General features: G+C 60.9%; 84 protein-coding genes and 1 pseudogene (2 of these 85 running past the window's edge). 59 read left to right on the top strand and 26 right to left on the bottom strand.

Annotated elements, in window-relative coordinates; translation table 11 throughout:
- The 10 genes from QMK54_RS15160 to QMK54_RS15115 form a co-directional block, all read right to left on the bottom strand.
- A protein-coding gene (locus QMK54_RS15160) for an acetate--CoA ligase family protein (protein WP_320402841.1) crosses the window boundary here: on the bottom strand, positions 1-1,042 show its 5' portion. Its footprint begins 1,058 nt before the window's first position; 1,042 of the gene's 2,100 nt are visible here — the first part of the coding sequence; the start codon lies at positions 1,040-1,042; its stop codon lies beyond the left edge, outside the window.
- Between the two features lie 18 nt (positions 1,043-1,060).
- Positions 1,061-2,221, bottom strand: a complete 1,161-nt coding sequence (locus QMK54_RS15155; protein WP_007981552.1) for an acyl-CoA dehydrogenase family protein — start codon at positions 2,219-2,221, stop codon at positions 1,061-1,063.
- An 81-nt stretch (positions 2,222-2,302) separates the two neighbouring features.
- Positions 2,303-3,094: an enoyl-CoA hydratase/isomerase family protein gene (locus QMK54_RS15150; RefSeq protein ID WP_223596425.1), complete on the bottom strand. Its 792-nt coding sequence runs from the start codon at positions 3,092-3,094 to the stop codon at positions 2,303-2,305.
- A 559-nt stretch (positions 3,095-3,653) separates the two neighbouring features.
- On the bottom strand, positions 3,654-5,066 hold the full coding sequence (locus tag QMK54_RS15145) for an amino acid permease (RefSeq protein WP_110659251.1): 1,413 nt from the start codon (positions 5,064-5,066) through the stop codon (positions 3,654-3,656).
- Positions 5,067-5,274: 208 nt separating this feature from the next.
- A complete protein-coding gene (locus QMK54_RS15140) occupies positions 5,275-7,530 on the bottom strand; it encodes an ATP-binding protein (RefSeq protein WP_320402840.1) in 2,256 nt (751 codons plus the stop codon).
- On the bottom strand, positions 7,527-8,300 hold the full coding sequence (locus QMK54_RS15135; RefSeq protein ID WP_223596168.1) for a substrate-binding periplasmic protein: 774 nt from the start codon (positions 8,298-8,300) through the stop codon (positions 7,527-7,529). The genes QMK54_RS15140 and QMK54_RS15135 overlap by 4 nt, the downstream gene beginning before the upstream one ends.
- Positions 8,301-8,305: 5 nt before the next feature.
- The gene (locus QMK54_RS15130) at positions 8,306-9,022 is read right to left on the bottom strand and encodes a response regulator (RefSeq protein ID WP_223596170.1); all 717 of its coding nucleotides are present in this window, start codon (positions 9,020-9,022) and stop codon (positions 8,306-8,308) included.
- Positions 9,023-9,114: 92 nt separating this feature from the next.
- On the bottom strand, positions 9,115-9,762 hold the full coding sequence (locus QMK54_RS15125) for a TetR family transcriptional regulator C-terminal domain-containing protein (protein ID WP_103393523.1): 648 nt from the start codon (positions 9,760-9,762) through the stop codon (positions 9,115-9,117).
- A gap of 243 nt (positions 9,763-10,005) precedes the next feature.
- The gene (locus QMK54_RS15120) at positions 10,006-10,794 is read right to left on the bottom strand and encodes a class II aldolase/adducin family protein (protein WP_320402839.1); all 789 of its coding nucleotides are present in this window, start codon (positions 10,792-10,794) and stop codon (positions 10,006-10,008) included.
- Positions 10,795-10,978: 184 nt separating this feature from the next.
- Positions 10,979-12,028 carry an ABC transporter substrate-binding protein gene (locus tag QMK54_RS15115; protein ID WP_320402838.1) on the bottom strand — a complete coding sequence of 350 codons (1,050 nt, stop codon included), beginning with the start codon at positions 12,026-12,028 and terminating at the stop codon, positions 10,979-10,981.
- A gap of 315 nt (positions 12,029-12,343) precedes the next feature.
- Here QMK54_RS15115 and QMK54_RS15110 point away from each other — a divergent pair, with 315 nt between their 5' ends.
- Both QMK54_RS15110 and QMK54_RS15105 read left to right on the top strand, forming a co-directional pair.
- Positions 12,344-14,299 (top strand): FAD-dependent oxidoreductase, encoded by a 1,956-nt coding sequence (locus QMK54_RS15110; RefSeq protein ID WP_320402837.1) that lies wholly within the window; start codon positions 12,344-12,346, stop codon positions 14,297-14,299.
- Positions 14,300-14,476: 177 nt separating this feature from the next.
- Positions 14,477-15,073 carry a cupin domain-containing protein gene (locus QMK54_RS15105; protein WP_223596178.1) on the top strand — a complete coding sequence of 199 codons (597 nt, stop codon included), beginning with the start codon at positions 14,477-14,479 and terminating at the stop codon, positions 15,071-15,073.
- Here the strand turns inward: QMK54_RS15105 and QMK54_RS15100 are convergent.
- Positions 15,070-16,002 (bottom strand): helix-turn-helix domain-containing protein, encoded by a 933-nt coding sequence (locus tag QMK54_RS15100; RefSeq protein WP_223596180.1) that lies wholly within the window; start codon positions 16,000-16,002, stop codon positions 15,070-15,072. The genes QMK54_RS15105 and QMK54_RS15100 overlap by 4 nt on opposite strands.
- Before the next feature lie 162 nt (positions 16,003-16,164).
- Between QMK54_RS15100 and QMK54_RS15095 the strand changes: the two genes are divergently transcribed.
- From QMK54_RS15095 to QMK54_RS15085, 3 genes are all read left to right on the top strand, one after another.
- Positions 16,165-17,523 (top strand): glutamine synthetase family protein, encoded by a 1,359-nt coding sequence (locus QMK54_RS15095; RefSeq protein WP_103393529.1) that lies wholly within the window; start codon positions 16,165-16,167, stop codon positions 17,521-17,523.
- 171 nt (positions 17,524-17,694) lie between these two features.
- On the top strand, positions 17,695-18,783 hold the full coding sequence (locus tag QMK54_RS15090; protein ID WP_110661033.1) for a polyamine ABC transporter substrate-binding protein: 1,089 nt from the start codon (positions 17,695-17,697) through the stop codon (positions 18,781-18,783).
- The gene (locus QMK54_RS15085) at positions 18,780-20,081 is read left to right on the top strand and encodes an FAD-binding oxidoreductase (protein ID WP_320402836.1); all 1,302 of its coding nucleotides are present in this window, start codon (positions 18,780-18,782) and stop codon (positions 20,079-20,081) included. The genes QMK54_RS15090 and QMK54_RS15085 overlap by 4 nt, the downstream gene beginning before the upstream one ends.
- Positions 20,082-20,129: 48 nt before the next feature.
- Here QMK54_RS15085 and QMK54_RS15080 read toward each other — a convergent pair whose 3' ends face one another.
- Complete coding sequence (locus tag QMK54_RS15080; RefSeq protein WP_110659149.1) at positions 20,130-21,782, bottom strand: arylsulfatase; 1,653 nt, start codon at positions 21,780-21,782, stop codon at positions 20,130-20,132.
- Positions 21,783-22,143: 361 nt separating this feature from the next.
- On the opposite strand from QMK54_RS15080, the gene QMK54_RS15075 reads away from it, so the two are divergent.
- The 16 genes from QMK54_RS15075 (at position 22,144) to QMK54_RS15000 (ending at position 40,938) form a co-directional block, all read left to right on the top strand.
- The gene (locus QMK54_RS15075; protein ID WP_320402835.1) at positions 22,144-22,740 is read left to right on the top strand and encodes a paraquat-inducible protein A; all 597 of its coding nucleotides are present in this window, start codon (positions 22,144-22,146) and stop codon (positions 22,738-22,740) included.
- Positions 22,737-23,393 carry a paraquat-inducible protein A gene (locus QMK54_RS15070; RefSeq protein WP_223596184.1) on the top strand — a complete coding sequence of 219 codons (657 nt, stop codon included), beginning with the start codon at positions 22,737-22,739 and terminating at the stop codon, positions 23,391-23,393. Before QMK54_RS15075 ends, QMK54_RS15070 begins: the two co-directional genes overlap by 4 nt.
- Positions 23,374-25,050, top strand: coding sequence for an intermembrane transport protein PqiB (locus tag QMK54_RS15065; RefSeq protein ID WP_110659155.1), 1,677 nt, complete (start codon positions 23,374-23,376; stop codon positions 25,048-25,050). Before QMK54_RS15070 ends, QMK54_RS15065 begins: the two co-directional genes overlap by 20 nt.
- Positions 25,051-25,067: 17 nt before the next feature.
- Positions 25,068-25,619, top strand: coding sequence for a membrane integrity-associated transporter subunit PqiC (locus QMK54_RS15060; RefSeq protein WP_110659156.1), 552 nt, complete (start codon positions 25,068-25,070; stop codon positions 25,617-25,619).
- A 313-nt stretch (positions 25,620-25,932) separates the two neighbouring features.
- Complete coding sequence (locus tag QMK54_RS15055) at positions 25,933-26,589, top strand: histidine phosphatase family protein (protein ID WP_110659158.1); 657 nt, start codon at positions 25,933-25,935, stop codon at positions 26,587-26,589.
- 174 nt (positions 26,590-26,763) lie between these two features.
- Positions 26,764-28,485, top strand: coding sequence for a lipid IV(A) 4-amino-4-deoxy-L-arabinosyltransferase (arnT, locus tag QMK54_RS15050; RefSeq protein WP_110659160.1), 1,722 nt, complete (start codon positions 26,764-26,766; stop codon positions 28,483-28,485).
- A 166-nt stretch (positions 28,486-28,651) separates the two neighbouring features.
- Positions 28,652-29,896 carry an MFS transporter gene (locus QMK54_RS15045; RefSeq protein ID WP_320402834.1) on the top strand — a complete coding sequence of 415 codons (1,245 nt, stop codon included), beginning with the start codon at positions 28,652-28,654 and terminating at the stop codon, positions 29,894-29,896.
- Positions 29,897-29,975: 79 nt separating this feature from the next.
- Entirely contained in the window at positions 29,976-30,491 is a 516-nt protein-coding gene (locus tag QMK54_RS15040; RefSeq protein ID WP_320402833.1) for a sigma-70 family RNA polymerase sigma factor, read from the top strand.
- Positions 30,492-31,469 (top strand): FecR domain-containing protein, encoded by a 978-nt coding sequence (locus QMK54_RS15035; RefSeq protein WP_320402832.1) that lies wholly within the window; start codon positions 30,492-30,494, stop codon positions 31,467-31,469.
- 102 nt (positions 31,470-31,571) lie between these two features.
- On the top strand, positions 31,572-34,004 hold the full coding sequence (locus QMK54_RS15030; protein WP_320402831.1) for a TonB-dependent receptor: 2,433 nt from the start codon (positions 31,572-31,574) through the stop codon (positions 34,002-34,004).
- 65 nt (positions 34,005-34,069) lie between these two features.
- Positions 34,070-35,251 carry an ABC transporter substrate-binding protein gene (locus QMK54_RS15025; RefSeq protein ID WP_320402830.1) on the top strand — a complete coding sequence of 394 codons (1,182 nt, stop codon included), beginning with the start codon at positions 34,070-34,072 and terminating at the stop codon, positions 35,249-35,251.
- Positions 35,248-36,309, top strand: coding sequence for an iron ABC transporter permease (locus QMK54_RS15020; protein WP_320402829.1), 1,062 nt, complete (start codon positions 35,248-35,250; stop codon positions 36,307-36,309). Before QMK54_RS15025 ends, QMK54_RS15020 begins: the two co-directional genes overlap by 4 nt.
- A complete protein-coding gene (locus tag QMK54_RS15015) occupies positions 36,303-37,058 on the top strand; it encodes an ABC transporter ATP-binding protein (RefSeq protein ID WP_320402828.1) in 756 nt (251 codons plus the stop codon). The genes QMK54_RS15020 and QMK54_RS15015 overlap by 7 nt, the downstream gene beginning before the upstream one ends.
- Before the next feature lie 197 nt (positions 37,059-37,255).
- Positions 37,256-38,269 (top strand): iron ABC transporter substrate-binding protein, encoded by a 1,014-nt coding sequence (locus QMK54_RS15010; RefSeq protein WP_320402827.1) that lies wholly within the window; start codon positions 37,256-37,258, stop codon positions 38,267-38,269.
- Positions 38,270-38,272: 3 nt separating this feature from the next.
- Positions 38,273-39,871, top strand: a complete 1,599-nt coding sequence (locus tag QMK54_RS15005; protein WP_223596213.1) for an ABC transporter permease — start codon at positions 38,273-38,275, stop codon at positions 39,869-39,871.
- Entirely contained in the window at positions 39,868-40,938 is a 1,071-nt protein-coding gene (locus QMK54_RS15000) for an ABC transporter ATP-binding protein (RefSeq protein ID WP_320402826.1), read from the top strand. Before QMK54_RS15005 ends, QMK54_RS15000 begins: the two co-directional genes overlap by 4 nt.
- Positions 40,939-40,942: 4 nt before the next feature.
- Here the strand turns inward: QMK54_RS15000 and xerC are convergent, their stop codons facing one another.
- Complete coding sequence (gene xerC / locus QMK54_RS14995) at positions 40,943-41,881, bottom strand: tyrosine recombinase XerC (RefSeq protein WP_110658265.1); 939 nt, start codon at positions 41,879-41,881, stop codon at positions 40,943-40,945.
- Between the two features lie 392 nt (positions 41,882-42,273).
- Between xerC and arnB the strand changes: the two genes are divergently transcribed.
- The 14 genes from arnB (at position 42,274) to QMK54_RS14925 (ending at position 57,477) form a co-directional block, all read left to right on the top strand.
- Entirely contained in the window at positions 42,274-43,422 is a 1,149-nt protein-coding gene (arnB, locus tag QMK54_RS14990; protein ID WP_320402825.1) for a UDP-4-amino-4-deoxy-L-arabinose aminotransferase, read from the top strand.
- Positions 43,419-44,447: an undecaprenyl-phosphate 4-deoxy-4-formamido-L-arabinose transferase gene (arnC, locus tag QMK54_RS14985; protein WP_320402824.1), complete on the top strand. Its 1,029-nt coding sequence runs from the start codon at positions 43,419-43,421 to the stop codon at positions 44,445-44,447. The genes arnB and arnC overlap by 4 nt, the downstream gene beginning before the upstream one ends.
- The gene (arnA, locus tag QMK54_RS14980) at positions 44,444-46,435 is read left to right on the top strand and encodes a bifunctional UDP-4-amino-4-deoxy-L-arabinose formyltransferase/UDP-glucuronic acid oxidase ArnA (RefSeq protein WP_110658260.1); all 1,992 of its coding nucleotides are present in this window, start codon (positions 44,444-44,446) and stop codon (positions 46,433-46,435) included. The genes arnC and arnA overlap by 4 nt, the downstream gene beginning before the upstream one ends.
- Complete coding sequence (arnD, locus tag QMK54_RS14975) at positions 46,435-47,319, top strand: 4-deoxy-4-formamido-L-arabinose-phosphoundecaprenol deformylase (protein WP_110658258.1); 885 nt, start codon at positions 46,435-46,437, stop codon at positions 47,317-47,319. The genes arnA and arnD overlap by 1 nt, the downstream gene beginning before the upstream one ends.
- Positions 47,316-48,965, top strand: coding sequence for a lipid IV(A) 4-amino-4-deoxy-L-arabinosyltransferase (gene arnT, locus QMK54_RS14970; protein ID WP_320402823.1), 1,650 nt, complete (start codon positions 47,316-47,318; stop codon positions 48,963-48,965). Before arnD ends, arnT (QMK54_RS14970) begins: the two co-directional genes overlap by 4 nt.
- A complete protein-coding gene (gene arnE / locus QMK54_RS14965; RefSeq protein ID WP_320402822.1) occupies positions 48,962-49,306 on the top strand; it encodes a 4-amino-4-deoxy-L-arabinose-phosphoundecaprenol flippase subunit ArnE in 345 nt (114 codons plus the stop codon). Before arnT (QMK54_RS14970) ends, arnE begins: the two co-directional genes overlap by 4 nt.
- Positions 49,303-49,704, top strand: a complete 402-nt coding sequence (gene arnF / locus QMK54_RS14960) for a 4-amino-4-deoxy-L-arabinose-phosphoundecaprenol flippase subunit ArnF (protein ID WP_320402821.1) — start codon at positions 49,303-49,305, stop codon at positions 49,702-49,704. Before arnE ends, arnF begins: the two co-directional genes overlap by 4 nt.
- The gene (locus tag QMK54_RS14955; RefSeq protein ID WP_110658250.1) at positions 49,701-51,080 is read left to right on the top strand and encodes a UDP-glucose dehydrogenase family protein; all 1,380 of its coding nucleotides are present in this window, start codon (positions 49,701-49,703) and stop codon (positions 51,078-51,080) included. The genes arnF and QMK54_RS14955 overlap by 4 nt, the downstream gene beginning before the upstream one ends.
- A 5-nt stretch (positions 51,081-51,085) precedes the next feature.
- On the top strand, positions 51,086-52,669 hold the full coding sequence (locus QMK54_RS14950; RefSeq protein WP_411740875.1) for an ArnT family glycosyltransferase: 1,584 nt from the start codon (positions 51,086-51,088) through the stop codon (positions 52,667-52,669).
- Positions 52,670-52,758: 89 nt separating this feature from the next.
- On the top strand, positions 52,759-53,955 hold the full coding sequence (locus QMK54_RS14945) for an MFS transporter (RefSeq protein WP_320402820.1): 1,197 nt from the start codon (positions 52,759-52,761) through the stop codon (positions 53,953-53,955).
- Positions 53,956-54,097: 142 nt separating this feature from the next.
- The gene (locus tag QMK54_RS14940) at positions 54,098-54,805 is read left to right on the top strand and encodes an HPP family protein (protein ID WP_223596231.1); all 708 of its coding nucleotides are present in this window, start codon (positions 54,098-54,100) and stop codon (positions 54,803-54,805) included.
- 97 nt (positions 54,806-54,902) lie between these two features.
- Positions 54,903-56,375, top strand: a complete 1,473-nt coding sequence (locus tag QMK54_RS14935; protein WP_223596233.1) for a nucleobase:cation symporter-2 family protein — start codon at positions 54,903-54,905, stop codon at positions 56,373-56,375.
- 58 nt (positions 56,376-56,433) lie between these two features.
- The gene (locus tag QMK54_RS14930; protein ID WP_320402819.1) at positions 56,434-56,904 is read left to right on the top strand and encodes an LEA type 2 family protein; all 471 of its coding nucleotides are present in this window, start codon (positions 56,434-56,436) and stop codon (positions 56,902-56,904) included.
- A gap of 27 nt (positions 56,905-56,931) precedes the next feature.
- On the top strand, positions 56,932-57,477 hold the full coding sequence (locus tag QMK54_RS14925) for a GNAT family N-acetyltransferase (protein ID WP_320402818.1): 546 nt from the start codon (positions 56,932-56,934) through the stop codon (positions 57,475-57,477).
- A gap of 2 nt (positions 57,478-57,479) precedes the next feature.
- On the opposite strand, the gene QMK54_RS14920 is transcribed toward QMK54_RS14925, so the two are convergent.
- Positions 57,480-58,496 (bottom strand): AraC family transcriptional regulator, encoded by a 1,017-nt coding sequence (locus tag QMK54_RS14920; RefSeq protein WP_223596352.1) that lies wholly within the window; start codon positions 58,494-58,496, stop codon positions 57,480-57,482.
- Positions 58,497-59,027: 531 nt separating this feature from the next.
- Here QMK54_RS14920 and efeU point away from each other — a divergent pair.
- The 4 genes from efeU to efeO (QMK54_RS14900) are packed head-to-tail and all read left to right on the top strand — an operon-like array spanning position 59,028 to position 63,240.
- Complete coding sequence (gene efeU, locus QMK54_RS14915) at positions 59,028-59,867, top strand: iron uptake transporter permease EfeU (protein ID WP_110661106.1); 840 nt, start codon at positions 59,028-59,030, stop codon at positions 59,865-59,867.
- A gap of 8 nt (positions 59,868-59,875) precedes the next feature.
- Positions 59,876-61,096 (top strand): iron uptake system protein EfeO, encoded by a 1,221-nt coding sequence (gene efeO / locus QMK54_RS14910; protein WP_320402817.1) that lies wholly within the window; start codon positions 59,876-59,878, stop codon positions 61,094-61,096.
- Positions 61,093-62,388, top strand: coding sequence for an iron uptake transporter deferrochelatase/peroxidase subunit (gene efeB / locus QMK54_RS14905; RefSeq protein WP_320402816.1), 1,296 nt, complete (start codon positions 61,093-61,095; stop codon positions 62,386-62,388). The genes efeO (QMK54_RS14910) and efeB overlap by 4 nt, the downstream gene beginning before the upstream one ends.
- Positions 62,389-62,415: 27 nt before the next feature.
- A complete protein-coding gene (gene efeO, locus QMK54_RS14900; RefSeq protein ID WP_223596243.1) occupies positions 62,416-63,240 on the top strand; it encodes an iron uptake system protein EfeO in 825 nt (274 codons plus the stop codon).
- 140 nt (positions 63,241-63,380) lie between these two features.
- Here the strand turns inward: efeO (QMK54_RS14900) and pssA are convergent, their stop codons facing one another.
- Positions 63,381-64,724 carry a CDP-diacylglycerol--serine O-phosphatidyltransferase gene (pssA, locus tag QMK54_RS14895; RefSeq protein WP_110661102.1) on the bottom strand — a complete coding sequence of 448 codons (1,344 nt, stop codon included), beginning with the start codon at positions 64,722-64,724 and terminating at the stop codon, positions 63,381-63,383.
- Between the two features lie 214 nt (positions 64,725-64,938).
- On the opposite strand from pssA, the gene QMK54_RS14890 reads away from it, so the two are divergent.
- From QMK54_RS14890 to QMK54_RS14880, 3 genes are all read left to right on the top strand, one after another.
- On the top strand, positions 64,939-65,502 hold the full coding sequence (locus tag QMK54_RS14890; RefSeq protein WP_110661101.1) for a TetR/AcrR family transcriptional regulator: 564 nt from the start codon (positions 64,939-64,941) through the stop codon (positions 65,500-65,502).
- A 55-nt stretch (positions 65,503-65,557) separates the two neighbouring features.
- Positions 65,558-66,034 carry a DUF1348 family protein gene (locus QMK54_RS14885; RefSeq protein WP_110661100.1) on the top strand — a complete coding sequence of 159 codons (477 nt, stop codon included), beginning with the start codon at positions 65,558-65,560 and terminating at the stop codon, positions 66,032-66,034.
- 190 nt (positions 66,035-66,224) lie between these two features.
- On the top strand, positions 66,225-67,004 hold the full coding sequence (locus QMK54_RS14880; RefSeq protein WP_104448285.1) for a TSUP family transporter: 780 nt from the start codon (positions 66,225-66,227) through the stop codon (positions 67,002-67,004).
- Here QMK54_RS14880 and nudC read toward each other — a convergent pair.
- Both nudC and QMK54_RS14870 read right to left on the bottom strand, forming a co-directional pair.
- Positions 66,972-67,802: an NAD(+) diphosphatase gene (gene nudC, locus QMK54_RS14875; RefSeq protein ID WP_223596245.1), complete on the bottom strand. Its 831-nt coding sequence runs from the start codon at positions 67,800-67,802 to the stop codon at positions 66,972-66,974. The two genes, QMK54_RS14880 and nudC, sit on opposite strands and share 33 nt — an antisense overlap.
- A 6-nt stretch (positions 67,803-67,808) precedes the next feature.
- A complete protein-coding gene (locus tag QMK54_RS14870) occupies positions 67,809-68,621 on the bottom strand; it encodes a crotonase/enoyl-CoA hydratase family protein (protein ID WP_110659925.1) in 813 nt (270 codons plus the stop codon).
- A gap of 558 nt (positions 68,622-69,179) precedes the next feature.
- Here QMK54_RS14870 and glgA point away from each other — a divergent pair.
- The 12 genes from glgA (at position 69,180) to QMK54_RS14810 (ending at position 92,001) form a co-directional block, all read left to right on the top strand.
- Positions 69,180-70,763 (top strand): glycogen synthase GlgA, encoded by a 1,584-nt coding sequence (glgA, locus tag QMK54_RS14865; protein ID WP_110659924.1) that lies wholly within the window; start codon positions 69,180-69,182, stop codon positions 70,761-70,763.
- A gap of 12 nt (positions 70,764-70,775) precedes the next feature.
- Positions 70,776-72,575: a malto-oligosyltrehalose trehalohydrolase gene (gene treZ / locus QMK54_RS14860; RefSeq protein ID WP_320402815.1), complete on the top strand. Its 1,800-nt coding sequence runs from the start codon at positions 70,776-70,778 to the stop codon at positions 72,573-72,575.
- Complete coding sequence (malQ, locus tag QMK54_RS14855) at positions 72,568-74,646, top strand: 4-alpha-glucanotransferase (protein WP_320402814.1); 2,079 nt, start codon at positions 72,568-72,570, stop codon at positions 74,644-74,646. Before treZ ends, malQ begins: the two co-directional genes overlap by 8 nt.
- Entirely contained in the window at positions 74,643-77,429 is a 2,787-nt protein-coding gene (locus tag QMK54_RS14850) for a malto-oligosyltrehalose synthase (RefSeq protein WP_320402813.1), read from the top strand. Before malQ ends, QMK54_RS14850 begins: the two co-directional genes overlap by 4 nt.
- Before the next feature lie 20 nt (positions 77,430-77,449).
- A complete protein-coding gene (locus QMK54_RS14845; RefSeq protein ID WP_110659920.1) occupies positions 77,450-77,785 on the top strand; it encodes a DUF2934 domain-containing protein in 336 nt (111 codons plus the stop codon).
- 151 nt (positions 77,786-77,936) lie between these two features.
- Entirely contained in the window at positions 77,937-80,099 is a 2,163-nt protein-coding gene (gene glgX, locus QMK54_RS14840) for a glycogen debranching protein GlgX (RefSeq protein WP_110660919.1), read from the top strand.
- A gap of 216 nt (positions 80,100-80,315) precedes the next feature.
- Positions 80,316-81,074 (top strand): PIG-L deacetylase family protein, encoded by a 759-nt coding sequence (locus QMK54_RS14835; RefSeq protein ID WP_110660920.1) that lies wholly within the window; start codon positions 80,316-80,318, stop codon positions 81,072-81,074.
- 114 nt (positions 81,075-81,188) lie between these two features.
- A complete protein-coding gene (locus tag QMK54_RS14830) occupies positions 81,189-81,953 on the top strand; it encodes an endonuclease/exonuclease/phosphatase family protein (protein WP_110660921.1) in 765 nt (254 codons plus the stop codon).
- Positions 81,954-82,227: 274 nt separating this feature from the next.
- Complete coding sequence (locus QMK54_RS14825) at positions 82,228-84,816, top strand: autotransporter outer membrane beta-barrel domain-containing protein (RefSeq protein WP_320402812.1); 2,589 nt, start codon at positions 82,228-82,230, stop codon at positions 84,814-84,816.
- Positions 84,817-85,117: 301 nt separating this feature from the next.
- The gene (locus QMK54_RS14820; protein WP_320402811.1) at positions 85,118-86,185 is read left to right on the top strand and encodes an autotransporter outer membrane beta-barrel domain-containing protein; all 1,068 of its coding nucleotides are present in this window, start codon (positions 85,118-85,120) and stop codon (positions 86,183-86,185) included.
- Between the two features lie 336 nt (positions 86,186-86,521).
- The gene (locus QMK54_RS14815; protein ID WP_320402810.1) at positions 86,522-89,209 is read left to right on the top strand and encodes an autotransporter outer membrane beta-barrel domain-containing protein; all 2,688 of its coding nucleotides are present in this window, start codon (positions 86,522-86,524) and stop codon (positions 89,207-89,209) included.
- Complete coding sequence (locus QMK54_RS14810) at positions 89,209-92,001, top strand: RHS repeat-associated core domain-containing protein (protein WP_320402809.1); 2,793 nt, start codon at positions 89,209-89,211, stop codon at positions 91,999-92,001. Before QMK54_RS14815 ends, QMK54_RS14810 begins: the two co-directional genes overlap by 1 nt.
- A gap of 123 nt (positions 92,002-92,124) precedes the next feature.
- Here the strand turns inward: QMK54_RS14810 and glgB are convergent, their stop codons facing one another.
- The 3 genes from glgB to QMK54_RS14795 form a co-directional block, all read right to left on the bottom strand.
- Positions 92,125-94,356, bottom strand: a complete 2,232-nt coding sequence (gene glgB, locus QMK54_RS14805) for a 1,4-alpha-glucan branching protein GlgB (RefSeq protein ID WP_320402808.1) — start codon at positions 94,354-94,356, stop codon at positions 92,125-92,127.
- A gap of 2 nt (positions 94,357-94,358) precedes the next feature.
- Positions 94,359-97,700: a maltose alpha-D-glucosyltransferase gene (gene treS, locus QMK54_RS14800; RefSeq protein ID WP_320402807.1), complete on the bottom strand. Its 3,342-nt coding sequence runs from the start codon at positions 97,698-97,700 to the stop codon at positions 94,359-94,361.
- Between the two features lie 199 nt (positions 97,701-97,899).
- Positions 97,900-99,897 (bottom strand): alpha-1,4-glucan--maltose-1-phosphate maltosyltransferase, encoded by a 1,998-nt coding sequence (locus QMK54_RS14795; RefSeq protein ID WP_320402806.1) that lies wholly within the window; start codon positions 99,895-99,897, stop codon positions 97,900-97,902.
- A 204-nt stretch (positions 99,898-100,101) separates the two neighbouring features.
- On the opposite strand from QMK54_RS14795, the gene QMK54_RS14790 reads away from it, so the two are divergent.
- Positions 100,102-100,269, top strand: a complete 168-nt coding sequence (locus QMK54_RS14790) for a hypothetical protein (RefSeq protein WP_181432150.1) — start codon at positions 100,102-100,104, stop codon at positions 100,267-100,269.
- Between the two features lie 246 nt (positions 100,270-100,515).
- Positions 100,516-100,755: a hypothetical protein gene (locus tag QMK54_RS14785; protein ID WP_223596283.1), complete on the top strand. Its 240-nt coding sequence runs from the start codon at positions 100,516-100,518 to the stop codon at positions 100,753-100,755.
- Here the strand turns inward: QMK54_RS14785 and QMK54_RS14780 are convergent.
- Positions 100,752-101,252, bottom strand: coding sequence for an MgtC/SapB family protein (locus QMK54_RS14780; protein ID WP_223596285.1), 501 nt, complete (start codon positions 101,250-101,252; stop codon positions 100,752-100,754). The genes QMK54_RS14785 and QMK54_RS14780 overlap by 4 nt on opposite strands.
- A gap of 121 nt (positions 101,253-101,373) precedes the next feature.
- Between QMK54_RS14780 and QMK54_RS14775 the strand changes: the two genes are divergently transcribed.
- From QMK54_RS14775 to mapR, 3 genes are all read left to right on the top strand, one after another.
- Positions 101,374-101,607, top strand: coding sequence for a DUF3203 family protein (locus tag QMK54_RS14775; protein ID WP_223596287.1), 234 nt, complete (start codon positions 101,374-101,376; stop codon positions 101,605-101,607).
- Between the two features lie 195 nt (positions 101,608-101,802).
- A complete protein-coding gene (gene ccoG / locus QMK54_RS14770) occupies positions 101,803-103,215 on the top strand; it encodes a cytochrome c oxidase accessory protein CcoG (RefSeq protein WP_320402805.1) in 1,413 nt (470 codons plus the stop codon).
- 230 nt (positions 103,216-103,445) lie between these two features.
- Positions 103,446-104,867: a GntR family transcriptional regulator MpaR gene (gene mapR, locus QMK54_RS14765; protein ID WP_320402804.1), complete on the top strand. Its 1,422-nt coding sequence runs from the start codon at positions 103,446-103,448 to the stop codon at positions 104,865-104,867.
- A 1-nt stretch (position 104,868) separates the two neighbouring features.
- On the opposite strand, the gene QMK54_RS14760 is transcribed toward mapR, so the two are convergent.
- The 5 genes and pseudogenes from QMK54_RS14760 to QMK54_RS14740 form a co-directional block, all read right to left on the bottom strand.
- On the bottom strand, positions 104,869-107,646 hold the full coding sequence (locus tag QMK54_RS14760; RefSeq protein ID WP_320402803.1) for an RHS repeat-associated core domain-containing protein: 2,778 nt from the start codon (positions 107,644-107,646) through the stop codon (positions 104,869-104,871).
- 96 nt (positions 107,647-107,742) lie between these two features.
- Positions 107,743-108,489 carry an SDR family oxidoreductase gene (locus tag QMK54_RS14755; protein ID WP_110661933.1) on the bottom strand — a complete coding sequence of 249 codons (747 nt, stop codon included), beginning with the start codon at positions 108,487-108,489 and terminating at the stop codon, positions 107,743-107,745.
- 240 nt (positions 108,490-108,729) lie between these two features.
- The gene (locus QMK54_RS14750; protein WP_320402802.1) at positions 108,730-110,811 is read right to left on the bottom strand and encodes a putative bifunctional diguanylate cyclase/phosphodiesterase; all 2,082 of its coding nucleotides are present in this window, start codon (positions 110,809-110,811) and stop codon (positions 108,730-108,732) included.
- A gap of 523 nt (positions 110,812-111,334) precedes the next feature.
- Positions 111,335-112,392: pseudogene (locus QMK54_RS14745) on the bottom strand (IS110 family transposase).
- Positions 112,393-114,069: 1,677 nt separating this feature from the next.
- Positions 114,070-115,343: the 3' portion of an efflux transporter outer membrane subunit gene (locus QMK54_RS14740; RefSeq protein ID WP_320402801.1), read on the bottom strand. Its footprint extends 208 nt past the window's final position; 1,274 of the gene's 1,482 nt are visible here — the last part of the coding sequence; its start codon lies beyond the right edge, outside the window — the gene reads right to left on this strand; the stop codon is at positions 114,070-114,072.

Below are 115,343 nucleotides of genomic sequence, written 5' to 3'. Positions count from 1 at the left end.
GATTGACCAGGTTGGCGTAGCTCGGCAGCACTTGCGCGAGTTCGCCGACCTGTCCTTGATCGAGTTTCGGCAGGCTCAGGTCGTTGCGTTCGGCGTAGTCGGCAATCAACCCGGCATCGCCACCGGAACAGGCCAGCGCGATCAGGCTGTTGCCCGCCGGCAGGTTGCCGCAGGCGGCGGCCTTGAGGGTTTCGACAAAACTCACCGGGCCGCTGACGCGGATCACCCCGAGGCGATCGAACAGCGCGTCGTACAGTGCATCGGAACCGGACAGCGAACTGGTATGACTCAAGGCCAGTTCGGCGCCGATCTGCGACACACCGGTTTTCAGGGCGATGATCGGGATGCCCTTCTCCAGCGCCTTGTGCGCGGCACGGGCAAAACCCGGCACGTTCTTCAGGCCTTCGAGGTGCAGGCCGATCGCCGTGACGCGCGGCTCATCGAGCAACACGTCCATCAATTCAGCCACGCCCAGTTGCGCCTGATTGCCCACCGAGGCCATGTAGGCCACCGGCAGCGAGCGGTCGCTCATGGACAGGTTGTAGGCGAAGTTGCCGCTCTGGGTCAGCACCGCCACGCCCTTCTCCACCGCTTTGCCGCCATGGGCCACCGGCCACAGCGCGGAGCTGTGCAGGTAGTCGAGCAAGCCGTAGCAGTTGGGGCCGAGCAAGGCCATGTCGCCAGCGGCCTTGAGCAGTTGCTGTTGCAGGGCCTGGCCCTCGGCGCCGGTCTCGGCGAAACCGGAGGCGTAACAGATCGCCCCGCCCGCGCCGATGGCGGCCAGTTCAGCCACGCAAGTCAAGGTCAGTTCGCGGTTGGTGGCAATGAATACCGCGTCCGGGCCGCAAGGCAGCTCGGCCACGCTGCGCACGCACGGCACGCCTTCGAGGCTGTCGTGCTGCGGATTGACCAGCCACATCTGCCCCTGGTAGCCGCCCTCGGCACAGCGCTTGAGCGCGCGCGCCATGCTGCGGCCGCCGACGAACGCCACGTGTTGCGGCGCGAGCATGCGTTTGAGGTTGTCACGAATGGATTGGGACATGGGAATTCTCCGGACCGATCAGCGCAGCAGCGGCCGCAGCAGCTCGCGGGAAATGATGTGGCGCTGGATTTCCGAAGTGCCTTCCCAGATCCGCTCGATCCGCGCGTTACGCCAGATGCGCTCCACCGGACCTTCGTCCATCAGGCCCATGCCGCCGAAGATCTGCACCGCTTCATCGGCGGTGCGGCCGAGCACTTCACTGGCGAACAGCTTGGCCATGCCGGCCTCGCCATCGGTCATGGTGCCCTGGTCCATTTTCCACGCGGTGTGCAGGGTCAGCAGTTCAGCAGCGCGAATCTGCGTGGCCATGTCGGCCAATTTGAACGACACGCCCTGATAAGTGCCGATCGGCTGGCCGAATTGCTTGCGGTCCGCCGCCCATTGCAGCGACACGTCCAGTGCACGCTGGGCCTGACCGACGCAGTTGGCCGCGACCATCACCCGCCCGGCGGTCAGCCAGGCGTTGGCCACGTCCCAGCCCTTGCCGACTTCGCCCAGCACTTTGCTGGCCGGTACGCGGCAGTCGTCGAAGAACATTTCGAAGGTGTGGTAACCACGGTTGCTCACGCACTTCGGCCCACGGCGGATGGTCATGCCCGGGGTGTTGCGGTCGACCAGGAACGACGTCACGGCGTTACGCTTTTTGCCGTTGTGTTCGTAGGTGTCGGTCACGGCGAAGACGATGGCGAAGTCGGCATGGCCGGCGTGGCTGATGAAGTGTTTGCTGCCGTTGAGAATGAAGTCATCGCCTTCGCGCACGGCGCGTGTCTTGATCGCATTGGCATCGGAGCCGGCGCCCGGCTCGGTCAGGGCGAAGCAGTCGATTTTCTCGCCCTGGATGCACGGCAACAGGTAGTCGTTGATCTGGTCGCCGGTGCAGGCCATGAGGATTTTCGACGGCCGTGCGACGAACACGTGCAGCGCCCAGGACACCTTGGACAGCTCACGTTCGATCAGCGCCTGGGACAGGTAGTCCAGGCCGCCACCGCCGACTTCTTCGGGCATGTTGAAGGCATAGAACCCGGCGGCGATCGCCTTGCCGCGAATCTGCGCTGCCAGTTCCGGGGAGACCTCGTCGGCGCGGTCGACTTGCTCCTCATAGGGCAGCAGTTCCTTCTCGACGAAGCTGCGTACCGAGTCCACCAACATTTCTTGTTCTTGGGTCAGTTGGAAATTCATGGTGCTACCTGTTGTTCGTTCACAAAGAATGGTGTGCGAGGCTGAAGGCGATCGCTGGCAAGCCAGTGCCTACAGGTCGTGTCAGCGGCCGACGAAGTTCGCCGGGCGTTTTTCCATGGCAGCGCGCAGGGCTTCGTTGCCGTCTTCGCTACGACCGCAGAGCAGGCCAGCGGCGAGTTCGGCCTGCAGCTGTTCCGCCAGGCTGCGTTCGGCGCCTTCGCGCATGAGTTTTTTAGTCTGGGCGAAGGCGAAGGTCGGGCCGGCGGCCAGGCGTGCGGCCAATTCGCTGGTGACGGTCAGCAGTTGCTCGTCGGCGCACACTTCGCCAACCAGCCCGGCGGCCAGGGCACGGTCGGCGCCCCACAATTCGTCGAGGAACAGCAGGCGCTTGGCCTGTTCGCTGCCGATCAGGCGCGGCAGGTGCCAACTGGCGCCGGCGTCCGGCGAGTAGGCCATGCTGGTGTAGCCGGCCTTGAAGCGCGCCGATTGCCCGGCAATGCGCAGGTCGCAGCACAGGGTCAGGTCCATCCCGGCGCCGACGGCGGTGCCGTTGATGGCGGCGATGGTCGGTTTTTCCAGGCTGTGCAGGCGGGTCATCAAGGCGTGGGCGGTTTCGGTCCAGCCGTAGGTTTCCAGGGCGCCGCGGGCTTCGGCATCGGCCCATTCATCGAGGTCGGCACCGGCGCAGAAACTGCGGCCGCTGCCGGTGAGCACCACTACGCGCACCGCTGGGTCGGCGTTGAAAGCGTCGAGCAAAGCGTGCAGGTTTTTCAGCGTCGGTATGTCCAGCGCATTGCGCTGGGCAGTGCGATTGAGGGTGATCCAGGCAACGCCTGCTTCGACCTGGCTGAGCAGCGACGATTGAGTGGTCATGGGAATCCTCGAATTATTGTGATTGGTCTGAGGTGATGCGACTTGAGGCCATACTAAACGAGTGTTCAGTAAGGCGGCAATCGGTACAAAATCAGCGTGTAACAGTCTGAAAAATTTCTTATCTATTTGTTTTTATTGGTTTTATTTTCATAATCCGGTTTGCTGCGCGGATGACTGTTACAACTTCGAACAAACGGCAACGCACAATCTGTAGGAGCCGGCTTGCCGGCGAAGGCGTTTTCAATGCCGATGCATGTCTCGAGGCCGCTATCGCTGGCAAGCCAGCTCCTACAGGGATCTTCGGCGCACGCAAAGGTCGGGGCGCCACATAGCACTGTAGGAGCCGGCTTGCTGGCGAAGGCGTTTTCAATGTTGGTGCATGACTTGAGGGCGCTATCGCTGGCAAGCCAGCGCCTACAGGGATCTTCAATGCGCCATAAAACACTGTGGGAGCGGGCTTGCTCGCGAAGAGGCGCTGTCAGTCAACATTGATGGTGACTGACACTGCGCTTTCGCGAGCAAGCCCGCTCCCACAGGGGATGGTGTTTAGTTCAAGGGATCAGGCAGTCGGCAAGCTCGGCGCCAGCACGCCCTGGCGCTTGCGATGGATCAGGAAGTACGCGCCATAGCACAGCGCAATGAAGCCAAAGCCCCAATACAACGACGGACGCTGGGTTTCATCCAGGGCCAGGAACACGAACAACGAGCAGCACAGTGTGATGCACATCAGCGGCAGTACCGGGAACCACGGCGCGCGGTATTTCAGGTCGCTGAGTTTGTTGCCGTCACGCAGCCAGGCCTTGCGGAACTTGTACTGCGCCAGCGCAATGACAATCCAGGTCACGGTGCCGGACATGCCGCTCACCGCCATCAGCACCATGAACAAGGTGTCGGCAGCGACGAAGCTGGTCATCAGCGACACCAGCGCGAAGCACAAGGTGATGCTCAAGGCACGCAGCGGCACGCCGCGCTTGCTCAACGGCGACAGGCTTTTCGGCGCCATGCCGGTTTTTGACATCGCCCACAGGATGCGCGTCGAGGCGTACAGGCCGGAGTTGCCCACCGACAGGATCGCCGTAAGGATCACAAAGTTCATCAGGTCGGCGGCGTAGGGAATACCAACCATGTCGAACACCTGCACGAACGGGCTTTCCATCAGGCCCGCCTGCTGCCACGGCACGATGGCCGACAGCACGATGATTGCCAGCACGTAGAAGATCAGCACGCGGAACACTACGTTGCGCACGGCGCGGGGGATGCTCTTTTCCGGTTGATCGGTTTCACCGGCGGCTACGCCCATGATTTCGCAACCCTGGAACGCGTAGACCACGGTCATCATCACCGCGAACACGGCGGACAGGCCATTGGGGAACAGCGAATCGCCAATCAGGTTGCTCGCCATCGGTGCCGGTGCGCCGCTGCTCAGGGGCATCACGCCGAAGATCACCAGCACGCCGACCACGATGAAACCGAGAATTGCCGCGACCTTGATCCCCGAGAACCAGTACTCCGCCTCACCGAAAGCGCGGGTCGCCATGGCATTGATGCCGAACAGCACCACCACGAACAGCGCCGACCAGTACCAGATCGGCACCGCCGGGAACCAGCGCGTCATCAGCATGCCGGCGGCGGTGAATTCCAGGCCGACGGTGGTGGCCCAGCTCATCCAGTACACCCAGCCGATCATGAACCCGGTGGCCGGGCCGATGTATTTAGTGGCGTGGGTCTGGAACGAACCGGACACCGGCATCTGCACCGACAGTTCACCCAGGCAGACCATCACCAGGTACATCAGGAAACCCGCGACCAGGTAAGCCAGGATCGCCCCGACCGGGCCGCCCTGATTGATGGTCACGCCGGAACCCATGAACAGCCCGGTGCCGATGACGCCACCCAGGGACAGCATGAAAATATGCCGGCTTTTCAGGGCGCGGGTCAGCTGTATGCCTTTGCGATCAGTGTTTTCGTTCATGTCGGCACCTCAGCAGTCGGTGAGGTGTGCAGCGCGCGACAGGACGTCACGGCGCAGGGAGGGATCAGCTTTACGGCAATTCATTATTATTATCTCCAATAAGCTTCGAAGACCGCGCTGCGGCGGTTGCGTCGATTATTGGAAAGCCATGTAAGTTCGCGTTGACCATCAGGATCGAAGTTGTACAAAGTCGTAACAAACTTGTACGTCAGCTCTGCAACAGGCCTTTGAGGGTGTTCAGCGCGAGCTGCAGTTGCTCATCCAGCGCCGGAGTCATGCGGCGGATCGCCGATTCATCGTTGACCAGCGCCAACGCCTCCAGCGCCCTCAGGGTATTGGCCAAGGCACGAAAGCCCAGCGAATCGCCGCTGCCGGCCAGACGGTGCGCCAGTTGCGCGACCTCTGTGCAGTCATCGGCGGCAATGGCCTCCGTGAGTGCATCGCGGTGCTGAACGATCGAGTCACGCAGCACCGCCAGCAGGCCCTGGACTTTCTGCTCGCCAAGCAAGGTGCGATGGGTCTGCAACAGCGGCCAGTCCATTGCCTCATCGCTCAGCAGCGACTCGGCGACAGGCACATGCCCTTCCAGCACCTGGCGCAGGTTTTCCAGCTTCAGGGGCTTGGCCAGGACACCGTCCATGCCGGCCTCCAGATAACCGCGCACCAGTGCCGGCTGCACGCTGGCGGTCAGGGCGAAGACGCGGGTGTGGCGATTCGGCCCGTCGCTGTGGCGGATCTGTCGGCATAACTCGACACCGCTGATGCCCGGCAGATGCACATCCAGCAACAGCAGATCGAACGCCTGCACCGCGCAATGCTCCAGCGCCTGTTGCGCCTCTTCGGCCAGCCACACCCGGTGGCCGTCCCGCTGCAGCAACCCCTTGGCCACTTCGCGATTGAGTGCCACGTCTTCGACCACCAGGATGTTCAGTGCCGGCCCCGCCACACGCACCGGCGCGACTTCAAGCACAGCGCTGGCCGGCTGCAAGGACAGCTCGAACCAGAAGCAACTGCCGCGCCCCTCTTCGCTGTCCACGCCGATGCAACCTCCCATCTGCTCCACCAGATGCTTGCAGATCGCCAACCCCAACCCGGTGCCACCAAAACGCTGGGCGACTTCTTCACTGGCCTGGGTGAAGCGCTCGAAAATCTTCGCCTGCATTGCCGGGGCAATGCCGATGCCGTCGTCCGTGACACTGACCCGCAGGCGCTGCCCACTCTGTTCGCCGGTTTCGTTGAGCAGCGCCACCTCGACGCTGACTTCGCCGCCTTCGGTGAACTTGATCGCGTTGGCCAGCAGGTTGCTCAGCACCTGACGCAGGAACTGCTCGGCACCGTGGTGATGTTCGGCAATCCGCTGATCGACGCGGCAACTGAGGATCGTGTCGTTGTTCAGCGCTCGCGGTTCCAGCAGTGTCAGCACCTCGTCGAGCAACTGGCGCAGCGAGAAGTCCACCGGTTCGGGATGGCTGACGCCCTCCTCCAGCTTGGCGAAATACAGCACTTCGTTGAGGATCGTCAGCAAGCCTTCGCCAGCCTTGTGCAAGGCATCCAGGCGTTTGCCGTCCTGGGCATCCAGACGCGCGCCGCGCAACAATTCGGCCATGCCGAGAATGCCATTGAGGGGTGTGCGCAATTCGTGGCTCATGGTCGCCAGGAACCGCGATTTGGCGAGGTTGGCTGCTTCCGCCTCATCCTTGGCGCGCATCAGGCTGGCGGTGCGGCGCTCGACCATTTTCAGCAGTTCGTCGCGGTTGTCCTGCAAGGCCAGGCGATCGGTTTCCCGGCGCTCGATGTCCCGCAGGATCGCCCGGCGCATGTCGTCCAGCGCGTGGGCCACGGTGTCGATTTCATCACTGCCGCGGCGCTTGTCCAGGTGCAGGGGTTCGTGCCATTCACCGGCGGCGATGCGCCGGGCAAACTCGGCCATGACTTTCAGGTGGCGGGTCACCAGTCGATAAAACAAGCCCGACAAGGCAACGGCCAGGCCGCAGAGGAACACCGCCATCCACAACAGGCTGGTCAAACCGGTGGCGTAGAGACGCTGGTACACCGCCCCCAGATCGGTACTGACTTCCAGTTCACCAAGGTTGCGCAACGGGCCGGACGGCGGCTGGTAGTCCAGGGCAAAGCGTTCGATGCGCAACGGTCCCGCAGGGTCTGGATTGCCCTGCACCAGGTCGAAATCGGCACTGCTCAGATGCACCCGGGCGACGTCGGAGAAGTCCACCAGGCCGCGCAACTGCACGTTCAACTGTTCCTGGTTCAAGTCCCAGAGACTGCGCTCCAGGCTGGCCAGATAGCCGGCGCGGATCAGCTCCATGCGCGAGTCGATGTCGCGCATTTCCCGGCGGTACTCTATGTACAGTTGCACGCTGCTGGCGAGCACGGTGAAGCACAGGCTGAACAACAGGATGAACAGCAACAGGCGCCGCAGCAGTCCACCGGGGCGGGCGCGAATCATTGCGCATCCGCCGGCAGGTTGATCATGTCGCGATAGGTCACTTCACTCTCGTTGAGCCAACGCTCGATGTCGCCGGCATCAACCATGCGCTGCAACTGCGCATCGATCTCGGGCATGCGAGTGGCCAAGGGCGAGCGCCGCGACACGGCGACCCGCAGGTAGTCCACGTTCAATGCCTTGGGCAAGGCGACGATGTCCTGGCCGCCGGGCAGGTTTTCCACGTACAGCTGGCCGGTGCGCCGCTCCTGGGTGATGAAATCGATGCGCCCGCGAATCAGCTTGCCGAAGTTCTGATGGCTGTCGGAAACCCATTCGATGTTGTTGTTGCGCGCGACCATGCGATCGAACTCCCCACCGTAGCTCTCGCCGAACAACAGGCCGCCACGGTAACGGGCCAGGTCGTCCAGCTGTTCGAACTTCACCGGGTGCTGGCGGTTGATGAACAGCGCCACTTCTTCGCGCAATACCGGCACCGTCGAGAACAGCATGCTCTGTTCCCGTTGTGCGGTGCTGTAGGCCAGCACCACATCGACCCGGCCTTCGGCGGCGTCCAGCAGGCAGCGTTTCCAGTTGCCCAGCACGACAATCTCGACTTCATAACCCAACTGGCCGAACAGGTTTTTCACCACGCTCGGCGCCAGGCCGCGCACCTGTTTGCCGTCGCTCCAGGAGATCGGCGGATACACCGGATAATCGCAATAGCGAACCTTGTCCGCCGCGACGGCATGGCCGGCCATCAGCAACGCCAGCAGGCAAAGCCATCGCGCCATCCGGTTCAGGCTGCCACGCCGGCGGTGAACAGGTAACCGGCGCCGTGGATGGTGATGATCAACTGCGGTTCCGCCGGATCGTCGTGCAACTTGCGGCGCAGGCGCCCGACCAGCACGTCGATGGAGCGGTCGTTGGGCACCCATTCGCGGTTGCGGATCTGGTCCATCAACTGGTCGCGGCTGAGGGTGTGGCCGCTGTTGCGCAGGAACACGCTGAGCAACTGGTACTCGCCGTGGGTCAACAGGGTTTCGCTGCCGGACGCATCGATCAGGCGCCGGCGGTCGGTGTCCAGTGCCCAGTCGGCGAACTGCTTGACCGGTTTGGCCACTGTGACGGCAGGTGCCGGCGTTTGCGCATGACGTACCCGGCGAATCAAGTTTTTCGCCCGGGACACCAGTTCCCGTGGGTTGAGGGGTTTGATCACGTAGTCGTCGGCGCCGCATTCGAGGCCGACGATGCGGTCGATTTCGTCGTTGCGCCCGGTGATCAGGATGATCCCGACTTCCGAGCGCACCCGCAGCTCGCGGGTCAGGGTCAGGCCATCCTTGCCCGGCAGGCGGATGTCGAGCATCACCAGGTCCACGGCCTGGCTGGCCAGGAAGGTTTCCGCCAGCTCCGCCGTGGCGGCGCAATGGACGTCGTAACCTTCCTGGGACAGGTAGGCATGCAGCAGATCGCGAATCAGCGGATCGTCATCGACGATCAATACCCGAGGAGTCATCGCTTGGTGTCCGGCTCAGGCCCGAAGGCCAGTTTCTTATTAGAGTGTTTTCCTGCATCGGCGCCAGAGAGTATCGATTGCTGAACGACTGATCAACAGTCGCTCGTCTGCACGCAGAAGCGCTGGCGTCCGCCGGCCTGCAAACCGTCGACCCAGGCCTCGCAAATCTGGATGCCCTGCTCCGGGGTAAAGGTGCCGGGGTTGAGCCCGGACTCCAGCCACAAGCCGTCGAGCAAGGCGCTGAGGCTGATGGCGGCGAGGTCGGCATCGAAGTGTTCCCAGCCCTCCTCCTGCGCCAGTTCCGCCAGCACCTTGCGCAGGATGCCGCGATACTCGCCATAGGAATGATCGTGGGCCTGATTGATGGCCTCGGCGGTTTTCACCGCGCCCCAGAACGCCAGCCAGGCATCGATCAATTGCGGGTCGAGCAGTTCGGCGGAAAACGAACCACGGAAAAACGCCGACAAGCGCTCCCGGGCATTCGGCGCGGCCTGCTCCATGGCATCGCGCAGCAAGGTCATGACCCGCCCGGTGATCGCCATGTAGGCCTCGGCGACCAGTTCGTCCTTGCCGGAATAGTGATGGCTGATCAGCCCCACCGAGACGCCGGCCTCGGCGGAAATCTTGCGGATCGACGCGCCCTGGAAGCCGTGACGCTTGAGGCACACCAGCGTCGCCTCGATCAGGTTGGCTTTGCGCAACTCCGGTTCCATGCGGGAAAAACGGGCTTCCTGATTCATGGGCGACACGCTCCTTGGTTCAATCGTTTAGACCCGCGCGGGTGAGCGGCGAGCTGAACGACTGTACAGCAAGAGCGAGCCATTTCTCCAGTCCGATGCAAGCCTGAGAACCGCGGCGTCCCCTTCGCGAGCAAGCCCGCTCCCACAGGATCTCGGTCGTTCGCGGGATTTGCGTACACCGACTAACCCTGTAGGAGCTGGCTTGCCAGCGATGAGGCCAGCAGCATCAACCGAAGATTCAGATCAGTCGCGATACCCCGGCGCCACTCGCTCCAGCATTCGCAACAACGCCGCCCAGGCCAGTTGCATGGCATCCGGGTCAGCAAGTTCACCCTCTTCCAACGGCCGTCCCGGATCGTTGAACTGGCGCTCGGTGTGTTCACACACCTCGGCCGAGGGCAGCACGACCTCTCCCGCCGCCATGGCCGCCAACTGGATCTCACAGGCCTTTTCCAGGTAGTACATGCGCAGGAACGCCTGGCTCACCGTCTCGCCGACGGTCAGCAAACCATGGTTGCGCAACATCAATACCGATTTATCGCCCAGGTCCGCGACCAGCCGTTGTTGCTCGCTCAAGTCCAGCGCCACACCTTCATAGTCGTGGTAAGCGACGCGGCCGTAGAATTCCATGGAAATCTGGTTCACCGGCAACAACCCGCATTTCAACGCCGCCACCGCGCACCCGGATTTGGTGTGGGTGTGCAGCACGCATTGCGCATCTTCACGGGCGCCATGGATGGCACTGTGAATCACGAAACCGGCCGGGTTGACCGGGTATGGCGACGGCTCGACGGCGTGGCCATCGAGGTCGATCTTGACCAGATTCGACGCGGTGATCTCGTCGAACATCAGCCCGTAAGGGTTGATCAGAAAGTGATGCTCCGGCCCCGGAATGCGCACCGAGATGTGGGTGAAGATCAAATCGGTCATGCGAAAGTGCGCAATCAGGCGGTAACAGGCCGCCAATTCCTCGCGCAGACGCTGTTCGGTGGCGCTGCGTTCGGGGGCCAGGTGAGTGGCGATTTTGTTCATTATTGGGGTTCTCCAGGCTGATCGGCTACGGCAGACCTTAAGGCTGGACGCTTGTGCACGTCCAGCCAACTATCTCTGTAGGAGCCGGCTTGCTGGCGATGGCGGCCTGCAGGTCAATGCAAGGTTCAAGGCAGCCATCGCCAGCAAGCCGGCTCCTACAAAAGCCAGCTCCTGCAAAGCCGGGTTATTTGCTGGCCCAGGCGTTGAAGCGCTCTTCGAGCTCTTCGCCATGATCGACCCAGAAACCGACGTTCATCGACAGCGCGCCCTTGAGGTTCTGCGGCGCCGTGGGCACCCATTGCGCCAGTTTGTCGTCGAGCCGTGCGGCGGCCTGGGTGTTGGTCGGGCCGTAGGGGATCTGCTGCACGTAGTTGACCTGGGCGTCCGGCTGGTTGGCGAAGGCAATAAAGCGCTTGGCCTGATCCACATGCCGGGAGCCTTTGATGATCGCCCAGTAGTCCATGCCGTACAGGCTGCCGGGCCAGACCAGGCCCAGGTGGCTGCCTTTCTGCGCGGCGTCGGCGATGCGTCCGCTGTAGGTCGAGGTCATCACCACGTCGCCGGCGGTCAGCCATTGCGGCGGTTGCGCGCCGGCTTCCCACCATTGGATGTAGGGCTTGAGTTCAGTCAGCTTGGCGAATGCCCGGTCCACGCCTTGCGGGGTGTCGAGCACCTTGTAGACGTCTTCGGTCTTCACCCCGTCGGCCAGCAAGGCGAATTCCAGGTTGTACACCGCGCGTTTACGCAGCCCACGCTTGCCGGGGGTTTTCTTCACGTCCCAGAAGTCGGCCCACGAGGTCGGGGCCTGGGCCAATTTGTCGGTGTCGTAGGCAATCGCCACGCTCCATACCAGCGCGGCGGAACCGCATTCCTGTGCCGCGTCGGGGATCAACTGGTCGGCGTGGCCCAGGCGGGTCCAGTCCAGGCGCTCGTACATGCCCTCTTCGCAGCCGCGCATCAGGTCGGGGCCTTCGATCTGCACCACGTCCCAGTCGACGTTGCCGGTGTCGACCATCACTTTGATCTTGGCCATCTCGCCGTTGTATTCGCTCTGGATCACTTTGCTTTGATCCACGGCGGCGAAAGGTTGAAAGAACGCCACGTCCTGGGCTTTTTGTCCGGCTCCGCCGTATCCGACCACCACCATGTCCGATGCTGCCTGGGCGCTGCCCAGGCCCATGGCCACGGACAACACCAAGGGATAAAAACCGTGCTTGAGCGTGTGCGATTTCATCAGTCGTTCCTCTTGCAGGTGCCACGGGACCCAAGGCCCGCGCAGCCCTTTTTTATTGTTGTGAGGTAAGCCCCGGGAGCGGGCTCGAGACGAAACTACTGCAAGACATAGTAAAAAAACAAGTTGATTTTTTACTGAGGGTAAATTTCTATAGGCCAATAATAACAACCGAAAACCTGATGCCTCTGTAGGAGCGAGCTTGCTCGCGATGGACCTGAGAACACCGCGGGGTGTCAGATACCCAGCGTTATCGTTGACGACCATCGCGAGCAGGCTCGCTCCTACACAGGTCAGCCTGCCTGGAGTAATCGCACCATGCCGACACCCGCCTTCGCGCACCTGTTCGAACCCCTGGAGATCCGTGGCAAGCGCCTGAAAAACCGCATCATGTCCAGCGGTCACGACACGTCGATGCCCACCGACAACCTGGTCAATGAGCAATTGATCGCCTATCACCGGGCGCGTGCCGAAGGCGGTGCCGGGCTGATCGTGTTGCAAGTGGCCGGTGTGCACGACAGTGCGCGCTACACCTCACACGTGTTGATGGCCACTGACGATGCGTGCATCGAGGGCTACCGCAAGCTGGCGCAAACCTGCCATGTCCACGGCACCGTGGTGTTGTCCCAGGTGTTCCACCCGGGGCGGGAAATCATGGAGTCCAGCGATGGCCTGCTGGCGGTGGCCTACTCCGCCTCGTCGGTGCCCAACGAACGTTTCCGGGTGATGCCCCGCGCGCTGGACCAGGCGATGATCGACGAGATCGTCGACGGTTACGCCGCTGCCGCCCGGCGCCTGCATCAGGCCGGGATCGATGGCGTCGAAGTGGTCGCCAGCCATGGTTACCTGCCGGCACAATTCATCAATCCACGGGTCAACCGGCGTACGGACGGCTACAACGGTGATCTGGAACAGCGTTTGCGTTTTCTGCGCGAGGTCATCAACGCCGTGCGTGCGGCGACCGACGAGCAGTTCATCATCGGCCTGCGCATCTCCGCCGACGAGCGCGACCCGGAAGGCCTGACCGAAGACGAATCCCTGGCCGCCGTGCAAATGCTGCAAACCCAACTGGATTACGTGCACATCGTCGCCGGCACCTCGGCGTCCCTTGGCGGCGCGGTGCATATCGTGCCGCCGATGGCGATCGAGGCGGCCTACCTGGCCAAGGAAGCCGGGACATTCAAAGCCAGTCTGGACATCCCTTTGTTCGTCACCGGGCGCATCAACCAGCCCCAGGAAGCCGAGCTGATCCTGGCTCGCGGCCAGGCCGATGTGTGTGGCATGACCCGGGCGCTGATCTGCGATCCGCAAATGCCCAACAAGACCGACACCGGCCGCGTCGAAGACGTGCGGGCGTGCATTGCCTGCAACCAGGCCTGCATCGGCCATTTCCACAAGGGCCTGCCGATTTCCTGCATCCAGCATCCGGAAACCGGGCGTGAGCTGATTTTTGGCGACCGTAAACCGACGAGCAATCGCAAACGCATCATGATCGCCGGCGGTGGCCCGGCCGGGATGAAAGCCGCCGCCGTCGCCGCCCAGCGTGGCCATGAGGTGACGTTGTACGAAGCCAGTTCGCAATTGGGTGGGCAAGTGTTGCTCGCGCAGTTGCTGCCACGACGCGCCGAGTTCGGCGGTGCCAGCACCAACCTGCAGCGGGAAATGGAGCTGGCCGGCGTTCGCGTGGTGCGCAATACCCGGGTCGACCGCGCACTGGTGGAGCAGGAAAAACCGGACGTGGTGATCGTCGCTACCGGTGCCGAGCCGTACTGGCCGGCCTTTGAGCGCGGCGGTGAGTTGCAGGTGGTGGACGCCTGGCAGGTGTTGCGTGACGAAGTACAGATCGGCCGTTCGGTGGTGGTGGTCGACTGGCGTTGCGACTGGATCGGCCCCGGCATCGCCGAGCGTCTGGTGCGTGCCGGGCATCAGGTGCAACTGGCGGTCAACGGCACCCATTGCGGGGAAAACCTGCCGCTGTACGTGCGCGATCAACTGGCCGGCGAGCTGCACAAACTCGCTGTGCCGATCACGCCGTACGCGCGGCTGTATGGCTGCGATGACAACACGGTCTACCTGCAACACACCGCCAGTGGCGAGCCGATGCTGATGGAGAACATCGATACGCTGGTGCTGTGCCAGGGTCACCAACCGTTGGATACGTTGGGCGCCGAGCTGCAAGGACTGGTGGAGTTCCGCCGCATCGGCGACTGCCTGGCGCCGCGCACCGTCGAAGAAGCGATTTATGAAGGGCTGAAAGTCGCGTGGGAGCTCTGAGGCTGTTTATACTCCGGGGTTTTAACGGCTAACACCAACCCCTGTAGGAGCGAGCCTGCTCGCGATGGTCGCTAACGATAACGCTGGAAGCCTGACACCCAGCGGTGTTCTCGGGTTCATTGCGAGCAGGCTCGCTCCTACAGGGGGTGTGGTCCCCTTCCCGGTTCGGAATTTTCCATGAGCAACAACAGCAAGTCACAGCCCGCAACCGGCAGCGCCGAACCGCATTTCCTCGGTACGCGCATTCGCGGCCTGCGCAAACGCCGGGGCATGACCCTGGCGGAACTGGCGCAACAGAGCGAACTCACCGCCGGCTACATCAGCCAGCTGGAGCGCAACCTCGCGTACCCGTCGATCCCGGCACTGTTCAACATTGCCCGCAGCCTCGGCGTCACCATCCAGTGGTTCTTCGCCAGTGAAGCGGTTACCGCGCCTGAAGACGACGGCGTCGTGGTGCGCAAGCACAGCCGCCTGAACGTGCATTACGAAGACGGTATCGTCGACCAGTTGCTGACGCCGCAAGCCAATCGCCAACTGGAGATGCTCCACTCGCGTTTCCCGCCTGGCACTTACAGCCAGCAAAGCTACAGCCACGAAGGCGAAGAAGCCGGTTACCTGCTGTCAGGCAGTTTCGAATTGTGGGTTGGCGAGCGGCATTTCCAGCTCAATGAAGGCGACAGCTTCAGCTTTTCCAGCCAGGAACCACATCGCTACGGCAATCCCGGTGAGGTGGATGCGGTGGTGATCTGGGTGATTACGCCGCCAACGTTCTAACGTCGGCCGCGCCCGGTTGGCTGCGAGACGCTCGCACGCTTGAGGGTGTCGCTCGGCAATTCCTTGAACAGCGCGCGATAGCTGCTGGAGAACCGTCCCAGGTGCCAGAACGACCAGTGCATGGCCACTTCAGCCACGGTGGTTTGCGTCGGCGTGCGGCTGAGCAATTCGCGGTGGGCGCTGTTGAGCCGGCGCAGGCGCAGCCATTGGGTCGGCGCCATGCCGGTGTAGGTCTTGAACGCGTGCTGCAACTGGCGCAGTGAAACCCCGGCAACCTGGGACAGCTCCAGCAGGTTGAGGTGTTCTTCCGGGGTATCCGCGGCCCATTCCCCTACCCGCTTCATGATCGCCCGCTCCCCGGCCCGACGCTGCAACGCGCCCTGGTCGAGGCCGACGCAGGCGTTGTCGAGAATGAACAGACAGTCTTCGAGCAGTTGCTGGGTCAGCGCTTCGCGGCTCGGTGGATCGTAGGTCTGCGACAGCCGCGTCAAGGTCCCGCTGAGCCAACGACAGAACAGCGCGTTCTGCTGGGAGTTGAGCGGCGCCATGAACAGCCCTTCGAGCCGGGCGATGTCCAGGCTGTGACGCTGTACAAACTCCGGACCGAACACCACGGCGATTTCCTGGTAGTTCTCCGGGGTGATCCAGATGTTGCGACTTTCGCCATTCAACACGTACAGCGCGTTGTCGCCGCGATCGAAACAGAACGACAACGAGCCCTGGGGCGCGCTGAAATTCTGCTCGACCCGGGTGTTCATCGACTCTTCGTAAATCTCCACGCCCTGCAGATCCAGATAGCGCACCAGTCCTGCGAAATGCCCAGGCGACATTTGCTGGTAATGCTGGGTCCAGCCCGGTGTGGCGCGGATTTGCTCGGCGACATCGGCGGTGTTGAACGCTTGGACCTGGAGGGAATTGCAACCTGTCATGGGGCGACCTTACGCACTCTTTTGGTGCGCTTTGTGCTGCTTAAAGTGGATAGATGGAACCGCAAGGCTCGCCCAAGATAGACCTCAACGCGCTACAGGGGAAGTGTCCGGCGGATGAAACCGGCCTCTCCTGGCGTTAATAAAACCAATAACGAGGTCTTTATGAATGTCCCTTTCGATCAGCTGTTCACTTGGCTGAAAGATCACAAGATTACCGAAGTCGAGTGCGTCGTCAGCGATCTGACCGGCATTGCACGCGGCAAAATTGCACCGACCAACAAGTTCCTGCATGAGCGAGGCATGCGCCTGCCGGAAAGTGTCCTTCTGCAAACGGTAACCGGGGACTTTGTCGACGACGACATCTACTACGACCTGCTCGACCCGGCCGACATCGACATGGTCTGCAAGCCGGACGCCGACGCCGTCTACGTGGTGCCGTGGGCCATCGAGCCGACCGCCATCGTGATCCACGACACCTTCGACAAGTTCGGCAACCCGATCGAACTGTCGCCGCGCAACGTGCTGAAGAAAGTCCTGCAGTTGTACACCGACAAAGGCTGGCGTCCGATCGTCGCGCCGGAAATGGAGTTCTACCTGACCCAGCGTTGCGAAGACCCGGACCTGCCGCTCAAGGCCCCGATGGGCCGTTCGGGCCGTGCCGAAAGCGGTCGCCAGTCGTTCTCCATCGACGCGGCGAACGAGTTCGATCCGCTGTTCGAAGACGTCTACGACTGGTGCGAACTGCAGGGCCTGGACCTCGACACGCTGATCCACGAAGACGGCCCGGCGCAGATGGAAATCAACTTCCGTCATGGCAACGCCCTGGACCTGGCCGACCAGATCACCGTGTTCAAGCGCACCATGCGTGAAGCGGCACTCAAGCACAACGTGGCGGCCACCTTCATGGCCAAGCCGGTCGGCGACGAGCCGGGCAGCGCCATGCACATTCACCAGAGCGTGGTGGACATTGCCACCGGCCAGCCGATCTTCGCCGATGCCAATGGCAATATGAGCGAGCTGTTCCTGCATCACATCGGTGGTTTGCAGAAATACATCCCGAAAGTGCTGCCGATGTTCGCGCCCAACGTCAACTCGTTCCGCCGCTTCCTGCCGGACACCTCGGCACCGGTGAACGTCGAATGGGGCGAAGAAAACCGCACCGTCGGCCTGCGCGTGCCGACTTCCAGCCCGGACGCGATGCGCGTGGAAAACCGTCTGCCAGGCGCCGACGCCAACCCGTACCTGGCCATTGCCGCCAGCCTGCTGTGCGGTTACCTGGGCATGGTCGAGCGCATCGAACCGAGCGCCGCGGTACAGGGCCGCGCCTACGAGCGTCGCAACCTGCGCCTGCCGATCACCATCGAGGACGCCCTGACCCAGATGGAAGAATGCGACACCATCAGCCGTTATCTGGGCAGCAAGTTCGTACGCGGCTATGTCGCGGTCAAACGCGCCGAGCACGAGAACTTCAAGCGCGTGATCAGTTCGTGGGAGCGTGAGTTCCTGATGCTGAGCGTCTGAGTCCCCGCTCTCACCTGGTTAACACATCTCTTGTAGGAGCTGGCTTGCCAGCGATGGCGGCCTGTCAGGCAACAACGATGTTGGATGTGCCGGCCTCATCGCTGGCAAGCCAGCTCCTACAGGGATGTGGTGAATTCCTATAGATCCCAATAATTCCAAGAAGGTATCGATATGCGTCTATTGAAATCCGTCGTCCCGCTCGCCTTGGCAACCTTGTTCAGCGCCGTTGCCCAGGCTCAGCCACAGGTCAGTGTCTACAACTGGACCGACTACATCGGCGAAACCACCCTCGCCGACTTCCAGGCCAAGACCGGGATCAAGGTGATCTACGACGTATTCGATTCCAACGAAACCCTGGAAGGCAAGCTGCTTGCCGGACGCACCGGGTATGACGTGGTGGTGCCGTCCAACCACTTCCTCGCCCGCCAGGTAAAGGCCGGCGCGTTCCTCAAGCTCGACCGCGAGCAACTGCCGAATTTCAAGAACCTTGACCCGAAACTGCTGACGCTGCTGGAGAAAAACGATCCGGGCAACACGCACTCCGTGCCGTACCTGTGGGGCACCAACGGCATCGGCTACAACGTCGACAAGGTCAAGGCTGTGCTGGGCATCGACAAGATCGACTCCTGGGCCGTGCTGTTCGAACCGGAAAACATCAAGAAGCTCAGTGCCTGCGGCGTGTCGATGATGGACTCGGCGGACGAAGTGTTCCCGGCGGTCCTCAACTACATGGGCATGGACCCGCGCAGCGAAAGTGTCGAGGACTACAAGAAGGCCGAAGCCAAGCTGCTGCAGATCCGTCCTTACATCACCTACTTCCACTCCTCCAAGTACGTCTCGGACCTGGCCAACGGCGATATCTGCGTGGCGTTCGGTTATTCGGGCGACGTGTTCCAGGCCGCCAACCGCGCCAAGGAAGCCAAGAACGGCGTGAACATCGCCTACGCCATTCCCAAGGAAGGCGCCAACCTGTGGTTCGACCTGCTGGCGATCCCCGCCGATGCCAGCAATACGAAAGAAGCCCACGCGTTCATCAACTACCTGCTGGACCCGCAAGTGATCGCCAAGGTCAGCGCATCGGTCGGCTACGCCAACCCGAACCCGGCCGCCAAGCAGTACATGGACCCTGAGCTGGTCAGCAATCCCGAGGTGTATCCATCCCAGGAAGTCCTCGACAAACTCTACATCTCCACCACGCCGCCGCAGTCGATCATGCGCCTGATGACCCGCTCGTGGAGCAAAGTGAAGTCCAACAAATGAATCAGTACACCAAGGAACATACCCACTCCTATTACGCGGCGTCCGCCAAGGGCATGAGGCCGCGCCCCGCGCTGGCCTCGGACCTGGTGGCCGATGTCTGCGTGGTCGGCGCGGGTTTCACCGGCATCAACACCGCCATCGAGCTGGCCCAGCGCGGGCTCTCGGTGGTCCTGCTGGAGGCCCGGCGGATTGGCTGGGGCGCCAGCGGGCGCAACGGCGGCCAGTTGATTCGCGGCATCGGTCATGACGTCAGTGGTTTCGCCAAACACATCGGCGCCGATGGCGTGCAGTACCTGGAGCACGCCGGGACCGAGTCGGTGCAAGTGGTGGCCAAACGCATCGGCGAACACGGCATTGATTGCGACCTGCGCTGGGGTTTCTGCGAACTGGCCAACACCCCGGCGCACTTTGCCGGGCTGAAGGCCGAGCACGCCGAACTGCTCGAGTCCGGTTATGCCCATGAAACCCGCTTGATCGAAGCTGGCCAGATCCGTGAGCAGGTGGTGAACTCCGGCGTCTACGCCGGTGGCCTGGTCGACATGGGCTCGGGTCACCTGCATCCGCTGAACCTGGCACTGGGTGAAGCGCAAGTCGCCGAGTCCCTTGGCGTACAGATCTTCGAACAGAGCCCGGTGCTGGAGCTGATCCACGGCAGCACCGTGCAAGTGCGCTGCGCCGGTGGCACCGTGCGTGCCGGTACGTTGGTGCTCGCTTGCAATGCGCATCTGGAAGAGCTGGAACCAAAACTCAGCGGCAAGGTGCTTCCGGCTGGCAGCTACATCATCGCCACCGAACCCTTGTCGGAAGACGCCGCCAGGCAATTGATCCCGCACAACGTCGCGCTGTGCGACCAGAAAGTCGGGCTGGATTACTACCGGCTCTCGGCGGACCGGCGCCTGTTGTTCGGCGGTGCCTGTCATTACTCCGGGCGCGACCCTTCGGACATCGCGGCCTACATGCGCCCGCAAATGCTCAAGGTGTTCCCGCAACTGGCCGATATGCGCATCGATTATCAGTGGGGCGGCATGATCGGCATCTCGGCCAACCGCTTCCCGCAGGTCGGGCGCCTGAGCCAGCACCCGAACGTGTTCTACGCCCAGGGCTATTCCGGCCACGGCCTGAACGTGACCCACTGGTGCGCGAAGTTGTTGGGCGAAGCGATCCATGCAGGACACAGCAAAGGCTTTGACGTGTTCAGCGCCGTGCCGCACATGACCTTCCCCGGCGGACGCGCCCTGCGCTCGCCGTTGTTGGCCCTGGGCATGTTCTGGTATCGGATGCGGGAAATGCTGGGTTGACCACCGAGCGCCTGAGACGAGGGTCGGCCCTCGCCTCAGGCATCCGGATTATTGAGGAATCGGAATGTTGACGCCTTCCTTCTGCAGATCCTCGCGAACCGACTGGAACTTCTGATACTTGGACAGTTCGATCGGCCCGTCATAGGTCATGCTTTGCATCTTGCGGGGCGGATACTTGATGTAGGTCTGCATGAGCTTGTTGATCGCCTGACTGATCGGCACCATGGTCCAGGTACGCTCGGTGACGTTGCTCATGAAGATGTCATAGCGTTCCTGTGGGTCTTGATACAAATCGAAGACCTGAGGCACCGTCGCCACGTACTTGGTGGCACCTTTCCAGCCCAGGTTGGTGTCCACGGCCAGCCCGCCAGTCGGCACACCATCGTCGCCGCGCAGATTGAATACGGCTTTGTAGTTGCCCACACGGACAGCCCCCGGCGACAACTCGTTTTCGGTGAAGTAGAACCACTCTTTACGTGGGTCGGGACCAGTGCCGGTGATCACCGGGGTCATGTCATAGCTGTCGAACATGATCGGCTGCCCTTCGCGATCCTTTTCCGGCAATTTGATACCGGCCACCGAGGCGAAGGTCGCCATCAAGTCGAGCCCGCCGAGAATGTCGTGGTTCTTCGCATTGGGCTTGATTTTTCCGGGCCAGGCCATGATCGCAGGGACCCGGTTGCCGCCCTCGCGCACGGTACCTTTGGTGCCACGGAACGGCGTGTAGCCGGCATCCGGATAAACGTCCTGCCAGGCGCCGTTGTCGGTGGTGTAGACCACCAGCGTGTTCTTATCCAGGCCCAGCGCCTTGAGTTTGTCCATGATATGGCCGATGCGCGTATCCAGTTCGACCACCGAGTCGGCGTACTTGGACTTGGAGATCGATTTGTGAACGAACTCCGGTGCCGGCAAGTTTGGCTGGTGCACTTTCATGAAGTTGACGTTGATGAAGAATGGCTTGTCGGATTTGGCGGCGGTGTCGAGGAACTCCAGTGCAGCCTTTTCCACATAACCGTCAAAGTAAGGGATCCCGACGACACCGGGTTTGCCATCGATGACCGGCGTATCGACATACTGGCCGTTGATCTTGAACTCTTCGACCGGCTTCTCCCCGGCCTTGCCCGAGAGCGCGCCCTTGGTCACCTGGGTAAACATCGCCCGGGTTTCCGGGTCCATGTCGGGGAACCAGGTCGGGTCGGCGTAGGTGTAGGCATTGAGGTGATAGAGGCCGACGTACTTCATCACGTCGTAACCTTGGGCATTGGGCAGCGCATAGTCGGCCTCGCCCAAGTGCCACTTGCCGGTGAAGTAGGTCTCGTAGCCGCCGGTCTTGAGTACCGAAGCCAGCGTCCATTCGGCGGCAGGCAAACCACCGCCCTGGCCCTGGAAGGCCACGGTCGTCATCCCGCTGCGATTGGGGATGCGCCCGGTCTGCATGGCGGCTCGCCCCGGGGTGCAGCTCGGTTGTGCGTAGAACGAGAAAAAGGTGGTGCCTTCGGCAGCCAGCTCGTCGATGCTGGGCGTCGGCATGCCACGGCCGACGCCGCCGCCATAGGGCCCCAGATCACCGTAACCGGTATCGTCCGAGACGATGAACAGGATATTGGGCTTTTCCGTTTGAGCAGCCTGGGCCAGCCCGTTAAGTGCGATCAGTAGTGAACCTGCAATGTATAACCTTGAGCGATGCGAGAGTCTTTTCATGGCGACCTTCCTTTATCGGGACGGATCCTTGTGGCTGGATACTTCCTTCAAGTAATCCGCGACCGGACCCTGGTGAGTTACCCCAAACCATGCCCCCTGCTTAGTTCCAGGTGCTCAACGACTCAAACAATGAAACGCCTGTTGCTACTCAAGGCACCCGAAACAGCCTAGTACGGTTGTATTCATAACGCGCAGTGCGTGCAGCGAATTTCGAAGTCGTTCGTCGCCTGCTTCGTCTGCAATACCGTAGGTCGCGCCCGCGGCGGAGTGCTCAGGTTGCGACTTTCGATTTGCTCAATCGCGAGTCACTTCTATATTGAGGGGGTGCTCTGAATTCCCTGCCTTCTGTTGAGCTTGGCCCATGGCAACTACTGATCAGCTGATCATCTGCGAGCACTGCGACAGCGTGTATGAAAAAGTTACGCTCGCCAAACATCAAAAAACCCTGTGCACGCGCTGCGGCGGCGTGCTTCAGCGCTATAACGGCCTTACGGTGGAACAGCGTCTTGCGTTGACCTTCACCGCGTTGATGCTCTGGGTATTCGCCAATTTCTATCCGGTGATGAGCATCAACCTCAAAGGCGTGAAGAACAGCGCAACGCTCTGGGACTCGGTGCTGGCCCTGAGCCTGGGGCCTATTACCTTCATCGCCATGGTGGCGGCGATCGCCATGATCATCGCGCCGATTTTCCAGCTGTTGCTGCTGATCTGGGTGCTGGGCTTCGCCCTCTCCGGGCGACGCTCGCCGGGCTTCAAATTCTGCATGCGCTGGCTGGAAACCCTGAGGCCCTGGAGCATGCTCGAAGTCTGCCTGCTGGGCGCCATGGTCGCGGTGATCAAGCTCGCCGGCCTGCTCGACGTGCTGCCCGGCATAGGGCTGTTCGCCCTGGCTGCGCTGAGCCTGATGATGATCCGCATCGCCGGGCGCGACATCCGCGAACTATGGGACCTTGTATGAGTACGCCTCCCTACGCCGACGAGCTCAACTTGTGCCTGTGTCACACCTGTGGCCTGGCCTGTGACATGACCGGCGCCCCCCACGAGTGCGAGCGCTGCGGTGCGCCGCTGCACCGACGCAAATCCAATTCACTGACCCGCACCTGGGCCTACATGATCGCGGCGCTGGTGTTCTACATCCCGGCCAACCTGTTGCCGGTGATGAACACCCAGATGGTCGGCAACGGTGCCGACAGCACGATCATGAGCGGTGTGCTGGAGTTCTGGGAAGCCGGGGCCTGGGACATCGCCCTGATCATCTTCATTGCCAGTATCGCGGTGCCGGGCATCAAGTTCGTTGCCATCACCTTGCTGCTGGTGACCGTACAACGGGACAGCGAGTGGGCACGAAAAGAGCGCTCGACGCTGTACCGCTTCGTCGAAGTCATCGGCTACTGGTCGATGCTCGATGTGATCGTGGTCGCCCTGGTGGCCTCGCTGGTGAAATTCCAGGCCCTGGCCGACATCGAGCCGCGCCCGGGCATCCTGTTTTTTGGACTGGTGGTGGTGTTCACCATGCTCTCGGCAATGAGTTTCGATCCCCGCATGATCTGGGATAAAGAACGGGAAAACCCACACAATGAGGAGGTCACGGATGAAGTCACAAGCCACTGACGGGCCGCAAGCCCCCGGGCAGGCACCGATCAAGACCCGCCGTTTCAGCGTTTCGCTGGTCTGGATCGTGCCGATCGTAGCGGTGCTGGTGGGTATTTCGCTGGTGGTTCACAGCATTTTGCAGCAAGGCCCGACCATCGTTGTCACGTTCAAGACCGGGGACGGCCTGACCGCGAACAAGACCGAGGTCAAATACCGCAATGTCGTGATCGGTCATGTCTCCGATGTGGAGCTGGCCAATGACCAGAAGAGTGTCAACGCCACCATCAAACTGGCCAAGCAGGCCGAAAGCTTTACCCGTGAAGACTCGCAGTTCTGGGTCGTGCGCCCGCGCATTGGCGCTGGCGGAGTGTCCGGTATCGATACGCTGCTGTCGGGCGACTACATCGGTGCCGATATCGGCCAGGCCAACGGCCGCGCGAAAAACTTCAAGGGTCTGGAAAACCCGCCACCCATCACCTACGGCGAGCCGGGCAAGCGTTTCACCCTGTTCACCCAGGACCTGGGATCGCTGGATATCGGCTCCCCGGTCTACTACCGCAAGATCCCGGTAGGTCAGGTGGTGGCCTATGCGCTGGACCCCGATGGCAAGGGCGTGAACATCGAGCTGTTCATCCATGCCCCCAACGACAAATACGTCACCGAAAATACCCGTTTCTGGAACGCCAGCGGCATCGACGTAAACGTCGGCGCCAACGGTTTTGCGGTCAAGACCGAATCGTTGTCCTCCCTGCTGGTGGGCGGCATTGCCTTCCGCGCACCCGACTACAGCCCTGACGATAAACCTGCCGCCGCGGAGTACGCCTACGAACTGTTCGAAGACCAGCAGACCGCCCTCGCCCCGCCAAACGGCAAGCCGCAGTACCTGGCCATGCGTTTCGACCAGGCACTGCGCGGGCTCAAGGTCGATGCTCCGGTGGAATTCCTCGGTGTCGAAATCGGCAAGGTGGTGGCGGTCAATCTGGATTACGACGAGAAAAAACGCTCCTTCCCGATCAACGTCGGCATCGTGATTTACCCGCAACGCCTGGGTCAGGCCCACATCAAAATGCTCAAGGCGCTCAAGCATGACCCCAATGACGAAGCCGCTGGCGTGCGGCTGATCGGCACTTTTATCGACAACGGCCTGCGTGCCCAGGCCCGCACCGGCAACTTCCTGACTGGTCAGTTGTACATTGCCCTGGACTTCTACCCCAAGGCAGAAAAAGTCGCTTTCGATGCAACCGCACGCCCGGTCGTCATCCCGACCATTCCGGGCAGCCTCGAGCAATTGCAGGAAAAACTCGAATCCATGGTCGACAAGATCAACAAACTGCCGATCGAGCGTATCGCCGGCAATCTCGATGGCAATCTCGTCGAACTGCGCAAGGGCATGATGCAATTCAACGGCAAGGTCTTGCCTGGCGTGCAAACCACTCTGTCGGACTTAAGCAGGACGCTGGAAACGGCCAATTCGACCCTGCAATCCGCCAGTTCGACCTTGGCCGAGGACTCGCCGCAACGGGAAAAACTGGGGCAGACCCTGGATGAACTGGGACGCACGTCGAGATCCTTGCGTGATCTTTCGGATTACCTGGGACGGCATCCGGAATCGCTGATTCGCGGCCGTCCGAACAATGCCGCGCCGCTGGATCTGCAAGGGCCGCCGCGCAATTGAACACAGGAGCATCACCCATGGCTTTTCCGCTGAAGTTCACCCTGGTCACCGCGCTGTTGCTGCTTGCCGCTTGCCGCAGTGAGCCGATTCACTTCCACACCCTGACCCCGACGCAGGTGGGCGATCACTCAAGGGCCACCGTCGGGGTGATCCAGATCGAGACGGTCAGCGTGCCGCCCCAGGTCGATCGTGCGCAGATCGTCATTCGCGAAGGCAACAGTGGCCTGGCGATCCTGGAAACCCAATGGTGGGGCGCGACCCTGGTGGACGAATTGCGCAGTGCGCTGGCCGATCAACTGAGCAACAGTCCTGTACAAGGCAAGCACTCGGTGCGGGTCGATGTGCAGCGTTTTGACTCGGTCCCCGGTCAATACGCGCTGATGGACGTGAAATGGCGCCTGCGCAGTGCCGACACAGGCGACAAGGCACGGGTGATTTGCCGCAGTACCTTGCAAACGCCGTCAGGCCCAACCATCGACGACCTGGTACTGGCCCAGCAAAACAATGTCAAACGCCTGGCCGCACTGATCAGCCAGGCTGCCACCAGATCACAGCCGAGTTGCACTTAGCCCTGAAGGCTTTTTTCCTGCCTCACGGATTAACGGCGACCCGTTCGCCGTTAATCCCATCCATTCAGTCCTCTCTGCTTCGTGCTGCCATCCCACGCAAGAGCAAAAGATAACAATTCCCAGTAGTTGACTAATTACCCGCTGCAACCCCCCTCAGCAACTTTTTCACATTCCGTTCACCGTTCCGACACCTGCGCACATTTAACTTGGCATGCAATTAATTCACCGAAGCAGATTTCGGCGGATATCTATTGTGCTGTTCCAGGTTTTGTTTAACCGCATATTCCCTGGCGCCCCCAACTGGTGGACACACTTGTTTAATTCCGTCTCGCGTAAACCGTCTTCAGGTCTGTCTAAATCGGTCGTCGCCATGGCTGCACTGACTGTCGCCGTGCTGGTCACCGGTTTTGTCCTGTGGCCGAAATCCCCGAACAATCTGGCCCAGGAAGGTACGCAAGCCCGGGCCCAACTGCTGCAACAATGGAGTGCCGGCGAGATCGCGGTGCTGGTTCGTCATACCGAGCGGTGCGACCGCTCCGACAATCCTTGCCTGGGTCCGGCTGACGGCATTACCCGTGTCGGCAGTGAAGCGGCCGCCGGTGTTGGCCAAGGCCTGGCACGCCTGGGTCTGAAGCAGACCGACATCCTGACCAGCCCGGTGACGCGCACCGTGCAGACCGCGCATTACATGTTTAACAGTGACCCTCAGACCCAGGTATGGCTGGCGACCTGCGGCACGACCCTGCGTAACGATGTCGTGGCGCACAAGGTGGCCCACCGCAACCTGGTGCTGGTGACCCATAGTGGCTGCATCGCTGACTTTGAAAAGCAGGCCGGCCTGAAACATGCGGCGAAGGATGCCGAGTATGGCAGTGCGTTGTTTGTCCGCATCGATGGAAACGGACAACTGCAAGTACTCGGCATCGTGAATGCCGAGGACTGGAATACCCTGCTGCAAGTAAAAGACTGAGTCATTACGCAACGACAACTTTGGTAGCAAGTTACTTCGAAGTTGACTGAATAACAGCTGAACAAACGGCGAGAAGTACGAATCAACTTCTCGGCGTTCAATATCATCCCGCCTTTCTCTCATGCAAGTTGCACATCACTTTTCAATCAACGTTTTCAGCGCCAAGGTCGAGACATGACGTCAAATCAGCCACTGCCAGATTTTATTGGTCATTCATCCCGCCTGCACGTCCCGACGACACCTGGCAACGAGCGCTGGATGCTGTTCGCCCTGGTACTGGCATTCATGGCGTTCTACTTGCTGCCGCTGATGAGCCACGGCCTGTGGATTCCCGACGAAACCCGTTATGCCCAGATCAGCCAGGACATGCTGCAGGGCGGGAACTGGATCTCGCCGCACTTGATGGGCCTTCGTTACTTCGAAAAACCCATTGCCGGCTACTGGATGATTGCCTTCGGCCAGGCCGTGTTTGGCGACAATCTGTTCGGGGTCCGTATCGCCTCGGCGCTGAGTAGCGGGCTGAGCGTGTGGTTGACCTGGCTGATTGCCCGCCGGCTCTGGAACGATCATCGAACCAGCTTTGCCTGCGCCCTGTTGTACATGAGCTTCGGGCTGATTGCCGGCCAGGCCGGCTACGCCAACCTCGATCCGCAGTTTACCCTGTGGGTCAACCTGAGCCTGGTCTCCCTGTGGTTTGCCATCGACAGCCGCACCACGCGTGCCCGGTTGGGTGCCTGGGCTATCCTGGGCATTGCCTGCGGCATGGGCTTCATGACCAAGGGCTTTCTGGCCTGGCTGCTGCCGGCGGTCATCGCCCTGCCCTATATGCTCTGGCAGCGTCGCATGGGTGAGCTGTTGCGTTACGGGCCACTGGCTGTTGTGGTTGCCACGGCAGTCTGCTTGCCCTGGGCATTGGCCATTCATTATCAGGAACCGGACTTCTGGAATTTCTTCTTCTGGAACGAGCACGTACGCCGCTTCGCCGCCGACAATGCGCAACACGCCCGCCCGTGGTGGTTTTACCTGCCGATGCTGGGCGTTTCTGTCCTGCCCTGGACGGCGTTGTTGCCGGCGACATTCATCCGGGCCTGGAAACACAAGCATCAGCCCGTCAGCGGCTTTCTCCTGCTCTGGCTGTTGCTGCCATTGGCGATTTTCAGCATGAGCAGCGGCAAGTTGCCGACCTACATCATGCCGTGCCTGTTGCCACTGGCACTGTTGATGGGGGATGCACTGACCGGCCTGCTGCAGCGAGCACAGGGGCGGACGATTCGTGTGAACGGGTGGCTCAACGTCATCATTGCCACGGCGGCCCTGGCGGCCTTGCTGTACCTGCAACTGCGCCAGGAGATTTTCGCCAATAGCGAGATGTTCAGCCTGTCCCTGGGACTCATCGTGCTGCTGGGCTGGATCATCGCCAACGCCCTGCAAATCCTGCGGCCATTGACGTTATGGGCGATGCCGGCCCTCGGCATCTGGCTACTGGTAGCACTGCTTCCCGCCGCCATGCCGAGCCAGATCGTCGACAGCAAGATGCCCGACCGGTTTATCTCCGAGCATCTGGACAGCTTGAACCAGACTACCTCGTTGCTGAGCAACGACCTGGGGGCGGCATCGGCCTTGTCGTGGCTGACCAGGCGACCGGAGGTGGCGCTCTACAATGTCGTCGGTGAAATGAAATACGGCCTCCAGGATCCCGCTGCCGCCTCGCGCATTGTGACCCTGCAAGACGTCGGGCGATGGATGACCGAGGCGCGTAAAAAGGGCTCGGTCGGGGTGGTGATGCGGGTCAACAGCGTCGATGAGATTCAGGAAGTCGAAGCGTTGCCCATCGACGGCAAGCGTTATCAGCGCGGCAACCTGCAAGTCCTGATTTTCCCGCAAATCCAGCCCTGATTGCCGGGACGAAAAAAAACCCGAGAAGCCCGGCCGGCCTCTCGGGTTTTGTCGTTTGCGCCCGGTGCAATCAAGCCGATCTTCGCTTCCGGGGTGTTCAGCACAGCGCCAAGGCCGGTACTCTTCGCGTCATCCGTCGACAGTGTTCAACCACCGAGAGCCGTCAATGCCCCTTGCAGGTACGTTCCAGGGATCGAGCGTCAGGATCCTGATTTATCTCTTGTTCACGATCCAGCTTGTCTCCATGGGCGCAATGGAAATGAGCGGCCCGTTCTGGCCCCTGTACCTGCGTGGGCTGACCGACTCCGAAGCGCTGTTCAGCTTCGCCAGCATCGCCGTGTACATCGGCCCCATGCTGGGCATCATGCTCACCAGCGCGTTCTGGGGACGCATCGGTGACCGCCATGGACACAAGCTGATGATGATCCGCGCACTGGCCGGTTTGTCCTTGACGCAGCTTGGCCTGGCCCTGTGCAGCGATATCTGGGTGATCCTGCTATTGCGTTTTTTGCAGGGCGCGTTCGCTGGCTACATTGCCCCGGCCCAGGCCTATGGCGTGAGCATCGAAGCGCCGGCGCGGCGGGCTCGGTTGTTCGCCATTCTGCAGATTTCGACCAATGTCGGCTCCTTGCTCGGCGCGGTGGTCGGCGGGCTGATTCTCGATTACGCGACGTTTTTCTGGATCAATCTCAGCGCCTCGGCGTTGTGCGCGGTGTGCACCGTGGTGGCGGCGCTGACCCTGCCGAATGTGCCGCCTGTTGCGAAAGCGCCCGTGGCGAATGCAGCCCCGCAGTCCAATCGGTCAGGCAGTCTCTGGCGACGTTCGCCGCTGCTGCCGCTGCTGGGTGTCATGGGCATCCTGTTGCTGGCGCGGATGCTCCCGCAAACCTCGTTCGCGCTGTATGTCAGCTCGGTTTTCCAGGTCAGTCATTCGCTGGTGGGCCTGTGCTACGGCTTGCTGGCGCTGGGTTTCATCCTGTCGGCTAGCCCCTGGGCACGGTATTTCGAAAACAGGAGCCGACAGCAGACGCTGCACCGCCTCACTTACATCATCATCGGCTGCGCCGGCCTGAGCGCCGTTGCCGCCATCACCCGCCAACCGTTCGTGTTCGTCGGTGCCTATTTCTTCTGGGGCGTGTTGTTGGGGGCGACCACACCGGTGCTGATGACGCAGATTTCAAAAGCCGCTGGCAATGGTCAACAAGGTTATGTGATGGGAGTCGCGCAAAGCGCCGTGCAACTGGCGTCCATCGCCGGCATCTCGATTGGCGGGCTGCTCAGCCAGGTGTATGGCTTGCAGTACACCTACCTGTTCGTTTGCGCGGCTTATCTGCTGGCCTTGATTCCCATCGTCGCCCTGCGCACTCGCGGCACGCCCATGCCGTCGGGCGAGACCGCTACCGGCGACTGACCCGGCAGGATCGCACTTGCGTCGGAGGCAGACTGTCCATTAGCATTGGGAATACTTCTCAATTACAAAAAACTCATCCATGAGCGACGCCCTCACCGCACCCCACAACAACCACCTGGCCGTGATCGAAGCGCTCTATAGCGGCCATCACGGCTGGCTGTACGCCACATTACGGAAAAAACTGGGCAACGCCATGGATGCGGCGGATCTGACGCAGGACACCTTCACCCGCATCCTGGCTTCGCGGGTAGCGGTCATCGATCAACCCCGGGCCTACCTGAGTTGCGTGGCCAAGGGCATTCTCGTCAACTGGTACCAGCGCAAGGCACTGGAGCGCGCCTACCTCGACGCCCTGGTGTTGTTGCCCGCGCCTGAAGTGCCGTCCCCCGAACTGCGTTTGATCGTGCTGGAAACCCTGCATGAAGTCGACGCGATGCTCGACGCCTTGCCGCCGCTGGTCAAACGGGCATTCCTGCTATCGCAGATCAGCGGCCTGAAGTACGACGATATCGCCGGACAACTGGGGGTTTCACTGATCACCGTCAAACGCTACATGAAGCAAGCCTTCGTGCAGTGCCTGCTGCTGGTGGAATGAATGTCGACTTTGCGCAGTGATATCCAGCTCGATCGACTGGCCCTCGAAGAAGCCGCCGAATGGCTGATCCGCCTGAGTGAAGGCGAACTCGACGAAACCGAACGGGCCGAATGGGAGTGCTGGCAGGTCAGCACGCCTGAGCGCCATCGAGCCTGGTCGCGCGCGCAGTTGCTGCAAAGCAAGCTTGGCGGGCTGCCGCCGTCGCTGGCAATGTCGGCACTGGACCGCCCGAGCAGCCCGGCACGCCGGATGGCGCTGGGCAAACTGGCAATGATTCTGGCGGTGTTGCCCGTCGGCTGGGGCAGTTGGAAGCTGCTGGAGGCGCAACAGTGGACCGCCGACTACCGCACCGCCGTCGGCCAGCAACGCCAACTGACCCTGGCCGACGGGTCGCAGATCACCCTCAACACCGACAGCGCCATCGATGTGCTGTATGACGCCAACCAACGCTTGATCAGGTTGCGCGAAGGGGAAATTCTGGTGCAGACCGCCGCCGACAACCTGCCCCAGGCGCGGCCGTTTCTGGTCAGCACCCGACAGGGGCTGATGCAGGCCCTGGGCACCCGTTTCACTGTGCGAGAACTGTCGACCCGCACCCAACTCGCTGTCCTCGAGGGCGCGGTCAGCGTCCGCTTGTCCGACGCCAGTCGTGCGGCGCCCTTGATCGTCAATGCCGGAGAGCGTACCGATTTTTCGTCGCGCAGCTTTGGCCAAGTGAATCCCGTCGACCGCTCCGTCAGCGCCTGGAGCCAAGGCATGTTGATGGCCGACAACCTGCGACTGGCGGATTTCGTGATCGAACTGGCGCGCTATCGCAGCGGCATCGTGCGCTGCCACCCGGCGATCGCCGATCTGCGGATCTCCGGTGCCTTTCCCATCCGTGAGACCCAACGCACCCTGAACATGCTGGTGCAGACCTACCCGGTCATCGCCAGCGGCCATTTGAGCGGTTACTGGGTGACGCTCTACCCCGCCTGACCCCATGCAAAAAAATATTTGCTGCGCGGGTGATACTTTTTCTGATCTCGGCTGGCAAGGAAAGGAAGAACTTCTCAACCTCGTCGAAAGGGTCATCACTCCATGTTCGTTGCACGCCCTCTGCGCTCGGATCGCTCACTCAAACTGGCGATCCGCAGCGCACTGCTAAGCCTTGCCCTGACCGCTGTCGCCAGCCCGTACGCCCTCGCCGCCGAACCCGCGCAACTGGATGCCAGCGCCAGCCGAACCTACAACATTGCCCCTGGCCCGCTCGGTACGACCCTGTCGAAATTTGCCGTGGAGGCCGGCATTGCGTTGTCGTTCCAGCCATCGCTGACCGATGGCCTGACCAGCCCCGGCCTGTCCGGCACCTACTCGACCCAGGAAGCGATCAGCAAGCTGCTGGCCGGTAGCGATCTGCAAATCGTTGCGCGCGACGATGGCAGCTACACCCTGGTGCGTCGCCCGGCCGACAGCGCGGGTGCCCTGACGCTTGGCGCCACCACGGTCAACGGTACCGATGGGCGCAGCGACGGCTTGCCGGGGGTGTACCCGGGTGGACAGGTCGCCCGTGGCGGCCGGCTCGGCATGCTGGGTAACACCGATGTGATGGACGCGCCCTTCAGCGTCAGCAACTACACCTCGACCCTGATAAGGGATCAACAAGCGGTCACCGTCGCCGACGTACTGGAACGCGACTCTTCGGTGCGCTCGACCGGCCAGACCGGTGGCGTGGTGGACTCGTTCTTCATCCGTGGCTTCCCGGTGGGTGAAGGCAACCTCGGCGAACTGGCCTTCGACGGTATCTACGGAGTCGCCCCCAACTACCGGGTGTTCACCGAATATGCCGAACGCATCGAGGTGATCAAGGGCCCTGGCGCGCTGCTCTACGGCATGTCGCCCAACAGCGGTATCGGCGGCGTGATCAACGTGGTGCCCAAACGCTCGCTGGACGAGGACCTGACTCGTTTTACCGCCAACTACGCGATGAATTCCCAGGTGGGCGGGCATATCGACGTCAGCCGCCGATTTGGCGAGGGCCGCGAGTTCGGCGTGCGCATCAACGGCAGTACGGCAACCGGCGACACCGCCATCGATGATCAATCCCGGGACGTCGACATCGGTGCCATCTCCCTGGACTACCAGGGTGAACGCCTGCGCACCTCCCTGGACCTGATCAGCCAGAAAGAGGAGTTCGACGCCCCTTCGCGCCCCTTCCTGATTGCCAAGGGCGTCGACATTCCCTCCGCCGCCAACGGCCGCACCAACGTCACACAGGAATGGGGCTGGTCCGAAACCCGCGACAAGTCGGCACTGCTCAGCGGCGAGTACGACCTCAACGACGCATTGACCGTGTTCGCCCATGCCGGTGGCGGCAAGTCCGACGTGTCACGGATGTCCGACCAGACCCCGACCATCCTCAACAGCGCCGGCGACACGTCCTCGATTCCCGGTTACTACAAGTTCGAAGTCGAACGCTATACCGTCGACGCCGGCGCCCGGTTGCGCTTCGACACCGGCCCCATCAGCCACAGCACCACCCTGCAGGTCACCCGTTACCGTGACGAACTGTCCCGCGGCATCATTTCCGGGCCACCTGTGCTGTCCAACATCTACCACCCGATCGATCGCCCGAAACCGGGCATCGCAACGCCTGACACACCGAAAGTGTCAGAGACCGAGCTGTCCGGCGTGGCGCTGGCCGATACCCTGTCGGTGCTGGACGAGCGCGTGCAAGTCACCCTGGGATTGCGAAACCAGAGCATCAAATCCGACAACTACAACACGGCCGGTTTCGTCACCACGTCCTACGACGAAAGCGAAACCACGCCAATGTTCGGGGTGGTGGTCAAACCCTGGGACCATGTTTCGTTCTACTACAACTACATCGAGGGTCTGAGCAAAGGCGACATCGCACCGGCCACCGCCTCGAACTCGGGCGAGATCTTCGCGCCTTATATCTCCCGGCAGCAGGAAGTCGGGGTCAAGATCGACTACGGCACCTTCACCTCGACCCTCAGCCTGTTCCAGATCAAGAAACCGAGTGGGGAACTGGCCGACGGCGTGTTCTCGGTGCAAGGCGAACAGCGTAACCGCGGCGTGGAGTGGAATGTGTTCGGCGAAATCGCCCAGGGCACTCGCCTGCTCGGTGGCATCACGCTGCTGGACGCCGAACTGACCAAGTCCGGCACCCCCGCCAACCGTGGCAACAAGCCAGTGGGCGTACCCGACGTCCAGGCCAACCTCTGGGCTGAATGGGATACCCCGTGGGTCGAGGGCCTGACCCTGACCAGTGGTGCGATCTACACCGACAGCCAGTACGTCAACCAGGCCAATACCCAGGAGCTCGACGCCTGGACCCGTTTCGATGCCGGCGCCCGTTACACCACGCGTATCGCCGAGCACCCGACTACGTTCCGGGCGACGGTGCAGAACGTGTTCGACCGTGAATACTGGTCCGGCGTTGCCTCTTACGGCGCGTTCTCCCAGGGCGCGCCGCGCACCCTGCTCATGTCGGCCACCGTCGACTTCTGAAACGCCCGGCCCCGGACAGCGACCTGAGCCGCCGTCCGGGCCGGCCTTTGGCAAAGGTTTCAACCATGGCATCTGTACCTCGACGCAGCCTCGCTGCGTTTTTGCTTGTCGGGCTTCTGGGCATGGCGGCGCTTGCACTGGCGCCGCGACCTGCCGAAGCGGCCGCCCAAGACCCGGCAATCGTAACCGTGACCGACCTGCTGGGACGCAAGGTCAAGGTTCACGTGCCGGTCAGGCGGGTGATACTCGGCGAAGGCCGGCAGTTGTATCTGGTGGCTGCGCTGGATACCCAAAACCCGATCCAGCGCATCGTCGGCTGGCGCAAGGATCTGATCCAGTCCGATCCGGATACCTACGGCGCTTACCTGCGCAAATACCCGGACATTGCGAAAATCCCGACCTTCGGCGGTTTTGAAGACGGCACGTTCGACATCGAGCAGGCCATCTCCCAGCAACCCGATGTGATCATCCTCAACATCGAAGCCCAGCACGCCACCGAAGACGCCCGTTACATCGAAAAGCTCGATGCGCTGGGCATTCCGGTGGTCTATGTCGACTTTCGCAATAACCCGATGCAAAACACCGAGCCGACCATGCGCCTGTTCGGCCAACTGTTTGGCAAGGAGGATCGCGCCGAGGCGTTCATCGATTTTCGCAACCAACAGATTCGCCGGGTCACCTCGCTCATCGAGACCCGCCAACCCGTGCGGCCAAACGTGTTCATCGAACGCATCGGCGGTTACACCGACGATTGCTGCCTGAGCTTCGGCGACGAAAACTTCGGACGCTTTGTCGAAATGGCCGGCGGCAACAACATCGCCAAAGGCATCATTCCCACGACCTTCGGCCAGTTGAACGCCGAACAGGTGGTAGTCGCCAACCCGGATCAGGTGGTGGTCACCAGCGCCAACTGGCAAGCCTTCGCACCGGGCGGACACTGGGTCGGTGTCGGGCCAGGCGCCGACCTGAACCAGGCGCGCAGCAAACTGGCGTGGTACACCGGGCGTCCTGCCTATGCCGGGATCAAAGCCCAGGACGATCAGGCGTTTCACGCCATCTGGCATCAGTTCTACAACAGCCCTTACCAGTTCGTGGCCATTCAGCAACTGGCCAAATGGTTTCATCCGCAACTGTTTGCCGACCTCGACCCCGACGCCTCGTTTCGCGAACTGCATGAGCGCTTTCTGCCAGTGCCCTACGAACCGGGCTATTTTGTCAGCCTGAAGAACCCGGAGGTCACGCCATGAGCTCTCTCGGCGAAGCACCGGTGGTACAGCGTGACGTCTATCGGCATCTGGTGTTGCGCAAACGCTTGATTCTCGTGGCGCTGGCCGCCTTGCTACTGTTCAGCGTACTGCTGGACCTGGCGCTGGGACCGGCGAGCTACAGCCTGGGTGAAGTGCTGGGCGCACTGTTTTCGCCGGATAGCGCTCCGGCACAAGTGCGGGTGGTGATGTGGGATATCCGCCTGCCAGTGGCGTTGATGGCCGTGGCCGTCGGCGCCGCATTGTCCCTGGCTGGCGCGCAAATGCAGACCATCCTCAACAATCCCCTCGCCAGCCCTTTTACCCTGGGCATCTCTGCCGCGGCCAGTTTCGGCGCGGCCATGGGCCTGGCCTTCGGCGTGGCGCTGTTTCCCCTGGCGGCGCAATACATGGTGCCGGTCAATGCGTTCATCATGGCGATGCTGTCGGCGCTGCTGATCCACTTCCTGAGCATGCGCCGCGGCGTTACGGCCGAAACCATCGTGTTGCTGGGGATTGCGCTGGTGTTTACCTTCAACGCACTGCTGGCGCTGGTGCAGTTCTTTGCCACCGAGCAAGCCGTTGCAGCGGTGGTGTTCTGGACCATGGGCAGCCTGACCAAAGCCACCTGGCCCAAACTTGGCGTCATTTGCCTGGTGATCCTGATCACCCTGCCGATCTTCGCCCGACGAGCCTGGGCACTCACCGCGCTGCGCCTGGGCGATGACAAGGCCGCGAGTTTCGGCATCAACGTGCGTAGCCTGCGCTTTCAGACGCTGATCATGGTCAGCCTGCTGGCGTCGTTTCCGGTGGCATTTGTCGGCACCATCGGTTTTATCGGGCTGGTCGGTCCGCACATCGCGCGGATGCTGATTGGTGAAGACCAGCGCTTCTTCCTGCCCGCATCGCTGTTGACCGGGGCGCTGATCCTGTCCGCCAGTTCAGTGGTCAGTAAAACCCTGATACCGGGTGCGATATTTCCGATCGGGGTGGTCACGTCGCTGATCGGCGTGCCGTTCTTCATTTCTCTGATTCTGGGCGGGAAGAAAAACTCATGGTGAAGATTCAACTTGAGAACCTCGGCGCCCGCTACGGCCAGCGCGAGATCATTTCGGGCGTTACCACATCGACCTTTATCGGCGGCCAGGTGGTCGCCGTGGTCGGACCGAATGCCGCCGGCAAGTCCACGCTGTTCAAACGCATGGCCGGGCTGATCGACGGTTCCGGCCGGGTCAACCTGCAAGACTCGAAAAAAGGCCGGCAAGGCATCAGCTACATGCCCCAGGGCCTGAATGCCAGTGCGCGCCTGACTGTCTATGAATCGGTACTGCTGGCGCGCAAGCAACTGACGCCCGGCTGGACCGTTTCTGACGACGAATTGAAACGGGTGGACCAGATCCTCGGCGCCCTGGCGATCACCGAACTCTCCTTTCGCAACCTTGGCGAACTCAGTGGAGGCCAGCAGCAACTGGTCTCGATTGCGCAAACCCTGGTGCGCGAACCCGAAGTGTTGCTGATGGACGAACCCACCAGCGCCCTGGACATGCACCGCCAGGTGCAGGTACTGAACTTCATGCGTGAACTGGCGCGAAAGCGCGAGGTGATCGTGTTCATCGCCATCCATGACCTGAATCAGGCGCTACGCTTTGCCGATCAGGTATTGGTCATCGCCGAGGGCACGACAAAAGGCAGTGGCCCCTGCGAAGAAGTGATCACCGGGCAGATGCTGCGAGAGGTCTACAAGGTCGACGCCAGGATCGAAACATGCAGCCGGGGACAGCGCCATATCCTGATCGACGACATCGTTTGATCGACGAGTAGAACCATAGTCGGCGCAGTGCTGCTAATCTGAATGACAATTACATGTATTAGCGGTTTTTTTGACGTTATTTTCTCATTTGGATCTCTACATTCCCTGCAATCCAAAACATGCAAACGATTCGCATTGGTTAACTGGCGTTTCAATGCGCATGACTCTCAAAAAATGCACCAGGAGCAGCCCGCAGAATGATTCCGAAAATCCCTTCGTTCTTGAAAAAAGCCCTGCTGGCCACCGCTTTGCTGAGCGCCGGCCAGGTCTATGCCGCTGACTCCGTCGGCATTGTGGTGTACAACGCGCAACACGAAGGCCTGACCAAGGCCTGGGTCGAGGGTTTTACCCAGGAGACCGGTATTCCCGTCACCTTGCGCAACGGCGACGACACCGAGATGGGCAACCAGATCGTGCAGGAAGGTGCAGCTTCTCCGGCGGACGTATTCCTGACCGAAAACTCCCCGGCCATGGTGCTGGTCGACAACGCCGGACTGTTTGCGCCGGTCGACAAAACCACGCTGGAGCAGGTTGACTCCGCCTACCGCCCGGCCCACGGCAAATGGATCGGAATCGCCGCACGCTCCACGGTGTTCGTCTACAACCCGAGCAAACTGACGGAAGCAAACCTGCCGAAATCGATCATGGACCTGGCCGATCCAAGCTGGAAAGGCCGCTGGGCCGCGTCGCCAGGCGGTGCTGACTTCCAGGCCATCGTCGCTGCCATCCTGGAGCAAAAGGGTGAAGCCGCCACGCTGGAATGGCTCAAGGGGATGAAAACCAACTACACCAACTACCGTGGCAACAGCTCGGTACTCAAGGCCGTGAATGCCGGGCAGATCGACAGCGGTGTGATCTACCACTATTACAGCCTGGTCGATCAGTCCAAGACCGGCGAAAACAGCAAAAACACCGCCCTGTACTACTTCAAGCACAAAGACCCTGGCGCTTTTGTTAGCATCTCCGGCGGCGGCGTCCTCGCCTCCAGCAAACACAAAGAACAAGCTCAGGCATTCCTCAAATACATTACCGGCAAGGATGGCCAGGCTGTGCTGAAGAACGGCAAGTCGTTTGAGTACGCCGTGGGCAAAGGCGCTGAATCCAACCCTAAACTGGTGCCTCTGCAGCAACTCGATGCGCCAACTGTCGATGCTTCGAAACTCGACAGTAAAAAAGCCGTGGAGCTGATGACACAGGCCGGACTGCTCTAATTGATGCCTGAAACCCTGCCAGCGGGTGTCGCCGAGGCGACACCCGCACATTTGCGTCGACGATCCCGCGGAATTTTTGCAGGACGTGGCGGCGTATGGGTGATCGGTTTGTCGGTGCTGGTTTCATTACTGGCACTGCTACCGATCGCCTACGTTATTGGCGTGTCCCTGCAGACAGGCTGGTCAACCGTCGTGACCCTGGTGTTCCGCCCCCGGGTCGGTGAGCTACTGGTCAACACCGTGTTGCTGGTGCTGCTGACGATTCCCTTGTGCGTGGCGCTGGGGGTGACACTGGCCTGGCTCACGGAACGCACGAATTTGCCGGGACGGCGCTGGTGGTCGCTGCTGGCCACCGCACCGCTGGCGGTGCCCGCCTTCGTTCACAGCTACGCCTGGGTCAGCCTTGTGCCACCGATTCACGGTTTGTTTGCCGGTGTCCTGGTCTCGGTCATTGCCTACTTCCCGTTCCTGTATTTGCCGGTGGCGGCCACCTTGCGCCGACTCGACCCGGCCATCGAAGACGTCGCCGAATCCATGGGGCTCAAACCCTGGCAGGTATTTTTCCGCGTGGTGCTGCCACAATTGCGCCTGGCGATCTGCGGCGGCGCCTTGCTGGTCGGCCTGCACCTGCTGGCCGAGTATGGCCTGTACGCCATGATCCGCTTCGACACCTTTACCACCGCGATCTTCGATCAATTCAAATCGACCTTCAACGGTGCAGCGGCGCACATGCTGGCCAGTGTCCTGGCGCTGTGTTGCCTGGCGATGTTGACGGCTGAATCCGCCGCCCGGGGTTCGGCACGTTACGCTCGCGTCGGTTCGGGGAGTTCCCGGGAGCAACGGGTCGTGCGACTGAAACTGGCACCCACCCTGCTCTCACTGACGCTGCAAATCCTGACCTGCGCCCTGGCCCTGGGTGTGCCCTTGATCACCCTGGGCAAATGGCTGATCGCCGGCGGCGTGGAAGTCTGGGACATGGCCGAGTTGTTGCCCGCCCTGGAGCAAACCCTGTTGCTCGGTATCGCCGGCGCGGCGCTGACCACCTGCGCGGCAATCCCGATTGCCTGGCTGTCGATCCGCTACCCCGGCCGTCTGCAACGAGTGCTGGAAAGCTGCAACTACATCACCAGCTCCCTGCCCGGAATTATCGTGGCGCTGGCGCTGGTGACCGTCACCATCCATTTCGCCCGGCCGATTTACCAGACCACCTTTACCGTGCTGCTGGCCTACCTGTTGATGTTCTTGCCCCGCGCCCTGGTGAGCCTGCGCGCAGGCATTGCCCAGGCCCCGGTGGAACTGGAGAACATCGCCCGCAGCCTGGGCCGCTCGCCGGCCCGGGCCCTGTGGCTGATCACCCTGCGCCTGGCCGCGCCGGGGGCTGCCGCCGGCGCGGCGCTGGTGTTCCTGGCGATCACCAACGAACTGACCGCCACCCTGCTGCTGGCCCCGAACGGCACGCGCACCCTGGCGACCGGATTCTGGGCCATGACCAGCGAAATCGATTACGCGGCCGCCGCACCCTATGCCTTGTTGATGGTCATGCTGTCGCTGCCGTTGACCGGACTTCTTTATCACCAATCGAAAAAAACGGCTGGCCGATGAACACTCTCGAACTGAATGCCCTCTACAAGTCCTATGGCGCTCATTGCGCCCTGGACAACGTCAGCCTGTCGGTTCCCAGCGGCAGCCGTACGGTCATCGTCGGCCCTTCCGGCTCGGGTAAAACCACCTTGTTGCGGATGATTGCCGGCTTCGAGTTCCCCGATTCCGGGCGTCTCTCGCTCAATGGCCAGACCCTGGTCGACGGCACCCACGAAGTGCCAGCCCACCAACGCCTGATCGGCTACGTACCGCAGGATGGCGCACTGTTCCCGCACATGACCGTGGCGGCGAATATCGGCTTCGGCTTGTCGACCAAGGGTACCGAGAAACACCAGCGCGTCGCCGAATTGATGGACAGCGTGGCACTGGACGCGAAGATGGCCGTGCGCTGGCCTCACGAATTGTCCGGTGGCCAGCAACAGCGTGTGGCCCTGGCCCGCGCCCTGGCGCAGCAGCCACGGCTGATGCTGCTGGACGAGCCGTTCTCGGCGCTCGATACCGGATTGCGCGCCGCGATGCGCAAGATGGTTGCGCGGCTGCTGGAAGACTCGGGCGTCACCACCATTCTGGTCACCCATGACCAGAGTGAAGCCCTGTCGTTCGCCGACCAGTTGGCGGTGATGCGCCATGGTCGCCTGGTCCAGTCTGGGCACCCGCTTGACCTCTACCGCTATCCCGAAGACGAGCAAACCGCCCTGTTCCTGGGGGATGCCGTGGTGATGCCCGCCCGCATCGAGGCCGGTTGGGCCCATTGCGACCTGGGACGGATCCCGGTCAACAACCACCGCAACAACAGTTCGGCGCAGATCATGCTGCGCCCCGAACAGCTGCAATTGGCCAGTATCCTCCCCAGCGACCCGGATGCCGGTGGTTGCCGGGCCGTGGTCACTGATCGGGACTTCAGCGGCAACACCTGCACACTGACGGTTGAACTGCAGACATTGACCAGCCGCGAGCAACCGGGCCGTTCACTGCTGGTGCGCAGTTCAGGCATGTATGCACCACCCGCCGGCAGCGCGGTTCAGGTCTCGACCATTGGCCACGCCCATGTGCTGAGCGAGATGTAATCGTTCACAGATCGAATCGATCCACTGCCCGACGTCGCTCGTTGTCGTCGCGCACATCGTAGTTGGCCGTGGTCTGGATATTGCTGTGGTGTGCCAGTTTCTGCGCAATCGACAAGTCATGCTCCTCGATCACCCGGGTAATGAATGAACGCCGGAAGTCGTGGGGCATGATTTTCACCCCGACCTGCGCGCCCCGCTGCCGGGCGATGTAGTAAATCGCATGTTTGGTGATGCGTTCACGGGTGATGTGGCTGCCACGGCGGATGCGGTTGAACAGGAACGGGTCGTCCGACTCCCCTTCCTTGAGCAACGAACGGCGCAATTCAAGCCAGGCTTCAAGCTTGGCGAAGGCCCAGGCCGGGGCGTACTTGATCAATTGCTTGTTGCCCTTGGCCGTCACCCGCAGGCTGCGCTCGGTGAAATCGACCTGGTCCAGTTCGAGGTTCACCGATTCGGACTTGCGCATCCCCGAACCGTACAGAATCCCGATGATCGCCGCATCGCGCAGGCCTTGTGGCCGCGGATCGGCAGCGCAGACCGCCATCAGCTCCTGGATCAGCGTGCGCCTGAGATTGCGCCCCTGGGACAGCCGTGTACCGGCAATGCCTTTCACCGAGCGCATCTTCAGCAGGTGCTCCTGAGAGATCAGGCTCATGCGCCAGGCTTCGTTCATCACCCCGCGCACCGCGTTGACATACAGCGAAGAGGTGTTCGGCGCGTAGCCGTCCGTGCGTAAAGTGGCCACCAGCGCGATCACGTCCTCGGGCTGCAGGTCGTGCCAGGGGATCTCCTCGATATCGTGGTCTTCGAAGCCCAGGCGATCGGCCGCATCCTGCAGCACATAACGCATGGTCAGCTGGCTGGAGGGCGCCAGTCGCGCCAGATACAGGGTCAACGGATTGGTGAGGGGCCTACGTGAATCGGTTACAGGTAAGTCAATCAAACGAAACAGCCTTGAATGTAAACAGTTCAGTGAAAACAACTAAGAAGTGAAAATGCGATGATGTAAAAGACATTATTGCTGTAGGACTTTTCCTAAAAAACGCCATAAACGCGGGAAGTCTGAACAGCGGCTTAATAGCTTTCAGATAAACGTTTCCCCAACCGTTTTTTCATGTTCCTTTCACAAAATCGGGCATAACCTTCTATAAAGTCGGCGCAACCCAGATGGACGTCCAACCTGCCGGCCATGGCGAAAAAAGTCAACCCATGCGGTTTTTCGCCGACATCCGGTAACTAGTTGATTTGATGCAAATTCTGATTTAGCGTCTATGCTGATTTTTGGATCCCTTTTAGCCTCAAAGGCTATTTACGTTTTCAGCCCCCGAGGTGCCCATGAGTCAGGCGTTTCTCCCTTTTTCCCGTCCCAGTATCGGCGACGAAGAAATCGCTGCCGTAGAGCAAGTATTACGCTCCGGGTGGATCACTACCGGGCCGAAGAACCAGGCACTGGAAGAGCACTTTGCCAACTACGTCGGTTGCCGACATGCCGTCGCACTTTCCTCGGCAACCGGTGGCATGCATATCACCCTGCTGGCACTGGGCATCGGTCCCGGCGATGAAGTGATTACGCCGTCGCAGACCTGGGTGTCCACCGCCAACATGATCACCCTGCTGGGCGCCACGCCGGTGTTCGTCGATGTCGACCGCGACACGCTGATGACCGACGTGGCCACGATAGAAGCCGCGATCACGCCGCGCACCAAAGCCATCATCCCGGTGCATTACGCCGGTGCGGCATTCGATCTCGATCCGCTTTATGCCCTGGCCGACAAACACGGCATCGCCGTGATCGAAGACGCCGCCCACGCCGCAGGTACTCTTTACAAAGGTCGTCACGTCGGCGCCAAAGGCACGGCGATCTTCTCGTTCCACGCGATCAAGAACATGACCTGCGCCGAAGGCGCCATGTTCGTCAGCGACGATGAAGCCCTGGCCTCGCGGGTACGCATGCTCAAGTTTCACGGGCTGGGGGTTGATGCCTATGACCGCCTGACCCACGGCCGCAAGCCCCAGGCCCAGGTGGTCGAGCCCGGCTTCAAGTACAACCTGGCCGACATCAACGCGGCCATCGCCCTGGTGCAACTGGAGCGCCTGGACGAGATCAACGCCAAGCGCACGCAACTCGCCCAGACCTACTTGCAGCGCCTTGAAGGCTTGCCGGTCCAGCCGCTGGCCGTTCCAACGTATTCGCAAAAACACGCCTGGCACCTGTTCATCCTGCGTATCGACGCCGAGCGGTGCGGGCTGGATCGCGAAGCGTTCATGAAAGCTCTCCAGGAACAGAATGTCGGCAGCGGCATTCACTTCATCGCCACACACCTGCACACCTACTACCGCCAGCGTTACCCCAACCTGTACCTGCCCAACACCGAATGGAATTCGGCGCGGCTGTGTTCGATCCCGTTGTTCCCCGACATGACTACCGACGATGTCGAGCGCGTCGTCGGTGCCATTGAAAACTGCATGGACAGAAGCCTTTGAGACCTTACCCAATCAACTTCGTTTCGATCGTCATTCCGGTCTACAACGAACAGGAAAGCCTGCCAGAGTTGCTTCGTCGCACCGAAGCAGCGTGTCAGCAACTGGCCCATCCCTACGAGATCGTTCTGGTCGACGACGGCAGCCGCGATGATTCTGCGCAGATCCTGGAAGACGCCGCCTCCCGCGAAGGCAGCCCTGTGGTGGCGGTGATCCTCAACCGCAACTACGGCCAGCACGCAGCGATCATGGCCGGTTTCGAACAGTGCAAGGGCGATGTCGTCATTACCCTCGATGCCGACCTGCAAAACCCGCCCGAAGAAATCCCGCGACTGATCGAGCAGGCCGAACTTGGCTATGACGTCGTCGCGACGGTGCGCAACAACCGCCAGGATTCGGCCCTGCGGCGCTGGCCTTCGAAGCTGATCAACCTCGCCGTGCAACGCTCCACCGGAGTGGCCATGAGTGACTACGGCTGCATGCTGCGCGCCTACCGACGCACCATCGTCGACGCCATGCTCGCCTGCCGTGAACGCAGCACCTTCATTCCGATCCTGGCCAACAGCTTTGCCCGCCATACCACGGAAATCCTCGTGACCCACGCCGAGCGTGAACATGGCGACTCCAAGTACAGCCCGATGCGCCTGATCAACCTGATGTTCGACCTGGTCACCTGCATGACCACCACGCCACTGCGACTGCTGAGCATCGTCGGCGTCGGCATGGCGGCCCTGGGCGTGCTGTTCGCCATCGCGCTGATCCTGTTGCGCCTGGTGTTCGGCGCCGGCTGGGCCGGTGGCGGTACGTTCGTACTGTTCGCCGTGCTGTTCGTCTTCACCGGTGGTCAATTCATCGGCATGGGCCTGTTGGGTGAATACCTGGGCCGCATGTACAGCGACGTGCGTGCGCGTCCGCGCTTCTTCATTGAAAAGGTGCTGCGCAACCAGCCCGCCTCCACTGTTTCCTCCGCTTCCGTTGTCACCGTCGACGGCCTTACTTCCACGTCTTCAGATCAGGTTCCTTCATGAGTGCAAAAGCTGTTGTCTTCGCCTATCACGATATTGGCTGTGCCGGCATCGAATCCCTGCTCTCCTCCGGTTTTGAGATCGCTGCGGTGTTCACCCACGCCGACGATCCGAAGGAGAACGCGTTCTACGGTTCCGTCGCGCAACTGTGCGCCCGCCACGGCATTGCCGTGCATGCGCCGGAAGATGCCAACCATCCGTTGTGGATCGAACGCATCGCCAAGCTCGATCCCGACTACATCTTCTCCTTCTACTACCGCAACCTGCTGAGCGAACCGCTGCTGGCCACGGCGCGCAAAGGCGCGTTCAACCTGCACGGTTCGCTGTTGCCACGCTACCGTGGTCGCGCACCGGCCAACTGGGTGCTGGTCAACGGCGAAACCGAAACTGGCGTGACCCTGCACCGCATGGTCAAGCGCGCCGATGCGGGTGCCATCGTCGCCCAGCAAAAAGTCGCGATCGAGCGCAGCGACACCGCGCTGAGCCTGCACGGAAAACTGCGCCTGGCGGCCGCTGACCTGCTGCGCGACACCCTGCCGGCGCTGCTGCAAGGCAAGGCCAGTGAAACCCCGCAAGACGAATCCAAAGCCACCGTGTTCGGTCGTCGTACCCCGGCTGACGGCAAACTGGTCTGGGCCAGACCGGCCGAAGAGCTGTTCAACCTGGTCCGCGCCGTGACCCAGCCGTACCCGGGCGCCTTCTGCGCGGTGGGCGAGCACAAGTTGATCGTCTGGAGCGCCGAAGTCGCCAAGGGCAACGACGGCCTGGCGCCGGGCCGCGTCATCAGCGTCGACCCGCTGCGCATCGCCTGCGGTGAAGACTCGCTGATCATCAACGCCGGCCAGCGCAACGACAACGGTCTGTACCTGAGCGGTCCGCAACTGGCCAATGAACTGGGCCTGGTGGACGGTTCCGTGTTGCGCGGTGCCGAATCCGGTCGTGCCCCACGTCGCACCCGCGTGCTGATCCTTGGCGTCAACGGCTTCATCGGCAATCACTTGTCCGAGCGCCTGCTGCGCGACGACCGTTACGAAGTCTACGGCCTGGATATCGGTTCGGACGCCATCGAGCGCCTGCGCAGCCACCCGAACTTCCACTTCGTCGAAGGCGATATCAGCATCCACTCCGAGTGGATCGAGTACCACATCAAGAAGTGCGACGTGGTCCTGCCGCTGGTGGCCATCGCCACGCCAATCGAATACACCCGTAACCCGCTGCGTGTATTCGAACTGGACTTCGAAGAGAACCTGAAACTGGTTCGCTACTGCGTCAAGTACAACAAGCGCGTGATTTTCCCGTCGACTTCGGAAGTCTATGGCATGTGCCAGGACAACAACTTCGACGAAGACAACTCCAACCTGGTGGTCGGCCCGATCAACAAGCAGCGCTGGATCTACTCGGTGTCCAAGCAACTGCTGGACCGCGTGATCTGGGCTTATGGCCAGAAAGGCCTGAACTTCACCCTGTTCCGTCCGTTCAACTGGATGGGTCCGCGCCTGGATCGTCTGGATTCGGCCCGTATCGGCAGCTCCCGGGCGATTACCCAGTTGATCCTGAACCTGGTGGAAGGTACGCCGATTCGCCTGTTCGACGGTGGCGAGCAAAAACGCTGCTTCACCGACATCGCCGACGGTGTGGAAGCGCTGGCACGGATCATCGACAACGACAACGATGTCTGCAATGGCCAGATCATCAACATCGGCAACCCGGAAAACGAGGCCAGCATCCGTCAGTTGGGCGAAGAGCTGCTGCGTCAGTTCGAAGCGCACCCGTTGCGCGCCAACTTCCCTCCGTTCGCCGGCTTCCGCGACATCGAAAGCAAGGCGTTCTACGGCACCGGCTACCAGGACGTGTCGCACCGCAAGCCAAGCATCGCCAACGCCAAGCGCCTGCTGGACTGGACGCCAACCGTGGAGATGAGCGAAACCATCGGCAACACCCTGGACTTCTTCCTGCGTGAAGCCATGCTCGAAATCGCGGACAAGCGCTAATGCAGGCGGGACTGCGGATTGATGTCGACACCTACCGGGGCACCCGTGAAGGGGTGCCGCGTTTGCTGGAAATCCTTGATGAAGCCCAGGTCAAGGCGACGTTCTTCTTCAGTGTCGGGCCGGACAACATGGGGCGCCACTTGTGGCGCCTCATCCGTCCACAGTTTCTCTGGAAAATGCTCCGTTCCAATGCAGCCGGCCTGTATGGCTGGGACATTCTGCTGGCCGGCACCGCATGGCCTGGAAAACCGATCGGCCGTGACCTGGGGCACTTGATGCGCCAGGCCCGGGACGCCGGGCATGAAGTTGGACTGCACACCTGGGATCACCATGGCTGGCAAGCCAACGCCGGGACCTGGAGCGACGCGCAACTGATCGAACAGATCCGCAAGGGTGTAGACACGCTCAGCGACATTCTCGGCGAGAAAGTCGACTGCTCGGCGGTCGCCGGCTGGCGAGCGGACGAGCGCGTGATCGAAGCCAAGCAGGGTTTTGGTTTTCGCTACAACAGCGACTGCCGTGGCCAAAGTCTGTTCCAGCCGAGACTGGCCAACGGGCAATTGGGAACGCCGCAGATCCCGGTGGACCTGCCGACCTTCGACGAAGTGGTCGGGCCGACCGTCGCCGCCAAGGATTTCAACAGGTTCATCCTGGACCGGTTCACTCCGGAAAAACTCAATGTCTACACAATCCATGCCGAGGTAGAAGGGATTCTGATGGCCAACGATTTCCGTCAACTGCTGAGCGATGCACGTCAGCGCGACATCCGTTTTCAACCCTTGGGCGATTTGTTGCCCGAGCCCCCTGACAGCCTGCCGGTCGGCCGCGTGATACGTGGTGCGCTCGAAGGTCGCGAAGGCTGGCTGGGAGTGCAAGGCGCATGAGCAAACGCTGGGCTTTTCCGTTGTTGCTGGCGCTAATGGCGCTGGCGTACCTGCTGCCGCTGGGCAGTCATGGCTTATGGATTCCTGACGAAACCCGCTACGCCCAGATCAGCCAGGGCATGCTCCTGAGCGGCAACTGGGTGTCGCCGCATTTCATGGATGTACGTTATTTCGAAAAACCGGCGGCCGGTTACTGGATGATTGCCATCGGTCAGGCGCTGTTCGGCCAGAACCTGTTCGGGGTGCGCTTCGCTTCTGCGCTGAGCACTATCCTGAGCGTGTTGCTGTGCTACCTCGTCGCCCGCCGCATGTGGAACGATCCGCGCAAGAGCTTCGCCTGCGCATTGCTCTACATGAGCTTCTCGGTCATTGCCGCTTCAGCCGGTTATGCCAACCTCGATCCGCAGTTCACCTTCTGGGTCAACCTGAGCCTGGCCGCGTTGTGGTTTGCACTGGACAGCGTCGGCCGCGTTCAACGCCTGTTCGCGTGGGCGGTACTGGGCCTGGCGTGCGGCATGGGCTTCATGACCAAGGGCTTCCTGGCCTGGCTGCTGCCGGTGCTGGTCGCCCTGCCTTGGGTCATCTGGCAAAAACGCTGGCGTGAACTACTGGTCTACGGCCCGGTAGCGGTCGTGGTCGCCATCGTCGTCAGCCTGCCATGGGCGCTGGCAGTGCACGCCCAGGAGCCGGACTACTGGCGGTTCTTCTTCTGGCACGAACATATCCGCCGTTTTGCCGGGGACGATGCCCAGCATGACGCGCCATGGTGGTACTACCTGCCGTTGCTGGTGGCCTTCAGCATGCCGTGGGTCGCATTGTTGCCACCGGCGTTGAAACAGGCCTGGCAGACCCGACGCCAGTCCAACATCGCCTTCCTGCTGCTCTGGTTATGTATGCCGCTGTTCTTCTTCAGCCTGAGCAAAGGCAAGCTGCCGGCCTACATCCTGCCGTGCCTGTTACCTCTGGCATTGTTGCTCGGCCATGCACTGGCTGACCGATTGAAGCTGGAACAAGGTCGCGTCCTGGGCATCAACGGCCTGTTGAACCTGGTGCTGGGTGTGACCGTCCTGCTGGCCCTGGTTTATCTGCAACTGAAAAAGCCGATCTATGATCATGAACTGCACAACCTGGTGTTGGTGTTCATCGGCTTGATCGGCTGGATCATGGCCAACCTGCTGCAAGCCTTCCGCCCGCTGCAATGCTGGGCCGCCCCGGCTTTCGGCAGCCTGTTGTTCGTCGGCGTGCTGCCGGCCGGCCTGCCCAATTCCGTCGTCGCCAATAAAACACCTGACCAGTTCATCCTCGATCACGCCCAGGAACTTGGCCAGAGCGCCAAGTTGTTGAGCAACGACCTGGGTGCCGCGTCGGCGTTGTCCTGGCGGGTGAAACGGCCGGAAGTGGCTTTTTTCAACACGATAGGCGAATTGAAATATGGCCTTGCCTATCCTGACTCGCTTAAGCAGCGCGTCGACCCCGATCAGGTCCAACAGTGGATGCACGATGCCCGCCAGCAAGGCTCGGTGGGTGTGGTCATGCGGGTCAAGGGCGAAGAAGAGCTGCGCGAACTTGAACAATTGCCCAAAGAGGGCAAGCGCTACGAACAAGGCAACCTGGTGATTTTGATCATTCCACAGGCGACACTATGAGCCTGCTATTGCTACTGCTCGCCTGCCTGCTGACCTGCCTGGGCCAGATCGCCCAGAAATATGCCGTGGAAAGCTGGCGCGGCCAGTCATCCGGGTGGGCGGACAAACTGCGTTCGCCCTGGCTTTGGCTGGCCCTGGCCTCATTGGGGCTGGGCCTGCTGGTGTGGTTGCTGGTACTGCAACGCCTGGAAGTCGGGATTGCCTATCCGATGCTGAGCCTGAACTTCGTGCTGATCACCCTGGTTGCGCGTTTCGTGTTCCACGAAACCATCGACCGCCGCCACTGGCTGGGTGTGGCACTGGTCATCGGCGGCGTGGCATTGCTGGGGCAACACGCATGAACCCGACTCGCGGAATCACCTTCGCACTGGGCAGTGTGTTGCTGGTCAGCGCCGCCCAATTGGGCATGCGTTGGAGCATGAGTCACCTGCCTCAACCCGAACAATGGCTCAGCGCTCACATCGACCTGAGCGCCGTTGCCTTGGTGCTCGTGGCCATCTTCGCCTATGCCTTGTCGATGCTCTGCTGGCTCGCCGCCCTGCGGGACCTGCCCCTGGGCCGTGCCTACTCGCTGCTGAGCATCAGCTATGCGCTGGTGTACTTGTTGGCCGCCAGCCTGCCACTGTTCAACGAAGCATTCAGCCTGACAAAAAGCCTTGGCGTGGCATTGGTCATCCTCGGCGTCATTACCATTAATTCTCGACCTGCTCGTGCGCCCGAATCAAGGAGTGCCCCATGAAAATCAGTGTGTTTGGTAGCGGTTATGTTGGCCTGGTGCAGGCAGCGGTATTGGCGGAAGTCGGCCACGACGTGGTCTGCATGGACGTTGACGAGAAGAAGGTCGAACTGCTCAAGCAGGGCCACGTGAGTATTTTCGAACCCGGGCTCGCCAGCCTGGTACGCGAAGGTCTTGACGCCAAACGGTTGCAGTTCACCTGCGACGAAAAATTTGCCGTCCAGCACGGTCAGGTGCTGTTCATCGCGGTCGGTACTCCGTCCCGGGACGACGGCTCGGCAGACTTGCGCTACGTGATGTCGGTGGGCGAAGCGGTAGCACGGCATCGTGAACAGCCGGCGATCCTGGTGGAAAAATCCACCGTCCCGGTCGGCACCGGCGACGCCTTGCGTGCCCACATCGACAAATGCCTGCTCAATGCCGGGCGCGTACTGCAGTTCGATATCGTCTCCAACCCGGAATTCCTGAAAGAAGGTTCCGCCGTGGCCGACTGCCGACGCCCGGACCGTATCGTCGTAGGCTGTGAGCGCGAAGAAGTGCGTGACGTGATGCGCGACCTTTACTCGCCCTTCAACCGCAATCACGAACGCATCATGTTCATGGACTTGCGCAGCGCCGAGCTGACCAAATACGCCGCCAACTGCATGCTGGCGACCAAGATCAGCTTCATCAACCAGATCGCCGAGCTGGCCGAACACCTGGGTGCCGACATCGAATCGGTACGCCTGGGCATCGGCGCCGACTCGCGCATCGGCTACCACTTCATCTACCCCGGTTGCGGCTACGGTGGCTCATGCTTCCCCAAGGACATGCGCGCCCTGATCCACAGCGCCGAAGAGGCCCATTGCTCCAGCGACCTGCTGCAAGCAGTGGAAGCGATCAACGAGCGGCAGAAACACAAGTTGTTCGAGCGCATCAACGCGTTCTACAAGGGCGACTTGCGTGGCAAGACCTTTGCCTTGTGGGGCCTGGCGTTCAAGCCAAACACCGACGACATGCGCGATGCTCCGAGCCGGGTGTTGCTGGAATCGCTGTGGGCCGCCGGGGCAAATGTCCGCGCATTCGATCCCGAAGCCATGCAGGAAACCCAGAAGCTGTATCCCGATGAATCGAAACTGATGCTCATGGGCACGCCTGAGTCGGTCCTGTCCGGTGCCGATGCACTGATCATCTGCACCGAATGGCAACAGTTCAAGGCGCCGGACTTCGAGCTGATCCAGCAGCGACTCAACGCACCGGTGATCTTCGACGGCCGCAACCTGTACGACGCAGACCGCCTGGCACGCATCGGTTTCACCTACTTCCCGATCGGCCGGGGCGAATCGCGCAAATTGCCGATGCCTCATCAGCAATGGTCAACCGAAGCCGTGGTCGCCTGAACCTCATGATCCCCCACATCCGCCGACAGTCCCTCGCGCTGGGTCTGTTGGCGCTGTTGTTGTTCTGCGCCGGGATGTATCAGCAGGCGGCCATCGGCTTCGATTCGCGCTTCGTGCTGTTCGCCCAGGAGATGCTGCGCAATGGCCCGTCGTTTTTTCCAACGACCTATGGCCAGCCCTATGCAGACTATTCGGGACTTTCAACAGTCTTCATCTGGCTGCTCTCACTGCCCTTCGGCCAGGTCACCAGCCTGACCGCATGGCTGCCGAGCGCCTTCGCCGCAGCGGTCATCGTCACCTTGATGTACCGCCTGCTGGCGCCCTATTCCACGCGTTGGGCGCTGCTGAGCATCGCCCTGATGCTGCTGACCAACACCTTCATCACCGAAACCCGTGCGGTTTCCCTCGATCTGATGCTGGCGGCCGTGGCGTTCAGTGTGTTTTACCTGGGTTATACCGCCGATCACTTTGGCGCGCCGCGCCGCTGGATTCTGATCTTTGCCTTGTTGATGCTGGGTTTCTGGATTCGTGGGCCCATCGGCCTGGTCATCCCTACGGGAATGCTCTGCAGCTATTTTCTGGTAAATCGCCAGTGGCGACGAATGCTGGTCTTCGGATTGTTGGCCTCCGCGTTGCTGGCGGTGTGCGTCGGGCTGTTGCTGTGGCTGGCGGACGTCAGTGGCGGCCCGGCCTTCTTGCAGGACGTGATTCGCATGCAGTTCATGGGGCGCATGGACGGCAGCGAAGGCTCCAACGAGGTGTTGTATTACTTCACCAGTTCGGTAGGCAACTACGCACTGGCCTGGCCACTGGCAGTACTGGCGCTGGTGGCGGTCGCCGCTTCTGGCCGACAACAGTCAGGCCCGGCATTGCGCCTGACACTGTACTGCGCAGCTGCCGGATTGATCGTGATGGTCGGCCTTTCCGTCCCGCAGGCGAAAAAGGCCCGTTACCTGCTGCCGATCCTGCCCGTGGCGGCGATCATGGCGGCTTATCCGTTTTACGCCGTGCAAGGTCGGCTGTTCGGTTGGCTGCGCGTATTGATGCAGGGCTTATGGCTGCTGATTCCGGGGCTGCTGATCTTGACCTTGCTGGTGATACAGCGAAGATTCCCCGAAGACGTGGCCCATCTCACGTCGTTGTTCATCATTCTCGGCGCGCTGCAAGCGGTCGCCGTCGTAGCGCTCAGGCAGCCCCGCTGGCGCGCGCAGACTCTCGCCCTTTGCGCAGTCCTGGCACTGTGGTCGGTATATATCCTGCAGTTCGAGCCGATCCAGCGACAGCTTTACGACACCCGGACCTTCAGCCACGAAGCGTTTGAACTCGTGCAAAAAGACCCCGCACCACTGGTGATGCACGCGATGGGCAAGGATGCCAAAGCCATCAAGTTCATGGTCAACATCAATCAAGGCCTGCAACCAGAGTTCACCGATTCACACCAGGAACTTGAAACCCTCAAGGGCCCGGCATGGCTGATGATGGACCTGAACGCGTACAAGGCATTGCAAGGCACGGCTGTTGGTGCATTGCCGCCAGTGCTGAGCGGGCGGTTCGACAAGAATGATTTCGTGTTGCTGCATCTCAAGTAAATCCCGTAGCAACGACCGAGTGTCCGGCTGCTAGAGTAGCGCTCACGGTCGGGCTGATGCCGGCCCGATCGAATAAGGACATTCACGCCGTGACCAGCTACTCCCCCCTTATCCGCCGCCTGCTGATCTGCTCGCTGACCATCGTCGTCAGCCGTGCCATCACCAGCCCTTTACTCACGCTGTTCGTCAGCGACAAGCTTGGCCTCAACCAGCAGGACGTTGGCCTGCTGCTCGGCATTGCGGTGTTCGTCGCCACCCTGCTCTCCCTGTATGGCGGTTACATCATCGACCGCTTCGAAAAGCGCCGATTGCTTATTCTTTCGATGGCGTCCAGCGCCATTGGCCTGGTGTTGCTGACCTTTGCTGAAAACCTCTACCTGACCACGATCACCCTGATCGTCACTGAAACCGCGTCATCGCTGTTCCTGATCGGTTCGAAAGCGATTCTCAGCGACAACCTTCCTGTGGGCCAGCGCGCCAAGGCGTTTTCCCTGAGCTATACCCTGACCAACATTGGTTACGCTGTCGGGCCAATGCTTGGCGTGCTGATTGCCGGTGCCTTTGCAAGTGCGCCATTCCTGGTGGCTGCGGCCATCGCTTTTTTCAGCATTTTCCTGATGACCGGGATCGCGAAGGACCCGGCGCGTGCGTCTGTCACCGGTCAGGCGCAGAGTTTTCTCAAAACCCTGGTCACCCTGAAAAATGACCGCACCCTGATCATGTTCACCGCCGGTTGCCTGCTCAGTACGGTGGTGCACGGGCGATTTACGTTTTACCTGTCGCAGTATTTGCTAGTGACCAGTGATTCCAAACACACCATGGATGTCATGGCCGCCCTGCTCGCCTGCAACGCCATCAGTGTGATCTTGCTGCAGTACCAGATCGGGCGTTTCCTCAAGCGTGAGCAATTGCGCCAATGGATCGTCGCCGGCACCGGTCTGTTCATCCTCGGGCTGATCGGCTTCAGCCTGGCGGACAGCCTGGTGAGCTGGTGCGTGGCGATGTTTATCTTCACCCTCGGTGAAATCATTATTTATCCGGCGGAGTTTCTCTTCGTCGACACCCTGGCGCCGGAAGACTTGCGCGGAAGCTATTACGGCGCACAAAACCTTGCTGCGCTTGGCGGTGCATTGAGCCCGGTGATTTGTGGCTTCATGTTGATGCGCACACCGGCGCCGACGATGTTTTACGCCTTGAGTGCGCTGGCAGCACTCGGCGGTTTGCTGTGCTACCTAAGCGGCCGACGGGGCAATTTAAAGAAAATTAATGCACTGAAAGCTCATTAATATGAATTTGTCAGCGCCTTAATTGACCGGCACACTGTGCGTGTTCCTCCCCCAATAGTTGGAACATCTTCAAGGGCTTTCTGGGTTTCCCAGCTAAGCCCTTTTTTTGACTCGCTTTTTTCCGCGCTGGAGTTTTTTTAGAATGCTTGCTCGCTGGTTGCCCGCCGCCATCAATACCCGCCCCACCGAATGGAGCCGCGCCGCCATCGGCATGGCCCTGGGGACGCTGTTCAGCGTGTGGCTCTGTAGCCAGGTGTTCGGCATTGCGGTGGCTCAGCACCTGATCGGTCCGCTGGGGGCGTCGGCGGTGCTGTTGTTTGCCGTGTCTTCGGGCGCACTCGCGCAACCCTGGTCGATTCTCGGCGGTTACTTGAGCGCCGGGGTGATCGCCTTGCTGGTGGCCCATGTGTTGGGCCGAACCCTCGGTAGCGCGTGCCTGGCGGCGGGCATGGCATTGATCCTGATGTGCTGGTTGCGGTGCCTGCACCCTCCGGCCGGTGCATTGGCCCTGACCCTGGTGCTGGCCGATCCGGCAACCATTGCCATGGACTGGAAAGCCATTGAACCGGTGATGCTCAGCGCCGCGACGATGCTGCTCTGCGCCCTGGCCTACAACAACCTGACCCGCGTTCGTTACCCCAAGCGTGCCAGCGAGCCGGTGGCCAGGATTCCTGCCGACCACCCGTCGGTCGACACTCAGGCCATCACCGCCGAAGACCTGAAACTGGCGCTGGCTGACATGGAGGCGTTCTATGACGTCACGCCCGAGGACCTCGAACAGTTGATCCAGGCCAGCCAATTGCACGCCAAACGCCGCAGCGTCGGCGAGGTGTTCGCTGCGCGCCTGTAAACCACTGTTTTGGAGGATCTTTTGCCGTGGCCGGGCGGTTCTGGCATCCTGCGCCTCCATTTTCTGACCCGGCCCGCCTTCTGGCACGCAAACCACCATGACCGCCTCCGAAAAAGCCCCCGCTCCACGCCACAGCGACCTTATTTACGGCCTTGATGACCGCCCGCACCTGACCGCCACCGTCTTCGCCGCCCTGCAACATGTGCTGGCGAGTTTTGTCGGCATCATCACCCCGACGTTGATCATGGGCAGCGCCCTGGGCCTGCAAAGCGAAATTCCTTATCTGATCAGCATGGCGCTGTTTGTCTCCGGCCTGGGCACCTTCGTGCAGGCGCGGCGTTTTGGCCCGGTGGGCTCCGGCCTTCTGTGCCTGCAAGGCACCAGCTTCTCGTTCATCAGTGTGATTCTCAGCGCCGGCTTCATGGTCAAGGCCCGGGGCGGCGGCACCGACGAGATTCTCTCGACCATCTTCGGCGTGTGTTTTTTTGCCGCGTTCATCGAAGTGGTGTTGAGCCAGTTCATCGGCAAACTGCGCATGCTGATCACCCCGGTAGTGACCGGGACGATCATCACGCTGATGGGTTTGTCGCTGATCAAGGTGGCCATGACCGACATCGCGGGAGGCTTCGGCGCCCCGGACCTGGGGGCCGCCAGTCACCTGGCCCTGGCTGCACTGGTGCTGGGCACCATCGTGGTGTTGAACCGGGTGGACGTGCCGTTTCTGCGCCTGGGCGCGATTGTCATCGGCCTGACCCTGGGTTATGGGGTGGCCTGGCTCATGGGCCAGGTGGATTTCCACAGCCTGCCCGACGTCGCGCTGGTGAGCGTACCGGTGCCGTTCAAGTACGGGTTCAACTTCGATTGGGTGGCGTTCATTCCGGTGGCGGTGATTTTCCTCGTGTCGCCGCTGGAGGCCGCCGGTGACCTCACGGCCAACTCGATGATCTCCCGGCAGCCGGTCAAAGGCCCGCTGTACATTCGCCGGATCAAGTCCGGCCTGCTCGCCGACGGCCTCAACTCGGCCATGGCGGCGGTGTTCAACAGCATGCCGATGGTGACCTTCGCCCAGAACAACGGGGTGATCCAGCTCACGGGCGTGGCCAGCCGCTACGTGGCTTTTTTCATCGCCGGATTGCTGGTGGTGCTGGGCCTGTTCCCGATGATCGGCGCGGTCCTGCAACTGATGCCGAAACCGGTGCTGGGGGGCGCGGAACTGGTGATGTTCGGCACCGTCGCCGTGGCCGGGATCAAGATTCTCGCCGAGGCCGGCCTGCATCGGCGCAACATGCTGATCGTGGCGATCTCCCTCGGCATGGGCCTGGGCGTGGCCGCCGTGCCGGAAGTCTTGCGTGAACTGCCCAAGGCCCTGCACAACATTTTCGAATCGCCCATCACCGTCGGCGCGCTGTGCGCTATCGTTCTTAATATCTTCCTGCCCGAGGAGTTCATTGAGCTGGAGGAAGACGAATTCGATCCGGAGGCCTCCGTGCTTCAGGTGATGCAGAACCCCGATGTGACCGCCAGGGATGAGTCCGCAAAGGCTGCGGTGGTCGCACCGTCAAACCGCTAGACGGGCTCAAGGGCTGAGCCGCTGGCGGCTCAGCCCTTTTTCAGATGAGAGCACATCCATGCGCAGCGTCCACGCAGTCCTGATTTCCCTCCTGCTCTGCCTGAGCGCCTGTTCCTCCCTGCCCAACCGAGACCCGTTGAAAATCAACGTCGTGGGCGTCGACCCCCTGCAAGGCGAAGGCATGGAAGTGCGCTTTGCCGTGAGAATCCGCGTGCAAAACCCCAATGACAACGTCCTCACCTACAGTGGGGTTGCGTTGGATCTGGACATCAACGGCCAGCCGTTCGCCTCCGGCGTCACCGATGAAAGGGGCACGATCGGGCGCTTTTCCGACGTCGTCGTGAGCGTACCGGTCAGCGTTTCGGCGTTGTCGGTGATCCGCCAGACCTATGGCATCAGCCAAATGAAAACGCTGAACAACATGCCCTATATCCTGCACGGCAAGCTCTCGGGTGGGCTGTTCAACACGACGCGTTTCGTCGACAGTGGCACACTCAATCTGCCGGGAGCGACCACGGGCAGCCGCTGACACCTGACTCACGGAGCAACACCTTCCATGGAAGCGACCCCCACGCTCTACACCGAGCGCCTGATCCTGCGCCCGCTGGAACTGGCCGACGCCGATGCCATCCAGCAACAGTTCGCCCACTGGGAAGTGGTGCGTTACCTCAACGCCTTCGTGCCCTGGCCCTATCCGGCCGATGGCGCGCTGGTCTATCTGCGTGACAATGCCCTGCCCGCCATCGCCCGTGGCGAGGAGTGGCACTGGTCGATCCGCCTGAAGTCGGCGCCGGAGCAGTTGATCGGCAACATCAGCCTGATGAGCGAACAGGACAACAATCGCGGTTTCTGGCTCGGCCCGAAATGGCAGGGTCATGGCTTGATGAATGAAGCCAGCGCGGCTGTGACCGAGTACTGGTTTTCCGTTCTGGGCCGCAGCGTGCTGCGTGTGCCAAAAGCGGCCCCGAACATTGGTTCGCGCAGGCTCTCCGAACGTACCGGTATGCGCCTGATTCGAACGGATGAAGGCCGGTTTGTCGGCGGGGTTTTCCCGAAAGAAACCTGGGAAATCACCCGTGAAGAATGGTTATCGCGCCGCTGAACCTACTCGGTGTCATTGAGAATCAGGCTGCGGTAATGCCCCGGATTCGACCCTGACCACTTGCGAAACGCCTTGTAAAACGAACTGGCGTCGGCGAATCCGAGCCGCGTGGCGATTTCGCTGAAGCTGATCGCCGGCTCGGCCAGCCAGACAATCGCCAGCTCCTTGCGCACGCTGTCCTTGAGGCCTTGATAGGTTTGCCCTTCTTCGGCCAGACGGCGGCGCAAGGTTGAAGCGGACATGCACAGGCGTTGCGCCAGGGCTTCGGTTTCCGGCCAGTGTTCGGCCGGCAGATGGCGCAGGTCGTGTTTGATACGGCTGGCCAGGCTCTCGGGATCGCGGTATTTCACCAGGATGTTCGCCGGTGCAAGGGCGAGGAATCGCTTGAGTTCCTCGGGGCTGCGCTTGATCGGCAAATCGAGGTAATCGGCGGAGAAAATCATCCGCGTGCGTGGACGGTCGAAACGCAGGTTCTCGGAAAACATCACCTGATAGTCATCACAGAAATCCGGTTTCGCACAGCGCAGTTCGATGGCCAGGATCGGAATCCGCCGCCCTGCCAGCCAGCAGGCGACGCCGTGGACGATCATCCAGTAGGTGAAATAGGTGAAGGCCCGGCGCGGGTCCTTGTCGTCTTCCAGCAGGACGATTTCCGCCAGGCTTTGCTGACGCACCAGCTGCGCCGGCAAGCGCTCAAGCATCAGCGACAGAAAGTCCAGGCCGCAGGTCAGTCCCGCCGCCACGTTGGGCTGGAGCATGGCCGTACGACACAGAAAGGCAAAACTGCCGGACTTTAGCTTGCGCGGGTCCATGCCAAAAAACTCGTCATCCCCGCGCCGTGCCAGCAACCGCCAGCACTTTGCATAGGTGGTGGCCGGCAGGCGGGCATCGCTGCTGTCCAGCAACCGCGGGTCGATTCCGAGCTTGTGCAACACCTCTTCGGTGGCGGCTCCCGGGGCGCAACTTTGCAGCAGTGCTTCACGCAGCAGTTGTGCGCTGATGGTGTCTTTTTCCGACATGGATCGCGGCAAGGCCTGTTCTTGTTCGAGTGGGGGGCATATTAGCTGAAACCACCGGCCTAACGCAGATCCCCTGTGGGAGCGGGCTTGCTCGCGAAGGCTTTGTGTCAGGCGATGAGGATTTTGTGGGTGTACATATCCGTTGTTGCGGTCACGGCGGCTTATGGTTCCGCCCTTACGGCGGGTCACTTTGGAAAAGCCCCAAAGTAACCAAAGGGCTCTTGCCCCTTTCGTTCGGTGCCTCGCCTAGGCTCGGCATGCCCTCGCTCCGGTCCAGCTCCGTGGGCCCGCCGCCATCGGCCATCCATGGCCTAGGGCGGCTAACCCGGCATCCATGCCGGGTTGCCCACTGCGCAGAACCTCCACTCGGCCTCTCGATGGGGCAAGAAAATCAAAAGCCAAAGCCAAAGCCAAAGCGTGATCTTCAGGATCGTTCAGCTTAGGTTCAGGTAATTGGCAATCAATGGCATATGGGAATGAGTGTCATTATGTTACAAATTAGCTCCCTATCTAAATTCGAGACGGCGCTGAATGCTTGTTCCTTTTTTGATCATGCTGCGCGAAGGTGTCGAGGCTGCGTTGATCGTTGGCATCATCGCCAGTTACCTCAAGCAGACCGGTCGCGGCCAATGGCTGTCGGCGATGTGGATCGGGGTGTTTCTTGCCGTCACGCTTGCGCTGCTGGTGGGCGCGGGGCTGGAACTGGTCAGTGCGCAGTTTCCGCAAAAGCAACAGGAGCTGTTTGAAGGCATCGTCGGGTTGGTCGCTGTCGGCATTCTCAGCTCGATGGTGTTCTGGATGCGCAAGGTGGCGCGTTCGATCAAGCATTCATTGCACGAGTCCCTCGACCACGCGTTGACCGGTTCTGCACACCAGGTGATTGCCCTGATCGCCATGGTGTTTTTCGCCGTGGCCCGTGAAGGCCTGGAAACGGTGTTTTTCCTGCTCGCGGTGTTCCAGCAGAGCGAAGGTCCGGCGGCACCGATTGGCGCCCTGCTCGGCCTGGTCCTGGCTGTCGCCATCGGTTTCCTGATCTACAGCGGCAGCATGCGCCTGAACCTCGCGGCGTTCTTTCGCTGGACCGGCTTGTTCATCCTGGTGGTGGCGGCCGGCATCCTTGCCAACTCGGTGCAGGCACTGCACGAAGCCGGGCTCTGGAACCACCTGCAAACCGTGCTGTTCGACTTCAGCGCAACCCTGCCGATGGACGGCCCGCTGGGCTCGGTGCTGGCCGGCATGTTCGGTTACCAGGATGCGCCGACCGTCAGCACCCTGGGTGCGTACTTGATCTATCTGCTGGTGGCGCTGGTGATGTTCTTCTCCCCGGCCGGCGCACCCGCCAGGCAACCTTCTTCCGCTTCCAGCCAGTAAGGGCTCCCATGCCAAACCAAAGCCCAATCCAGGCTTCCCCTCCCCGCGCCTTGCGCTGGGCGCTGGCCGGTTCGGTGATCGTGATGATCGCCGCCGGCTGCCTGTTCTACTACGCGTCGAAAATGGCCGCGGCCAAACGCCAGGCCAACCACGATGAAGTGGTGGTGACCATCCACCCGCACAGTTGCGAACCCAATGCCCTCACCGTCCCGGCCGGGCGCGCGAGCTTTCGGATCGTCAACCGCTCCGACCGGGCCGTGGAATGGGAAATCCTCGACGGCGTGCTGGTCATCGAAGAACGGGAAAACATCGCGCCCGGTTTGAGCCAGGTCATCAATGCCAACCTGCTGCCCGGCGACTACAGCATCACTTGCGGGCTGCTGAGCAACCCGCGTGGCACCCTGCACGTCACGCCGACAGCCGCCTCCGAGGCCGCCGCCAGCGCCAGGCCATCGATGGTCGCGTTTGTCGGGCCACTGTCGGAATTCCGTGTGTACTTGAGCCGCCAGGGCAGCGCGCTGATCAAGGCCGTCACCGCCCTGCAGCAAGCCATCGAGTCCGGTGACCTGAGTCAGGCGCAAGCTCTGTATGTGCCGGCGCGCGCTGCCTATCAGCGTGTGGCGCCTGCCGCCCAACGCCTGGCGGAACTGGACAACGCCATCAACGCCCGCGCCGACTATTTCGAACAACGCGAGCAGGACCCGAGCTTCACCGGTTTCCACCGCATCGAATATGCAGTGTTTCAACAACGCAGCCTCGTGGGCCTGGCGCCGATTGCCCAGCGTTTGCTCACAGATGTCACCACCCTCAAACAACAGCTGCTGGCCCAGTCACTGCCGCCGGAGCAACTGGTGAGCATCATGGTGCGCAACCTCAACGACATTGCCGATGTACGCGCCAGCAGCGGCGAAGAGGAGCGCTACAGCCATAGCGACCTGAACGGCTTCGCCGCCAACCTCGATGCCGCCCGCAAAGCCGTCGACCTGTTGCGTCCGCTGTTGAGCAAATCCGCGGCCGGGCTGCTGCCGAAAATCGACAGCGCCCTCAACGTCTTCGACGCCGAACTCAATGGTTTCAAGGTCGGCGACGGTTACGCCAGCTACGACAGCGTCAGTGCCGAGCAGCGCAAACGGATTGCCGACAAGGCCAAGGCATTGGCCGCCGCCCTCGATGGAATCGATCCCGCCCTTGGCCTTTCCGGCCTGTCAGCAGAAGACGTAAACCGATGAACGATCCAGAACAATTCAACCTCCAGCGTCGCCGTGTACTGTTGGGGATGGGCGCCGCCGGTGTCGCGCTCGCAGGCTCGGCACTCAGTTGCCCAGCCATGGCCGCCAGCCCCGCGCAAGTCACCGAAGCGCCGAGCAGCGACAAGACCCTCGACCACCACGCGTTCCATGGCCAACACCAGACTGGCATCGTCACGCCGCGCCCGGCGTCCGGCATGCTGGTGTCGTTCGATGTGCTGGCCAGTGACCGTGAAGACCTTGAGCGGCTGTTTCGCACCCTGAACCAGCGCATCGCCTTCCTGATGAAAGGCGGCGCGGTGACGCAGGTCGATCCGCAGCTGCCGCCCGTGGACTCGGGCATTCTCGGTCCGGTCGTGACCCCGGATAACCTGACCATCACGGTGTCGGTGGGCGAGTCGCTGTTCGACGAGCGTTTCGGCCTGGCCCACGCCAAGCCCAAGCGGCTGATACGCATGGTCGGTTTCCCCAACGATGCGCTGGAAGCCGATTGCTGCCATGGCGACTTGAGCATCCAGTTCTGCTCCAACACTACCGACACCAATATCCACGCCCTGCGGGACATCGTGAAAAACCTGCCGGACCTGCTGCTGGTGCGCTGGAAACAGGAAGGCAGCGTGCCGCCCCAGGCCCCGGCGAAACCCGGCGTACCGGCACAGAGCGCGCGCAACTTCCTCGGTTTTCGCGACGGTTCGGCCAACCCCGATTCCAACGATGCCAAGGCCATGGACAGCATTGTCTGGGTGCAACCCGGCAGCGATGAACCGGCGTGGGCCGCCAACGGCAGCTATCAGGCCGTGCGGATCATCCGCAACTTCGTCGAGCGCTGGGACCGTACGCCGTTGCAGGAACAGGAAAGCATTCTCGGCCGGGTCAAAAGCACCGGTGCGCCCATGGGCGGTGCCCATGAAACCGAAGTGCCGGACTACAGCAAGGACCCGGCCGGCAAGCTGACCCGGCTCGACGCGCACATTCGCCTGGCCAACCCGCGCACCGCCGCGACCCAGGCCAACCTGATCCTGCGCCGGCCGTTCAACTACTCCAACGGCGTGAACAAGAACGGCCAGCTCGACATGGGCCTGTTGTTCATCTGCTACCAGGCCGACTTGGAGAAAGGCTTCATCACCGTGCAAACCCGTCTCAACGGTGAACCTCTGGAGGAGTACCTCAAGCCTGTCGGCGGTGGCTATTTCTTCACGCTGCCCGGAGTGACCGGCGACCAGGATTTCATCGGTCGCTCTCTGCTCGATGCCACACATCCAACAACCGCCTAACCCACACAACCCTCACGGAACCGCCCCATGAAAAAGTCACCTCTCGCGTTATTGCTGACCCTTGGCTTGCTCAACACTTCGCTTTCGGTCTTCGCGGCGACAGCACCGCTGGACCTGGTGGGGCCGGTCTCGGACTACAAGATCTACGTGACCGAGCAACTGGACGAGCTGGCCAGCCACACCCAGCAATTCACCGACGCCGTGAAAAAGGGCGACCTGGCCACCGCGCAAAAACTCTACGCGCCGACTCGCGTCTACTACGAGTCGATCGAGCCGATCGCCGAGCTGTTCAGTGATCTGGATGCGTCCATCGACTCCCGCGTCGACGACCACGAAAAAGGCGTGAAAGCCGAAGATTTCACCGGTTTCCACCGCCTCGAATACTCGCTGTTCTCGGAAAAGAGCACGAAAGACCTGGGCGAACTGGCCGACGGTTTGAACAAAGACGTAAAAGACCTGCAAACCCGTGTGGCCGGCCTGACCTTCCCCCCCGAGAAAGTCGTAGGCGGTGCCGCTGCGCTGCTCGAAGAAGTCGCGGCGACCAAGATCTCCGGCGAAGAAGACCGCTACAGCCACACTGACCTCTATGACTTCCAGGGCAACATCGACGGCGCGAAGAAAATCGTCGACCTGTTCCGTCCGCAGATCGAGAAGCAGGACGCGGCGTTCGTGGCCAAGGTCGACAAGAACTTCGCCACCGTGGACAAGATCCTGGCCAAGTACAAGACCAAGGATGGCGGTTTCGAGACCTATGACAAGGTAAAGGACGCCGACCGTAAGGCACTGGTTGGGCCGGTCAATACTTTGGCTGAAGATTTGTCGACGCTACGTGGGAAACTCGGTCTGAACTGAGTTTTACCGGGTTTGCGCTGACGCTTTCGCGAGCAAGCCCGCTCCCACAGTGGATTTGAGTCGAACACACCATTGTGCTCGACCTCAATCCCTGTGGGAGCGGGCTTGCTCGCGAAGGCATTTCTGAAACCCGCAAAGATTTACAGGATGCGATAGAGCAACCGCTCGATCCGCACCCGACTCACGCGCTTGAGGAACTTGGCCACGCCCATCGGGTATTCGGCGAGGGTTTCCAGGTTCTGGAAATGCTCGATACGACGGGTGTGCTGGAAGATCTCTGCCAGCTCATGGCCACGCGGCTCCAGCAGTTCGCCATGGGGATCATCGATCAACAAGGCGTTTTCCAGATCGAGTCGAAATGCCCGCGGGTTGAGGTTGTTGCCGGTCAGCAAGGTATAGCGCTGGTCGATCCACATGCCCTTGAGGTGATAGGTGTTGTCACCATCGCGCCACAAGTGCAGGTTCAACTGGCCGCTATCGATGTTGCGCTGATGGCGCTTGGCAAACCGGCGCAAGCTGATTTCGTACAGGTACGGCAACGCCGAAATGACCCGGAACGGTTCGCTGGGTGGAATGTAGAAGTCGTTGGCCGTCTTGTCGCCGACCACAATGTCGATCTTCACCCCACGGGCCAGCGCGCGATTGATCTCGCGGATGATCGCCAGCGGCAAATTGAAGTACGGTGTGCAGATGGTCAGTTGCTGCTGGGCACTGGCGATCAGCTCGCAAATCACCCGGTTCAGCGGATTGTTCTTGCCGACGCCGAGCAGCGGGCTGACGGACAACCCCGTCCTGTCCGTGGAGCCCCGCGTGGTGTCGTACGCCGCGTGCTTGAGGCGGCTGCGCAAGTCGCCGATGTCATTGCGCAGGCTGCGGGTGGTCGGCAGGTTCGGCAGGTCGAGGCGGTGCACGGCCTTGGACGCCACCAGGCCGTGCTGCACCAGGTGCTGCATAGAATCGGCCAGTTCGCGATTGTGCAGCAGGTGATAGCGGTCGTAGCGGTACTTGTCGAATTTGTGCAGATAGACGTTGTTCAGGCTCGCGCCGCTGTAGATCACGCAGTCATCGATCACGAAGCCTTTAAGGTGCAACACGCCGAACAGTTCGCGGGTTTGTACCGGGACGCCGTAGATCGGCACTTCACTTGCGTGGGTGCGGGTCATTTCCTGATACCAGGCCGAGTTGCCCGGTTGCTTGCCTGCACCGATCAGGCCGCGCTGGGCGCGCAACCAGTCGACGACCACCACCACGTCCAGTTCAGGACGCGCCAGCTTGGCCGCGTGCAAGGCATCGAGAATTTCCTGGCCGGCTTCATCCTGTTGCAGATACAGCGCAACGATGTAAATACGCCGGGTCGCGCTGGCGATTTTCTCCAGCAGGCAACGACGGAATTCGGCAGCGCCAGAGAGGATGCTGACGGCATCGGCCTTCAGCGGAAAACTGCGCAGTTTGGGCAGCAGGGAGCGTTTGAAAAGCGACGGCATAGGGCTCGCAATGGGTCGAATCCGAAGAACCCGAGAGCTTACACCATCGATAGCTTCGGGTCTTGTTACTGTCTGTTATGGCCCCTTCGCGAGCAAGCCCACTCCCACAGGGGAACGCATTTCAATGTGGGAGCGGGCTTGCTCGCGAAGACCATTTGTCAAGCACCACAAAAACCAATTTACTAAGGAGAACGATCGTTCTACTGTTAGCCACATGAACGAAATCAAAAGTAACGATACACGCGACATCATCCTGGATGTCACCGAGAAGTTGATCTACAAAAGTGGCATAGCCGCCACTGGCATGGATCTTCTGGTGAAGACCGCCGGCGTCTCCAGAAAAAGCATCTACCGCTACTTCGCCAACAAGGACGAACTGGTGGTAGCCGCCCTGCAACGCCGCGACCAACGCTGGATGCGCTGGTACAGGGGCGAAGTCGACCAGGCCCGAACCCCGGCCGAACGCCTGCTCAACCTGTTTACCGTGCTCAAATCGTGGTTCGCCTCGGAAGGCTTCCGCGGCTGCGCCTTCATCAATACCAGTGGCGAAACCGGCGACCCGCAAGACCCGGTGCGCCTGGTCGCCAAAGAGCATAAACAGAAGCTGCTCGACTACGTGTGCGAGCTGTGTACCGAACATGGCGCCGAGGATCCGCAGAGGCTGGCCAGACAGCTGCTGATCCTGATCGATGGTGCCATTACCGTGGCGCTTGTAATGGGTGATCACAGTGCCGCCGATAATGCGCAATGCATGGCGCGAAAGTTATTGGACCTGTAGCAACCTGATCAAGCTCGACAGTTGTTTTAACTTTAACTTGATACGGAGACTTGAAATGTCTAATACCGAAGTTCGTCCACCATTGCCCCCTTTCACCCGTGAATCGGCCATTGAAAAAATTCGCCTGGCTGAAGACGGCTGGAACTCCCGAGATCCCGAGCGAGTGTCCCTGGCCTACACCCTGGACACCCAATGGCGCAATCGCGCCGAGTTCGCCCACAACCGCGAAGAAGCCAAGGCGTTCCTGACCCGTAAATGGGCCAAGGAACTGGATTATCGACTGATCAAGGAACTCTGGGCCTTTACCGACAACCGCATCGCCGTGCGTTATGCCTATGAGTGGCACGATGACTCGGGCAACTGGTTCCGTTCCTACGGCAACGAAAACTGGGAGTTCAACGAGGACGGCCTGATGGCCCGCCGCTTCGCTTGCATCAACGACATGCCGATCAAGGAAAGCGAGCGCAAGTATCACTGGCCGCTGGGGCGTCGTCCGGATGATCATCCGGGGCTGTCGGATCTGGGCCTGTAGTTTGAATTTGCACTAACCCCTGTGGGAGCGGGCTTGCTCGCGAAAGCGGTGTGTCAGCCAACATTTATGCTGGATCTGACGGCCTCTTCGCGAGCAAGCCCGCTCCCACAATGGTTTTGTGTTGTGCAGGTGGTTAAGATGCTGCCCTTCCCCGCAGCCTCTTTCTGCACCCGCCGAATAAGTCGATCCCATGCCTTTCGAACTCAGCGTTGACCTCTCTACCCTGGCCATCCTGGCCCTTGTCGCTTTTGTTGCCGGCTTCATCGACGCCATCGCTGGTGGTGGTGGACTGTTGACCACCCCGGCCCTGCTGACTGCCGGCCTGCCACCGCATCTGGTGCTGGGCACCAACAAGCTCAGCTCGACCTTCGGTTCGGCCATTGCCAGCTTCACTTTCTACCGACGCAAGCTGTTCCACCCCGCGCAATGGGTCCACGCCATCGTCGGCACCCTGGTCGGCGCGCTGACCGGCGCCGTGGTCGCGCACTACCTGCCGGCGGAATGGCTGAACAAAATGCTGCCGGTGATCGTCTTCGCTTGTGGTGTCTATCTCTTGTTTGGCGGCACGCCGAAAGCGCCGACGGACAGCGACGCACCGATCAAGAAAAAGTGGCAGTCGACCCAAGGCTTCAGCCTCGGCTTCTATGATGGCGTGGCCGGTCCGGGCACGGGCGCGTTCTGGACCGTGAGCAGCCTGCTGCTGTACCCCATCGACCTGGTGAAGGCCAGCGGTGTGGCGCGCAGCATGAACTTCGTCAGCAACGCGGCGGCGCTGTCGATCTTCATCTTTTCCGGTCAGGTGGACTGGATCATCGGCCTGTGCATGGGCTCGTCGTTGATGGTCGGCGCCTTCTTCGGTGCCCGCACCGCCATCAGCGGCGGCGCGAAATTCATTCGTCCGGTGTTCATCACCGTGGTGCTGGGCCTGACCGTGCGTCTAGCCTGGCAGCACTGGTTCAGCGTGGCCTAAGCGCCGCGCCACGTAGACGTCGATCAGGTAACGGGCAATCGAGCGTGACGCCGGCAACGGCGGCAGCTCGTGCACGTTGAACCACTGGGCGTCCTCGATCTCGTCTTCCTGGCAGACGATCTCGCCACCGGCATATTCGGCATGAAAGCCGAGCATCATCGAGTGCGGGAACGGCCAGCACTGGCTGCCCAGGTACTGGATATTCCTGACCTCGATGCTCACTTCTTCGCGAACCTCGCGAATCAGGCAGTCCTCGGCCGACTCGCCCGGTTCGGCAAACCCGGCCAACGTGCTGTAGACGCCCGTGACGAAACGCGGTGAACGCGCCAGCAGGATTTCATCGCCACGAGTGACCAATACAATCATGCTCGGCGAAATTCGCGGGTAACTGCGCAAATCGCATGGCTGGCAATACATCGCCCGCTCCCGCGGCACTTGCGTCATGGCTTGCCCGCAATTGCCGCAAAAACGGTGCTCGCGGGCCCAGGTGCCGATCTGCGCGGCGTAACCGAGCACTTTGTAGATCGTGTGATCGCCCTCCAGCATGAACGCCCGCAGGCCTTTCCAGTTGCAGCCCGGCACTTCGCTTTGACTGCGCAGCTCCAGCAGGTAGACCGGCTCGCCATCGAGATGACCGATGCCATGCTCGGCGAGAATCGGCAGGTCCTGGCGCTTGAGCCATTCGCGCGCGAACAGTGCGCCATTGTCATCGAACAGAAAGCCTTCGGGGCTGCGCGCAACGGCCCAGCCGCCGGGTTGATCGGTGTCCAGTACTGCAGTGGTCCAGCGAGGAATCATGGTTAATCAATCCAGAAATTCAGGTTTCTGTTTGCTCATATGGGCGGCCATGGCCACGCGCAGATCGGTGGATTGCAGCATGGCGGCGTTCCAGGTGGCGACGTATTCGAGGCCGTCATCAATGCGATGGTCACGCATGTAGCTGATCATCTCCTTGGTGCCGGTGACGGCGATCGGCGACTTGCCGGCGATTTCCCGGGCAATGCCCATGACGCCGTCGAGCAGGCTGGCGTTGTCGCTGTAGACGCGATTGACCAGGCCCATGCCCCGCGCTTCGTCGGCGCCGAAGGTGCGACCAGTGTAAGCCAGTTCGCGCAGCATGCCGTCACCGATGATCCGCGGCAAGCGTTGCAACGTACCGACGTCGGCGGCCATGCCGATGTCGATTTCCTTGATCGAAAACTGTGCGTCCTCGGCGGCATAACGCATGTCGCACGCGGCAATCAGGTCAATGGCGCCGCCCAGGCAGTAACCCTGAATGGCCGCCAGCACCGGTTTGCGGCAGTTATCGACGGCATTGAACGACGCTTGCAGGGTGAGGATCTTGCGCCGCAGCAGGCGCGCATTGCGTCCGACGTCCTTGCCCAGCTCATTGGCCACGCCGGCCAGCATCATCAGGTCGATGCCCGAGGAAAAATGCTTGCCTGCGCCACTGAGGACCACCACGCGCACTTCATCGGTGTCGTCGATCCACTGGAAGATCTCGACGATCTCGCTCCAGAACGCGGCGTTCATCGAGTTGATCTTCTCCGGGCGGTTGATCTGCACATGGGCGATTTTATCGACCAGTTCGACGTTGAACGCGCTGTACTGAGACATGCCAGTGATCCTTTTGCGGGCAAAAATGAGGCCGGAACTATAACAAGGCATCAAGGTGGGCAGTAAGGCAGTGGTTCGGCCAAATGCGGGACTCAGCGGGCGCACCACGATGGTGCGCCAGCGCTCGATCCCATTGCACACTTATATGACTGCCCGGTGACTTTTTGCGGCAAAAATGCATAAAAAACTGCACTTCGTCGGGGCGTTTGCACCTCTAACAGGCACGTCCGTACCGTTATAAACCGATTGTCGAACAATTTTGCCATCTGCCCTTTACCGCTCTAAGTTCTGGCCTAGACTCATTTTCTCGAGACGAAACCGATCGGTCATAAAGTGGAAAAATAGCCGAAACTTTTTCCCATCCCGATCAGTCCTCTGACAAGAAGGTGCGTTGCGACTGGTGCAATCTTTGCAACGGCTCATTCACCCTTTCTGCTTCAGCGCATTGGGCAGCGCTTGCTCACTGATGCGTAGCGCGATTGCGCCCGGCCACGTGAATTGGCTTTGGAACACCGTTTGCCAGACCTAAGAATTAGATCAACAACACGGGAGATTCATATGATCAGTACGGCTTTGGAAATACAGGGAGAGCGTGCTCATCAGGTCGGCGAATCGAGCGCCGTGACTGCCGCAAATACCCAACCTGTCAACGTGCCTGGCACCAGGACGCTGACCCCGGCAGCCAACCAGAATCCGAACCGTAAGAAAGTCCTGTTCGTCACCTCGGAAATTGCCGACCTGGTGAAAACCGGTGGCCTGGGCGACGTTTCCGCGGCACTGCCACGGGCCATGGCCCATCTGCATGACGTACGGGTGTTGATCCCGGGTTACCCGCAGGTGCTGCATAGCGAAAATCCGATCCATATCATTGGCGAACTCGGCGGCCATGCGGCGTTGCCACCGTGCAAGATCGGGCGCATGGACATGCCCGATGGCCTGGTCATTTACGTGCTGATCTGCCCCGAACTCTATGAGCGCGAAGGTTCACCCTACGGCGCCAACAACGGCCGCGACTGGCCGGACAACCATATCCGTTTCGCCCGCCTGGGCCTGGCAGCCGCCGATATCGCCGCCAACCTCGCACAAATCCACTGGTGCCCGGACCTGGTGCATGCCCACGACTGGCCCGCCGGCCTGGCCCCGGCCTATATGCACTGGCGCGGGCAGCGCACGCCGACGCTGTTCACCATTCACAACCTGGCTTACCAGGGCGTGACCAGCCTGGGCTCGTGCCCCGAACTGGGCATTCCCCATCACGCGCTGCAACAGGAAGGCATGGAGTTCTACGGCAAGATGTCGTTCCTCAAGGCCGGCATGGCCTATTCGAGCCACATCACCACGGTCAGCGCGACCTACGCCCAGGAAATCACCACGCCGGACTTCGGCTGCGGTCTCGACGGTTTCCTCGCCGCCAAGACCCAGCAAGGCCTGCTCAGCGGGATTCCCAACGGTATCGATGAAAGCTGGGATGCGGCGACCGACCCGCACCTGTTCTGCCCGTTCGAGGTCGGCGACTGGGATGGCAAGGCAGTCAATGCCGCCCACGTCCGCGAGCTGTTCGGTCTGGAAGACTCCGAAGGCCCCCTGTTTGCGGTGGTCTCGCGACTGGTTTACCAGAAAGGCCTGGACCTCACCGAGGCAGTCTCCGAATACATCGTCAAATCCGGCGGCCAGATCGCAATCATTGGCCGTGGCGAGCCGGAGGAAGAACAGTCGATGCGCGAACTGGCCCTGCGCTTCCCCGGGCAGATCGGCGTGCGCATTGGCTTCAACGAAACCGACGCCCGGCGCATGTTCGCCGGCAGCGACTTCCTGCTGATGCCTTCGCGTTACGAGCCATGCGGCCTGAGCCAGATGTATGCCCAGCGCTTCGGCTCGTTGCCGGTGGCACGCAATACCGGAGGCCTGGCCGACACCATCGAAAACGGCGTGACCGGTTTCCTGTTCGATGAATCCACCGTGCAGAGCTATCAGGAAGCCCTGAGCCGTGCGTTCAAGGTGTTCGCCTTTCCCGACCTGCTGCACGCCATGCGCTGCCGGGCCATGGCAGCACCGTTCAACTGGTGCAAGGCGGTCGAACCCTACGCCGAACTCTACGAACAGCTTGTGGCTAAGGCATTGGGGAAATCGCACAAACAGTAAGAGGCTTTCAAGATGCCGTTACGGACCCTTGAGACCTGGCCCCACGGCGCAATCATGCTGGACCCGGAGCACACGCGATTCGCGTTGTGGGCGCCAGATGCGTTCTACGTCAGTGTCGAACTGGAAAATGGACAGTCCTTGCCGTTGCTGCCCCAGGCCGACGGCTGGTTCGTGATCAACACCCGATGCCCGGCAGGTACGCGTTACCGCTACAGCATCGACGGCGAACTGGAGGTGCCCGACCCGGCCTCCCGCGCCCAGGCAGGCGATGTTGACCGGCACAGTGTGGTGGTCGATCCGCTGGCCTATGCCTGGCAACACAGTACCTGGCCGGGACGGCCATGGAACGAAGCGGTGATCTACGAGTTGCATGTCGGTGCACTCGGCGGCTTCAGTGCCGTCGAGCAGCATCTGGCGCGGCTGGTCGAACTGGGTGTGACTGCGATCGAACTGATGCCCATCGCGCAGTTTCCCGGTGAGCGCAACTGGGGTTATGACGGCGTCCTGCCCTACGCACCCCAGGCTTCATACGGCTCACCCGAGCAGCTCAAGCACTTGATCGATACCGCCCATGGCCACGGTTTGGCGGTGATTCTCGACGTGGTCTACAACCACTTCGGCCCGGACGGCAATTACCTGCATCGTTATGCCAAGGGCTTTTTTCGCGAAGACAAACACACCCCGTGGGGCGCGGCCATCGACTTGCGCCGTCGCGAAGTACGGGACTTCTTCATCGAAAACGCCTTGATGTGGCTGCTGGAATACCGATTCGACGGATTGCGCCTGGACGCGGTGCACGCCATCGAAGACCCGGACTTCCTCCAGGAACTGGCCCGACGGGTGCGCCAGCAGACGGGGCCGGCGCGGCATGTCTGGCTGATGGTGGAGAACGAACACAACCAGGCCAGCCTGCTCGAACACGATTACGACGCGCAATGGAATGACGACGGCCACAACGCCCTGCACGTATTGCTCACCGGTGAAACCGAGGCCTATTACGCCGACTACGCGCAAAACCCCACCGAACAACTGGCGCGCTGCCTGAGCCAGGGTTTCGTGTTCCAGGGCCATCTGAACCGTCATGGTGTGGCGCGTGGTGAGCCCAGCGGGCATTTGCCACCCGGCGCATTCATCCTGTTTTTGCAGAACCATGACCAGATCGGCAACCGGGCCTTCGGCGAGCGCCTGCATCAACTCGCCCACCCGCAAGCGCTACGGGCCGCCACGGTGTTGCTGCTGCTGTCGCCGATGATTCCGTTGCTGTTCATGGGCGACGAGTTTGCCGTCGAGCAACCCTTCCTGTTTTTCACCAGCCATCACGGTGAATTGGCGAAACTTGTTCGCGACGGCCGACGCAACGAGTTCGCGGCGTTCAGCGCCTTTGCCGGCCCGCTCCTGCTCGAACACATTCCGGACCCGAACGATCCGCAGACGTTTGCAGCGTCGCGCCCTGTCCTGCCCCTGACCGGCCACGGCGAGATGCATGACCTGTATTGCCGGCTGTTGCAGATCCGTCACCGGCTCCTCATCCCGCGCCTGCCCGATGCCCAGGCATTGGGCGCCGACGTGCTGGGCGAAGGCGCGGTCAGTGCATCTTGGCGCCTGGGCGACGGCAGCCAACTGCGCATTGACCTGAACCTCAGCGCCAAGCCCGTAGTCCACACCTCACTGCCTGGTGCCACGCGGTTGTTCGAATACCCGCCACAGAGCGCCGGGCTGCTGGACCAAGGCACCCTTGCCCCATATTGCGCGCTCGCCAGCCTCGCCGCCGCAGCCCCTTTGCTACCCCGTATGGAGAGCGTCCATGAGTGATGCGCAACTGGAAATCCTGGCCAGCCGTGCCGGCCTAGCGGTCGATTGGATCGACGCCAACGGCCGTGCGCAAAAAGTTGCACCTTCGGTGTTGCGCAACGTCCTGACCGGCCTTGGCCACCCAGCCGGCAGCGCCCAGGAAATCGACGCCAGCCTGCTGGAATTGCAAGCGGTGCAACAGACCCATCACTTGCCACCCCTGATGACCGTCGATGCGGGTGCAGGCCTGGACCTGGCGCGTTTCTTCGAGCCGCAAACCCCTTGCGAAATCCACCTCGAGGATGGCTCGCGGCTGAACCTGAAACTGGATGCCAACTCGGTGCTGCCGGGACTGGTTCCGGTCGGCTATCAACAAGTCAGCATCGACGGACAAACCTTCACCCTGGCGGTGGCGCCGGCCCGTTGCTACAGCGTGGCCGACGCCGTGGACAACCCGATCCCGCGTGCCTGGGGCCTGAGCGTGCAGCTGTATGGATTGCGCCGCCCCGGCGATGGCGGCTTTGGTGATACCCAGGCGCTGGAGGACCTCGCCCGGGTGGCCGGTGAGCGTGGCGCCGAGGCGCTGGCGATCAGCCCGTTGCATGCGATGTTTTCCAGTGACACCCAGCGCTACAGCCCATATTCGCCGTCCAGCCGCTTGTTTCTCAACAGCCTTTACTGCGCCCCCGGCACCATTCTCGGCGAACGCGCATTGCGTACCGCCATTGACGCCACTGGCCTGGCCATTGAACTCAAGGCACTGGAAGAACGCCCGCTGATTGACTGGCCGGCCGCCGCCGAAGCCAAGCACCGGCTGCTGCAGTCGCTGTACGAAGGTTTCGTCCAGGGTGAACACCCGTTGCACGAGGATTTCAGCAGTTTTCGTCACGCCGCTGGCGAAGCGCTGGAAAACCACTGCCGCTTCGAAGCCATCCAGGAGGCTCGCGCCGCACGCGGTGAACACCTCGACTGGCGCCAATGGCCCGAACCCTGGCGCAACCCGCGCAGTGACGAGCTTGCAGCATTCGCCGAAGAGAATGCCGGGCGAATCGGTTTCTATGCCTTCTGTCAGTGGCTGATCACGCGCTGCCTGGAGCGCGCGCAAACCGCCGCCCGCGCCAGCGGCATGAGCATTGGCCTGATCGCCGACCTGGCCGTTGGCGCCGATGGCGGTGGCAGCCAGGCCTGGAGCCGTCAGGACGAACTGCTCGCCTCCCTCACCGTCGGAGCGCCGCCGGACATTCTCAACCGCAGTGGCCAGGGCTGGGGGATTTCCGCGTTCTCCCCCGAAGGCCTGGTGCGCAATGGTTTCCGTGCCTTCATCGAAATGCTGCGGGCCAACTTCGCCCATTCCGGTGGCTTGCGCATCGATCACGTCATGGGCTTGCAGCGTCTGTGGGTGATCCCCAATGGCTCGCCGCCAGCCGACGGCGCCTACCTGTATTACCCGGTGGACGATCTGCTGCGCCTGCTGACCCTGGAGTCCCACCGTCACCAGGCCATCGTCCTCGGCGAAGACCTCGGTACCGTGCCGGACGGCCTGCGGGAAAAACTCATCGCCCGTTCGATGCTCGGCATGCGGGTATTGCTGTTCGAACAAGACAACACGCACTTCAAGCCGATCCTCGACTGGCCCGACAACGCCCTGGCGACCACCAGCACCCATGACCTGCCCACCCTCAACGGCTGGTGGCATGGCCGTGATATCGACTGGAACGCCGGGCTCGGCATGGTCGATGCCAGCACTGAAATCGAATGGCGCCAGCACCGTGAACGCGAGCGCGAAGGCCTGCGCCGGGCGTTGAGCCAGGACCCGCAGAACTTTCGCGAGGAATCCCACGAAACCGACCAGGTGCTCGATGCCAGCGTGCGTTTCCTCGGCCATACCCGGGCACCCTTGGTGTTGCTGCCACTGGAAGATGCCCTTGGCGTGGAACAACAGGCCAACCTGCCGGGCACCATCGACACTCACCCGAACTGGTCGCGGCGCTTGCCCGGTTACAGCGAAGCCCTGCTCGATGGCGCGGATGCCGCGCGGCGCCTGGAACTGCTCGCCTGTGCGCGACTTCAGGCGGCCGAGCGTGATCGATGACTCAAGTGCCGACCCGATCGTTGCGCGCCACGTTGCGCCTGCAATTTCACAAAGGCTTCACGCTGGAGGATGCGGTGCCACTGGTGCCGTATTTCGCCCGCCTCGGCATCAGCCATGTCTATGCCTCCCCGCTGCTTCGCGCGCGCGCCGGCTCGATGCATGGCTATGACGTGGTGGACCCGACCCGGGTCAACCCGGAACTGGGCGGCGAGGCGGCGCTGCGCAGCCTGGTCAGCGCATTGCACGCGCAGAACATGGGCTTGATCCTCGACATCGTCTCCAACCACATGGCGGTCGGCGGCAGTGATAATCCCTGGTGGCTGGATTTGCTCGAGTGGGGACGCCTGAGCCCCTACGGCGAGTTTTTCGATATCCAGTGGCACTCGCCCGATCCGTTGATGGAGGGCCAATTGCTCCTGCCGTTCCTGGGCAGCGATTACGGCGTCGCGTTGCAGGACGGCACCCTGCCCCTGCGCTTCGATGCCTGGCACGGCAGCTTTCATGTCGAGCACTACGAACACCGCTTCCCCATTTGCCCAAGCGATTACGGCGAATTGCTCAAGGTCGATGCGCCGCTCGATGCGCAACAGAACGAGCAACTGAAAAACCTCGCCGATCGCTTCAGCACCCTGAGCTACCAGACCGACGCCCACAGCCTGGCGATTCCACTGAAAGCAGAACTACTCGACCTGATCAGCGATCCGGCCATTGCCCAAGCCATTGAGCAGCACCTGAAAGACTACGACTCACTGAACGGCGATGGCTTCCTGCGCCTGCACAACCTGCTGGAACGCCAGAGCTATCGCCTGGCCAGTTGGCGCACCGCCGCCGATGACATCAACTGGCGGCGCTTCTTTGATATCAATGAGCTCGGCGGGCTGCGCGTCGAGCGTCCCGCGGTGTTCGAAGCCACCCACGGGAAAATTTTCCAACTGGTGGCTGAAGGGCTGATCGACGGGTTGCGCATCGACCACATCGACGGCCTCGCCGACCCACGGGGCTACTGCCGAAAACTGCGCCGCCGGGTCGACAGCCTGTCTGCGGGGCGCCACCTGCCCATCTATGTCGAAAAGATCCTCGGCGAAGGCGAAACCCTGCATCGCGACTGGTCGGTGGATGGCACCACCGGCTACGAATTCATGAACCAGCTATCACTGCTGCAAACCGACCCTCGGGGTGCGCAGACACTGGCCGAACGCTGGCAGCGCCACAGCGAGCGCACCGCCGACTTCGACCAGGAAGCGCAACTGGCGCGCCAGCAGGTCCTCAATGGTTCCCTGGCCGGCGATTTCGAAAGCGTCGCCCAGGCCTTGCTGCAAGTGGCCCGGGACAATCTCATGACCCGCGATTTGACCCTCGGTGCGATTCGCCGGGCCTTGCAGGCGCTGATCGTGCATTTTCCGGTGTACCGCACCTACATCAGCCCCCTTGGCCGGTCTGCCGAGGACGAGGTGTTTTTTCGCCAGGCCATGGACGGCGCCCGGCAAACCCTGGGCGAAGCGGACTGGCCGGTGCTCGATTGCCTGGCCGGTTGGCTCGGTGGCGAGCCCTGGCGGCAACGCCCGGCCGGTCGCGAACGCAAACGCCTCAAGCACGCCTGCGTACGTTTCCAGCAACTGACCTCGCCGGCCGCGGCGAAAGCTGTGGAAGACACCGCCTTCTATCGTTCGGCCGTCCTGCTCTCGCGCAATGACGTGGGGTTCAGCACCGGCCAGTTCAGTGCCCCGGTCGGCGACTTTCATCAAGCCTGCATCGAGCGTCTGCGCACCTTCCCGGACAACCTGCTGGCCAGCGCCACCCATGACCACAAGCGCGGCGAAGATACGCGGGCGCGGCTGGCGATCTTGAGCGAACGCCATAGCTGGTATGCCGATCAGATCGGCCTGTGGCGCGCCCTCGCCCGGCCATTGCGCAGTGACGATCAAGCGCCGTCGGCGGGCGATGAGTTGATTCTGTATCAGGCGATCCTCGGCAGTTGGCCGCTGGAGTTGGACATTGGCGATCCGACGGCGCTGGAGGACTACGCAAAACGCCTCTGGCAGTGGCAACGCAAGGCCCTGCGCGAGGCCAAGCTGCAAAGCAGCTGGAGCGCGCCCAATGATGCTTACGAGCAAGCGAGCGAAGGCTTCATCCAGCGCCTGTTGCTCGGTCCCGAAGGCGAGCTGTTGCGCAAGGCCCTCGCCAAGGCTGCCCGGTCGATCGCCGTCCCCGGCGCACTCAACGGTTTGGCGCAAACCTTGCTGCGCATGACCGTGCCCGGCGTGCCGGATCTGTATCAGGGCAACGAGTTCTGGGACTTCAGCCTGGTCGATCCGGACAACCGCCGGCCGGTGGATTACGCCAGTCGCCAGCAGGCACTGCAGCAGCCTGTGGATCTACCCGATCTGCTGGCGAACTGGCGTGACGGGCGCATCAAGCAGGCCTTGATTGCCCGCGCCCTGGGGTTGCGTGCCGAGCATGCCGAACTGTTTCGGCGAGGTACCTACCAGGCCCTGGAAGTGGTGGGCAGCGAGGCCCATCGAGTGCTGGGTTTTGTCCGTGAACGGGAGGGAAAACGCGCCATCGTGATTGTGCCGATACGTTGTGCCGAACTGCTGGAAAACAGTGCCGAGCCGCAGGTCCACGCGCCGCTGTGGGGCGATACCCGGGTCAAACTGCCGTTCACCGCCCCTGATGAACATCTGAAGGGACTTTTTTCCGGCGTCACAGTCACAAAACACAGGGAGCTGCTGGTCAGCGCCGCGCTGGGGGATTTCCCGGTCAATCTCATTATTCACACTTGAGTCAGTTCAGGAGCATTGCAATGAGTACCGACGATAAACGCATCCGCGAATTCGCCTATCAGATCTGGGAGTCCGAAGGAAAACCCGAAGGTCAGGAAGCCCGCCACTGGGAGATGGCGCGCAAGCTGGCAGAAGCCGAAGCCCTGGCCCCGAAAAAGTCCCCGAAGGTCGCCGCCAGCAAGGCAGCGCCGAAGAAAACCGCCGACGCAAAACCTGGCCCCGACAAGACGCTCAACGGCAAGACCGCCGCGTCGAAGACCAAGGCCAAACCGGCGGCAGCGTCGAAAGTGCTCCCGCCAGGAGAAAAGGCCGCGGAGAAAAAACCCCGGGCGCCGCGAAAACCGCCCGCGATCTGATTAGGTCCAAGACATACCTGTGGGAGCGGGCTTGCTCGCGAAAGCGGCGTTTCAGACAACACAAATGTTGAATGTCAGACCGCATTCGCGAGCAAGCCCGCTCCCACAGGTTGCAGTGCTGATCCGCGAGTATTTGTACCCAGGAGCATTCATGACCAGCCCAAAGAAAGCCGCCGCGCCAGCCCCACGCGCTGAAGCCACGCGAATCCGCGAAGGCCTGCCCTTCCCACTGGGCGCCACCTGGGATGGACTGGGAGTCAACTTCGCCCTGTTTTCCGCCCACGCCACCCGGGTTGAACTGTGCCTGTTCGACGACGCCGGCGAGGTGGAACTCGAACGCATCGAACTGCCCGAATACACCGACGAGATCTACCACGGCTACCTGCCCGACGCCCATCCGGGGCAGATCTATGGCTATCGCGTGTACGGCCCGTACGACCCCGCCAATGGCCATCGCTTCAACCCCAACAAACTGCTGATCGACCCCTACGCCAAACAACTGGTGGGCAAGCTGAAATGGTCCGAAGCGCTGTTCGGCTACACCATCGGCCACCCCGACGCCGACCTCAGCTTCGATGAACGCGACAGCGCGCCCTTCGTGCCCAAGTGCAAGGTCATCGACCCGGCGCACACCTGGGGCCACGATCATCGAGTCAGCGTGCCGTGGGACAAGACGATCATTTATGAAACCCATGTCCGCGGTTTCAGCATGCGTCACCCCTCGGTTCCCGAAAACGTGCGCGGCACCTTTGCCGGCTTGATGGTCGATGACGTGGTGGAACACATCCGCAAGCTCGGCGTGTCGACCGTGGAGTTGCTGCCGATCCACGCGTTCGTCAACGACCAGCATTTGCTGCACAAGGGCATGACCAATTACTGGGGCTACAACAGCATTGCCTTTTTCGCCCCCGACCCGCGTTACCTGGCCAGCGGCAAGATTGCCGAGTTCAAGGAAATGGTCGCGCACCTGCACGAAGCCAATCTGGAAGTGATCCTCGACGTGGTCTACAACCACACCGCCGAGGGCAACGAACAAGGCCCGACCCTGTCGATGCGCGGCATCGACAATGCGTCCTACTATCGTCTGATGCCCGAGGACAAGCGCTTCTATATCAACGATTCCGGCACCGGCAACACCCTCGACCTGAGCCACCCCTGCGTACTGCAAATGGTCACCGACTCCCTGCGCTACTGGGCCTCGGAAATGCACGTGGACGGTTTCCGCTTCGACCTGGCGACCATTCTCGGGCGTTACCACGACGGCTTCGACGAGCGCCACAGTTTCCTCGTCGCCTGCCGCCAAGACCCGGTGCTGCGCCAGGTCAAACTGATTGCCGAACCCTGGGACTGCGGCCCCGGCGGTTACCAGGTCGGCCGCTTCCCGCCGGGGTGGGTCGAGTGGAACGACAAATTCCGCGACACCGTACGCTCGTTCTGGAAAGGTGATGACGGGCAACTGGCGGACTTTGCCAGCCGCCTGACCGCTTCGGGGGAGATGTTCAATCAACGTGGCCGGCGGCCCTATTCATCGGTCAATTTCGTCACCGCCCATGATGGCTTCACCCTCAATGACCTGGTGTCTTACAACGACAAGCACAACGAAGCCAACGACGAAGACAATCAGGACGGCAGCAACAACAACCTGTCGTGGAACCACGGCGTCGAAGGCCCCACCGACGACCCCGAGATCAACGCCCTGCGCCATCGGCAGATGCGCAATTTCTTCGCCACCCTGCTGCTGGCCCAAGGCACGCCAATGCTGGTGGCCGGCGACGAGTTCGCCCGGACCCAGGACGGCAACAACAATGCCTACTGCCAGGACAGCGAGATCGGCTGGGTCAACTGGGACCTCAGCGAAGACGGCAAGGCCCTGCTCAAGTTCGTCAAACGCCTGATCAAGTTGCGCCTGACCTACCCGATCCTGCGCCGCGGGCGTTTCCTGGTGGGTAATTACAACGAAGACATCGGCGTCAAGGACGTGACCTGGCTGGCGCCGGACGGATCGGAAATGACCACCAAGCAATGGCACGATGCGCACAATCGCTGCCTGGGCATGCTGCTCGATGGCCGCGCCCAGGAAACCGGCATCCGCCGCAAAGGCGCCGACGCGACGTTGATGCTGGTGTTCAACGCCCATCACGACATCGTCAACTTCCGCCTGCCGGAGGTGCCTGACGGTGGTTTCTGGACGTGCATGATCGACACCAACCAGCCGTCGATCCGTGGCCAGGAGCGCTTCGAGTTCGGCCACGAGTACTCGGTCACCGGCCGCTCGCTGCTGCTGTTCGAGTTGCAGCATGAGGAAGAAGAGTAACGACGAGGTCGAGGAATTCACCGCGCCACTGCCGCAGGGCGGAAAAGTCATTTTGCTTGAGTTGGCGACGCGACGAATAGCATTACATGAGCAATACTCGATTCGCGGCCATCCAGGGTTGGGCTTGTCGCACCACGCTATCCACCAGCCCTCACGGGTCGGCCGGGCCAGACCCGCGCACGACTGAAGGCGAAGCAGAACAAGGACGTAATACCCATGAAATCCGTTTCCGTCAGCGAAGCCAGCCTGCCATCACAGATCTGGAACAGTGCCCCGCAACTGGACAGCATTGCGGTCATCAGCACCCAATCCCTGGTGCCCAGCGGCGCACGCGCGGTGTTCATTGCCCCGCACCCCGGCGATGAAGTCGTGGCCTGCGGCGGCCTGCTGCAATTGCTCAGCAACCTCGGCCACCCACTGCAATTGATCTCGATCACCGACGGCAGCGCCAGCCATCCGGGCTCCCGGCAGTGGTCGGAAAAACGCCTCAGTGTTTTTCGCCCCCAGGAAAGCGTTGAAGCCATACGCCGTCTCGGGCTGCCAATGCACAGCCTGAAGTGGATTCGTGGCGGGTTTACCGATAACGCCCTGGTGGAACACGAAGAACAGATCGTCCAGTTCATCACGCGCTACCTGCGCCCCGGCGATGTGGTGTTCAGCACCTGGTGCGAGGACGGCAACGTCGACCACGACACCGTCGGCCGGGCCAGCGCCAGGGCGGCGGCCATCGCCGGGGCAACCTACCACGACGTACCGTTCCGGGCCTGGCACTGGCCGGCCCGGGACCGCGAGCTGATTCCCTGGCATCGCGCGCGCAAGGTGCGCCTCGATACCTGGACAGTCGCCCGCAAGAGCCACGCCATCCATGCCTATGCCAGCCAGCTCGACGGCGAACCGGCCATCGGCCTTGCGCCGTTGCTGCCGCGAACGCTGCTGGAGCGTATCCGTTTGCCTTATGAAATCGTCCTGGTTTGAAATCGCCATCCTTCAGACTGAACTGCACGCCGTCACCTCAGTCGCATACATAAGCAGCCCTGAATCAGAGGAGTGCATGTGGCCAGTCATTCAAAACGGCAGGAAGCCGAATCAATGCCATTGAACACGCCTGCGGCCATTCATCGGCTTCGCGTGCTGACGGTCAATACCCACAAGGGATTTACCGCGCTCAACCGGCGCTTCATCCTCCCCGAGCTGCGTGAAGCGGTGCGCAGTACGTCGGCAGACCTGGTGTTCCTGCAAGAAGTCGTCGGCGAGCACGACCGTCACTCTTCCCGCTACAACGATTGGCCACAAACCTCGCAGTATGAATTTCTCGCCGACAGCATGTGGAGCGACTTCGCCTATGGGCGCAATGCCGTCTATCCCGACGGCCATCACGGCAACGCCCTGCTGTCGAAATACCCGATCCGCGAATACCGCAATCTCGACGTCTCCATCACCGGCCCGGAACGCCGCGGCCTGCTGCACTGCGTGCTGGACGTGCCGGGGCATAGCGAAGTGCATGCCATCTGCGTGCACCTCAGCCTGCTGGAAAGCCATCGTCAGCTGCAGCTGCAGCTGCTCTGTCAGCTCCTTGAGTCCCTGCCTGACCACGCACCGGTGATCATTGCCGGCGACTTCAACGACTGGCAGATGCAAGGCAATGCCGCCCTGGCCCGCCGCGATTACTTGCACGAAGCCTTCGAACGCCACCATGGCCGCCCGGCCAAGACCTACCCCGCCAGGTTTCCCTTGTTGCGCCTGGACCGCATCTACCTGCGCAACGCCAGCAGCCACGAGCCGAAAATACTCGGGAGCAAGCCGTGGACGCACCTTTCAGACCATTTGCCGCTGGCGGTGGAAGTGCATCTTTGAATCACGGCCTTTCAGTGCAAAGTGGCGAAAAATCATCCCCCACCTGTTACTTCTGACAGTAGCCACGCTGGATCGGTGCCTGCTACGTTGGTGACGCCCTGACGGAAATCCGCAGGGGCTTGCGCCACACACGTAGCGCCTTGGTTGCCGAAGGTACTTGCGGGTCATTGTTTCTCCCGATGTTGTCTTGCAACTCGCGCTGCCAAGCACGTCCGGTTCCTGGCCATTGATGAAGGCCAAGGGAACGGAAGTTGATCCCATCGCGGAGGCAAGCATGGAGTTTTCGACAGATCTGCCCAAATACCGTTTCGGCGCGTACCTGTTCTCAATCTGGTTATGTGCGAACTGGTCTCAAGCAGCCCACGCCGCCTGCTCACTCACCCCCACCGCCGGCAACGACAACTTCGTCTGCGACAGCGCCACCAGCGGACCGTTGACCGATTTGTCGGGCAATAACTCCCTGACCTTCCCCGCCAATGGCACCGGCAGGATCAACGGCAACGTGACCTTCGGTGCCGGCACCGACACGGTGAACATGGCCTCCGGCACCGTGGCCGGCGAAGTGAATCAGGGCGACGGCGCGGACAACTTCACGATCAGCGCCGGGCAAGTCACCGGGGCGGTCAGCCAGGGGAATGGCATCGATAACTTCGTCATGCCTGGCGGGACTATTCAGTCCCTGGCCCAAGGGGATGGTCGCGATACCTTCCTGATGACCGGCGGCACCATCGTCGGTGCCTTCGAGGACGGCGACGTCGCCAGGATGACCGCTGGCACCATCGGCCGGGTCGACATGAAACTCGACAACAATCTCTTCGACATGTCGGGCGGGCAGATCCTTGGCAACTTGGTGACCGGTTTGGGCACCGATACCATCATCGTTTCCGGCGGGCGTATCGGCGGCAACATCAGTGTCAGCAATGGCAACGACAGCATCACCGTCACGGGCGGGGAAATTGTCGGCGAGATCCGCGCCGGCAACGGCGACGACAGTCTGGTATGGGACGGGGGCGGGATCATTCGCTCGCAAATCCTGCTGGCGGCGGACAGTGATCGCGTGACCCTGCGCAACCTGAGCGAAAGCACTCTCGCCCTCACCCCGAGCATCAACGGCGGTGTCGGCGATGACCTGTTGACCCTTGATCACACCACCTCGTCAGGCGCCGCCCGCTATATCAACTGGGAAACCGTCAACCTGGTCAACGGTTCGCGCTTCGATCTGGATGGCAACTTTCAATTGGGAGACAGCACCAGCGGCACGGGCGTGTTCAACGTCGATGGCAGCAGTACGCTGACATCGGTGCAGGACAGCATCACGCCATTGACCGCAGGTCGGCTCGTTACCTTGAACAACAGCGGGGTTATCGATCTCACCCGTGCCAACTCGCGCACCAATGACACCCTGACGGTTGCAGGCAATTACGTGGGTAATGGCGGTCAATTGCTCTTGCAAAGCGCCGTGGGCGACGACAACTCTCCCAGCGACAAGCTGGTGGTCAACAACGGGACGCTGACCGGCAGCACCCTGATCACCGTCAATAACGTGGGCGGCGTGGGCGCCCTGACCCGGCAAAACGGTATTCAACTGGTGCAGGCCCAAGGCACGGCACTCAGCGACAACACTGCGTTTGTCCTCACGACCCCGGTGTCGGTGGGCGCCTTCGATTACCGCCTGTTCAAAGGCGGTATCACGCCCGGTAGCGAAAACAGCTGGTACTTGCGCTCCTCGGTGATAGCGCCGCCAGTGGTTGCCGTCGCCAATCCCGATCCCGCCTTGCCGCCGACGCTGGTGCCGGTGGTCGCAGTACCGGTGGCCGCGCCGGTTGTTACGGCTGTCGGGGTTGATGGAGTGGCGACAGTCGAAGCCCCGGTGTTACCGGCCGCCGTACCCGGAGCAGCGCCCATCCCCCTGTATCGCGAGGCGGTGCCCACCTGGTCGGTGGTGCCGCCAGCCGCAGCACAATTGAGCCTGACGGCGTTGGGCACCTTTCATGACCGTCAGGGTGATCAGCGCCTGCTGACGCAAACCGGTACCTTGAGCGCCGGTTGGGGCCGGGTCTACGGCAAGAACCTCGAGCAGACCTGGTCCGGCACCGTTTCGCCAAAACTGGATGGTTCGCTCAATGGCTTTCAGGTCGGCACTGATCTGTTCGGTTCGCAACTGGCCAGCGGGCAAACCCAACGCAGCGGTTTCTTTATCGGCCACAGTCGCCTGCAAGGCGATGTCGACGGTTTCAACCAGGGTTTCGAAGGCAAACGCTCCGGCAAAGTGGAATTGCAAGGTGACAGCCTCGGCGCGTGCTGGACCCTCACCGACCCCGCCGGGGCCTATCTCGACACCGTGGCCATGTACACCTGGCTCAACGGTGACAATCACTCCGAAAGCGGCCTGAAGTTCGACAATGAGGGTCACGTCACGACGTTATCGGCAGAAGTCGGGTATCCGCTTGCGCTGGCCGGCAGCTGGGTGGTTGAACCCCAGGTCCAGGCGATTTATCAGAAGGTCAAGCTCGACAGTCAGGATGACGGCATCTCCCATGTCTCGTTCGATTCCGACAGCGCCTGGACCGGCCGCGTCGGGGCACGCCTCAAAGGGCGCTATGAGGTCAGTGGCCGGCCGCTGGAACCGTATCTGCGGGCCAATATCTGGCACACTTTCACCGGCACCGACACGGTCACCTTTGACCATGTCGATCAGATCGAAACCCAACAACGGACCTCGTCCGCCGACCTCGGTATCGGCATGGTACTGAGCGTCGCGTCATCCGTCAGTGTGTATGCCGGCGTCGACTACACCAGCAATATCGACAGCACTCAACAACGGGGAACATTCGGTAACGTTGGGGTTCGGGTGCAGTGGTGAGGGGTTCAAACCCCTCAATCCCGAGGTTTTTTTGGTGATCCTTCGAACAAACAAGTACTTGGAGTACACGCCAAAAATCAGTCATTTGAACCATTACCACTGATCGGCCATCTTCTTGACTCGACTGTTTCCGTCTTCTTGACTTCACGTTACTACCCCCGGAATTACCACCAGGACCAGCCTCGGGCTCCCGTAAAAACGGGCTGCCCGTGCTGCCCCCCTAATCCATTCGGTCGCCCCTCATTCGGGGTAGGAGAGACGCCAGAGCGAGATACCTCATGCGACTGCAAGGTAGACCTCCATGAAAATTTCACTCACATCACACGAGATCAGAATCACTTTTTGCACTGTGTCTACTTCACTCCTGCTGTGTTCCTCCATGCAAGTGCAGGCCGCCACTGCCGAGCAGGAAACAACGCCATGGTATCGGCAGGACATCCCGACACCCGGTCTGTCTAGCCTTGCAGCAACCTGGCCCGGTCAATTCAGCACTCATCCCGATCTGCGCAGCTCCAGCCTGACCACCGAAGACGCCGCGCCCACGGCCTGGGAGCAACTCTACGGCCAGCCGTCTCGCCAGGCACAATCCGATGACCTTTCCCAGGGCCTGGCCGTTCCCGGCACTAACGAACTCAAGGGTCCGGCGATCCTCACCCTACAAAGCGCCAGCGGCCATACGCAGAGGGTTGGCCTGGTCGGTGGCACGAGCCAGATCCAGTTCAACAGCAACGGCGCGCAGGTCACCCCGGCAATGTCCGACCCCAACCGCGACACGCTCAACCTCCAGGGGCAAAGCCTCGGCGCCTATTGGAGCCTGACCGGTCCGCAAGGCTGGCACGTCGACCTGACTGCCAGCGGTGGTCGAGTCAGCGGCTTCAGCCGCAACGAACAAGGGACCCGAAGAGCCACCGAGGGCAGCGCCATGACGCTGTCGGTGGAAGGTGGCTTCCCTATCGGCCTGGGCGAAAACTGGGTGATTGAACCCCAGGCGCAATTGATCAATCAGCGCATCACCCTGGACACCCCGTATGCCGGGTCGGGCAACGCCTCCTCTACTGACCTGACCTCGTGGAGTGGCCGGGTCGGTGCGCGCTTGAAAGGCAGTTACGACATCAACGGGATGCCGGTCGAACCTTACGTGCGGACCAACTTGTGGCACACCGTGTACACAGGCAACACCGTGACCCTCGATCAGGTCGACAAGATCAGCAGCAGCCGCAACTCCTCGACCGTTGAACTGGGCCTTGGCCTGGTCACCAGGGTTAGCCCGACCGTGAGCCTGTACATCAGCGCCGACTACAGCAGCGACGTGGACGACAACGACCTGAACGGGCTGATCGGCAGCCTGGGTGTGCGGATGCGCTGGTGAGGAGCGAGTCTCAAAAGATGCAGTTACGGGGTGGACGTCTGCTGAAGGCTTGGTGTTTCCTCAGTAGGCGTTCCGTCGCAAGCGCCGTACCTGGAACCGTTATTTTCCCTCAATACCTGTTATTTCTGACAGTAGCGCGTCGACTGACCTGTTGATACCGTGGAAACAGCACTGTGCATTGTGATGTGCAGTCGATAAAACCATGCCAACTGGTTGCATAGCCCGATGTTTTCCGATGCAGGAAACCAGCAGTCCCTGATCCGTATCGCTTTCGACATTGCCATGGTCTGACCCGCAGGAGCGGGCAAGGCACATCCCATCGAGCGAGGATGGATCATGAGTAAGGCACTTTCGTCTCTCAAGTACCTGGGCACAGGCACCCTGTCGTTAATGATCATGGCGGGCTGGCCGCTCAATTCTCACGCCGACTGCACACTGGTGCCCACTGCAGGCGATGACAGCTTTACCTGCAGCAGCGGCACCGGCTCGGGGCTCTCGGACACGGGCGGCAATAACAGCCTGACATTTCCGCAAGGCGGTACCGGCACCCTCAATGGCAATGTCACCTTTGGCGCTGGCAATGATCTTGTGCATTTGAGTTCAGGCAGCGTCATTGGCGCCGTGGACATGGGTGACGGTGCAAACATCCTGCAGCTCTTCAACGGGGCCATCAGCGGTCCGATCCGCCAAGGTGATGGCACCAACATCGTGCAGGTCAGCGGCGGTTCAGCCACCACCTTCACCCAGGGCGCTAGTAACGACAGTTTCACCATCAGCGGTGGCACCATCACCTCCCTGTCCCAAGGCGCAGGCCATGACGTCTTCACGATGAGCACCGGCACCATTACCGGTAGCGTTGAAGACAGTGAACAGGCCCTCATGAGCGGGGGTAGCATTGGCCGGGTCGCGATGAATCTGGACCTTAACTCATTCGAATTGCTTGGTGGCCGGATCGTCGGCGACCTGGACGCCGGAACCGACAACAACGCCGTCACCATCAAGGGCGGTACGGTTGGCGGAAATATTATCGTCAGTGGCGGCGGTAACGTGATCACGGTCAGCGCAGGCGAGATCAATGGCCAGGTTCGTGGTGGTCGCGGCAATGACACTTTCACCTGGGATACCGGCGGGCTGATTCACTCGGCCATCCTGATGGGCGGTGGCGACGATCAAGCGTTGCTGCACAATCTCAACGAAACCAGCCTGTCGTCCACACCGGGCATCGATGGCGGGCCGGGCAACGACAGCCTGACGTTCGATAACAGCCAATCCGCCAGCCCGGGACGCTACCCCCATTGGGAAACCGTGAATCTGGATAACGACTCGCGCTTCAACCTGAATGGAAATTTCGTCCTCGGCGACAGCGTTTCCGCCACCGGTACGTTCAACGTTGGCGGCGGTAGTGTGTTGTTGGTCGACCAGGGCAGCATCACACCGTTCAGCGCCGGACAGTTAGCGACGTTGAACAACAAGGGCCTGATCGACATGACCAGCGGTAACGCCACAGCGACCAACCGACTCACGGTCCAGGGCAATTACTTTGGCGACAATGGGCAACTGCGCCTGCACAGTGTTTTGGCCAGCGACAATGCAGCCAGCGACAAACTGGTGGTGGAGCGAGGTACGCTGCAAGGTTCCACCAATATCAACATCGTCAACCTCGCCGGTGCTGGCGATCTGACACGACAAAACGGCATCCTGGTGGTGCAGGCGCTCAATGGCGCCACGGGCAGTGACCGGGCGTTCACTTCCCCCGGACCCATTTCCGCCGGAGCCTATGAGTACTATCTGTTCAAGGGTGGCGTCACCCCGGGCACAGCCCAGAACTGGTACTTGCGTTCCGCCGTCGTGGCGCCTCCACTGCCCGGCCCGGAGGACCCTCACGTGCCCTTGCCCAATCCGGAAGACCCTCACGTGCCCTTGCCCAACCCGGAAGACCCTCACGTGCCCTTGCCCGAACCGGAACACCCTCCGGTGCCGCTGCCAGGCGTCATCCTCGATCCGGGCGGCACAATTCTGCCGACCTTACCGGACTTGCCGGAAACCGAACCCGGCAAACCGCCAATTCCAATCTATCGCCCGGAAGTCCCGGTGTATTCCGCACTCTTGCCTGCCGTCAAGCAGATGACCCTGGCCGCCCTTGGCACCTTCCATGAACGCCAGGGCGATCAGAACCAACAACATCAGACAGGCACAATGGCGGCCGGCTGGGGTCGGTTTTATGCCAGTAACAGCCGCCAGACCTTTGCTGGCACGGTTAATCCGCGTCTGGACGGTTCGACGACGGGTTATCAGGTCGGCAGCGACCTGTACGGCTGGACCACCGCTGATGAACAAACGCAAAAGATCGGATTTTTTGTCGGTCACAGCCGAGCGCAAGGCGACATTGACGGCTTCAATCGCGGATTCGAGCACCGTGACGCCGGCAAGAGTACGCTGCGCGGCAATAGCGTGGGCCTGTACTGGACACTCATTGACCCCTACGGCTGGTACATCGACAGCGTGCTGATGTGGACGGAACTGGACATCAACAGCGAGTCCATTCGCGCAGTCAAGCTCAACACCCGCGGCCACGCGATGACGTTGTCCGTCGAGGCCGGCTATCCACTGCAGGTTTTCCAGTCCTGGGTTCTTGAGCCGCAAGTGCAACTGATCAACCAGCACAGCGCCTTGGACGGACAGAACGACGGGATCTCCGATGTCGACTTCGATGCCGACAACAGCGTAACCGCTCGACTCGGTGCCCGACTGCGCGGCACCTATCAGCTGGCCGGCATGCCCGCGCTGCCCTACGTGCGCAGCAATGTCTGGCATACCTTGTCCGGCACCGACCGGGTGACCTTCAACAACTTCACGGCGATCGACACCCAGCAGAAGTCCACGACCATGGACCTGAGCATGGGTATGACCCTGCAGGTTTCGAACGCTTTGAGCCTGTATGGCGAGGCTGGCTACGAGACCCAACTTGACAGCAATGCACTGAACGGACGCACGGCGACACTCGGAGTAAGGCTGGATTTTTGATGATGACCAGGGACTTGGAACATCTACATCGTGGCACACCGGCCCTTGCGGTTGCAGACCCGCGCGGGCTGGCGGTCAGGGCAATTCAGTACCATCGGCGGCAGACGGTCGATCCGGTTGAAGCGCGGGTGACGCATCAACGCTTCGATGCCGCTGGCCGCCCCGTGGCTAGCCGTGATCCGTATCTGTTTGCCTTGGCGCAGGACGATTTGTCGGTGCCGGCCAATCTCAGCCAGGTGTTCAGTTTGTCAGCTGTAGCGTTGTCGAGTGACAGCGTGGATGCGGGTTGGCGAGTAGCGTTGCACGGTGCGGCCGGGCAGCGCGTCGAGGCCTGGGATGGCCGAGGCAGTCACTCCCTGACTGAGTTCGATGAACTGCTGCGACCGGTGGCCGTGCATGAGGACGGTGAAGATTTCGCCAAGTGTGTGCTTGAGCGTTTTACCTATGCGGGAGTCGATGCCGACGCCGCCTCGCACAATCTGTGCGGTCAGTTGATTCGCCATGACGATCCGGCCGGAACCCTGCACCTGCGCGAACTCGGCATTGCTGGGGCGCTACTGCAACAGACCCGGCACTTTTTGCTGGAGACCGATCCGGTCAACTGGCCCGACAACGTGGTCGCGCGCGATGCCTTGCTTGAGCCCACCGACGGCGCCACCACCGCGCTGCACTATGCCGCCAGCGGCGAATTGCTCCGGCAAATCGATGCACTGGGCAATCATCAGCGTTTTACCTACACTAACGCCGCCGAACTGAAAGACACGCGACTGACCTTGGCCGGCCCCGGCCAGACAGAACGAACGCTGGTCAGCGATCTGCAGTACAACGCCTTCAGCCAGATCGAGTCGGAAACCGCCGGCAACGGCGTGATCACCCGCCACCACTACGACCCTGCGGATGGCCGCCTCATCGTCTTGAGTGCCCACAAAGCCAACGGCTCGCCGCTGCAAAATCTGAAGTACCGTTACGACGCCGCCGGCAACGTACGAACCCTTCAGGACACCGCCCAACCGATCCGCTACTTCAACAACCAGCGCATCGAACCGATCAAGACCTATTGCTACGACACCCTCAATCAATTGATCGAAGCCACCGGATGGGAAGCCAAAACCGGCCACGGCGGCCCCGCCCTGCCCAACCTGCAACCCCTGCCCCTCGACCCTAACCAGATCGCCCAGTACACCCAGACCTTCCACTACGACGCTGGCGGCAATCTGCTGGACCTGAAACATGTCGGCGCTCAGACCCATGGCCGCACCTTGACCCGCGCCCGATACAGCAACCGTTGCCTGCCCGAGCGCAATGGCCGCCCACCGACTGAAGCCGAACTGGCCACCGGTTTCGATGCCAATGGCAACCTGTGTGAGTTGCAAGCCGGCCAGTCGATGGGTTGGGATTTGCGTAATCAACTGTCCACCGTGCGCCCGGTGATTCGCGAAGACGGCAATGACGATTACGAACGTTACCTCTATGACGGCGGCGGCCAGCGGGTTCGCAAGCTCCGTGCAAACCAGGCCAACGCCCGAACGTTGATCAGCGAAGTGCGCTACCTGCACGGTGTGGAAATCCGTAGGCACGGTGGTACGGGGGAAATCCTCCACGTGATCAATGCCAGTGCAGGCAGCAACAGCGTGCAAGTGCTGCATTGGGCCACCAATCCACCCGAAGACATTGGCAACGATCTAGTGCGATACAACCTCAATGACCACTTGAAATCCAGCGCCCTGGAATTGGACCAAACCGCCGACCTGATCAGCCAGGAATGGTACTACCCGTTTGGCGGTACAGCGTGTTTCGCGGCCCGCTCGGCCACTGAAGCCAAGTACAAGACCGTGCGTTATTCAGGCAAGGAGCGGGATGCGACAGGGCTTTATTATTATGGGTTCAGGTATTACGCGCCGTGGTTGCAGCGGTGGATTAATCCGGATCCGGCGGGGTATGTGGATGGAGAGAATCTGTATCGAATGACGAAAAATAACCCGATTACATTTTTGGATGATGATGGGCTTATTACCAAAGAAGATCGAGCTGAACGGCGCCAGCTCGAGCGTAAGCTGCCGATAAGAGCTCGAGGCATGACAGCCATAACGAAATACAACCCAGAGCTCGCCGAAAAAATAAAAAACGGCTTAGATGACTCAAGAACTACTATAGCCAACGCAATCAAGGCTGTGGAAAGTATTGTAAACAACGAAGATGATGGCACCTACTCTGGAATTATCAGTGATTACATGGGAAAAGCCGCACCACCGGAACTTTTACTAGAGAAACTCAAATCCCTCTACGCACTCAGCAGGCAGTACGGTCATAACTCCCAACGAATAGTTGCTGTAGAAATTACTAAACCTGAAACTGGAAACAGTTTGCCACCTTACGCCTTTGTTTATAGTCATTCAACACTAAAAAATATCTACATCAATACCACCTCACTAAATGACCCAAGAGAATTCTTCTCCACCACACTAATTCATGAGTACACGCATGTTTTAGATGAATTGAACACTGCCGATTTTTATTACATCAATGATGACTCGATCTCCGCGACATACAACGCCCAGATCATGGCTTTCGATTGGCTGGAGGGCAGATATACACTAACTGTAAAAAGCACGTACGAAGAGGACTTCATCGAGGCATCCAACGAACCCGATATGCAATCGGCACTGAAAAAATACGCCAACGACAGGGACTTCAGAGAGTTTATTTCAACAGGCAATGCCGACTCATGGAGTGAAATGATCGCCTCACTAAGCACAAGAATAGTCGCTGCACCTCAGCACATATTTGTGTAGGACGACATCAATTGCTGACTCAATGATTGAGTTCACCACGATCCGATCAATACCCCAAAACTCAGCGAGGTGCCTCCCTATAAATCATACAAAAGCAAACTCAGGGAGGCACCTGCAAATACTTTATATCTCCGGCCTTAACATCAACACCGCCAACGGCGGCAAATTCAGCACCAGCGACAACGCCTGCCCATGACTCGGCGTTTCCTCGGCCGCTGCCCCGCCACTGTTGCCGTAATTGGAACCGGCATAAATCGACGAATCACTGTTAAGCACCTCACTCCACTGCCCCGCAAACGGCACCCCAACGCGATAAGCCTCGCGTGGCACCGGCGTAAAGTTGGCCACCACCAGCACCGGTTTACCGTCCTTGCTCCAGCGCAACCACGCATAAACGCTGTTGATCGCATCATCGCCGATCAGCCATTGGAACCCCTGCGGCACATCATCCTGCTCATGCAGCGCCGGTTCTTCACGGTACAGGCGATTGAGGTCACTCACCAGTTTCTGCACCCCCTTGTGCTCGGAGTACTGCAACAGGTACCAGTCCAGTTGCTGATCGTGATTCCACTCGCGCCATTGGCCGAACTCGCAACCCATGAACAGCAGCTTCTTGCCCGGATGCGCCCACATGAAACTCAGGTAGGCCCGCAGGTTGGCGAATTTCTGCCAGCGGTCGCCGGGCATCTTGTCGATCAGCGAGTGTTTGCCGTGCACCACTTCGTCGTGGGAGATCGGCAGGATGAAGCGCTCGGACCAGGCATACACCAGGCCGAAACTCAGTTCGTTGTGGTGATGGGCGCGGTACACCGGATCTTGCTGGATGTAGTGCAGCGAATCGTGCATCCAGCCCATGTTCCATTTGTAGGCAAAGCCCAGGCCGCCCTGTTGCGTACCCTGGCTGACGCCCGGCCAGGCGGTGGATTCTTCGGCGATCACCAGCGCTCCGGGTGCTTCCAGGGCCACCACATCGTTGAGGTGACGCAGGAAATCGATGGCTTCCAGGTTCTCTCGGCCGCCATGGCGGTTCGGCACCCACTCGCCGGCCTTGCGCGAGTAGTCGCGGTACAGCATCGAGGCCACCGCATCGACGCGCAGGCCGTCGACATGGAAATGCTTGAGCCAGTGCAACGCCGACGCCAGCATGTAGCCGTGCACTTCGGTGCGGCCGAGGTTATAGATCAGCGTGTCCCAGTCCTGGTGGAAGCCCTCCTGCGGGTTGCCGTACTCGTACAGGGCCGTGCCGTCGAACTGGGCCAGGCCGTGGGTATCGGTGGGAAAATGCGCCGGTACCCAATCGAGGATCACCCCGAGCTCGGCCTGGTGGCAGGCGTTGATGAACGCGGCGAACTGGTCGGGCGTGCCATAGCGCGCACTCGGCGCGAATTGCGACAGCAGCTGATAGCCCCACGAGCCGCCGAACGGGTGTTCCATGATCGGCATCAGTTCGATGTGGGTGAAGCCCAGCTCTTTCACATAGGGAATCAACCGCTCGGTCAGTTCGGGCCAGGTGTACTGGCGGGCCACTTCGCCCAGATCGTCCAGCTCACATTGCCACGAGCCGGCGTGCAACTCGTAGATCGACAAGGGCGCCGTCACCCGGTGGCGATCGCCCCGGGACATCATCCAGTTCTGGTCCTGCCAGTCGACTTTCAACGGTGACGCGACTTTCGACGCCGTGTCCGGTGGCAGGCTGGTGGCCAGCGCCATGGGATCGGCCTTCAACGGCAGAATGCCGTGGGCGCCGAGAATTTCGTATTTGTAGGTATCACCGGCTTGCAGGCGCGGGATGAACAGTTCCCAGACGCCGGTGGGATGACGCAGGCGCATCGGATGCCGGCGCCCGTCCCAGACGTTGAAATCACCGACTACCGAGACCCGCCGGGCATTGGGTGCCCATACGGCGAAACGCACGCCGTCGACGCCGTCCACGGTTTTCAGTTGCGCACCCAGGCACGCGCTGAGGTCGCGGTGATTACCTTCGGCAAACAGGTACAAATCCATTTCGCCCAACAAGGGGCCGAAGCTGTAAGGGTCTTCTGCCGTCTGCTCGCCGCCGGCCCAACGGGTGCGCAGCAGATACGCCTGTGCACGCTGGAAATGCCCGACAAACAATCCCGGCGTCTCCGTGGTTTGAAGATTCCCAAGCGCTTCGCCCGAGTCCCTGGCCAGTACTTCAACACTCAGGGCGCCCGGCAGATAAGCGCGAATGAACTGCCCGCCGACGCCATCGGCGTGGGGGCCGAGAATTGCAAAAGGATCGATATGCTCGGCACGCACCAACGCATCGATATCCCGCGCTTTGGGCAGCAGCGCTTCTTTGTGATGACCCTGTTCCTTGTTCGAGACACTCATGACTACTCTCCACCAAGACCGGAAAAGGGTTTAAGCCCACTCAATAATCCATATAAACCGTGCAACGGCACGGGCAACCAGGTGGGGCGATTTTCCGCCTCATAGGCCACTTCATACGCCGCCTTCTCCAGACCGAACAACGCAAGCGCCGCATCCTCGCCTTCGGGATCTTGCCATGCATGGGCAAGACTAGCTGCCGCTAGCCGATAAGCGTCGACAAATGCTTGCCGCGCCTCGCTCAAGTAGCGCTCGGTGACCCGCAAGCGCGCGGCATCGGCCGCTGGGGTGTTCTCGACGCCCTGCGCATTGATCGCCATCGCCGCCGCATAGTCGAAGGAGCGCAGCACACCGCTGACATCCTTGTACGGGCTGTGCTTGCCCCGTCGTTCACGCAATGGTCGCGCCGGTTCTCCTTCAAAATCGATCAGATAGGCATCGCCCTTGATCACCAGCACCTGTCCCAGGTGTAAATCGCCATGTACACGTATGCGCAAGCCGCCCGCGGTCTGTTTACCCAACGCTTGTACATGGCCGAGGATGGCTTTTTTGTTGTCCAGTAAATGGCCGACCAGTATCTGGTCCGCCGGGTTCAGTTGATTTTTACGCTGCTTGAGCAAGTCCAGCGCATGCTCGATTTGTGCCGCCACATCCTTGGCCGTGGCCTGGGCATCTTTCTGCGTGGTGACCTGCGGCAGGAAGTCCGGGTTGGCACTCGGTGCCGCCAGTAGCTGATGCATTTCCCCCAGGCGCCGACCCAGCATAGCGGCGAAATCTTTCAGTTCGCCGAGCGCGTTGTAGTGTTGTTCCTGCTCGGACATGGCGTCGGCCAGTTCATCGCGCAGCGCCCGTTCGAGGTTGTTCTGCGTCCATTCCCAGGCGTCGCCCTGATTGCTCAAATAGCCCTGGGCGATCATCAGCAGGTTATCTTCGCCGGCCGCATCCCGGCGCACCACCGCACCGAGCAATGGCGAAATATTGCTGAACCCGGCTTCGGTCAGGTAGGCACTCATCTCAAGCTCAGGATGCACGCCGCAGGCGACTTTGCGAATCAGTTTCAACACCAGGCTGTTGCCGATCACCACCGAGCTGTTGGACTGCTCGGCCGACAGGTAACGCACCGGCGACTCGGCATTGAGGCCGAGCTTTTCCAGCTCGGCGGTGGACTCGAAGCGGATGTCGCCCTCGCTGGAGGCCAATACGGTGCCGGCCTGGATGCCCTGCAGTACGGCATGCACAAAGGTTTCCAGGCTGAAGGCATCGGTGATCAGGCCGACCTGGCGTCCGCGCCGTACCCGCGACAACGCCAATTGCTGGGGCAACGGAGTACCCACCTGATCTTCCGGGATAAAACCGAACGGCAACTGGTAGCGGCTGATCTGGCCACCGCTGGTGACGTTGATCTCACTGAACAGTACCGGATGCTGCGGATCGCCGAAGCGCACGCCATAGGCCAGATCGACCTGTTCGATGGCGGCGTCCTTGCCGGCGAACCAGCGGCGGTTTTGCAACCAGTTCGGCAGGATGCTTTGCTCCAGCGTGGTGCGTGATGGTGCCTCGAGCAGTTCCTCCATGCGCTTTTTCAGCACCAGCGTGGTGAAGTCCGGCAGGCTTTGCGCGGGCTCCACATGCCAGCTCGGCATCTGGTTTTCCGCGGCGAGGCCGAACCAGTAGAAGCCATAAGGCGCCAGTGTCAGGAGGAAATTCAACTGGCCGATGGGGGGGAACGCATTACCCCCGAGCATTTCCACCGGCACCATGCCGACATAGGCCGACAAATCCAGCTCGGCGGCCTGGGCGCTGCGCGACACGTTGGCCACGCACAGAATGACTTCGTGCTTGCCGTCCACCCCGGTGTATTCGCGGGTGTAGGCCAGAATCCGCCGGTTGCTGGGCGACAGCATCTTCAACGTACCGCGCCCAAAGGCCTTGGATTGCTTGCGCACGGCGAGCATGCGCCGAGTCCAGTTCAACAGCGAATGCGGGTCGCCGGCCTGGGTTTCGACGTTGACCGACAGGTAGCCGTATTGCGGGTCCATGATCGGCGGCAGCACCAGGCTGGCCGGGTCGGCTCGGGAGAAACCACCGTTGCGGTCGATGGACCATTGCATCGGCGTGCGCACGCCGTCACGGTCGCCGAGGTAGATGTTGTCGCCCATGCCGATTTCGTCGCCGTAATACAGGGTCGGCGTGCCGGGCATCGACAGCAACAGGCTGTTGAGCAACTCGACCCGGCGGCGGTCGCGCTCCACCAGTGGCGCCAGGCGACGGCGAATCCCCAGGTTGATCCGCGCCCGGCGGTCAGCGGCGTAGTAATTCCACAGGTAGTCGCGTTCCTTGTCGGTGACCATCTCCAGGGTCAACTCATCGTGGTTGCGCAGGAAGATTGCCCATTGGCAATTGGCGGGAATGTCCGGGGTCTGGCGCAGAATGTCGGTGATCGGGAAGCGATCTTCCTGGGCCAGCGCCATGTACATGCGCGGCATCAACGGGAAGTGAAAAGCCATGTGGCATTCGTCGCCATTGAGGCCTTTCTTGTCGGTGTCGCCGAAGTACAACTGGGTGTCTTCCGGCCACTGATTGGCTTCGGCCAACAGCATGCGATCGGGGTAGTTGGCGTCGATTTCGGCGCGGATCTGTTTCAGGACGTCATGGGTTTCCGGCAGGTTCTCGTTGTTGGTGCCATCGCGCTCGATCAGGTAGGGAATGGCGTCCAGGCGCAAGCCGTCAATGCCCATGTCGAGCCAGTAACGCATCACCGACAGCACCGCTTTCATCACTTGCGGATTATCGAAATTCAGGTCCGGCTGGTGAGAGTAGAAACGGTGCCAGAAGTATTGCCCGGCGACCGGGTCCCAGGTCCAGTTGGACTTCTCGGTGTCGAGGAAAATGATGCGGGTGCCGTCGTACTTCTGATCGTCATCGGACCACACGTAGAAGTCCCGGGCGGCTGAACCTTTTTTGGCCTTGCGGGCGCGCTGGAACCACGGGTGCTGGTCGGACGTGTGGTTGATGACCAGCTCGGTGATCACCCGCAGGCCGCGTTTGTGTGCCTCGGCAATGAACCGCTTGGCATCGGCCATGGTGCCGTAGTCACTGTGCACGCCACGGTACTCGGCGATGTCATAACCGTCGTCGCGCCGTGGCGAGGGATAGAACGGCAACAACCAAATGGTGTTGACGCCCAGGTCGGCGATGTAATCGAGTTTGGCGATGAGGCCGGGGAAATCGCCGATCCCGTCGTTGTTGGAGTCGAAATACGATTTGACGTGAACTTGATAGATCACCGCGTCCTTGTACCAGAGCGGGTCCTTGATGAACGTGGCTGCCTTGGGTTTCTTCGCCATGTGAAACTCCTGTTCAATTCAAAGTAACCACCACAGAGCCGGGAAACTTTGGATGGGGCACCTATCGCCTGTAGGAGCCGGCTTGCTGGCGATAGCGGTGTGTCAGGCGCCATCCATGTAAATTGATGCGCAGCCATCGCCAGCAAGCCGGCTCCTACAGGTCTACATTGCCCTCTCGCCACGGGTGTCTGTGATGTATTTATGAGGCAGTAATGCGCCAAATCCCGAACGGCTGATACGCCGGGTCGATCCGCATGAATTGCTGCTTGCCGTGCCAGGTCCAGCGATGACCATTCATCAAGTCTTCGCCCTGGGTGCTGGCGTCGTCCGGCAAACCCATTTCCCACAACGGCAACTCGAAGTTCGCCTCCTGCACGTTGTGCGGATCGAGGCTGACCGCCACCAGAATGAAATTGCTGCCGTCATAGCTGCGCTTGCCGAAGTACAGGATGTTGTCGTTCCAGGCGTTGTAGACCTTCAGCCCCAGATGCGTGTGCAGCGCCGGGTTCTGCCGGCGGATGCGGTTGAGCTGGGCGATCTCGGCGATGATGTTGCCCGGCGCATTGAAGTCCCGCGGGCGGATCTCGTACTTCTCGGAATCGAGGTATTCCTCCTTGCCCGGCACCGGCGCCGACTCGCACAGCTCGAAACCCGAGTACATGCCCCACAAGCCCGAGCCCATGGTCGCCAGCACGGCGCGGATGAGAAACCCGGAGCGCCCGGATTCATGCAGGAATGCTGGATTGATGTCCGGCGTATTGACGAAGAAATTCGGCCGGTAGCATTCACGCCACGGCGATTCGTTGAGTTCGGTGAAATAGGTCGCCAGTTCGGCCTTGGTGTTGCGCCAGGTGAAATAGGTGTAGCTCTGGGAGTAACCGACCTTGCCCAGGCGCGCCATCATCGCCGGGGTGGTGAAGGCTTCGGCGAGGAAGATCACCTCGGGGTACAACGCCCGTACATCGGCGATCAGCCATTGCCAGAACGGCAACGGCTTGGTGTGCGGGTTATCGACGCGAAAGATCTTCACGCCCTCCTCGACCCAGCCGACCACGATGTCGCGCAGTTCCACCCACAGGCTGGGAATCGCCTCGGGGGCATAGAAGTCGACGTTGACGATGTCCTGGTACTTCTTCGGCGGGTTCTCCGCGTATTTGATCGTGCCGTCCGGTCGCCAATTGAACCAGCCGGGGTGTTGCTTGAGCCACGGATGGTCCTGGGAGCACTGGATGGCAAAATCCAGGGCGATTTCAAGACCATGGGCCGCGGCGGCCGCCACCAGTCGGCGGAAGTCTTCGCGGGTGCCCAACTGCTGGTGAATCGCCTCGTGCCCGCCCTCTTCGCTGCCGATTGCATAGGGACTGCCCGGATCATCGGGGCCCGCCGTCAGCGAGTTGTTCGGGCCTTTGCGATAGCTGCGCCCGATCGGGTGGATCGGCGGGAAATACAGCACGTCGAAACCCATGTCCTGGATCATCGCCAGCCGCGAATGCACGTCGTTGAAAGTACCGTGGCGTTGCGGACTGTCGGTGATCGAACGCGGAAACAGTTCATACCAACTGGCAAACTGCGCCAACTCGCGCTCCACATCCACCGGGTACTCCGGGCTCAGGCTCAGATAGGCGCGATGATCGACGCGGGCCATGAGGTCGGCGCTACGCGGGTGCAAAAACAGTGCGACCTGCTCGGTTTCAAGCAGTCCTGACAGTTCATGGTGCAAGGCCGCCAGTTGCTCGCTGAGTTGCCCTTCGCTACGTTCGGCGGCTTGCTGCACATGAATCCGCCCTTCCTGCAGCTCCAGGCTGACGGGAACCGCCGCCGCATGTTTCTTTTCCAGCTCATAGCGAAAACTGGCGAACTGATCGATCCACGCTTCGATACAGAACAGATACCGGCCCTGGCTGTGGACACGGAACTGCCCTTGCCAGCCGTTGTTGCCCAGATCGTTCATGACCGCGCTGTGCCAAACGTCCTCGTCATCGGCCCGCCAGCGTACGCGAACCGCCAGCTTGTCATGCCCGTCGGCGAACACCTTGGCCGTCACCACCACATCCTGACCCACCACGGACTTGACCGCGAACTGCCCGCCTTCAAGGGTCGGCATGATGTTTTCAATGACGATACGCGGCAGCAACAACGCCTGCGACAGCGGCATGTGCGGGTTGTAGCTCAACTCAGTCGGTTTTTCAGCCGTCATCGAGCCTCTCTCCTTACGCCCCATGGACGCGCTGGTGTCTGGTCGCCATCCCGTCGGGCCATCCGCCCCGGAATGGACTCACTTTAGGTTCCGAGCGACAGTCGTCGGGAAAAGTTCAGCGACAATTTGCGGAATCAAATCCTTCGCGCCGCAGTCCACCTACTTAAGCACGACTCACGCCATGTGCCACCGGAGGCTTGAACAATGAACAATCCATTCCCGGCTGAAACCCCCGATCCGAACATCGATGACCCGGTGATCCCGCCGACGGATCCTCAACCGGTGCCCGAACAGGACCCGCCCGGCACGACCCCGCCGCCAAGGGAAGAACCACCCGCGACGATGCCGCCGGTGATTGTGAATCCTGAATGAAGACAGTTGATCGTTCCTGCCTCAAAGCCAGGGACGATCATGAAAAATGAATGACACTTCCCAAGAACGCGTAGTACCGATCCGAAAACACCAGTTCTGCCCGTTCGACACTTTACGGAACTTGCACCCTGCGCCTTATATAGCCACCACTCCATCAGTCTTGAGCGTGGCCAGCCATGAAAACTTTTTTTTCCAGCGTCAGCGAATTCACAGACATAGCGAGCGCACAGCACCACGCGCTCAACCGTGAACGATCAACCGACGGCTGGCCTTCCCTTGAAAATATTCAACTACGAATTTCTTTGCTTCGATGCCGAACGCAATCGCTCTGAGCTTTCAACCAGAAGCTCAATCATCAAGGATCTGGAGAATCATCTGCTGCACTGTGAAATGGACTACAGCCAGCATGAACTCTCGGAATCAAAGTGCGACGAGCAGGAATCAGATTGTGAAGCGACCTCCGCAGACCGGGTGAATACCTCCTAGGGCCCGCGATCCTTGTCAATCAGCCTCACGATGCTCGGCATCACACTGAACACCCCGAGCGCCAACAGTGTGCTGAGCACCGCCGTCGCCTCCCGGCCCAGCCCGGCTGCAACGCCAATGGCGGCGGTCATCCACAGGCCGGCGGCGGTGGTCAGGCCCTTGACGTGGCCTTCGTCGCCCTCCTGGTTTTTCAGGATGGTGCCGGCCCCCAGGAAACCGATCCCGGCGATCACGCCCTGCACCACCCGGCTCATGGCGTCGGCCTGTGAGCCGGACATCTGTGGCACCAGCACGAACAGCGCGGCCCCCATCGCCACCAGCATATGGGTGCGCACGCCAGCAGCCTTGCCCTGGTGTTCGCGTTCGAACCCGAGAATCCCACCTAGCACGGCGGCCATCAACAGGCGCACGGTCATCCGCGTCAGTTGCGAGGCATCGGTGATGTCGGCGAACTCGGCTTGCAGGGTCACCCAGACTTCGTGCCACCAGGCGTTCATGGGGTTGTCCTTGAGGGGGGCCATGGACGGTGGACCGCAGCGACCATTAATCGGTTGCACAGAACGATGTCCGGTGGTTGCGGCCTGAATCTTTAGACTCCGCTAAAAAAAGGATTCCGCCATGACTGTACGCATCGAGAACCAGACCGGCTTTTTCACCACCGAAAATGGCGAATACATTCGTCTGTGTCCCGACGTGACCATCGTCACCGATGGCCGCAAAGCCATGTCGGCAGTGGACATCGAAGGCCACCGCATCTACATCACCGAAGCCGAGGCCAACGCCTTGACCGTCGCCGGCGCAGTGGATGGACGCCGACACTTGAAAGCCACCGACAGTGGTTCGGTGATTTGACTGGCATTGATCAACTTCCTCCGCCGCTGTTTCTACCTGGCGTTTGCGCCCCTGCGTGGCGGGTGCTTCAAGTTGTCGCAGGCCGTGCGCCCCGGGCTATCTGATCCGCTTTTTAATGCGATACCTGAGTCTGTTATGTAAACAGATCGCCGCTCATAGTGCTCATGCCTGATGGAGGCTGATGAGCGAAAGACCATGAGCGAGAGAATCCCCGTCCGAACCGTAGAAACATTCGAGCCTTCACGTCCAAAGATGAAGGCCAAAACCAGCGACAACCTGATCCACACCCGCAGCTTCACCGGGCTGTTCCGCACCCTGCGCATCAGTGGCGCGGGCTTTCTGTTTTTGCTGTTCTTCGGCACCGTGTGGTTGAACTGGGGCGGCCGCCAGGCGGTGCTCTGGGACCTTTCCGAAAGCAAGTTCCATATCTTCGGCGCGACTTTCTGGCCGCAGGATTTCATCCTGCTCTCGGCGCTGCTGATCATTGCCGCCTTCGGCCTGTTTGCGATCACGGTGTTCGCGGGACGGGTCTGGTGTGGTTACACCTGCCCACAAAGCTCCTGGACCTGGATCTTCATGTGGTGCGAGAAGATCACCGAAGGCGAACGCAACCAGCGAATCAAGTTGCAGGCCGCGCCGTGGGGCCTGAACAAACTGATGCGGCGTTCGGCCAAGCACACCTTGTGGCTGGCCATCAGCCTGCTGACCGGCCTGACCTTTGTCGGCTACTTCACACCGATCCGGCCACTGGCCGAAGAACTGCTGAGCCTGCAAATGAGCGGCGTCAGTCTGTTCTGGGTGCTGTTTTTTACCGGCGCCACCTACATCAATGCCGGCTGGCTGCGTGAAGCAGTGTGCATGCACATGTGTCCCTACGCGCGCTTCCAGAGCGTGATGTTCGACAAGGACACCCTGACCATTTCCTACGACGTGGCCCGTGGTGAAAACCGTGGCCCGCGCAAACGCGAGGTCAAGCCCGCCGACGTGGGTTTGGGCGATTGCATCGATTGCCAGCTCTGCGTACAGGTCTGCCCGACCGGCATCGACATTCGCGATGGCTTGCAGATGGAGTGCATCGGTTGCGCGGCGTGCATCGACGCCTGTGATTCGATCATGGACAAAATGGGCTACGCCCGGGGATTGATCAGCTATACCTCCGAGCATCAGTTGCAGGGTGGCAAGACACACCTGCTGCGCCCGCGCCTGATCGGCTACACCGCCGTGCTGCTGGTAATGATCGCCGCCCTGGTGGTGGCGCTGATGGAGCGGCCGATGGTGTCGCTCGATGTCAGCAAGGACCGTGGCCTGTTCCGCGAGAACAGCCAGGGGCAGATCGAAAACATCTACAGTCTGAAAGTGATCAACAAGACCCAGCAGCGCCAGGACTACCAATTGCACCTGGTCGATGCCGATGATTTCGAGTTGCAAGGCAAGACCGAGTTGAGCCTGGCACCGGGCGAAATTGTCGACGTGCCGGTGTCGGTGGCGATGCTCACCGAGCGTCCGGCCAGCAGTTCGCAAAGCATCAGTTTCAAGGTGATCGACAGCGATGACCCTGACGTCTACAGCGTGGCAAAGAGCCGGTTTGTTGCGCCGATGAATCGCTGAACCTTTAAGATGCAGACTTTGGTGAAGTGCAACCCTGTTTTGGCAATGCAATCCTCTGTGGCGAGGGGGCTTGCCCCCGTTCGGCTGCGAAGCAGTCGTCAATCCGACGACTCGGTGTTGTGGAATGAAAAAAAGCAGGGCCGCTTTGCGCCCCAACGGGGGCAAGCCCCCTCGCCACAGGCAAGCCCCCTCGCCGCAGTAAATCGAATCGACTCCATGACGGGACACCGATGAAACGCTACGAAAAATTCGCCGACGACATCGCAGAACTGATCCGATCCGGCGTCCTGGGTCCCGGCCAGCGCGTACCCTCGGTTCGCTACGCCAGCCAGACCTATGGCGTCAGCCCGTCGACGGTGTTCCAGGCCTACTACCTGCTGGAACGTCGCGGACTGATCCGCGCTCGTCCGCGTTCCGGATACTTCGTCAACGCCCATGCACCACGGCCGTTTTCCGAACCGGAGATCAGTAGCCAGGTCAATGAGTCCACCGAGGTCGATGTCAGCGAACTGGTGTTCTCGGTGCTCGACTCGATCAAGGACCCGAACACCGTGCCCTTCGGCTCGGCGTTCCCCAGCCCTACGTTGTTTCCCCTGCAACGCTTGTCCCGCTCCCTGGCCAGCGCCAGCCGCGAAATGGACCCGCGCATGGTCGTCACCGACATGTCGCCAGGCAACCCGCAACTGCGTCGGCAAATCGCCCTGCGCTACATGGTCGGCGGGCTGATGCTACCCATGGAAGAACTGCTGATCACCAACGGTGCCCTGGAAGCGCTCAACCTGTGCCTGCAAGCGGTGACCGAGCCCGGCGACCTGGTAGCCATCGAAGCCCCGGCGTTCTACGCCTGCCTGCAAGTGCTCGAACGCCTGAAGCTCAAGGCCGTGGAAATCCCCGTGCACCCGCGCGACGGCATCGACCTCGGCGTGCTCGAGCAAACCCTGGAACGCCATCCGATCAAAGCCTGCTGGTGCATGACCAGTTTCCAGAACCCCATGGGCGCGACCGTGCCCGAGGCCAAGAAACAGCAGCTGGTGGAATTGTTGCGCCGCCACCAGGTGCCGTTGATCGAAGACGATGTCTACGCCGAACTGTATTACGGCCAACAAGCACCAAAACCGGCCAAGGCCTTTGATACCGAAGGCCTGGTGATGCACTGCGGCTCGTTCGCCAAGAGCCTGGCCCCCGGTTACCGCATCGGTTGGGTCGCCGCCGGGCGTTTTGCGCAAAAAATCGAACGGCTGAAACTCATGACCTCGCTGTGCGCATCAATGCCGGCCCAAGCCGCCATCGCCGATTACCTGCAACACGGTGGTTACGACCGGCACCTGCGTAAGTTGCGCCACGCGCTGGAAGACCAGCAAAGCGCCATGCTCGCCGCCATCGCCCGCTATTTCCCGGCGCAGACACGGGTCAGTCAACCGGCGGGTGGATACTTTTTGTGGCTGGAACTGCCGGAGCAGATGGATTCGTTGAAGTTGTTTCAGATGGCGCTGGCGCAGGGCATCAGCATTGCACCGGGGCCGATCTTTTCGCCGGCGCAGCGGTTCAGGAATTGTATTCGGTTGAATTATGGCAGCCCGTGGGATGAGGTTTCGGAGAAGGCTATGGAGACGTTGGGGCGGATTGTGCGGTCGTTTTCAAACACAAATTGACCTATCGTTCATCCATACGTCTCTTGGAGTGCACTCTACTTAGAGCGCTCGAAATTGATGCAAAAGTATCTGCATTCTTTAGCGCCATCCTTGTTCTAACTTCAGGGCTTGCCTTAAACCTAACAATAGACTTGTCTATTTTTTTAGTTTTTAGGCCCCCCATAAATTCAGGCTCCACATCGTCCGCCTTGACATGCCCACGCATCATTCTCTTCGACTGATAGAGAAACTCCGACCGCTCATATTCATCGTTGGGAGTTAGGCCATACTGATCGACATCATCGCCAAAGCCTTTCTTCTCCGCAAAGCTCATACGATACCAATAATCTTTAGTATCAAGAGCCAAATGTGAAACTTCATGTATCAAGAGCATGGCGTTAGCTTCAACTGTATTCCTCCTTACATCATCACTTAAATAAACCTTGCTCCTTCTATCATATCTAAATACTTTCGCGTTATAACCCGTCCAATTATCCCCATCAAGAAGCACTACTTTTCGCGAGCCAGGCCCATACCTTTTCATAAAGCCTTCCATTTTAATCATATTATTTTTTAGCATTAATACATCTTGCAAAGACACCTCCCCAACATATCCCTCGATAATATTTTTTTCAAATAAAGGGTGTTGGATTTCTGCAGTTGCATTCATCAAGATATTCTTCGCCCTGGAAAATGCTGAATCCAGACCTTTCGCCATTTCCGGTTCTCTCAACCTCACTTCTTCAAACCCGCGCGCAACAACCAACCCCCCAATACCATCATAAGTCTCAATGACAAAATCATTTAAAGCAGCAAAAGCTGAACAACTACCTAAATCATCAAAATAACTTACCGGACCACTCTTAACAAACCGATAAAAATTCAACCCATCCACATCCCCCGCCGGATCCGGATTCAACCAGCGTTGCAACCAAGGCGCGTAATACCGCGCCCCATAATAATAAAGCCCCGTCGCATCCCGTTCCTTGCCTGAATAACGAATGGTCTTGTACCCGATTTCCACTTCATGCCGTCCGGCCAGCCATGCCGTGCCGCCAAAGGGGTAATACACTTCCTGGCTGATCACCTTCGCCTGGGCGTCTACCTCAAAGGCACTCGATCCCAGGTGATCATCGAAGCAAAAACGCAATTGGTCGTTGTCCATTTCGGCCGGTGGCGGGCTATCCCAATGCAACAGACGCACGGTGCAGCGGCCGGCCTGAATGCTGACTACTTGCAGCTGTTCCCCCGTGGCGCTGTTGCTGTGCAGTTCGAGGCCGGGCAGATAACGCACTTCGGCGGTATGGGCGATGGATTTCGCTGCGGTCGTGCGGGTTTTGCGCAGGCGCGTGCCTTCGCTGTCGTAGACATATCGCTCTAGATCGTCAGCGCCATTGACCCGAACGACGGGTGTGACCTGAGCCAACTGGCTTCGCCCGTTCCATTGCAAGCCTTGCCCGGGTTGAAGCTCCAACAGATTGCCCCGAGCGTCGAACGACTCATCCACGCCGGTTTGAGTGGGGTGGACCTTGACGCTGCGATTACTCAGCGGGGCGACGCGCATGCTCAGGGTATCGCCCACCGCGCCATGATGGATACGCTGCAACAGATTGCCCGCTTCATCGTAATCGTAGGTTTCGCTGTAGTTGCACCAGCGGCTGCCATCCGGCGGGCCGTACGTCTGCCACTCTGGTAAGGCAGGACCGAATGAGGGCCTGACGGTTTCCCAGCCGGTCGCGCTGATCAATTGGTAAAGCGTGTCGTACCTGAAGCGCCGCACCGGTTCGATGCGCTGGTTGGCAAAATGCTGGATGGGTAAAGCAGCGTCGGTGATTTCGGTGATGTTGCCAACCGGGTCGTAACAGTAACTCAGCTTCTGCAAAAAGCTCTGATCCGGGCATTGAGTGGCCAGCAGCATTAGGTGCCCATCGGACGGATTATAAACGCTAGTGGTGCGCATGCCATTGCCGGCGAGTTCATGTTCAACTTGACCTGAAGCGCTGTAATGGATGGCACTGACCAGCGTATCGACGCCTTGTTGTCCAGAGCGCTTTAGCCCCACCGAACGCAATTGACCAGCGCGATCATGCGCAAAATACTGGGTATGACCTTTGGCATCGGTTTGCGCTGCCACTTCGCCGGTAGACGCGAAGCGCCACGAAGTCTGAGCGCCGGTGCCTGGCTCCAGCAAGCGGTCCCGGTCTGTGTACAGCGCTGGCCAGTCAACCGGAGCGAAGCTGTTGAGGAAGTGCCGACGCTCATGCAGTACCACCGCCGACAGCCCATAGTCGGTCATCAATCGACTACCTGCCGGGTCGTCCTGGCGGATGGGTTGGCCACAGCAGTTATACCGGGCGTGATCATCCGAAACGCCCCCGAACGTCATTCGCTCGACACAGCGCTCGGGTTCACCCGAAACCTGCTCATGCACTGCGACAGGCCGCAGCAATGGATCATGTTCAGTGCGACGATGCCAGCCACGTTGATCCCATGACTCAAGCACCTGCCCTGCCGCACCCGCCAACCCGAGTTGCCACCCGGCATCGACGCTGTCGCTGCACAGCGCCTGCCCCGTCAGGTTATGGATCGTGGTGAGGTTCGCCGGGACCGAGGCATCGCTCTGACGCAAGGCAAACAATCGCGGATCGCGTTGTTGAACGAGGCGGCCAAGCGGATCGAAAACCTGCTGCGTTACCCGCGCAGTGATCGGTTTGACGGCCGCCAGTCGATGGTACGCCAGCGCACGAACGGCTAAACCGCGCGGGTCAACAACGTTGATCGATGGTGTGTGCCTGTTCAAATCGAGGCGTCCCTTCAAAGACTACCGCGAATCTAGGCGCATCCCGGAAGGAACGTCTACTGTCAGGAATGACAGTAGACACCACGCGAATTCCTCTTAACGACCACCACCGAGATCAACAAACGTCCCCGTCGCATAAGAAGCCTTGTCCGACAGCAGCCAGACAATCGCCTCCGCCACTTCGTCCGGACGTCCGCCCCGGGCCATCGGGATCGCCGATTCCAGTTTGCTGACCCGATCCGGATCACCGCTCAAGGCGTGGAAATCGGTGTAGATGTAGCCCGGACGCACGGCGTTGACCCGAATCCCCTCGCCCGCCACTTCCTTGGACAGACCGATGGTGAACGAGTCCAGCGCGCCTTTGGAGGCCGCGTAGTCGACGTACTCGTTGGGCGAGCCCAAGCGCGAGGCCACCGAAGACACGTTGACGATGCTGCCACCCTGCCCGCCGTGTTTGGGCGACATGCGCAGGATCGCGTGCTTGGCGCAGAGGATCGGCGCCAGGACGTTGGTTTTCATGATTTTGAGAATGCGGAACTCGGACATCTCGTCGACCCGGGACTTTTGCCCGACGGTGCCGGCGTTGTTCACCAGCGCGGTGACCCGGCCAAGTTCGCTGTCTACCCGATTGAACAGCGCGATGACTTCGTCTTCGATGCTGACGTCGGCCCGTACCGCAATGGCTTGCGCACCGAGGGCGCGGACTTGCTCCAGCACGCTGAGTGCAGATTGTTCGTCGGCCTGGTAGTTGATGCAGATCCGATAGCCCTGCGCGGCGGCCAACAGAGCGGTGGCGGCCCCAATGCCGCGGCTGCCGCCGGTGATGACGATGACTTTATCCATGCGAGCTTTCCCCCAATCAAAGCTTAAGCGGTCGGGGGCAAGAATAACCGCCATTGGCGGTTTTTGCATGAATTCGACAGAGCATTGTGGCGAGGGAGCTTGCTCCCGTTCGGCTGCGAAGCAGTCGCGATTTCAGTTGACTCTGCAGGCTGAAAAGCGGGGGCCGCTTTGCGACCCAGCGGGAGCAAGCTCCCTCGCCACGGCAAGCTCCCTAGCCACAGCAAGCTCCCTCGCCACGGGTCAACTGGCGACCAGTGCCTCGCCGCGATGGATTTCCATCATGAAACCTGCGGCCGGCAGCGGATGCCCCAGCAGGTAACCCTGCAACGAATCGCAACCGAGTCGCGTCAGGAAGTCTTGCTGCGAGCCCGTCTCCACTCCCTCGGCAACGATGCGCAACCCCAGCGCCTGGCCGAGGGCGACGATGGCCGAAACAATGGCGGCGTCATCGCTGTCGTGCTCCAGGTCGCGGACAAAACCGCGGTCGATCTTCAGTTCATTGGCCGGCAGGCGCTTGAGGTACATCAAACTCGAATAGCCGGTGCCAAAATCGTCGATGGACAGGTCAACGCCCATTTCCGACAGTTCCTGAAGCACCGTCATGCTCGCATCGGCATCGCTCATGGCCGTGGTTTCAGTGATTTCCAGGGTCAGGCTGTTGGCCGGCAGATGGTGAGTGGCCAAGGCCTTGGCGACGCTCTGGACCAGTCCCGCATGGCAAAACTGGATGGCAGACAGGTTCACCGCGATGCGCCAATCGGTATAGCCCAGCACGTACCACTCGCGCATCTGGCGGCATGCTTCGTTGAGCACCCACTCGCCGATCGGAATGATCAGCCCGGTCTTTTCCGCCAGTTCGATGAATTTGTCCGGCAATAGCATTCCTTGCGTCGGGTGCTCCCAGCGCAACAAGGCCTCGGCGCCCACCGGACGGCCATTGGCGGCGTCGAACTTGGGCTGGTAATGCAGGCTGAACTCCCGATGCTCCACGGCATTGCGCAGATCCTGCAGCAATTGCAGCTGCTTGCGCGCGTTGCTGTTCATTGACGCATCGAAAAAGCTGTAGCCGTTTTTACCTGCGCCCTTGGCGTGATACATCGCCGCGTCGGCGTTCATCAGCAACTCGTGGGCGGACTGGCCGTTACCCGGGTAGAGCGCGATGCCGACGCTGGCGGAGATATGCAGATCATGTTCGGTCACCCGGAACGCCCGCGCGATCAACCCGACCTGACGGGCCGCGAGGTTCAAGGCGTCGTTCTGTTCGCTCAATTGCACCAGCAACACGAACTCATCGCCGCCGATCCGCGCCAAGGTGTCCTGGCTGCGCAGGTCTTCGCGCAGACGCTGGGCCACTTCGCGCAACAGCAGATCACCCATATGGTGGCCGAAGGCATCGTTGACCGGTTTGAAGCCGTCCAGATCGATGAACATCAGGGCAAAGCAGCCCCCTTCTTCCCGGACCCGCGACATGGCCTGATCGATTCGGTCGGCGAGCAACGTCCGGTTCGGCAACCCGGTGAGGGTGTCGTGCAGGGCCAGTTGGGTCAATTCCCGGTTGGCCTCGGTCAACGACTGCGCCAGGCTCGCGGTGCGAGCCTCCAGGCGTGCATCGAGGATCGAGGTCAGCAAGGCGATGCTCAGCACCGCCAGCGTGGTGATCAGCACCAGGTTGTCCAAGCCCTTGCCGCTCAGGCCATTGACCGCCGCCCCGCAAAAACTGCCATCGGCAAAACGTGCAGCGGCCATGCCGGTGTAGTGCATGCCGACGATGGCGATGCCCATGATCACGGCGGCGCCGCCACGGATCAGGCGGACATAAGGCGTGTGCTGGCGCAGATGGAAAGCGATCCACAATGCCGCGCCCGATGCACCGACCGCGATCATCAGCGAAGCGCCGAACAGCGTCGGGTCATAATCGATGCCCGGTTGCATGCGCATGGCCGCCATGCCGGTGTAGTGCATCGCGCTGATGCCAGCACCCATGACCAACGCGCCAAAGGCCAGTTGCCAGGCCGGCAATTGCGGCTGGCTGACCAGCCACAGGGCAAAACCGCTGGAGAGCACGCCGATCAGCAGCGACAACAGGGTGATCATGCCGTCGTAACCCAGGTCGATCGGCAACTTGAACGCGAGCATGCCGATAAAATGCATCGACCAGATGCCGACGCCCATGGCAATGGCCCCGCCCGCGGTCCACAAATGCACGGCGCGGCCTTTGGCGGTGGCAATGCGTCCGGTCAGGTCGAGGGCGGTGTATGACGCGAGAATCGCTACGCAGAGCGAAATGATAACCAGGGTGGGGGAATAGCTACCGATGAGCATGGGGACTTCTCGCGCATGCCCCTGTTAATGGTATTGATTCTCGCTGGGGGGCAAATGCGGCGATTGTACTGATTCCAAATGAGAACGCACTCACAAAATAAGCAAAAGGCCATCAGGCCGATGAAACGCCTGTTTTAAGGTTTTACATTAACTCGCATCGTCAACACAAACCTTGTAGGAGCCGGCTTGCTGGCGATGGACTCCAGTGCGCCGCGTTTATCCAGTTTGTACGCGTCATCTTTCACGATCATCGCTGGCAAGCCAGCTCCTATGTATGGACTCGCCCCCACTGTCTACCCGCTTTTGAAAAACCGCTGCCCCGTTGCATCTATGTATTAGGCCTATTCGTGGAAGCCGTCTTCGGCTTCTGGCCAAAATTGGAAAAGCTCGTGGTATGCCGATTACAGTCAGGCCTCGAAGGCCAGTAGGAGCTTAGGCATCAATCCACGCCGGTCTTACCTGGGGTCAATTTTTTTCAGCAGAGGGTCAGACGGTTAGTACCTCGGTGGCAGAACTCTGTCGCTCAGTGGCCCATCGTCGCTGGCTGGCCATCACCCGCGTGGCGACGATAAGTCTGGTCATTCTGTAGAAGCACCCAGACGATTCGCAGGTTGCGGTTGGCTAGCCTGATCGCAGCCTCCTTGCGGCCCAACCGGCTCATCCAGTGCAACAAGCGGCGGTCATCGGGTTGCTGGGAATCAGGTCGTAGTTGTTGCAGCACCGCATGGGCCCCTGGATCATCAGGCTGCGTAAATAAGCATCACCTCGCTTGGTCATGCCCCCCAACCGGACCGTCTCCCCGCTGCTGTGCTGGTCAGGCACCATGCCAAAGTACGCGGCAAACTTGCGGGCATTGGGAAATCGCTCAGGCTTGGTTTCCTTGGCCACCAGTGCCGTGGCAGTGACCGGGCCGATGCCGCGCACAGTCATTAGCCGCTTCGCCGTCATGTCAGCGTTGGCGGCCACTTCCAGGCGTCCCGTCAGTACGCTGATGCGCTCGCCCAAATGGCGCCACTCGGCCAACAGTTCGTCGATCAGCTCACGCAGCAGGCCCGGCACCGGCTGGGTGGCATCTTCCAGCACCCGCGGGATTTTCTGGCTGATCGCAACATCGCCCTGTGCCAAGGCTACGCCGTGCTCAAGCAGCAGGCCGCGCATCTGATTACTGAGGGCCGTGCGTCGACGCACATAGCCCTGGCGGGCACGATGCAACGCCTGCATTGCCAGCGCCGCAACACTTTTGACCGGTACTGCGCAGATTTTTTCATCGCGATTGGCCCGCAGAATCGCCAGCGCATCGTTGCGATCATTTTTAGGCCCGCTGCGATGTGTGGCCACCAAACCGGCTGGAAGAATCCGCACCGGATTACCTTGCTCTTGCAGCTGCCGGGCCCAGGCCTGGGCACCCGGACCGGTCTCCATCAAAACCACGACATGCGCCGGCAACTGTCGGAGAAAATCATAAAACGCCTCGCGCGACTTGATCCGCTGCTCGTAGCGCACCTGGCCGAGGATATCTTCACCGGCGACCTGAAAGACCTGTTTGGCCAAGTCGACCGCCAAGGTTGTGCAGGCCGACAAATCGGAAGAAGACACGGATTGATCAAACGAACTATGATTTTTCATGGACTCGCCCTCGCTGTCGTTGGCTGTTTAGACTGCCACCGTGGCGCATTGACGCCTCGGCTTGGGCGAGTCCATCCAATTACACGGGACCGCGTCCTGGTCGAAATGATGTGAACACCAAACTGTAGGAGCCGGCTTGCTGGCGATGGACTCCAGTGCGCCGCGTTTATCCAGGTCATACGCGTCATCGTTGACGACCATCGCTGGCAAGCCAGCTCCTACAAGAGACCGCGTCCTGGTCGAAATGATGTGAACGCCAAACTGTAGGAGCCGGCTTGCTGGCGATGGACTCAAGTGCGCCGCGTTTGTCCGGTTCATGCGCGTCATCGTTGACGACCATCGCTGGCAAGCCAGCTCCTACAAGGGACCGCGTCCTGGTCGAAATGATGTGAACGCCAAACTGTAGGAGCCGGCTTGCTGGCGATGGACTCCAGTGCGCCGCGTTTGTCCGGTTCATGCGCGTCATCGTTGACGACCATCGCTGGCAAGCCAGCTCCTACACGGGACCGCGTCCTGGTCGAAATGATGTGAACACCAAACTGTAGGAGCCGGCTTGCTGGCGATGGACTCCAGTGCGCCGCGTTTATCCAGTTTGTACGCGTCATCTTTCACGATCATCGCTGGCAAGCCAGCTCCTACACGGGACCGCGTCCTGGTCGAAATGATGTGAACACCAAACTGTAGGAGCCGGCTTGCTGGCGATGGACTCCAGTGCGCCGCGTTTATCCAGTTTGTACGCGTTATCGTTAACGACCATCGCTGGCAAGCCAGCTCCTACACGGGACCGCGTCCGAGTCGAAATGATGTGAACGCCAAACTGTAGGAGCCGGCTTGCTGGCGATGGGCTCCAGTGCGCCGCGTTTGTCCGGTTCATGCGCGTCATCGTTGACGACCATCGCTGGCAAGCCAGCTCCTACACGGGACCGCGTCCTGGTCGAAATGATGTGAACACCAAACTGTAGGAGCCAGCTTGCTGGCGATGGACTCCAGTGCGCCGCGTTTGTCCGGTTCATGCGCGTCATCGTTGACGACCATCGCTGGCAAGCCAGCTCCTACAAGAGACCGCGTCCTGGTCGAAATGATGTGAACACCAAACTGTAGGAGCCGGCTTGCTGGCGATGGACTCCAGTGCGCCGCGTTTGTCCGGTTCATGCGCGTCATCGTTGACGACCATCGCTGGCAAGCCAGCTCCTACACGGGACCGCGTCCGAGTCGAAATGATGTGAACGCCAAACTGTAGGAGCCGGCTTGCTGGCGATGGACTCCAGTGCGCCGCGTTTATCCTGTTTGTACGCGTTATCGTTAACGACCATCGCTGGCAAGCCAGCTCCTACACGGGACCGCGTCCTGGCCGAAATGATGTGAACGCCAAACTGTAGGAGCCGGCTTGCTGGCGATGGACTCAAGTGCGCCGCGTTTGTCCGGTTCATGCGCTTCATCGTTATCCACCATCGCTGGCAAGCCAGCTCCTACAAGGGACCGCGTCCTGGCCGAAATAATGTGAACACCAAACTGTAGGAGCCGGCTTGCTGGCGATGGACTCCAGTGCGCCGCGTTTATCCGGTTTACAGCGTTATCGTTGTCGACCATCGCTGGCAAGCCAGCTCCTACAGGGATTGCAGGGGTCAACCGTTATTGGTTTTCGCTCACCTCAAGCTGCCCGTCCCAGCCACCGCCCAGGGCGGCAATCAATTGCACGCTGGCTATCAGGCGGCTTTGCAGCAGGTCCAGGTTACTGCGTTCATTGTTCAGTGCCGCGGCCTGGGTCACCACCACATCGATGTACGCGATCAAACCGGCCTTGTACTGGTTCTGGGTCAGGCGCAACGATTCGCGGGCAGCGTCCAATGCCTGTTGGCGCACGACGGCTTCGTCCTCAAGCACCTTGAGCTGCACCAGGAAGTTTTCCACTTCGCGGAAACCGTCCAGCACGGTCTGGCGGTACTTGGCCACCGTTTCGTCGTAGGCCGCTTCACTGCGGTCGACTTCCGCCGAGCGCTGGCCGCCGTCGAACAGGGTCATGGCCAATTGCGGCCCGACCGACCAGAAGCGGTTCGGCAGGCTGAACAAGTCTTTCGAGGTACTGCTGCTGTAACCACCGTTCAAACTCAAGGTCAGGTCCGGGTAATAGGCAGCCTTGGCCACACCAATGTTGGCGTTGGCGGCGATCACCGAGCGTTCGGCCGAAGCGATGTCCGGGCGACGTTCCAGCAACTGCGACGGCAGTGCCAAGGGTACTTGCGGCAACTGTGGAATGTCGCTGCTTTCCGCCAGGCTGAACTCGGCCGGCGGCAGGCCGATCAGCACGGCAATGGCGTTCTCGAACTGCGCGCGTTGCCAGATCAGGTCGATCATATCGGCTTCGGTGCTTTTGAGCTGCGTCTGCGCCTGGGCCACTGCGTCCTTGCCGGAAACCCCGGCGCGGTACTGGTTTTCAGTCATTTTCAGCGAACGCCGGTAGGCCTCGACCGTGTCCTGGAGCAAGCGCTTCTGGCCATCGATCACCCGCAATTGCAGGTAGTTCTGCACCAGTTCCGACTGTTGGCTCAGGCGCATGGCCGCCAGGTCGGCAAAGCTCGCCTGGGCATTGGCCGTATCGGCTTCGAGGCCACGCCGCAATTTGCCCCAGATGTCGGCCTCCCAACTGACCCCGGCCTGGGCGGTATAGGTGTCGCGGATACCACTGGAAGAGCTGCTGAGGCTGGAGCTGCTGCTGCCAGTGCCTTGGCTGGAACGGGTCTTGCCGGCCGTAAGGTCGACCGTCGGAAAGAACGCCCCACGGGCACTGCGCACGAGCGCCTGGGCCTGACGGTATTGGGCTTCGGACTGGGCCACCGTCTGGTTCGAGCTGTTGAGTTTCTCGATCAGGCCATTGAGCTGCTGGTCGCCGTACAACTCCCACCACG

The organism is Pseudomonas sp. P5_109 (assembly GCF_034009455.1).
Taxonomy (GTDB): Bacteria; Pseudomonadota; Gammaproteobacteria; order Pseudomonadales; family Pseudomonadaceae; genus Aquipseudomonas.
The sequence above is the reverse complement of the archived record's forward strand: the minus strand, read 5'-3'. Positions and strand labels throughout refer to the sequence as shown.

What these genes read in the sequence shown, in the direction of transcription:
- QMK54_RS15155 (WP_007981552.1), bottom strand. Translation starts at nt 2,221, where the DNA reads ATGAATTTCCAACTGACCCAAGAACAAGAAATGTTGGTGGACTCGGTA.
- QMK54_RS15150 (WP_223596425.1), bottom strand. Translation starts at nt 3,094, where the DNA reads ATGACCACTCAATCGTCGCTGCTCAGCCAGGTCGAAGCAGGCGTTGCC.
- QMK54_RS15145 (WP_110659251.1), bottom strand. Translation starts at nt 5,066, where the DNA reads ATGAACGAAAACACTGATCGCAAAGGCATACAGCTGACCCGCGCCCTG.
- QMK54_RS15140 (WP_320402840.1), bottom strand. Translation starts at nt 7,530, where the DNA reads ATGATTCGCGCCCGCCCCGGTGGACTGCTGCGGCGCCTGTTGCTGTTC.
- QMK54_RS15135 (WP_223596168.1), bottom strand. Translation starts at nt 8,300, where the DNA reads ATGGCGCGATGGCTTTGCCTGCTGGCGTTGCTGATGGCCGGCCATGCC.
- QMK54_RS15130 (WP_223596170.1), bottom strand. Translation starts at nt 9,022, where the DNA reads ATGACTCCTCGGGTATTGATCGTCGATGACGATCCGCTGATTCGCGAT.
- QMK54_RS15125 (WP_103393523.1), bottom strand. Translation starts at nt 9,762, where the DNA reads ATGAATCAGGAAGCCCGTTTTTCCCGCATGGAACCGGAGTTGCGCAAA.
- QMK54_RS15120 (WP_320402839.1), bottom strand. Translation starts at nt 10,794, where the DNA reads ATGAACAAAATCGCCACTCACCTGGCCCCCGAACGCAGCGCCACCGAA.
- QMK54_RS15115 (WP_320402838.1), bottom strand. Translation starts at nt 12,028, where the DNA reads ATGAAATCGCACACGCTCAAGCACGGTTTTTATCCCTTGGTGTTGTCC.
- QMK54_RS15110 (WP_320402837.1), top strand. Translation starts at nt 12,344, where the DNA reads ATGCCGACACCCGCCTTCGCGCACCTGTTCGAACCCCTGGAGATCCGT.
- QMK54_RS15105 (WP_223596178.1), top strand. Translation starts at nt 14,477, where the DNA reads ATGAGCAACAACAGCAAGTCACAGCCCGCAACCGGCAGCGCCGAACCG.
- QMK54_RS15100 (WP_223596180.1), bottom strand. Translation starts at nt 16,002, where the DNA reads ATGACAGGTTGCAATTCCCTCCAGGTCCAAGCGTTCAACACCGCCGAT.
- QMK54_RS15095 (WP_103393529.1), top strand. Translation starts at nt 16,165, where the DNA reads ATGAATGTCCCTTTCGATCAGCTGTTCACTTGGCTGAAAGATCACAAG.
- QMK54_RS15090 (WP_110661033.1), top strand. Translation starts at nt 17,695, where the DNA reads ATGCGTCTATTGAAATCCGTCGTCCCGCTCGCCTTGGCAACCTTGTTC.
- QMK54_RS15085 (WP_320402836.1), top strand. Translation starts at nt 18,780, where the DNA reads ATGAATCAGTACACCAAGGAACATACCCACTCCTATTACGCGGCGTCC.
- QMK54_RS15080 (WP_110659149.1), bottom strand. Translation starts at nt 21,782, where the DNA reads ATGAAAAGACTCTCGCATCGCTCAAGGTTATACATTGCAGGTTCACTA.
- QMK54_RS15075 (WP_320402835.1), top strand. Translation starts at nt 22,144, where the DNA reads ATGGCAACTACTGATCAGCTGATCATCTGCGAGCACTGCGACAGCGTG.
- QMK54_RS15070 (WP_223596184.1), top strand. Translation starts at nt 22,737, where the DNA reads ATGAGTACGCCTCCCTACGCCGACGAGCTCAACTTGTGCCTGTGTCAC.
- QMK54_RS15065 (WP_110659155.1), top strand. Translation starts at nt 23,374, where the DNA reads ATGAAGTCACAAGCCACTGACGGGCCGCAAGCCCCCGGGCAGGCACCG.
- QMK54_RS15060 (WP_110659156.1), top strand. Translation starts at nt 25,068, where the DNA reads ATGGCTTTTCCGCTGAAGTTCACCCTGGTCACCGCGCTGTTGCTGCTT.
- arnT (WP_110659160.1), top strand. Translation starts at nt 26,764, where the DNA reads ATGACGTCAAATCAGCCACTGCCAGATTTTATTGGTCATTCATCCCGC.
- QMK54_RS15045 (WP_320402834.1), top strand. Translation starts at nt 28,652, where the DNA reads ATGCCCCTTGCAGGTACGTTCCAGGGATCGAGCGTCAGGATCCTGATT.
- QMK54_RS15040 (WP_320402833.1), top strand. Translation starts at nt 29,976, where the DNA reads ATGAGCGACGCCCTCACCGCACCCCACAACAACCACCTGGCCGTGATC.
- QMK54_RS15035 (WP_320402832.1), top strand. Translation starts at nt 30,492, where the DNA reads ATGTCGACTTTGCGCAGTGATATCCAGCTCGATCGACTGGCCCTCGAA.
- QMK54_RS15030 (WP_320402831.1), top strand. Translation starts at nt 31,572, where the DNA reads ATGTTCGTTGCACGCCCTCTGCGCTCGGATCGCTCACTCAAACTGGCG.
- QMK54_RS15025 (WP_320402830.1), top strand. Translation starts at nt 34,070, where the DNA reads ATGGCATCTGTACCTCGACGCAGCCTCGCTGCGTTTTTGCTTGTCGGG.
- QMK54_RS15020 (WP_320402829.1), top strand. Translation starts at nt 35,248, where the DNA reads ATGAGCTCTCTCGGCGAAGCACCGGTGGTACAGCGTGACGTCTATCGG.
- QMK54_RS15015 (WP_320402828.1), top strand. Translation starts at nt 36,303, where the DNA reads ATGGTGAAGATTCAACTTGAGAACCTCGGCGCCCGCTACGGCCAGCGC.
- QMK54_RS15010 (WP_320402827.1), top strand. Translation starts at nt 37,256, where the DNA reads ATGATTCCGAAAATCCCTTCGTTCTTGAAAAAAGCCCTGCTGGCCACC.
- QMK54_RS15005 (WP_223596213.1), top strand. Translation starts at nt 38,273, where the DNA reads ATGCCTGAAACCCTGCCAGCGGGTGTCGCCGAGGCGACACCCGCACAT.
- QMK54_RS15000 (WP_320402826.1), top strand. Translation starts at nt 39,868, where the DNA reads ATGAACACTCTCGAACTGAATGCCCTCTACAAGTCCTATGGCGCTCAT.
- arnB (WP_320402825.1), top strand. Translation starts at nt 42,274, where the DNA reads ATGAGTCAGGCGTTTCTCCCTTTTTCCCGTCCCAGTATCGGCGACGAA.
- arnA (WP_110658260.1), top strand. Translation starts at nt 44,444, where the DNA reads ATGAGTGCAAAAGCTGTTGTCTTCGCCTATCACGATATTGGCTGTGCC.
- arnD (WP_110658258.1), top strand. Translation starts at nt 46,435, where the DNA reads ATGCAGGCGGGACTGCGGATTGATGTCGACACCTACCGGGGCACCCGT.
- arnT (WP_320402823.1), top strand. Translation starts at nt 47,316, where the DNA reads ATGAGCAAACGCTGGGCTTTTCCGTTGTTGCTGGCGCTAATGGCGCTG.
- arnE (WP_320402822.1), top strand. Translation starts at nt 48,962, where the DNA reads ATGAGCCTGCTATTGCTACTGCTCGCCTGCCTGCTGACCTGCCTGGGC.
- arnF (WP_320402821.1), top strand. Translation starts at nt 49,303, where the DNA reads ATGAACCCGACTCGCGGAATCACCTTCGCACTGGGCAGTGTGTTGCTG.
- QMK54_RS14955 (WP_110658250.1), top strand. Translation starts at nt 49,701, where the DNA reads ATGAAAATCAGTGTGTTTGGTAGCGGTTATGTTGGCCTGGTGCAGGCA.
- QMK54_RS14950 (WP_411740875.1), top strand. Translation starts at nt 51,086, where the DNA reads ATGATCCCCCACATCCGCCGACAGTCCCTCGCGCTGGGTCTGTTGGCG.
- QMK54_RS14940 (WP_223596231.1), top strand. Translation starts at nt 54,098, where the DNA reads ATGCTTGCTCGCTGGTTGCCCGCCGCCATCAATACCCGCCCCACCGAA.
- QMK54_RS14935 (WP_223596233.1), top strand. Translation starts at nt 54,903, where the DNA reads ATGACCGCCTCCGAAAAAGCCCCCGCTCCACGCCACAGCGACCTTATT.
- QMK54_RS14930 (WP_320402819.1), top strand. Translation starts at nt 56,434, where the DNA reads ATGCGCAGCGTCCACGCAGTCCTGATTTCCCTCCTGCTCTGCCTGAGC.
- QMK54_RS14925 (WP_320402818.1), top strand. Translation starts at nt 56,932, where the DNA reads ATGGAAGCGACCCCCACGCTCTACACCGAGCGCCTGATCCTGCGCCCG.
- QMK54_RS14920 (WP_223596352.1), bottom strand. Translation starts at nt 58,496, where the DNA reads ATGTCGGAAAAAGACACCATCAGCGCACAACTGCTGCGTGAAGCACTG.
- efeU (WP_110661106.1), top strand. Translation starts at nt 59,028, where the DNA reads ATGCTTGTTCCTTTTTTGATCATGCTGCGCGAAGGTGTCGAGGCTGCG.
- efeO (WP_320402817.1), top strand. Translation starts at nt 59,876, where the DNA reads ATGCCAAACCAAAGCCCAATCCAGGCTTCCCCTCCCCGCGCCTTGCGC.
- efeB (WP_320402816.1), top strand. Translation starts at nt 61,093, where the DNA reads ATGAACGATCCAGAACAATTCAACCTCCAGCGTCGCCGTGTACTGTTG.
- efeO (WP_223596243.1), top strand. Translation starts at nt 62,416, where the DNA reads ATGAAAAAGTCACCTCTCGCGTTATTGCTGACCCTTGGCTTGCTCAAC.
- pssA (WP_110661102.1), bottom strand. Translation starts at nt 64,724, where the DNA reads ATGCCGTCGCTTTTCAAACGCTCCCTGCTGCCCAAACTGCGCAGTTTT.
- QMK54_RS14890 (WP_110661101.1), top strand. Translation starts at nt 64,939, where the DNA reads ATGAACGAAATCAAAAGTAACGATACACGCGACATCATCCTGGATGTC.
- QMK54_RS14885 (WP_110661100.1), top strand. Translation starts at nt 65,558, where the DNA reads ATGTCTAATACCGAAGTTCGTCCACCATTGCCCCCTTTCACCCGTGAA.
- QMK54_RS14880 (WP_104448285.1), top strand. Translation starts at nt 66,225, where the DNA reads ATGCCTTTCGAACTCAGCGTTGACCTCTCTACCCTGGCCATCCTGGCC.
- nudC (WP_223596245.1), bottom strand. Translation starts at nt 67,802, where the DNA reads ATGATTCCTCGCTGGACCACTGCAGTACTGGACACCGATCAACCCGGC.
- QMK54_RS14870 (WP_110659925.1), bottom strand. Translation starts at nt 68,621, where the DNA reads ATGTCTCAGTACAGCGCGTTCAACGTCGAACTGGTCGATAAAATCGCC.
- glgA (WP_110659924.1), top strand. Translation starts at nt 69,180, where the DNA reads ATGATCAGTACGGCTTTGGAAATACAGGGAGAGCGTGCTCATCAGGTC.
- treZ (WP_320402815.1), top strand. Translation starts at nt 70,776, where the DNA reads ATGCCGTTACGGACCCTTGAGACCTGGCCCCACGGCGCAATCATGCTG.
- malQ (WP_320402814.1), top strand. Translation starts at nt 72,568, where the DNA reads ATGAGTGATGCGCAACTGGAAATCCTGGCCAGCCGTGCCGGCCTAGCG.
- QMK54_RS14850 (WP_320402813.1), top strand. Translation starts at nt 74,643, where the DNA reads ATGACTCAAGTGCCGACCCGATCGTTGCGCGCCACGTTGCGCCTGCAA.
- QMK54_RS14845 (WP_110659920.1), top strand. Translation starts at nt 77,450, where the DNA reads ATGAGTACCGACGATAAACGCATCCGCGAATTCGCCTATCAGATCTGG.
- glgX (WP_110660919.1), top strand. Translation starts at nt 77,937, where the DNA reads ATGACCAGCCCAAAGAAAGCCGCCGCGCCAGCCCCACGCGCTGAAGCC.
- QMK54_RS14835 (WP_110660920.1), top strand. Translation starts at nt 80,316, where the DNA reads ATGAAATCCGTTTCCGTCAGCGAAGCCAGCCTGCCATCACAGATCTGG.
- QMK54_RS14830 (WP_110660921.1), top strand. Translation starts at nt 81,189, where the DNA reads ATGCCATTGAACACGCCTGCGGCCATTCATCGGCTTCGCGTGCTGACG.
- QMK54_RS14825 (WP_320402812.1), top strand. Translation starts at nt 82,228, where the DNA reads ATGGAGTTTTCGACAGATCTGCCCAAATACCGTTTCGGCGCGTACCTG.
- QMK54_RS14820 (WP_320402811.1), top strand. Translation starts at nt 85,118, where the DNA reads ATGAAAATTTCACTCACATCACACGAGATCAGAATCACTTTTTGCACT.
- QMK54_RS14815 (WP_320402810.1), top strand. Translation starts at nt 86,522, where the DNA reads ATGAGTAAGGCACTTTCGTCTCTCAAGTACCTGGGCACAGGCACCCTG.
- QMK54_RS14810 (WP_320402809.1), top strand. Translation starts at nt 89,209, where the DNA reads ATGATGACCAGGGACTTGGAACATCTACATCGTGGCACACCGGCCCTT.
- glgB (WP_320402808.1), bottom strand. Translation starts at nt 94,356, where the DNA reads ATGAGTGTCTCGAACAAGGAACAGGGTCATCACAAAGAAGCGCTGCTG.
- treS (WP_320402807.1), bottom strand. Translation starts at nt 97,700, where the DNA reads ATGGCGAAGAAACCCAAGGCAGCCACGTTCATCAAGGACCCGCTCTGG.
- QMK54_RS14795 (WP_320402806.1), bottom strand. Translation starts at nt 99,897, where the DNA reads ATGACGGCTGAAAAACCGACTGAGTTGAGCTACAACCCGCACATGCCG.
- QMK54_RS14790 (WP_181432150.1), top strand. Translation starts at nt 100,102, where the DNA reads ATGAACAATCCATTCCCGGCTGAAACCCCCGATCCGAACATCGATGAC.
- QMK54_RS14780 (WP_223596285.1), bottom strand. Translation starts at nt 101,252, where the DNA reads ATGAACGCCTGGTGGCACGAAGTCTGGGTGACCCTGCAAGCCGAGTTC.
- QMK54_RS14775 (WP_223596287.1), top strand. Translation starts at nt 101,374, where the DNA reads ATGACTGTACGCATCGAGAACCAGACCGGCTTTTTCACCACCGAAAAT.
- ccoG (WP_320402805.1), top strand. Translation starts at nt 101,803, where the DNA reads ATGAGCGAGAGAATCCCCGTCCGAACCGTAGAAACATTCGAGCCTTCA.
- mapR (WP_320402804.1), top strand. Translation starts at nt 103,446, where the DNA reads ATGAAACGCTACGAAAAATTCGCCGACGACATCGCAGAACTGATCCGA.
- QMK54_RS14755 (WP_110661933.1), bottom strand. Translation starts at nt 108,489, where the DNA reads ATGGATAAAGTCATCGTCATCACCGGCGGCAGCCGCGGCATTGGGGCC.
- QMK54_RS14750 (WP_320402802.1), bottom strand. Translation starts at nt 110,811, where the DNA reads ATGCTCATCGGTAGCTATTCCCCCACCCTGGTTATCATTTCGCTCTGC.